This is a genomic window from Streptomyces sp. NPDC052012, assembly GCF_040689265.1.
GTDB lineage: Bacteria > Actinomycetota > Actinomycetes > Streptomycetales > Streptomycetaceae > Streptomyces.
On record NZ_JBFAXA010000014.1, the window covers coordinates 5170 to 114882 of the forward strand.

General features: G+C 69.8%; 118 protein-coding genes, 4 tRNA genes and 2 pseudogenes (1 of these 124 only partly in view). 89 read left to right on the forward strand and 35 right to left on the reverse strand.

Translation table 11 applies throughout. The annotated features are described in order from the left end of the window. A pseudogene (locus AB0412_RS21895) lies at positions 1–217 on the reverse strand (2-oxoglutarate dehydrogenase, E2 component, dihydrolipoamide succinyltransferase); the annotation flags it as partial. A gap of 642 nt (positions 218–859) precedes the next feature. On the opposite strand from AB0412_RS21895, the gene AB0412_RS21900 reads away from it, so the two are divergent. The 10 genes from AB0412_RS21900 to AB0412_RS21945 all read left to right on the forward strand — a co-directional run bounded on the left by AB0412_RS21900 (position 860) and on the right by AB0412_RS21945 (position 10594). Continuing rightward, a complete protein-coding gene (locus AB0412_RS21900; protein ID WP_260828913.1) occupies positions 860–1828 on the forward strand; it encodes a complex I subunit 1 family protein in 969 nt (322 codons plus the stop codon). Then, positions 1828–2508 (forward strand): NADH-quinone oxidoreductase subunit I, encoded by a 681-nt coding sequence (locus AB0412_RS21905; RefSeq protein WP_366404260.1) that lies wholly within the window; start codon positions 1828–1830, stop codon positions 2506–2508. Before AB0412_RS21900 ends, AB0412_RS21905 begins: the two co-directional genes overlap by 1 nt. After that, on the forward strand, positions 2505–3227 hold the full coding sequence (locus tag AB0412_RS21910) for an NADH-quinone oxidoreductase subunit J (protein WP_366404261.1): 723 nt from the start codon (positions 2505–2507) through the stop codon (positions 3225–3227). Before AB0412_RS21905 ends, AB0412_RS21910 begins: the two co-directional genes overlap by 4 nt. Further along, positions 3227–3634, forward strand: coding sequence for an NADH-quinone oxidoreductase subunit NuoK (gene nuoK, locus AB0412_RS21915; protein ID WP_366404262.1), 408 nt, complete (start codon positions 3227–3229; stop codon positions 3632–3634). The genes AB0412_RS21910 and nuoK overlap by 1 nt, the downstream gene beginning before the upstream one ends. After that, on the forward strand, positions 3631–5625 hold the full coding sequence (locus AB0412_RS21920; RefSeq protein ID WP_366404263.1) for an NADH-quinone oxidoreductase subunit L: 1995 nt from the start codon (positions 3631–3633) through the stop codon (positions 5623–5625). Before nuoK ends, AB0412_RS21920 begins: the two co-directional genes overlap by 4 nt. Before the next feature lie 6 nt (positions 5626–5631). Beyond that, on the forward strand, positions 5632–7206 hold the full coding sequence (locus tag AB0412_RS21925; RefSeq protein WP_366404264.1) for an NADH-quinone oxidoreductase subunit M: 1575 nt from the start codon (positions 5632–5634) through the stop codon (positions 7204–7206). Next, positions 7203–8702 (forward strand): NADH-quinone oxidoreductase subunit N, encoded by a 1500-nt coding sequence (locus tag AB0412_RS21930; protein WP_366404265.1) that lies wholly within the window; start codon positions 7203–7205, stop codon positions 8700–8702. The genes AB0412_RS21925 and AB0412_RS21930 overlap by 4 nt, the downstream gene beginning before the upstream one ends. 248 nt (positions 8703–8950) lie before the next feature. Beyond that, positions 8951–9814 (forward strand): zinc metalloprotease HtpX, encoded by an 864-nt coding sequence (htpX, locus tag AB0412_RS21935; protein WP_366404266.1) that lies wholly within the window; start codon positions 8951–8953, stop codon positions 9812–9814. After that, a complete protein-coding gene (locus tag AB0412_RS21940; protein WP_366404267.1) occupies positions 9811–10206 on the forward strand; it encodes a YccF domain-containing protein in 396 nt (131 codons plus the stop codon). The genes htpX and AB0412_RS21940 overlap by 4 nt, the downstream gene beginning before the upstream one ends. Positions 10207–10327: 121 nt before the next feature. Further along, on the forward strand, positions 10328–10594 hold the full coding sequence (locus AB0412_RS21945; RefSeq protein WP_366404268.1) for a GlsB/YeaQ/YmgE family stress response membrane protein: 267 nt from the start codon (positions 10328–10330) through the stop codon (positions 10592–10594). Between the two features lie 129 nt (positions 10595–10723). On the opposite strand, the gene AB0412_RS21950 is transcribed toward AB0412_RS21945, so the two are convergent. Next, positions 10724–11212 carry a YajQ family cyclic di-GMP-binding protein gene (locus tag AB0412_RS21950; protein WP_260827250.1) on the reverse strand — a complete coding sequence of 163 codons (489 nt, stop codon included), beginning with the start codon at positions 11210–11212 and terminating at the stop codon, positions 10724–10726. 234 nt (positions 11213–11446) lie between these two features. Here AB0412_RS21950 and AB0412_RS21955 point away from each other — a divergent pair. Then, positions 11447–11528: transfer RNA gene (locus AB0412_RS21955), tRNA-Tyr, on the forward strand. A gap of 133 nt (positions 11529–11661) precedes the next feature. Here the strand turns inward: AB0412_RS21955 and AB0412_RS21960 are convergent. From AB0412_RS21960 to AB0412_RS22045, 18 genes and pseudogenes are all read right to left on the reverse strand, one after another. Then, positions 11662–13074, reverse strand: coding sequence for a site-specific integrase (locus tag AB0412_RS21960; RefSeq protein ID WP_366404269.1), 1413 nt, complete (start codon positions 13072–13074; stop codon positions 11662–11664). 58 nt (positions 13075–13132) lie between these two features. Then, positions 13133–13321 (reverse strand): helix-turn-helix domain-containing protein, encoded by a 189-nt coding sequence (locus tag AB0412_RS21965; RefSeq protein ID WP_366404270.1) that lies wholly within the window; start codon positions 13319–13321, stop codon positions 13133–13135. 190 nt (positions 13322–13511) lie between these two features. Next, a complete protein-coding gene (locus AB0412_RS21970) occupies positions 13512–14657 on the reverse strand; it encodes a DUF3631 domain-containing protein (protein ID WP_366404271.1) in 1146 nt (381 codons plus the stop codon). Beyond that, positions 14654–15079, reverse strand: coding sequence for a hypothetical protein (locus AB0412_RS21975; RefSeq protein WP_366404272.1), 426 nt, complete (start codon positions 15077–15079; stop codon positions 14654–14656). Before AB0412_RS21975 ends, AB0412_RS21970 begins: the two co-directional genes overlap by 4 nt. Continuing rightward, complete coding sequence (locus AB0412_RS21980; protein ID WP_366404273.1) at positions 15076–15978, reverse strand: bifunctional DNA primase/polymerase; 903 nt, start codon at positions 15976–15978, stop codon at positions 15076–15078. The genes AB0412_RS21975 and AB0412_RS21980 overlap by 4 nt, the downstream gene beginning before the upstream one ends. Before the next feature lie 90 nt (positions 15979–16068). Next, a complete protein-coding gene (locus tag AB0412_RS21985) occupies positions 16069–16236 on the reverse strand; it encodes a hypothetical protein (RefSeq protein WP_366404274.1) in 168 nt (55 codons plus the stop codon). Between the two features lie 393 nt (positions 16237–16629). Next, positions 16630–17097 carry a hypothetical protein gene (locus AB0412_RS21990; protein WP_366404275.1) on the reverse strand — a complete coding sequence of 156 codons (468 nt, stop codon included), beginning with the start codon at positions 17095–17097 and terminating at the stop codon, positions 16630–16632. Between the two features lie 203 nt (positions 17098–17300). After that, positions 17301–19421 (reverse strand): ATP-binding protein, encoded by a 2121-nt coding sequence (locus tag AB0412_RS21995; RefSeq protein WP_366404276.1) that lies wholly within the window; start codon positions 19419–19421, stop codon positions 17301–17303. A gap of 144 nt (positions 19422–19565) precedes the next feature. After that, complete coding sequence (locus AB0412_RS22000; RefSeq protein ID WP_366404277.1) at positions 19566–19742, reverse strand: pRL2-8; 177 nt, start codon at positions 19740–19742, stop codon at positions 19566–19568. Beyond that, entirely contained in the window at positions 19739–20056 is a 318-nt protein-coding gene (locus AB0412_RS22005; protein WP_366404278.1) for a hypothetical protein, read from the reverse strand. Before AB0412_RS22005 ends, AB0412_RS22000 begins: the two co-directional genes overlap by 4 nt. Positions 20057–20276: 220 nt before the next feature. Next, a pseudogene (locus tag AB0412_RS22010) lies at positions 20277–20617 on the reverse strand (RRQRL motif-containing zinc-binding protein). After that, on the reverse strand, positions 20617–21360 hold the full coding sequence (locus AB0412_RS22015) for a DNA methylase (RefSeq protein ID WP_366404374.1): 744 nt from the start codon (positions 21358–21360) through the stop codon (positions 20617–20619). Before AB0412_RS22015 ends, AB0412_RS22010 begins: the two are co-directional and overlap by 1 nt. After that, the gene (locus AB0412_RS22020) at positions 21360–22217 is read right to left on the reverse strand and encodes a protein spdB (protein ID WP_366404279.1); all 858 of its coding nucleotides are present in this window, start codon (positions 22215–22217) and stop codon (positions 21360–21362) included. Before AB0412_RS22020 ends, AB0412_RS22015 begins: the two co-directional genes overlap by 1 nt. Further along, positions 22214–22504: a hypothetical protein gene (locus tag AB0412_RS22025; RefSeq protein ID WP_366404280.1), complete on the reverse strand. Its 291-nt coding sequence runs from the start codon at positions 22502–22504 to the stop codon at positions 22214–22216. Before AB0412_RS22025 ends, AB0412_RS22020 begins: the two co-directional genes overlap by 4 nt. Beyond that, positions 22504–23151, reverse strand: a complete 648-nt coding sequence (locus tag AB0412_RS22030) for a GGDEF domain-containing protein (protein WP_366404281.1) — start codon at positions 23149–23151, stop codon at positions 22504–22506. Before AB0412_RS22030 ends, AB0412_RS22025 begins: the two co-directional genes overlap by 1 nt. Continuing rightward, the gene (locus AB0412_RS22035) at positions 23148–23429 is read right to left on the reverse strand and encodes a DUF6303 family protein (RefSeq protein WP_366404282.1); all 282 of its coding nucleotides are present in this window, start codon (positions 23427–23429) and stop codon (positions 23148–23150) included. Before AB0412_RS22035 ends, AB0412_RS22030 begins: the two co-directional genes overlap by 4 nt. Then, positions 23417–23872 carry a Pycsar system effector family protein gene (locus tag AB0412_RS22040; protein ID WP_366404283.1) on the reverse strand — a complete coding sequence of 152 codons (456 nt, stop codon included), beginning with the start codon at positions 23870–23872 and terminating at the stop codon, positions 23417–23419. The genes AB0412_RS22035 and AB0412_RS22040 overlap by 13 nt, the downstream gene beginning before the upstream one ends. Next, complete coding sequence (locus AB0412_RS22045; protein WP_366404284.1) at positions 23869–24138, reverse strand: DUF6284 family protein; 270 nt, start codon at positions 24136–24138, stop codon at positions 23869–23871. Before AB0412_RS22045 ends, AB0412_RS22040 begins: the two co-directional genes overlap by 4 nt. A 747-nt stretch (positions 24139–24885) precedes the next feature. Between AB0412_RS22045 and AB0412_RS22050 the strand changes: the two genes are divergently transcribed. Beyond that, positions 24886–25950: an XRE family transcriptional regulator gene (locus AB0412_RS22050; protein ID WP_366404375.1), complete on the forward strand. Its 1065-nt coding sequence runs from the start codon at positions 24886–24888 to the stop codon at positions 25948–25950. Here the strand turns inward: AB0412_RS22050 and AB0412_RS22055 are convergent. Then, the gene (locus AB0412_RS22055) at positions 25934–26725 is read right to left on the reverse strand and encodes an NUDIX domain-containing protein (RefSeq protein ID WP_366404285.1); all 792 of its coding nucleotides are present in this window, start codon (positions 26723–26725) and stop codon (positions 25934–25936) included. The two genes, AB0412_RS22050 and AB0412_RS22055, sit on opposite strands and share 17 nt — an antisense overlap. A 369-nt stretch (positions 26726–27094) precedes the next feature. Between AB0412_RS22055 and AB0412_RS22060 the strand changes: the two genes are divergently transcribed. Beyond that, positions 27095–27424 carry a hypothetical protein gene (locus AB0412_RS22060; protein WP_366404286.1) on the forward strand — a complete coding sequence of 110 codons (330 nt, stop codon included), beginning with the start codon at positions 27095–27097 and terminating at the stop codon, positions 27422–27424. 672 nt (positions 27425–28096) lie between these two features. Further along, a complete protein-coding gene (locus AB0412_RS22065) occupies positions 28097–28312 on the forward strand; it encodes a hypothetical protein (protein WP_366404287.1) in 216 nt (71 codons plus the stop codon). A 47-nt stretch (positions 28313–28359) separates the two neighbouring features. On the opposite strand, the gene AB0412_RS22070 is transcribed toward AB0412_RS22065, so the two are convergent. From AB0412_RS22070 to AB0412_RS22080, 3 genes are all read right to left on the reverse strand, one after another. Next, positions 28360–29034: a DUF5701 family protein gene (locus tag AB0412_RS22070; RefSeq protein WP_366404288.1), complete on the reverse strand. Its 675-nt coding sequence runs from the start codon at positions 29032–29034 to the stop codon at positions 28360–28362. A 271-nt stretch (positions 29035–29305) separates the two neighbouring features. Next, positions 29306–29962, reverse strand: a complete 657-nt coding sequence (locus AB0412_RS22075; protein ID WP_366404289.1) for an NAD(P)H-binding protein — start codon at positions 29960–29962, stop codon at positions 29306–29308. A gap of 180 nt (positions 29963–30142) precedes the next feature. Further along, positions 30143–31426, reverse strand: a complete 1284-nt coding sequence (locus AB0412_RS22080; RefSeq protein ID WP_366404290.1) for an amidohydrolase family protein — start codon at positions 31424–31426, stop codon at positions 30143–30145. Between the two features lie 184 nt (positions 31427–31610). On the opposite strand from AB0412_RS22080, the gene AB0412_RS22085 reads away from it, so the two are divergent. The 10 genes from AB0412_RS22085 to AB0412_RS22130 all read left to right on the forward strand — a co-directional run bounded on the left by AB0412_RS22085 (position 31611) and on the right by AB0412_RS22130 (position 37937). Beyond that, positions 31611–31683 (forward strand) — tRNA-Thr (locus AB0412_RS22085). Positions 31684–31717: 34 nt separating this feature from the next. Beyond that, positions 31718–31790 (forward strand) — tRNA-Met (locus AB0412_RS22090). Positions 31791–31881: 91 nt separating this feature from the next. After that, positions 31882–32046 (forward strand): 50S ribosomal protein L33, encoded by a 165-nt coding sequence (gene rpmG, locus AB0412_RS22095; protein WP_003948671.1) that lies wholly within the window; start codon positions 31882–31884, stop codon positions 32044–32046. Between the two features lie 157 nt (positions 32047–32203). Further along, positions 32204–32656, forward strand: coding sequence for a MaoC family dehydratase N-terminal domain-containing protein (locus AB0412_RS22100; protein WP_366404291.1), 453 nt, complete (start codon positions 32204–32206; stop codon positions 32654–32656). A gap of 8 nt (positions 32657–32664) precedes the next feature. After that, the gene (locus tag AB0412_RS22105; protein ID WP_366404376.1) at positions 32665–33093 is read left to right on the forward strand and encodes a MaoC family dehydratase; all 429 of its coding nucleotides are present in this window, start codon (positions 32665–32667) and stop codon (positions 33091–33093) included. A gap of 276 nt (positions 33094–33369) precedes the next feature. Continuing rightward, entirely contained in the window at positions 33370–33939 is a 570-nt protein-coding gene (locus tag AB0412_RS22110; protein ID WP_366404292.1) for a TetR/AcrR family transcriptional regulator, read from the forward strand. A 97-nt stretch (positions 33940–34036) separates the two neighbouring features. Further along, positions 34037–35482 carry an MFS transporter gene (locus AB0412_RS22115; protein ID WP_366404293.1) on the forward strand — a complete coding sequence of 482 codons (1446 nt, stop codon included), beginning with the start codon at positions 34037–34039 and terminating at the stop codon, positions 35480–35482. A 122-nt stretch (positions 35483–35604) separates the two neighbouring features. After that, on the forward strand, positions 35605–35985 hold the full coding sequence (locus AB0412_RS22120; RefSeq protein ID WP_366404294.1) for a DUF3291 domain-containing protein: 381 nt from the start codon (positions 35605–35607) through the stop codon (positions 35983–35985). Between the two features lie 134 nt (positions 35986–36119). Next, the gene (locus tag AB0412_RS22125; RefSeq protein WP_366404295.1) at positions 36120–37175 is read left to right on the forward strand and encodes a UDP-N-acetylmuramate dehydrogenase; all 1056 of its coding nucleotides are present in this window, start codon (positions 36120–36122) and stop codon (positions 37173–37175) included. Positions 37176–37265: 90 nt separating this feature from the next. Then, entirely contained in the window at positions 37266–37937 is a 672-nt protein-coding gene (locus tag AB0412_RS22130; protein WP_366404296.1) for a hypothetical protein, read from the forward strand. Here AB0412_RS22130 and AB0412_RS22135 read toward each other — a convergent pair. Both AB0412_RS22135 and AB0412_RS22140 read right to left on the reverse strand, forming a co-directional pair. Then, on the reverse strand, positions 37918–38958 hold the full coding sequence (locus AB0412_RS22135) for an adenosine deaminase (protein WP_366404297.1): 1041 nt from the start codon (positions 38956–38958) through the stop codon (positions 37918–37920). The genes AB0412_RS22130 and AB0412_RS22135 overlap by 20 nt on opposite strands. A gap of 122 nt (positions 38959–39080) precedes the next feature. Beyond that, positions 39081–40307, reverse strand: coding sequence for a pyridoxal phosphate-dependent aminotransferase (locus tag AB0412_RS22140; RefSeq protein WP_366404298.1), 1227 nt, complete (start codon positions 40305–40307; stop codon positions 39081–39083). Positions 40308–40580: 273 nt separating this feature from the next. Here AB0412_RS22140 and AB0412_RS22145 point away from each other — a divergent pair. The 18 genes from AB0412_RS22145 (at position 40581) to AB0412_RS22230 (ending at position 64483) form a co-directional block, all read left to right on the forward strand. Next, positions 40581–40653, forward strand: a tRNA-Trp gene (locus AB0412_RS22145). Positions 40654–40761: 108 nt separating this feature from the next. Then, complete coding sequence (secE, locus tag AB0412_RS22150; protein ID WP_366404299.1) at positions 40762–41049, forward strand: preprotein translocase subunit SecE; 288 nt, start codon at positions 40762–40764, stop codon at positions 41047–41049. Between the two features lie 80 nt (positions 41050–41129). Then, positions 41130–42005, forward strand: a complete 876-nt coding sequence (gene nusG / locus AB0412_RS22155; RefSeq protein WP_366404300.1) for a transcription termination/antitermination protein NusG — start codon at positions 41130–41132, stop codon at positions 42003–42005. 180 nt (positions 42006–42185) lie between these two features. Beyond that, positions 42186–42620 carry a 50S ribosomal protein L11 gene (rplK, locus tag AB0412_RS22160; protein WP_189287518.1) on the forward strand — a complete coding sequence of 145 codons (435 nt, stop codon included), beginning with the start codon at positions 42186–42188 and terminating at the stop codon, positions 42618–42620. 81 nt (positions 42621–42701) lie between these two features. After that, positions 42702–43427, forward strand: coding sequence for a 50S ribosomal protein L1 (gene rplA, locus AB0412_RS22165; protein ID WP_366404301.1), 726 nt, complete (start codon positions 42702–42704; stop codon positions 43425–43427). Between the two features lie 161 nt (positions 43428–43588). Further along, positions 43589–44548 carry a hypothetical protein gene (locus AB0412_RS22170; RefSeq protein ID WP_366404302.1) on the forward strand — a complete coding sequence of 320 codons (960 nt, stop codon included), beginning with the start codon at positions 43589–43591 and terminating at the stop codon, positions 44546–44548. A gap of 303 nt (positions 44549–44851) precedes the next feature. Further along, a complete protein-coding gene (rplJ, locus tag AB0412_RS22175) occupies positions 44852–45382 on the forward strand; it encodes a 50S ribosomal protein L10 (protein ID WP_030641169.1) in 531 nt (176 codons plus the stop codon). 114 nt (positions 45383–45496) lie between these two features. Next, the gene (rplL, locus tag AB0412_RS22180) at positions 45497–45886 is read left to right on the forward strand and encodes a 50S ribosomal protein L7/L12 (RefSeq protein ID WP_164395443.1); all 390 of its coding nucleotides are present in this window, start codon (positions 45497–45499) and stop codon (positions 45884–45886) included. Positions 45887–46448: 562 nt separating this feature from the next. Further along, positions 46449–49934 (forward strand): DNA-directed RNA polymerase subunit beta, encoded by a 3486-nt coding sequence (gene rpoB / locus AB0412_RS22185; RefSeq protein ID WP_366404303.1) that lies wholly within the window; start codon positions 46449–46451, stop codon positions 49932–49934. Between the two features lie 94 nt (positions 49935–50028). Further along, a complete protein-coding gene (locus AB0412_RS22190; RefSeq protein WP_260826816.1) occupies positions 50029–53928 on the forward strand; it encodes a DNA-directed RNA polymerase subunit beta' in 3900 nt (1299 codons plus the stop codon). A gap of 366 nt (positions 53929–54294) precedes the next feature. Continuing rightward, complete coding sequence (locus AB0412_RS22195; RefSeq protein WP_366404304.1) at positions 54295–55359, forward strand: glycosyltransferase family 2 protein; 1065 nt, start codon at positions 54295–54297, stop codon at positions 55357–55359. 1 nt (position 55360) lies between these two features. Continuing rightward, positions 55361–55807, forward strand: a complete 447-nt coding sequence (locus AB0412_RS22200) for a hypothetical protein (RefSeq protein ID WP_366404305.1) — start codon at positions 55361–55363, stop codon at positions 55805–55807. Between the two features lie 56 nt (positions 55808–55863). Beyond that, positions 55864–56961: a glycosyltransferase family 4 protein gene (locus AB0412_RS22205; RefSeq protein WP_366404306.1), complete on the forward strand. Its 1098-nt coding sequence runs from the start codon at positions 55864–55866 to the stop codon at positions 56959–56961. A 14-nt stretch (positions 56962–56975) separates the two neighbouring features. Further along, positions 56976–59354: a DUF2206 domain-containing protein gene (locus AB0412_RS22210; protein WP_366404307.1), complete on the forward strand. Its 2379-nt coding sequence runs from the start codon at positions 56976–56978 to the stop codon at positions 59352–59354. Next, the gene (locus AB0412_RS22215) at positions 59351–60517 is read left to right on the forward strand and encodes a glycosyltransferase family 4 protein (RefSeq protein WP_366404308.1); all 1167 of its coding nucleotides are present in this window, start codon (positions 59351–59353) and stop codon (positions 60515–60517) included. The genes AB0412_RS22210 and AB0412_RS22215 overlap by 4 nt, the downstream gene beginning before the upstream one ends. Further along, complete coding sequence (locus AB0412_RS22220) at positions 60514–62106, forward strand: oligosaccharide flippase family protein (protein WP_366404309.1); 1593 nt, start codon at positions 60514–60516, stop codon at positions 62104–62106. Before AB0412_RS22215 ends, AB0412_RS22220 begins: the two co-directional genes overlap by 4 nt. Before the next feature lie 5 nt (positions 62107–62111). Continuing rightward, a complete protein-coding gene (locus AB0412_RS22225; RefSeq protein WP_366404377.1) occupies positions 62112–63347 on the forward strand; it encodes a polysaccharide pyruvyl transferase family protein in 1236 nt (411 codons plus the stop codon). Further along, positions 63344–64483 carry a glycosyltransferase gene (locus AB0412_RS22230; RefSeq protein ID WP_366404310.1) on the forward strand — a complete coding sequence of 380 codons (1140 nt, stop codon included), beginning with the start codon at positions 63344–63346 and terminating at the stop codon, positions 64481–64483. The genes AB0412_RS22225 and AB0412_RS22230 overlap by 4 nt, the downstream gene beginning before the upstream one ends. A 72-nt stretch (positions 64484–64555) precedes the next feature. On the opposite strand, the gene AB0412_RS22235 is transcribed toward AB0412_RS22230, so the two are convergent. Next, positions 64556–65833, reverse strand: a complete 1278-nt coding sequence (locus tag AB0412_RS22235; RefSeq protein ID WP_366404311.1) for a cellulase family glycosylhydrolase — start codon at positions 65831–65833, stop codon at positions 64556–64558. A 147-nt stretch (positions 65834–65980) separates the two neighbouring features. On the opposite strand from AB0412_RS22235, the gene AB0412_RS22240 reads away from it, so the two are divergent. The 5 genes from AB0412_RS22240 to tuf all read left to right on the forward strand — a co-directional run bounded on the left by AB0412_RS22240 (position 65981) and on the right by tuf (position 71238). Further along, complete coding sequence (locus AB0412_RS22240) at positions 65981–66523, forward strand: DUF1707 and DUF4190 domain-containing protein (RefSeq protein ID WP_366404312.1); 543 nt, start codon at positions 65981–65983, stop codon at positions 66521–66523. 356 nt (positions 66524–66879) lie between these two features. Next, complete coding sequence (rpsL, locus tag AB0412_RS22245) at positions 66880–67251, forward strand: 30S ribosomal protein S12 (protein WP_003948652.1); 372 nt, start codon at positions 66880–66882, stop codon at positions 67249–67251. Between the two features lie 2 nt (positions 67252–67253). Beyond that, positions 67254–67724: a 30S ribosomal protein S7 gene (gene rpsG, locus AB0412_RS22250; RefSeq protein ID WP_003998848.1), complete on the forward strand. Its 471-nt coding sequence runs from the start codon at positions 67254–67256 to the stop codon at positions 67722–67724. A gap of 39 nt (positions 67725–67763) precedes the next feature. Then, a complete protein-coding gene (fusA, locus tag AB0412_RS22255; protein ID WP_366404313.1) occupies positions 67764–69890 on the forward strand; it encodes an elongation factor G in 2127 nt (708 codons plus the stop codon). A 154-nt stretch (positions 69891–70044) separates the two neighbouring features. After that, entirely contained in the window at positions 70045–71238 is a 1194-nt protein-coding gene (tuf, locus tag AB0412_RS22260; RefSeq protein WP_366404314.1) for an elongation factor Tu, read from the forward strand. An 89-nt stretch (positions 71239–71327) separates the two neighbouring features. Here the strand turns inward: tuf and AB0412_RS22265 are convergent, their stop codons facing one another. Together AB0412_RS22265 and AB0412_RS22270 are read right to left on the reverse strand one after the other, a co-directional pair. After that, on the reverse strand, positions 71328–72698 hold the full coding sequence (locus AB0412_RS22265; RefSeq protein ID WP_366404315.1) for an alpha-lytic protease prodomain-containing protein: 1371 nt from the start codon (positions 72696–72698) through the stop codon (positions 71328–71330). A 91-nt stretch (positions 72699–72789) separates the two neighbouring features. Continuing rightward, on the reverse strand, positions 72790–73743 hold the full coding sequence (locus AB0412_RS22270; protein ID WP_366404316.1) for a LysR family transcriptional regulator: 954 nt from the start codon (positions 73741–73743) through the stop codon (positions 72790–72792). A 267-nt stretch (positions 73744–74010) separates the two neighbouring features. Between AB0412_RS22270 and gdhA the strand changes: the two genes are divergently transcribed. Continuing rightward, positions 74011–75366, forward strand: coding sequence for an NADP-specific glutamate dehydrogenase (gdhA, locus tag AB0412_RS22275; RefSeq protein WP_366404378.1), 1356 nt, complete (start codon positions 74011–74013; stop codon positions 75364–75366). 12 nt (positions 75367–75378) lie between these two features. Here gdhA and AB0412_RS22280 read toward each other — a convergent pair whose 3' ends face one another. Beyond that, positions 75379–76173: a DUF2071 domain-containing protein gene (locus AB0412_RS22280; RefSeq protein ID WP_366404317.1), complete on the reverse strand. Its 795-nt coding sequence runs from the start codon at positions 76171–76173 to the stop codon at positions 75379–75381. 435 nt (positions 76174–76608) lie between these two features. Between AB0412_RS22280 and rpsJ the strand changes: the two genes are divergently transcribed. From rpsJ to truA, 31 genes are all read left to right on the forward strand, one after another. Continuing rightward, complete coding sequence (gene rpsJ, locus AB0412_RS22285; RefSeq protein WP_003948644.1) at positions 76609–76917, forward strand: 30S ribosomal protein S10; 309 nt, start codon at positions 76609–76611, stop codon at positions 76915–76917. Positions 76918–76934: 17 nt separating this feature from the next. Further along, a complete protein-coding gene (rplC, locus tag AB0412_RS22290; protein WP_019526946.1) occupies positions 76935–77579 on the forward strand; it encodes a 50S ribosomal protein L3 in 645 nt (214 codons plus the stop codon). 8 nt (positions 77580–77587) lie between these two features. Beyond that, a complete protein-coding gene (rplD, locus tag AB0412_RS22295; protein ID WP_366404318.1) occupies positions 77588–78247 on the forward strand; it encodes a 50S ribosomal protein L4 in 660 nt (219 codons plus the stop codon). After that, entirely contained in the window at positions 78247–78666 is a 420-nt protein-coding gene (gene rplW, locus AB0412_RS22300; RefSeq protein WP_366404319.1) for a 50S ribosomal protein L23, read from the forward strand. The genes rplD and rplW overlap by 1 nt, the downstream gene beginning before the upstream one ends. Positions 78667–78704: 38 nt before the next feature. Further along, positions 78705–79541: a 50S ribosomal protein L2 gene (gene rplB, locus AB0412_RS22305; protein ID WP_167991126.1), complete on the forward strand. Its 837-nt coding sequence runs from the start codon at positions 78705–78707 to the stop codon at positions 79539–79541. Positions 79542–79553: 12 nt separating this feature from the next. Continuing rightward, the gene (gene rpsS / locus AB0412_RS22310; protein ID WP_030233885.1) at positions 79554–79835 is read left to right on the forward strand and encodes a 30S ribosomal protein S19; all 282 of its coding nucleotides are present in this window, start codon (positions 79554–79556) and stop codon (positions 79833–79835) included. 44 nt (positions 79836–79879) lie between these two features. Next, positions 79880–80227 (forward strand): 50S ribosomal protein L22, encoded by a 348-nt coding sequence (rplV, locus tag AB0412_RS22315; protein WP_028420772.1) that lies wholly within the window; start codon positions 79880–79882, stop codon positions 80225–80227. Next, entirely contained in the window at positions 80227–81051 is an 825-nt protein-coding gene (gene rpsC, locus AB0412_RS22320) for a 30S ribosomal protein S3 (RefSeq protein WP_164332810.1), read from the forward strand. The genes rplV and rpsC overlap by 1 nt, the downstream gene beginning before the upstream one ends. A 5-nt stretch (positions 81052–81056) precedes the next feature. After that, the gene (gene rplP, locus AB0412_RS22325) at positions 81057–81476 is read left to right on the forward strand and encodes a 50S ribosomal protein L16 (RefSeq protein WP_029380975.1); all 420 of its coding nucleotides are present in this window, start codon (positions 81057–81059) and stop codon (positions 81474–81476) included. Then, complete coding sequence (gene rpmC / locus AB0412_RS22330) at positions 81476–81700, forward strand: 50S ribosomal protein L29 (protein WP_007494763.1); 225 nt, start codon at positions 81476–81478, stop codon at positions 81698–81700. The genes rplP and rpmC overlap by 1 nt, the downstream gene beginning before the upstream one ends. Continuing rightward, positions 81700–81987: a 30S ribosomal protein S17 gene (gene rpsQ, locus AB0412_RS22335; protein WP_330338323.1), complete on the forward strand. Its 288-nt coding sequence runs from the start codon at positions 81700–81702 to the stop codon at positions 81985–81987. Before rpmC ends, rpsQ begins: the two co-directional genes overlap by 1 nt. Before the next feature lie 97 nt (positions 81988–82084). Continuing rightward, positions 82085–82453, forward strand: coding sequence for a 50S ribosomal protein L14 (gene rplN, locus AB0412_RS22340; protein WP_003998823.1), 369 nt, complete (start codon positions 82085–82087; stop codon positions 82451–82453). Between the two features lie 2 nt (positions 82454–82455). Further along, complete coding sequence (gene rplX / locus AB0412_RS22345) at positions 82456–82779, forward strand: 50S ribosomal protein L24 (RefSeq protein WP_196460383.1); 324 nt, start codon at positions 82456–82458, stop codon at positions 82777–82779. Beyond that, positions 82779–83336 (forward strand): 50S ribosomal protein L5, encoded by a 558-nt coding sequence (gene rplE / locus AB0412_RS22350; RefSeq protein WP_190004953.1) that lies wholly within the window; start codon positions 82779–82781, stop codon positions 83334–83336. Before rplX ends, rplE begins: the two co-directional genes overlap by 1 nt. A gap of 5 nt (positions 83337–83341) precedes the next feature. Beyond that, positions 83342–83527: a type Z 30S ribosomal protein S14 gene (locus AB0412_RS22355; protein ID WP_003948630.1), complete on the forward strand. Its 186-nt coding sequence runs from the start codon at positions 83342–83344 to the stop codon at positions 83525–83527. 213 nt (positions 83528–83740) lie between these two features. After that, the gene (rpsH, locus tag AB0412_RS22360) at positions 83741–84139 is read left to right on the forward strand and encodes a 30S ribosomal protein S8 (protein ID WP_055706474.1); all 399 of its coding nucleotides are present in this window, start codon (positions 83741–83743) and stop codon (positions 84137–84139) included. 24 nt (positions 84140–84163) lie between these two features. Next, entirely contained in the window at positions 84164–84703 is a 540-nt protein-coding gene (rplF, locus tag AB0412_RS22365; protein WP_366404320.1) for a 50S ribosomal protein L6, read from the forward strand. 3 nt (positions 84704–84706) lie between these two features. Then, complete coding sequence (gene rplR / locus AB0412_RS22370; RefSeq protein WP_004984518.1) at positions 84707–85090, forward strand: 50S ribosomal protein L18; 384 nt, start codon at positions 84707–84709, stop codon at positions 85088–85090. A gap of 36 nt (positions 85091–85126) precedes the next feature. Further along, positions 85127–85732 (forward strand): 30S ribosomal protein S5, encoded by a 606-nt coding sequence (gene rpsE, locus AB0412_RS22375; protein WP_019753099.1) that lies wholly within the window; start codon positions 85127–85129, stop codon positions 85730–85732. Between the two features lie 2 nt (positions 85733–85734). Next, positions 85735–85917, forward strand: a complete 183-nt coding sequence (rpmD, locus tag AB0412_RS22380) for a 50S ribosomal protein L30 (RefSeq protein WP_004984515.1) — start codon at positions 85735–85737, stop codon at positions 85915–85917. A 2-nt stretch (positions 85918–85919) separates the two neighbouring features. Then, entirely contained in the window at positions 85920–86375 is a 456-nt protein-coding gene (rplO, locus tag AB0412_RS22385; protein ID WP_059127184.1) for a 50S ribosomal protein L15, read from the forward strand. 243 nt (positions 86376–86618) lie between these two features. Continuing rightward, on the forward strand, positions 86619–87932 hold the full coding sequence (secY, locus tag AB0412_RS22390; RefSeq protein WP_366404321.1) for a preprotein translocase subunit SecY: 1314 nt from the start codon (positions 86619–86621) through the stop codon (positions 87930–87932). Beyond that, positions 87932–88585 carry an adenylate kinase gene (locus tag AB0412_RS22395; protein ID WP_366404322.1) on the forward strand — a complete coding sequence of 218 codons (654 nt, stop codon included), beginning with the start codon at positions 87932–87934 and terminating at the stop codon, positions 88583–88585. The genes secY and AB0412_RS22395 overlap by 1 nt, the downstream gene beginning before the upstream one ends. Before the next feature lie 119 nt (positions 88586–88704). Further along, positions 88705–89541, forward strand: a complete 837-nt coding sequence (map, locus tag AB0412_RS22400) for a type I methionyl aminopeptidase (protein ID WP_366404323.1) — start codon at positions 88705–88707, stop codon at positions 89539–89541. 152 nt (positions 89542–89693) lie between these two features. Next, complete coding sequence (gene infA / locus AB0412_RS22405; RefSeq protein ID WP_003948620.1) at positions 89694–89915, forward strand: translation initiation factor IF-1; 222 nt, start codon at positions 89694–89696, stop codon at positions 89913–89915. A gap of 60 nt (positions 89916–89975) precedes the next feature. Beyond that, a complete protein-coding gene (gene rpmJ, locus AB0412_RS22410) occupies positions 89976–90089 on the forward strand; it encodes a 50S ribosomal protein L36 (RefSeq protein ID WP_003998809.1) in 114 nt (37 codons plus the stop codon). A 192-nt stretch (positions 90090–90281) separates the two neighbouring features. Then, positions 90282–90662, forward strand: coding sequence for a 30S ribosomal protein S13 (gene rpsM / locus AB0412_RS22415; RefSeq protein ID WP_019526959.1), 381 nt, complete (start codon positions 90282–90284; stop codon positions 90660–90662). Between the two features lie 66 nt (positions 90663–90728). Beyond that, positions 90729–91133, forward strand: a complete 405-nt coding sequence (gene rpsK, locus AB0412_RS22420) for a 30S ribosomal protein S11 (RefSeq protein ID WP_003956432.1) — start codon at positions 90729–90731, stop codon at positions 91131–91133. A 153-nt stretch (positions 91134–91286) separates the two neighbouring features. Further along, positions 91287–92309 (forward strand): DNA-directed RNA polymerase subunit alpha, encoded by a 1023-nt coding sequence (locus tag AB0412_RS22425; RefSeq protein WP_003966937.1) that lies wholly within the window; start codon positions 91287–91289, stop codon positions 92307–92309. A 167-nt stretch (positions 92310–92476) separates the two neighbouring features. Further along, positions 92477–92977, forward strand: coding sequence for a 50S ribosomal protein L17 (gene rplQ, locus AB0412_RS22430; RefSeq protein ID WP_366404324.1), 501 nt, complete (start codon positions 92477–92479; stop codon positions 92975–92977). 70 nt (positions 92978–93047) lie between these two features. Further along, entirely contained in the window at positions 93048–93902 is an 855-nt protein-coding gene (gene truA, locus AB0412_RS22435; RefSeq protein ID WP_366404325.1) for a tRNA pseudouridine(38-40) synthase TruA, read from the forward strand. Positions 93903–93945: 43 nt separating this feature from the next. On the opposite strand, the gene AB0412_RS22440 is transcribed toward truA, so the two are convergent. Then, positions 93946–94827 (reverse strand): hypothetical protein, encoded by an 882-nt coding sequence (locus AB0412_RS22440; RefSeq protein ID WP_366404326.1) that lies wholly within the window; start codon positions 94825–94827, stop codon positions 93946–93948. Between the two features lie 74 nt (positions 94828–94901). Between AB0412_RS22440 and AB0412_RS22445 the strand changes: the two genes are divergently transcribed. The 4 genes from AB0412_RS22445 to glmM all read left to right on the forward strand — a co-directional run bounded on the left by AB0412_RS22445 (position 94902) and on the right by glmM (position 99005). Continuing rightward, positions 94902–96113: a glycosyltransferase family 87 protein gene (locus AB0412_RS22445; protein WP_366404327.1), complete on the forward strand. Its 1212-nt coding sequence runs from the start codon at positions 94902–94904 to the stop codon at positions 96111–96113. A 250-nt stretch (positions 96114–96363) separates the two neighbouring features. Continuing rightward, on the forward strand, positions 96364–96807 hold the full coding sequence (gene rplM / locus AB0412_RS22450; RefSeq protein ID WP_019526965.1) for a 50S ribosomal protein L13: 444 nt from the start codon (positions 96364–96366) through the stop codon (positions 96805–96807). A gap of 42 nt (positions 96808–96849) precedes the next feature. Next, the gene (rpsI, locus tag AB0412_RS22455; protein ID WP_019526966.1) at positions 96850–97362 is read left to right on the forward strand and encodes a 30S ribosomal protein S9; all 513 of its coding nucleotides are present in this window, start codon (positions 96850–96852) and stop codon (positions 97360–97362) included. Between the two features lie 284 nt (positions 97363–97646). Further along, on the forward strand, positions 97647–99005 hold the full coding sequence (gene glmM / locus AB0412_RS22460) for a phosphoglucosamine mutase (RefSeq protein ID WP_366404328.1): 1359 nt from the start codon (positions 97647–97649) through the stop codon (positions 99003–99005). A 99-nt stretch (positions 99006–99104) separates the two neighbouring features. Here the strand turns inward: glmM and AB0412_RS22465 are convergent, their stop codons facing one another. Both AB0412_RS22465 and coaA read right to left on the reverse strand, forming a co-directional pair. Further along, the gene (locus tag AB0412_RS22465) at positions 99105–100049 is read right to left on the reverse strand and encodes a DUF389 domain-containing protein (protein WP_366404329.1); all 945 of its coding nucleotides are present in this window, start codon (positions 100047–100049) and stop codon (positions 99105–99107) included. Positions 100050–100065: 16 nt separating this feature from the next. Further along, on the reverse strand, positions 100066–101055 hold the full coding sequence (gene coaA, locus AB0412_RS22470) for a type I pantothenate kinase (protein ID WP_366404330.1): 990 nt from the start codon (positions 101053–101055) through the stop codon (positions 100066–100068). A 198-nt stretch (positions 101056–101253) separates the two neighbouring features. On the opposite strand from coaA, the gene AB0412_RS22475 reads away from it, so the two are divergent. Beyond that, positions 101254–102039: a hypothetical protein gene (locus AB0412_RS22475; protein ID WP_366404331.1), complete on the forward strand. Its 786-nt coding sequence runs from the start codon at positions 101254–101256 to the stop codon at positions 102037–102039. Positions 102040–102066: 27 nt separating this feature from the next. On the opposite strand, the gene AB0412_RS22480 is transcribed toward AB0412_RS22475, so the two are convergent. Further along, on the reverse strand, positions 102067–102498 hold the full coding sequence (locus AB0412_RS22480; protein WP_366404332.1) for an ankyrin repeat domain-containing protein: 432 nt from the start codon (positions 102496–102498) through the stop codon (positions 102067–102069). 117 nt (positions 102499–102615) lie between these two features. On the opposite strand from AB0412_RS22480, the gene glmS reads away from it, so the two are divergent. The 3 genes from glmS (at position 102616) to AB0412_RS22495 (ending at position 105554) form a co-directional block, all read left to right on the forward strand. After that, positions 102616–104463, forward strand: coding sequence for a glutamine--fructose-6-phosphate transaminase (isomerizing) (gene glmS / locus AB0412_RS22485; RefSeq protein WP_366404333.1), 1848 nt, complete (start codon positions 102616–102618; stop codon positions 104461–104463). 104 nt (positions 104464–104567) lie between these two features. Then, positions 104568–105074 (forward strand): DUF5959 family protein, encoded by a 507-nt coding sequence (locus AB0412_RS22490; protein ID WP_366404334.1) that lies wholly within the window; start codon positions 104568–104570, stop codon positions 105072–105074. Between the two features lie 108 nt (positions 105075–105182). After that, positions 105183–105554 (forward strand): holo-ACP synthase, encoded by a 372-nt coding sequence (locus AB0412_RS22495; protein WP_366404335.1) that lies wholly within the window; start codon positions 105183–105185, stop codon positions 105552–105554. A gap of 121 nt (positions 105555–105675) precedes the next feature. Here the strand turns inward: AB0412_RS22495 and AB0412_RS22500 are convergent, their stop codons facing one another. Beyond that, positions 105676–106830 (reverse strand): hypothetical protein, encoded by a 1155-nt coding sequence (locus AB0412_RS22500; protein WP_366404379.1) that lies wholly within the window; start codon positions 106828–106830, stop codon positions 105676–105678. Between the two features lie 195 nt (positions 106831–107025). Between AB0412_RS22500 and AB0412_RS22505 the strand changes: the two genes are divergently transcribed. Beyond that, entirely contained in the window at positions 107026–108501 is a 1476-nt protein-coding gene (locus AB0412_RS22505; protein WP_366404336.1) for an NAD(P)H-hydrate dehydratase, read from the forward strand. Between the two features lie 393 nt (positions 108502–108894). Then, positions 108895–109713, forward strand: partial view of an alanine racemase gene (alr, locus tag AB0412_RS22510; RefSeq protein ID WP_366404337.1) — the 5' portion only. Its footprint extends 357 nt past the window's final position; 819 of the gene's 1176 nt are visible here — the first part of the coding sequence; it begins with the start codon at positions 108895–108897; its stop codon lies beyond the right edge, outside the window.

Sequence of the window (109713 nt, forward strand, 5' to 3'; positions counted from 1 at the left end):
CGGCGAGCCAGGCGGCGGGTGCGGCCGGGGGTGCCGAGCCGACGTCCACGTCGTCGCCGCGCCGGGCGCGTAGTGCGGCTGAGGGTTCGGCGAGCCAGACGGCGGGTGCGGCTGGGGCTGCCGAGCCCACGCCGAGGCCGCGCCGGTCGCGTAGTGCGGCTGAGGGTTCGGCGAGCCAGGCGGCGGGTGCGGCCGGGGGTGCCGAGCCGACGTCCACGCCGACGCCGCGCCGTACCCGTACGGCAGCCGAGGGGTCCGTGAGTCAGTCGGCCGACAGCGGCGCCGAGACGGCTGCCACCGATGCCGGTGCCGACGCTGGTGCCGCCGCCGCGGAACCGGGCGCTCCGACCGAGCCCGCGGCCCGCCCCACACGCCGTGCGCGCACTGCGAGCGAAGGCTCCGCGAGTCAGCGGGCGACGGCCACGGACGCCGGGGATGCCACGGACGCCACAGACGCCACGGACGCCAGAGATGCCGCGGACGCCACGGAGGCGACCAGCGGCGAGTCCTCGCCCGCGCCCCGGGCCGGCCGGCCCGACCGCAAGCCTGCCGTCGCACCCCGCAGCCCGGACGCCCCGTGGCACCAGCCCCGCCCGGCCTTCGACGAACCCGATGCCGAAACCGCCCCCGAGACGGAAACAGGCCCCGAGCCCGAACCCGGCACCCACGCCCGCCCGAAGGCGACTCCCGGTCCGGACGGCGGACCCGAGCCGGAGCCCGAGTCCGTAACCGGCTCCGAGCCCGCCTCGACACCCGACCCGGCGCCCGCGCCCGACCCCGACGCCGCGCCCGATTCCGAATCCGAGCGCGGTCCCGAATCCGCGCCCCGTAACCCAGACACCCCCTCAGGAGGCCCGCAGTGAACGACGTGCTCGACGTCACCCTGCGACTCCTGCTCGTCTTCGTCGTCTTCCTCACCTTCCCCTTGATCATCGGTCAGACCGAGCACAAGGTGATGGCCCACATGCAGGGCCGCCTCGGCCCCATGTACGCCGGCGGCTTCCACGGCTGGGCCCAGCTCATCGCCGACGGCGTGAAGTTCGCGCAGAAGGAGGACGTCGTCCCGGCCGGCGCGGACCGCCGTATCTTCCAGCTCGCCCCGGCCGTCGCCCTCCTGCCCTACCTCCTCGTCCTGCTCGCCATCCCGATCGGCCCCGGCGAGGGCGCCGTAGGCCAGGTGCTCGACGCGGGCGTGTTCTTCGTGCTGGCGGTCATGGGCGTCGGCGTGCTCGGCTCGCTCATGGCCGGGTGGGCGTCCGCCAACAAGTTCTCCCTCCTCGGCGGCCTGCGTACCGCCGCCCAGCTCCTCGCCTACGAACTGCCGATGCTGCTCACCGCCGCCTCGGTGGCGATGGCGGCCGGCACCGTCTCCCTCGTCGGCATCCTCGACGCCTTCGAGTGGTGGTGGCTGCCCTGGCAGATCACCGGCGCGCTGGTCTTCTTCATCGCCGGCCTCGCCGAACTGCAGCGTCCCCCCTTCGACATGCCCGTCGCCGACTCGGAGATCATCTTCGGCGCGTACACGGAGTACACCGGCCTCCGTTTCGCCCTCTTCCTTCTCGCCGAGTACGCCGGAATCGTCGTCCTGTGCGGCCTGACCACCGTCCTCTTCCTCGGCGGCTGGCACGGCCCCTGGGGCGCCGACGGCCTCGGCTGGGTGTGGACCCTGCTGAAGACCGCCGTCCTTGCCTTCCTCGTCATCTGGCTCCGCGTCACCTACCCCCGCCTGCGCGAGGACCAGCTCCAGAAGCTCTCCTGGACCCTCCTCGTCCCCCTCTCCCTCGCCCAGATCGCCCTCACCGGCATCGTCAAGGTGGTGTTCCTCTGATGGCCCCGATCCCCGGCTCCGGCCTGGCCAAGGGCCTGGCCGTCACCCTGCGGACGATGACGAAGAAGTCCGTCACCGACCAGTACCCGGACGCCCAGCCCGAGCTGCCGCCCCGCACCCGCGGTGTGATCGGTCTCTTCGAGGAGAACTGCACCGTCTGCATGCTGTGCGCCCGTGAGTGCCCCGACTGGTGCATCTACATCGACTCCCACAAGGAGACGATCCCGGCGGCGACCCCGGGCGGCCGCGAGCGCAGCCGCAACGTCCTCGACCGCTTCGCCATCGACTTCTCCCTGTGCATGTACTGCGGTATCTGCATCGAGGTCTGCCCCTTCGACGCCCTCTTCTGGTCCCCGGAGTTCGAGTACGCCGAGACCGACATCCGCGACCTCACCCACGAACGCGACAAGCTCCGCGAGTGGATGTGGACGGTCCCGGCCCCGCCGGCGCTCGACCCCGGCGCTGAGGAGCCGAAGGAACTCGCCGCCGCCCGCAAGACCGCCGACAAGCTGGCGGCCCAGCAGGAGGCCGCGACCGCCGAGCCGGAGGCCGCGGCGCCGACCGCGACCGAGCGGCATGCGGACGAGCAGGCCCGCGCGGCCGAACAGCCCACCCGCCCGATGGGCGACTCCAAGCAGCAGACGGACCAGCCGAGGCCGAAGCAGGAGGGCCGGGAATGACCCTCGCAGCAACCGTCGGCCTTCTCGCGGCGGACACCACCGCCGCGGCCGCCACCGAGACGCACGGCTTCCTGTCCCCGACCGGCGTCGAGATCGCCTTCCTCCTCGTCGGCCTGGTCACCTTCGGCGCCGCCGTCGTCACCGTCACCACCCGGCAGCTGGTGCACGCCGCCCTGTGGCTGATGGTGACCCTCGGCGGTCTCGCCGTCGAGTACCTCCTGCTCACCGCCGAGTTCATCGCCTGGGTGCAGGTCCTCATCTACGTCGGTTCCGTCGTCGTCCTCCTCCTGTTCGGTCTGATGCTCACCAGGGCGCCCATCGGCCGCTCCCCGGACGCCGACTCCGGCAACCGCTGGGCCGCCCTCACCGTGGCCGTCGCCGCCGCGGCGGCCCTGGTCTGGGTGGTCGTCGACGCCTTCCGCACCACGTGGATCGACCTGGACGGCGCACCGGCCGGCTCCACCGAGGTCACCGGCGCGAGTCTCTTCCAGCACTGGGTCCTCCCCTTCGAGGCCCTCTCCGTCCTCCTCCTCGCCGCCCTCGTCGGCGCGATCGTCCTGTCCCGCAAGGCCAAGGCCGAGAGCGTGGCCGAGGCCGAGACCAGGGACGCGGCCGGGGCCGCGGCCAGGGGACCGGCCAGCACCCGGCGCGCCGCGGAACGCACTACGGAACGCTCCACGGACCACGACACGGCACGCGCCCCGGAAGGTGACCGCTGATGCACCTCGCCTATCCCGCCGTCCTGTCCGTCCTCCTCTTCTGCACCGGCCTGTACGGCGTCCTCGCCCGCCGCAACGCGATCCTGGTGCTGATGTCCGTCGAGCTGATGCTCAACGCCGTCAACCTGAACCTCGTCGCCTTCGACGTCTGGCTCAGCCGCACCGCGCAGGAGACCCTGCACTCCGGCCAGGCCCTGACCCTGTTCACCATCGCCATCGCCGCCGCCGAGATCGGCATCGGCCTGGCGATCGTCCTCGCGGTGTACCGCAACCGCGGCACCTCGGACATCGACAAGCTCCGCGACACCGCCGAAGGGCACGAGCCCGACGGCCCCGGCGGCGACGAACCCGGCAGCGACGCCTCCGCCACCCCGGCGGCCGGCGAGAAGGCTGAGGCCACCGCGTGACCACGACCACCCTCGCCGTCCTCGTCCCCCTCCTTCCGTTCCTCGGCTCCATCGCCGGCTTGCTCCTCGGCCGCACCGCGCCCGGCTTCGTCCGTCCGCTCGCCGTCCTGCCGACGCTCGCCTCTGTCGTCCTCGCCGCGACCGTCGCCGCACGCCAGGGCGGCGACCGGGCCCTGGACGCCGCCACCGAGCTCACGCCCACCGGCTCGGTCCCGATCGAACTCGCCCTGCACATCGACGGCTTCGCCGCCCTCACCGCCGTCCTGGTCGGTGTCGTCGCCTCCTGTGTGCAGATCTACTCCACGGGCTATCTGCGCGACGACCCGCGCTACCCCTCCTACGCGGCCCTCGTCTCCCTGTTCACCTCCGCGATGCTCCTGGTCGTCTACTCGGGCGACCTGATGGTGCTGCTGGTCGGCTGGGAAGTCATGGGCATCTGCTCGTACTTCCTGGTCGGCCACTACTGGGAGACCCCGGAAGCCCGCGCCGCCTCGCTCAAGGCCTTCCTGGTCACCAAGCTCGGCGACGTCCCGTTCCTCATCGGCCTGTTCGCCCTGGCCGCCGACGCCGGGTCCTTCCGCATCACCCGGGTCCTCGGCGCCGTGGCGAACGGCGGCATCGAGCACCCCACGCTGATCGCCCTGCTGCTCCTGGCGGGCGTGGCGGGCAAGTCGGCGCAGTTCCCGCTGCACACGTGGCTCCCCGACGCGATGGCGGGCCCGACGCCCGTCTCCGCGCTGATCCACGCCGCGACGATGGTCGCCGCCGGTGTCTATTTCGTCGCCCGTCTCCTCCCGCTGTTCGAGGCCTCCCAGGCCGCGATGATCGTCCTCGCCGTCATGGCCGCCGTGACCATGGCCGGCTCGGCGCTCGCCGCGCTCGCCCAGGACGACATCAAGCGCGTCCTCGCCTACTCGACGATCGGCCAGCTCGGCTACATGGCCGGCGCCCTCGCCGTCGCCGACCGCGGTGCCGCCGTCTTCCACCTCCTGTCCCACGGCGCCTTCAAGGCGCTGCTGTTCCTCGCGGCCGGCGTGATCATCCACGCCGCCGGCACCAACTCGCTCGCCGCCATGTCCCGCATGAGCCGGCTGCGCGACCGTGTCCCGGACGCCTACTGGACGATGACCGTGGCGCTGCTCGCGCTCGCCGCGATCCCGCCGTTCAGCGGCTTCTTCTCCAAGGAAGCCGTCCTCGGCGTCGCCGAGCACGTGGTCACCGGTCACACCGAGCACGCCCCCGCCGCCGCGGGCTGGATCGTCCTGCTCGCCGGACTGGTCACCGCTCTGCTCACCGCCGCGTACGCGACGCGCCTGTGGCTGCTGGCCTTCCGCGGCCACGGCGCCGACGCCCCCGACCACGGCCGGCAGCCGCTGACCATGACCGCGGTGCTCTGGGTCCTCGCGGTGCCCTCGATCGCCCTCGGCGGCCTCGCCTTCCGCACCCTGCCGGACTGGTTCGACGGCCACGACCTCACCCCGACCCTCACCACCTCCGTGCTCGGCACGGGCGTGGCCCTGGTCGGCGGCATCGTCACCTACGCCGCCTGGCGGCACACCACCGCCGCAGCGGCCCGTGTCCCGCTCGGCGCCGTCGCCGCGCACCCGGAGGGCGACGCCGGTCAGGTCGAGGCCGAGGCCATTGCCACCCACAAGCCCGCCTACGGGGACGTGGCCTACGCACCCGACCCGGCGGACCCCGGCCGGCTGCTGCTCGGCCCGCTCCACCGGCACGCGGCCGTCGGCTTCCACCTCGACGCCGTGTACTCGTCCCTCTTCGTCCGCCCCGTCCGGGCCGGCGCGAGCCTCGTGGCGTTCCTCGACCGCGAGGTCGTCGAGACCTACGTACGCGGCGCGGGCGCCCTGCCCCGCTGGCTCGGCGCCGCCGTGCGACGGGCGCAGACCGGCAATGTGCAGACCTATGTGAGCGCGCTGCTCGCCGGCACCGTCGTGCTCGCGGTGGCCGTCGTCCTCGTCGCCACGGGAGCGTGAGCAGGCGTGATCGATATCAGCGAGTCCGTGATGCAGTTCCTTCTGGCGTTTCTCGTCGTCGGCCCGCTCCTCGGCGCCGCCGCGGCCCTGCTGCCCGCCCCGCCCGGGCTGAAGGGGAAGTCACCCGACCAGGCCGTGCTCCGCCATGGCGTCACCGTCACCGGCGCGGTCCTCATCGCGGCGATCGTCCTCGCGCTCGGCTTCGACCACGACCAGCCGTCGAAGATGCAGGCCACGACCGACATCAGCTGGATCCCCGCACTCGACGTGCGGATCCACCTCGGCACCGACGGCATCTCCCTCCCCCTTCTGGTCCTGACCGCGCTGCTGACCTTCCTCAGCGCGCTCTACTCGTACTTCAAGCCGCCCACGGGCCCGTCCCCGAAGGCCTTCGTCGCGCTGCTGCTCGTCCTCGAGTCCGGCACCCTCGCGACCTTCGCCGTCCTCGACCTGATCCTGTTCTTCCTCGCCTTCGAGATGGTCCTGATCCCGATGTACTTCCTCATCGCCCGCTGGGGCGGTGAGGGCCGGGCCGAGGCCGCCTGGAGGTTCATCCTCTACACGCTGCTCGGCTCCGTGGTCATGCTGCTCGGCCTGCTCCTGATCGGAATCAAGGCGGGCACGTTCGACATGGTGGCACTCGCCACTGACAACGGCCGGTCGCTGACCACATCCGTGCAGGTCATCGCCGTTCTGGCGATCGGGATCGGCCTCGCGGTCAAGACCCCGATGTGGCCGCTGCACAGCTGGCTGCCCGACGCGCACACCGCCGCGCCGACGGTCGGCTCGGTCCTGCTGGCCGGCGTCCTGCTGAAGATGGGTACGTACGGGTTCGTCCGGATTCTTCTCCCCGCTGCCCCCGACGGCTTCCGCACCTTCGCCCCGTACCTGGCCGCCTTCGCCGTCGTCGGCATCATCTACGGATCCCTCGCCTGCCTCGCCCTCGCCAAGCGAGGCGCGAAGGGCGACCTGAAGCGCCTCATCGCCTACTCCTCCGTCGGCCACATGGGCTTCGTCCTCCTCGGCATCGCCACCATGACCCCGACCGGCGTCAATGGCGCCCTGTTCGCCAACATTGCCCACGGCCTCATCACCGGCCTGCTGTTCTTCCTGGTCGGCGCGCTCAAGGACCGCACCGGCAGCACCGACCTCGACACCCTCGCCGAGGAGACCGGCGCCGCCCTCTACGGCAAGGCCCCGCGCCTCGGCGGCCTGCTCGCCTTCGGTGCCGTCGCTTCCCTCGGCCTGCCCGGACTCGCCGGATTCTGGGGCGAGATGCTCGCCCTGTTCGGCGCGTTCGACCCAGCCGAAGGGCTCAGCCGCCCCGCCTTCCTCACCTTCATGGCGATCGGCGCGTTCGGCACGCTGCTGACGGCCGCGTACCTGCTGGTCGTGGTCCGCAGGGTCTGCATGGGCGCCGTACCCCAGGAAACCCCGGAACTCACCGACGTGCGCGGCTACGAGTTCGCGGCCTGGACCCCGCTCGTCGTCCTCACCGTCGTCGCCGGGCTGTGGCCAGGGGCCCTCCTCGGGCTGACCGACCCGGCCGTGCAGCAGCTCCTCGCAGGAGGCACCCGATGAGCTCCCTCGTCCAGTCCGTCGACTGGCTGGCCATCGCACCGCCCACCATCGCCGCGGTCGTCGGACTCGTCGTCCTCGTCGCCGACCTGTTCGTCACCGAGTCGAAGAAGCCGCTGCTCGGCTGGCTGTCGGTGGCCGGGCTCGCCGCCGCCACACTGCTGCTGCTGCCCCTCCTCGACGCCGACCGCAGCACCTTCTGCCTCGTCGGCGACACGCGCGTGTGCAGCTACACCGCCGACCGGTTCACCCTCGTCATCCAGCTCCTGGTGCTCGGCGGCGCGCTCCTCACCGCCCTGCTGTCGGTCACCGCCCTCAAGGACGACGCGAAGCGCCTCCCCGAGGGCGAGTACTGGTTCCTGTTCCTGTCCTCCGCCGCCGGCGCCGCCCTCCTGCCCGCCTCCCGCGACCTCGCCACGCTCATCGTCGCCCTGGAGGTCGCCTCCCTGCCCGCCTTCGCCCTGGTCGGCCTCAGGCACGGCGACCGCAGGTCGTCGGAAGCGGCCCTGAAGTTCTTCCTGTCCTCGGTCACCGCCACCGCGGTCAGCCTGATGGGCATCAGCTTCGTCTACGCCGCCACCGGCACCCTCCACCTCACCCTGGTGGCCGAGCGCATCCAGAACGTCGACGGACAGCTCGGCACCCTCGCCCAGACCGGCGTCGTCCTCACCCTGATCGGCTTCGCCTTCAAGACGGCCGCCGTCCCCTTCCACTTCTGGGTGCCCGACACCTACGTGGGCGCCCCCCTGCCCATCGCCGCCTATCTGTCGGTCATCGGCAAGGCGGTCGGGTTCTCCGGCCTGATCCTCGTCACCGTCGTCGCCCTCCCGTCGTACGCCGACGTCTGGGGCCCGGCACTCGCCGTGCTGGCCGCCCTCACCATGACCGTCGGCAACGTCGGCGCCCTCAGACAGCAGGCCACGCGCGCGTACAGCGCGGTACGCCTCCTCGCCTGGTCCTCCGTCGGCCAGGCGGGCTACCTCCTGGTGCCGATCGCCGCCGCCGCGTACGCCGAAGACGCCGAGCAGGCGATCGGCTCCACCGTCGCCTACGCGCTGATGTACGGAGCCGTGAACCTCGGCGCGTTCGCGGTCGCCGCCGTCGTGGGCCGTACGAGGACGCTCAACCGCGTCTCCGACTACCGCGGTCTGTACGCCTCCAGCCCGCTCACCGCGCTCCTGCTCGCCTTCTTCCTGCTCTGCCTCGCCGGACTCCCGCCGGGCATCATCGGCCTCTTCGCCAAGGTCACCGTTTTCTCCGCCGCCGTCGACGCCGGACTGGGCTGGCTGGCCGTCGTCATGGCCGTCAATGTCGTCATCGCACTGGTCTACTACCTCCAGTGGACGGCCGTGCTGTTCCGCGCCCCCGAAGGCGCTCCGGCGAAGCACCACCTCCCGGCGCCGCTCACCGCCGCGCTCGCCCTCACCGGCGTCCTCGGCATCGCCCTGTCCGGCGCACCCCAGCTGGTCCTGCGCTTCACCGGCACCGGCCTGTTCTGAACCCCCGGCCGCATCCCGCACGCGCGCGTGCGGCATCCGCCGTCCACGCGCGCGTGCCCCACGCCCCGCCGTCACCCGGACGGTTGACACGCGCCACCGCGCGCACAAGGGAACTAGTCCCCCTCGCCTGGCGTTGACCGGTACGGGAGGGTCCACTGGACGTGACACCACCACGACCAGTGGCAGCGCAGATCACAAGGAAGATCAGCAAGCAAGGGTCCCCTGCCGCACGACTTGGAGGGCGTACCGTGCACCGCCGGCACAACGGGCTCAGGACAGCGGTCCTCCTTGGGGGACTGTCCGCACTCATCATCGTCATCGGCAGCTTTTTCGGCCGCATGGGGCTCGTCGTCGCCGTCCTGATCGCCCTCGGCACCAACGCGTACGCGTACTGGAACAGCGACAAGCTGGCCCTGCGCGCGATGCGCGCCCGCCCGGTCAGCGAGTTCGAGGCCCCGGGGCTGTACCGCATGGTCCGCGAGCTCTCCACCCAGGCCCGCCAGCCCATGCCCCGCCTGTACATCTCCCCGACGGAGGCGCCCAACGCCTTCGCCACCGGCCGCAACCCGCGCAACGCCGCCGTGTGCTGCACCGAAGGCATCCTGCGCCTGCTGGACGAGCGCGAGCTGCGCGGCGTCATCGGCCACGAGCTCAGCCACGTCTACAACCGCGACATCCTGATCTCCTCGGTCGCCGGCGCCCTCGCCTCCGTGATCATGTTCCTGGTCAACTTCGCCTGGCTCATCCCGATCGGCCGCTCCGACGACGACGACGGCCCCGGCCTGCTCGGCATGCTGCTGATCATGATTCTGGGCCCGCTCGCCGCCACGCTGATCCAGCTGGCCATCAGCCGCTCCCGCGAGTACGAGGCAGACGCCTCCGGCGCCCAGCTCACCGGCGACCCGCTCGCCCTCGCGAGCGCCCTGCGCAAGCTGGAGCTCGGCACCAAGCAGCTCCCGCTGCCCCCCGAACCCCGCATCGAGACGGCCAGCCACATGATGATCGCCAACCCGTTCCGGCCCGGCCAGGGGTTCTCCAAGATGTTCTCCACCCACCCGCCCATGGCGGAACGCATCGCCCGACTCGAGAAGATGGCAGGTGGCACCCGATGAAGACCATTCTGAACGTCATCTGGCTCGTCCTGAGCGGCTTCTGGCTCTTCCTCGCCTACCTGCTCGCCGGCGTGCTGCTCTGTATCACCATCATCGGCATCCCCTTCGGCATCGCCGCGTTCCGGATCGGCGTCTACGCCCTGTGGCCCTTCGGGTACACCACGGTCGAACGCCGCGACGCGGGCGCCGGCTCCTGCGTCGGCAACGCCCTGTGGCTGATCCTCGCCGGCTGGTGGCTGGCCCTCGGACACATCGCCACCGGCATCGCCCTGTGCGTGACGATCATCGGCATCCCGCTCGGCATCGCCAACTTCAAGCTGATCCCGGTCTCCCTGCTGCCGATGGGCCGCGACATCGTCCGCACCGACCAGCCGTTCACGTCGGTGCGCTAGACCACCACTGCGTCGCACCGCGCAGCGAGCGAGAGCAGGTGCGAGGTCCGGCCGGTGCGAGGCCCGGCAGGTGGGATGCCCGAGCAGGTGCGAGCCCGGCGGGAAGGGGCAGGCTCACGGCATGACGATCATCAGCTGGATCATCCTGGGACTGCTGGCCGGAGCCATCGCGAAGTTCCTGCTGCCGGGCCGCGACCCGGGCGGCCTCATCGGCACCACCCTCATCGGCATCGCCGGTGCCTTCATCGGCGGCTGGATATCGGCCCGTCTGCTCGACCACCCCGTCACCAAGGACTTCTACGACGGCACGACCTGGGTCGCCGCGATCGGCGGCTCGCTGGTCCTCCTGATCGCCTACCGCCTGCTGTTCGGGCACTCGCGCGACTGACCGCGAGGGCCGGCGAGGAGGCCGGCGAGCAGACGCATCGCCGGGCGACGAGGGAGAAGCCGGCTCGACGACCGGCGGCGCAGAGGGTGGGCTCCCGAAGCGCCGCACGGGCGCCCACCCGTCCGCGTCCTAGCGGTAGTTCACGAACTGAAGGGCGAAGTCGAAGTCCTTGCCCTTCAGCAAGGCGATGACGGCCTGCAGGTCGTCGCGGCTCTTGGAGGTGACGCGCAGCTCATCACCCTGCACCTGTGCCTTGACGCCCTTCGGACCCTCGTCGCGGATGATCTTCGCGACCTTCTTGGCGTTCTCCTGGGAGATGCCCTCCTGGATGGAGGCGAAGATCTTGTACTCCTTGCCCGAGAGCTGGGGCTCACCCGCGTCCAGGGCCTTCAGTGAGATGCCACGCTTGATCAGCTTGGACTGGAAGACGTCGAGGACAGCCTTCACCCGGTCCTCGGAGTTCGCCTCCATGAGGATCTTCTCCCCGGACCACGAGATCGAGGCGCCCACGCCCTTGAAGTCGTAACGCTGCGAGATCTCCTTGGCGGTCTGGTTGAGGGCGTTGTCGACCTCCTGCCGCTCGACCTTCGAGACGATGTCGAAACTGGAGTCGGCCATGTCCTGTGGCTCCTTGTATCGGGGTGCGTATCGGGCTGCGAACCGAATGCGTACCGGCGTACCTGGGGCGGCCATCGAGCCCGCAACGGTCCCGGGCCGCATCCGGACAAGCCTAGCCACCCCCCGGCCCCCGGGTGGCGATCAATCGGGTGGCGAAGCACCCCTGTCCATCGGGTATTGTTTACGTCGTTGCCACGGAGCACCGCCGAAAGGCGGTTCGACGGCAGCAACCCCGGCGGTGTGCCCGAGCGGCCAAAGGGAGCAGACTGTAAATCTGCCGGCTCAGCCTTCCCAGGTTCGAATCCTGGCGCCGCCACACTTGAGGAGACCCTCTCCGAACTGCGGAAACGCAGCACGGAGGGGGTCTTTCCTATTCGAACACGCTGATGCGAACGGCGCCCGAAAAGCGCAGGTTGTCTCACCTGGTCTCGGGGGTGGCCCGGCTCTGATCAGCGTGTGTCCCCCAGGCGTCCCCCGGGGGAGGGATGATCTCCGTCCCATTCCCGCAGGCCAGCCTCGATCTGGCGGTTCGCTCGGTCCTGAGCCTGTGCGAGAACCTTCGCGTAGACCCGTAGCAGCACGGCTACGGAGTGTCCGGCTCTGCGCGCCACCTCCATGGGGTCGACACCGGAGAAGAGCCAGAACGAGACCCCGGCGCATCGAAGGTCGTACGGCCGGCGGGCGAGCGGCGACGCCACCTCGGAGGGGGACAGGGCAGCGCACCGAGCTTCGGCCCAGACCTCGCCATATCCCGTGTCCTGGATCACGCCGCCGCGGCTCGTGCGAAACAGGCGGCCATCCGGAGCGGCGCCGTACCGCTCGATGTGCCATCGCAGCATCGCGACGAAGTGCGGCGGGATCGGCACCACCCGCGAGTCCCGGACCGCTCGCGCCTTCAGGTGGCGGTCCTGGTGCGCCCGGTCGTCGTCCGTCCAGCCGTGGCCGGCGTGCACGATGCCGCCGCGCAGCGTGAGATGCCCCCACCCACGCTTCGGCAGGTGACACTGCGATGCCTTCAGGCCCACGGCCTCAGCGGGACGCATGGCGGCGTAGTAGAGGCACCCGAAGAAGGCTTCAAGGTGCGCGCCGCGCTCCCCCTGAGCGCGGACCCCTTCGAGCAGATCCCTGACTTGGCGCGGGTTGGCGACGCTCGCCGGGTCGACTTCCTCGGTCGACTTTGGAGCCGTCCACTTCACCGTGGTCAGCGGGTTCACGGGGACAGTGAAGTACCGCCGTTCGACCGCGAGCCCGAGAACGTCGCTCAGGCAGGCTCGCTTGCGACGGGCAGTACGCCCCGCCGCGGGGGAGCCGTCGAGCAACTTCGACAAGGCGTCCAGTGCCGCGCGGAGCGTCGCAGGGTCTTCCAGGGCTGAGATGGCCACGGAGTTCTTCTCAACCCATCGAAGGGCGTCGGCCACTTCGGCGGGAGGCTCTTGACCCCAACGGCTCTTGTTGTACGCCCACCCGTACAGGGCGCTACGCAACACTCGGGGCGCCGGGCGGCCGGCCGCGGTCTTCACGAGCGCGGCCGTGATGGTCGCGAGGGCGTCGGCGTCGTTGCGTCGGGACTTGGCCGGGAGGCGGTCCCATCTGCTGTCGACGTACGCTCGGGTGTGCTCGTACCAGGTGACGGAGCCGTTCAGTGCGCGGAGCTCGGAGGCGGGCAGGCCCGTCTCCACGTCGAACTGCTCGCCTTTGCGGAGAGCGGTCATCAGTTCCGAGCGGCGGCCGTCCGCCTGCGCTTTGACGGTGTAGCTCTTGGAGTGCTTCTGCGGACCGACCAGCCAGCGGACGCGGTACGGCTTGGGACGGTCACGGCGGATCTCGATGCTGTAGACACGAACGTCGTAGGTGAAGGGCATTGCTCTCCATGCGGAAGGCGGGCCCGCCCTTCCAGGGCGGGCCCAGCAGGCGATGCGGTCAGGCGGCGTGCTCGGTGCAGCTCTCCCACCACGCGTCCAAGTCGGCGCGGCTGATACGGACTTGGCCGTTGGGGAGCTTGCGGAGCTTGGGAGCTTGGCCGCGTGCGCGCATCCGGTAGAAGGCTGCGCGGCTCATGCCGATTTCCTTGAGAACCTCGGGAAGTTTGAGCATCTCGGGGCGGGCCACGGTCGACTCCTTCGCGGGATCGGGCATGGCGGGGCGCTTGGCCCCCTTCTGAGGGCCGCTACTTCCGCTACCGCCGCTACCGCGCAGGTCAGGGGCCTGTGCGGGGTAGCGGGAAGGAGTAGCGGTAGCGGATGGGTAGCGGCGGGGTAGCGGCTCGCGACGGCGGTTGCCGCTACCCCGTTAGCGCTGGTCAGGCCGCGTCCTCCGTCTCAGGTAGCGGAAGTAGCGGACATTCTGGGGGTGGGGGGCAGTAGCGGGCCCACGCGTCGGCGAGATCGGCGGCGTAGTAGCCCTTGAGGACGCTCCCGGCGGTCTTGATGTTGCGGGAGGTGATCGGCTCGTTGTCGGCCGTCATGTACTCCGCGAGCATCCGCGAAAGCCGCCGGTTGTCGAGCGGCTTGCCGTTGAGGTCGGCCCACGGGGCGTCGTCGAGGGCGTTGAGCCGGTCGAGGATGGCGACGGTGGGCAGGCGGTCGATACCGACCATGACGTGATCGCGCAGGTCGGTCAGCAGCCGAACCCCCAGACTGCCCTTGTCATTGGCCTTGGACGCACTGACCAGGGTCACGCAGGCTGCGCGGGCGCGGTCGGGCCAGGTGCCGCCGGCGGCGTCGGCGACGGCGAGGAGGGGTTCCCACACGTCGGCCGGCCGGTCGGTCACGCCGTCCGGCATGTCCGGCCACGCCCCGATGACGGCATCGCGGACCTGTTCGGCCCAGGTGGCGAGGCGGTCACGGAGCTTGTGCCCCTCAGCTTCGTGGATGCGGGCCCGGAAGGGTTCGACCTTCTCGTTCCTGGCCCGGCGGCGCATGCGGATGATGACCGAGCGGGACAGGATCGTGTCGGGCAGGGAGCCGAGTCCGGCGACCGCGACCGCGCAGTAGGAGGGGAAGGCTTGCACGGTCTGGTTGCCGCCGTCGCCGATGCACCGGTAGGTGACCCCGGTGCGGCGGTGTCCGGCGTTGAGGAACCCGCGCAGTTCCTCGTTGTCCCCCGCCTTCGGCCCGAAGACCGTGTCGATCTCGTCGAAGAGGATGGTCGGCTTGGCGGTGCCCGCGGAGACGGACCGGAACAGCGCGGCGGCGGACGCGTTCACCGCGGTCATCGGGTGCGGCACGAGAGTTTCCACGATCTCCAGCGCGCGCGTCTTGCCCGAGCCCGGCTCGGGGGAGAGGAACGCGATGCGGGGGGTGGAGTCGAAGCAGTCGAGCAGGTGGGCGTGGGCGTCCCACAGCGCGACCGCGACGTAGGCGGCCTCGGTGGGGAAGACGTTGAAGCGGCGGTGGAAGGCTTCCACCTCGTTCAGCAGAGCGGCCCCGTCGATGGCAGTCGTCATGCGGCGACCCTTCCTTCCAGCGTGGTGGGGGCTTTGGTGCAGCCGGAGGTGTGGGCGGCGTACTCGTTGACCAGCGCGGTCACGGCATCCTGTCCCCGGGCGGTGCCGGTCTCTCCGCAGGTGCAGGCGTAGGCGGCCGTGGGGATGCGGCCGTGGCGCAGGGACCAGCGGGCCCCGTCCCAGTGGTGCCGGTAGACCGGCGGGGCGTAGATCCGGATGCCGGGCCCGTCCGGCGTCGGGTCGGCACTGGGGTGCGCGCCGGCGGACGGGAACCGGTTCGAGCGAAGAACAGAAACGACGCCCTTACGGGCGGCGCCCTTCGGCTCGCCCACGGCCGCCGGGGGCGCGGTCGACTTGGCGGCTTCCGGGCCGGTGATGGCGGCCGGTTGGCCTTCCAAGCGGGGGGTGGCAGGAGTGGTCACGCCGCCTCCCGGGGGCGGGCGGTGCGCAGGGAGCTGTCCAGGGCGCTGCGCACCGTGGCGCGGCACTCGCCCGCGGTGAGTCCGGCCGCCTCTCCAGCCGCTTGGAAGGCCTCCTCTGCCACCTGGCGGGGGAGGTCGCCCCATGCGACGAACCGCCCCACCTTGAACGCGCTGCGGTTCAACGTGACGTTGCGCAGACCCTCCGGTGCGGAGGCGACGGTCGCGCATTCGGCTTCCAGCGCGGCCACGGCGGCGTGGCTGCCGTCCACCGCCGGGAACCGCAGCGGGCCCACAGGGCGCGCGGGAGCCGGACGCAGGATGCTCAGCAGCCAACCCGGCAGCGAGGCGGTCACAGAGCCGTTCAGCGGCTCGTACCGTCCCGCCGGGGTGACGCTGCCCGCGGCGATCACGTAGCCGCCCCACGCACGCGTGTCGACCGAATCGGCGACCGTCCCCGCCGTGTTGGGCAACCGAATGCCGTCCGGAGCGGTGAAGTACAGGTGCGTTCCGCCGCTCGCGGTCCGGGTGCGGTAGGTGTCGGGGACGGCGTGCCCGGCGCGCTCGCAGAGCGCTCCGAAGGTCGCCGCGCCGCAAGGCGCGTCCGAACTGCCCTTGTCCTTGGGCACGTCCAGGTCGATGACGACCAGCCCGGACGGGCCGGTGGCGATACCGACGTTGAACGGCGCGGTCGACCACGCCGCGCGGATGCGGTCGGGGTCGGTGGTGGCGCGCTGTTCCCACTTCACGTGCCCGCCGGCGCACGGGCCGGTGCGGGTGCAGGTCTTTGCGCCGTGCAGGGCGGGCCGCTTGGTGCCGGGGCGTAGGGGGAAGACGTGCCAGCCGCGTTCGGCGGCGTCCAGTGCCGCGCGCAGCAGCGCGGAACGGGTGTCTTGGGTCATGCTGGATGTCTCCAGTTCCTCGGTTGGGGTTCTGGTTGGGCAAGGGCGACCGCGCATCTTTGGCGAGAGGGGCGGTCGCCCTTGGCGTTGCTAGGAGTCGGTGCCGGTGTAGTGGGCGACGTAGCCGGGGCAGGCAGACTCCCGGCAGTCACAGCCCTTGCACTCGTTGCAGATGTCACCGGAGCACTGGTCACAGAGCCAGTGACCGGGGCATCCGTAGTCGGCGCATTCGTCGCAGTACTGCTCGTCGTCAAGCACGCGTGATTCCCCTCCGTCAGGCATTGGTGTGGGCTGGTTCGTTGGAGTCTTGGTCGCGTTGGCTGCTTTGTCGCCGCTGATAGTGGCCAGACTGCGAGCGCTGGGCGGCGACATCGCTTGCGTCATTCCTTGCGACTTCTCTTGCGACATCGCTTGCGACATCTCTTGCGGATGCCGTTTCAGCCACCGGGTGTTGTCGCTGGTGAGTGGGGCTGTACCGGCGTGGTCGGGGTGCTGACATCCCCTCTGTGGCCTGTCTGACCCTGCCCTGTTGCGTGAGAAGTGAGGTGGTGGGCGTGGGCGACGGAGCCGCATCGGGGACCGGTCGGCCGGTATCCGGTTGCGCGCGGGCCGCCGACCCGCGCGCCGGCCGCCGGTGGTGGCCACGGCTGGTCAGCCGTGGAAGTGGTTGCGCTTGAACGTGGCCTTGCGGATGTTCACCGTGGTCCCGCCGCGGTGGCCGCTCGGACCGAGCACCTGCACGGCGATCCAGCCGCCGAAGATGACGGCCGCGAGGATGATGAGCTGGGTGATGAACGCGGTCAGGGCCGCGATGAACGACGTGAGCAGCAGCAGACCGCCGCACACCGCGAGGAACCCAACGCCTCCGAGCGCGACGTTCACGGCGGTGCGGGAGACGGCCGGCTGGGTGGTGACCGGCTCGGGTCGGGCGGGTTCGATGGCGTAGCCGGTGACGACGCGGCCGTCGGGCAGGACGATGCTCGCCACCGCCGGAATGTGGCCCGGCTGCACGGGGACGACCGGCGCCGCCTGGACGACGGTGGCGGGCGGGATCGGGGTGGGGTGGTGGACGCCCACGGCCCGCTGAGCGGGCGTGTGGTGGGCCGGTTCGGGGTGCATGCGGAATCCCTTCCGGTGCCGATTCAGGGAGGCGGATACACCCCCTTCGGGGGTGCTGTGGAGGGGGTTTCAGGGGTGCTGACCTGCGGGCCTCCCTGACTCCCTGACGGATCATTTGTGCTGGTCAGGGGTAGGGAGGTGGGTCAGGGAGGGGCTGAGGGAGTTCTCCCTGCCTCCCTGGCCGGGACGGGGGTGGCTCCCTGTCATCCGGAGGCGGAAGCGGAACCCTCACTGTCGCGGTTGGCGAGGGCGCGGGCGAGCCGGTCACGGCCGACGACCATCACGCCGTCGGACTTGTACGGCTCGGCTCCGGTGCCGTCCAGCACGCGCTTGAGGTCGATGAACGACCACTTGCCGTAGGCGCTGGCGTTCAGCGCGGCGAGCCGGGTGATGACTTCCTGGGTGCGCAGCCGGGGCGCGTCTCCGAGCACGCTCGCGATGTCGGCGAGCGGATCGTGTTCCTCGCCTCGCTCGATCGCGTGCAGCGTGGTCACGCCGTCGCGGAGCCGCTTGGCGCGGGCGGCGATCAGTTCGGCGTCGTCGGTGCTGATGTAGTGCGTGCGCACGGTGATGGACGACTGTCCCTTGGGGATCTCGATGCCGTCGGAGGCGACGACCAGGGTGCCCTTGTCCAGGCCGGGACGCAGCAGGTTCGGGGCGGCGCCGCCGTCGACGGCCTTGTCCCCGAGCGCCATGCGGGCCTGCGACTCCGTGCCCAGCGCGAGCGAGGCACGCGTGTGCGCGCCCTCACGCACGAGCTTGGGAAGGTTCTGGTCGGTCGGGTCCTGCGTGCCCTGCCACAGCAGCACGTTCACCGCCCGCCCCTGGTTGTGGATCTTCCGGGCGGCCATGAAATACCGGGACGTGGAGCTGGAGCCGCCGTAGGGGCGCTTGTCCTCGTCCTTGACCGGGCACATGAACGCGACCTGCGCTTCGTCCACGATGACGATCAGCGGCGGGAACGCGGTGCCGGGCGGCGCCTGGAGACGGCGGTTCATCTCCTCCACGGCGTCCTCGACCATTTCCGTGACCTGGATGACGTGGTCATCGGTCGGGCCCTGGATCAGCTTGGTGGCGAGCCCGTCGAACATGGCCCAGTCGCCCACGCCCTTGAGGTCGCCCATCCAGAACTCCACCGACCGGTCCAGCGCCAGCCACAGGGCGAGCGCCCGAAGTGCGGCGGTCTTGCCCTGGTTGGATAACCCCGTGATGAGCAGGTGCCGCTGATACAGGCTCAGGGCGGCGGCGTCGCCGCGCAGGTCCTGACCCCACGGGGCCTTGCCCTTGGCGTAGTCGGCGGTCAGCGTCTCGTCGGTGACCAGCGGCGACGGCCCGATCGGCTCATCCAGCGCCCCGGAGTCGGCGATCCACAACCGCACGGTGCGGGCCGCCTCGGGAATGGTGATGAACACCTCGTGCTCGTGCCGGGTGAGGTTCTCCGCGAGCTTGCGGCGCCGGTTCTGCACCTCGTTGGTCGACACACCGGAGGGAAGGGTCACGTCGACTTCCACACCGCATCCGGCGATCCGGATCGGTCCGAGCATGCCCGCGCCGGCGTCGCCCATCTCCTTGATGGCGTTGCGCAGGGCCGGGATGCCCAGGTCGCGCAGGGCCTTGACGACGATGGACGGTGTGATCGGCTCACCCTCACCCGAGCGGATGTTGGCGGGGAGCGCCCACTGGGGTGCGGCCTGCTGCTTGCGGCCGACGGACCACAGGGCGAGCAGGGCCAGGAACGGGCCGATCGTCAGCGCGGGACCCCAGACGACCTGCACGATCCGGATGAGCAGGGCGATGAAGTCGATGGTCGCCGACAGCGGCGTGATGACGTCCCCGACCTGACCGGTGTTAATGGCCATCACGATGCCGAGGGCGACCAGCACCCCGACGCTCATGCCGGTGCCCACGGCCACACCCTTCGCGGCGTCGACCGGGGAGTGCAGCAGGTCCATCCGACGGCGGTGACGGGCCTCGCGGAAGCGCTGCAACCGCTCCTCCCACTCCTCCGCCACCTCGTAGTTCCCGGACGCTTCGGCGGCGCGGAGCATGCGCTCGTACCGCGAGCCGGTACGGCCGTCCCACGCCCTGCGGGCCACAATGCGGCCGCCGTTGAGGGTGTAGAGGCTGTGCCGGGCCGTTGCGCGGACGACCGTCTTCGTCCGCTCGTGCGTCACGGCCGTCTTCACAGCGCGCCCGGAGCGCACCCACAACGGCACCGGCCGCGCGGGCGGGGGGTCCGGGACGACGGTCAACCGGGTCACCGCGGACGGTTCGGTGGGCGGGGGGTTGGTGGGCTTGTGGAGGCGGACGACGTTCTCAGACATGCTGGAAAAGCTCCTGACTGCCCCTATCGGGGCGGAGGTTGGGGAGAGCCGGGGTGGCCGGGTCCGTGGCAGGGGACGGCCACCCCGGGCAGCAAAGACGTGCAGGCGCCCGTCAGAGGGCGGGGAAGGGGCGCGGGGGCGCGGTCACCACCAGCGCGACTTCTTGGGCACGATGTAGGGGTGGCCGTTGATCATGTGGTCCACGCACTGCGGGCAGTCCTCGCGCGGCTTGAGCTTGCGGTGAATGCGCCGGTCATGGGCGTGCTGCCAGCACTGCGGGCACTCACCCGGCGGCGTCTCTAGGCTCTTGGCCACGGTCACCACCACCCCTTCGACTTCCTGGCCGCCTTGGCGCGAGCGGCCTCGGTGGTCAGCCGCTGCCGCTCGCTGTGCAGGGCGGTCAGCTCCGCGTTCAGCCGTATCTCCGCGGCCGACGTGGTCGACTCCATCTGCGTCTCGGCCCGCCCGGCGCTGCGACCCCGGGCCACCTTGTAGGCGCCACCGGCCAGAGCGCGGGCCATGGCCCGCCGCTCCGAGCCGTTCAGCGGCCACAACTCACCGCGACGCACGGCCTCCAGCTTCTTCGTGGTCTGCCGGATCTCACGGTCCAGGCGGCGGATATCGGCGTTGTTCATGGATGAGTCCTCCTCGGATCGATTCGAGGGGTGCGCCGCTACGGTGTGCGGCATGGGTGGGGGACCAGTGGCCCGCGTGCGTCCTTGTTTGTGGTGCGGCACGCCGGTGGAGCAGCCGCGTAGTCGGTGGCGCAGACGGCGCCGTTTCTGCAGCAAGGCGCACCGTCGTAGGAACCGCGTTCTGGAGGCTGTTTTGAACTTCCTGGACAGCCTGTAGCGATCAGATGCCAGCGCCGTGCGGGTCGGGGTATGCGCAGGTCACGCACGTGCCGAGCGAGGCGGGGATGACGTATCCGGCATCACGGCTGCACTCGGGACACGTGCGGCGGGCGGCGTTCGCCTTGGCCAGCGCCGCGCGCTTCGCCGGGGTCATCGGCCGGACCGGCACGGCGCGATCGACGCGGTAGAGGTAGGCCACCAGCGGTGGGCGCCGGCGGCGTGGCCGTTCGAGCTGAGCGGCGACCTCCTGACCGCCGGGCCGCAACCGAGAGCGCGGAGTTGGCGGCGGGTGGCGTAGCCGTCCGGGGCGAGGCGCCACCGGAACACCGGCAGCGCCCCCATCACGCGGCCATCCCCAGCTCAGCGGGGTGAGGCTCGCGCCGGGCGAGCAGACGCATACGCTGCGAGGCATCCGGTACGGCGCGGGCACCCCAGTCGTCGGCGATGAAGTCCCGGCCGATGTACTCGGTGTAGGCGGGCGGGATCGCCTCGGTCAGCTCCTCATGGACGTCCGTCCAGGTGATGCCCATGGCCCGCTGCATCTCGCGGATGCTGCCCTTGCCACCGCCCTTGCCGTAGGCGGCGATGTACGGGCCGTCCCGCCAGACGCCGTGCCGCCAGCCGCGCACCGGGCCACGGTGCGGCCGGTGCGCAGCGGGGGCGGGCCGCCAGTACAGGCCCACCTCGAAGTAGCGGTGCCGGATCACCCCGAGCCCGAACATCTCCCCGCACAACAGCAGGTCTTTGCGCAGGTCAGCGCCCTGCACGTTCTCGATGACGTACGGCACGCCGTACCACTCGCACACCTCGCGGACCTGCGGGATGGGATCGATGTGCGAGCGGCGACCCCGGTTGGTTCCCTTGGTCAGCGCGCAGGACGCCTGACACGGCGGGGAGTAGTGGACCAGATCGAAGTCCTGGCACAACTCCCGCGCCGCATCCAGAGCGTCCCCTTCGACGAACGGGAACGGGTACGACGCACGCCGGACGATGTCCACCCCGACCACGTCGAACCCGGCCCGCCAGTAGCCCATCGACGCCCCGCCCGCGCAGCAGAACAGATCCAGCACACGCGGCCGGCGCATCATGCGACACGCTTCCACGCCGCCCGCAACCGGACCTCCGAGGCGGAATGCCCAGCGGCCCGGAAACGGCTCGCCATCTCGCGGTACGACAGGGCGGGCGTCTCGGTGTGCCGGATCTCCTGCACAAGCGCGTCCAGCGCCTCATCCGTGAGCCCCGGACCGGCCTCCGGCAGCGCCGCAACCGGCTCGGTCGGCCCCCACACCGGCAACTCCCACCGGGGCGTGACACTGGGCGTGACGCGGGCCGTCACACAGTTCAGCGCCCTGCCCGTCTCCTCACCGCTGCGGGCCGTCTCCAGCGTCGACCACGCCTCGGAGAGCGTCTGGGCGGTCCTGGCCTGGACGCGGGCGACGCGAGCCCCCGCCTCCGTCACGGCCGTCAGGCGGGTCTCCTCGGTGGCCGCCTCAGCCCGCAGCCGAGCACGGGCCACGGCCGCCTCATCGCGGGCCTCCTGCTGAATTCCACGGATGGCATCCAGCGCGACCGGGGTGAGCGCGGTGCGCTCCCACAGGCCGTGCACCAGCCACAGCGCCTTTGCCGCGACCGGCAACCACGCCACGGCAAGCCACGCCGCTGCGGAATGCTCCACAGCCAGCGCGTGCGCCACCAGAACCCCGGAAGCAAGGAGGCCGAACGCCCACCCCACGGCGGTCACCGTGCGGTTGTGGTCGCCCTGCGCGGCGAGACGTCGCTCGTAGGCGAGGGTGGCCAGCCAACCGCCGTCGATCCCGAGACCGACCACCAGGGCGACCGGCCACGGCACCGCCGTACCGAGCCACATCATCACCACAGCGAGGGTGAGGACCATGGACACGGCCGTCATCGCGACGGCGGGCAGTACGGTCTTGGCGGTCACCTGAACCACCCCCGCTTCCGGCCCTTGGGCCTGCCCTCGCGCTCCATCCGGTCCGCCGCGGCGAGCAGGCTGTCACGGCGCGCCCGCTGCCGGTCCGCCTCGCGCTGCGCGCGCCGGGCCTTTGCCGGGTCGCTGTAGTCGCGGCCCTGCCGCCCGTACACGTCGGCCGTCATCTGGTGCTTCTGCGACTCCTGATCGGCGGCGTAGGCCATCCGCCGCACAGCGGGCGCCTGCCGTGCCGCCCACTGCTGTTCCGGCGTCTGCATGTCCTTGAAACGGCGCCCCATCACGCAGCCTCCTTCCGCGCCGTTCCCGGGCGGCCGGTGCGGCGGCCGGCCGTGGTGGTGTGAGCGAGTGCCGGGCCGTCGGCTATGCGCCATCCGCCCCCGGCGCGCTTGGCGTCGTACATGGCCTCATCCGCCCTGCGCAGCGCCAGCGGCAGCGAGGGCGCCGGGAGGTCGGTGGTCACGCACGCGCCGATCGATGCGCCCACGGCGAGCGGCATCCCCCGGTACGGGAACGGCGCGGTCACCTCGCCGTGCAGACCATCCAGCAGCCACGGCAGCGACGCCCGGTCCCGCAGCGGCACGACGGCCGTGAACTCATCCCCACCGAGCCGGGCGGCCACGCTGCCCCGCCGGTCGCTGAGCGCGTCGTTCAGACTCGCGGCCGTAACGCGGATCGCCTCATCACCGGCCGCGTGCCCGAACACGTCGTTGAGGTGCTTGAATCCGTCCAGGTCCATCACGATCACGACGTGCGGACCACGGGCCAACGCCCGTTCCGCACGCCGCTCGAACGCGGCCCGCGTCGGCAGACCCGACAACGGATCACGTCGCGCGGCCGACAGACGGCGGCGCATCACCACACCGTGCCAAGCCCACCCCGAGGCGAGCGGCACCGCAGCAGCGAGCACGGTCACGAAGTCGCTCATGCCGCGCCCCCTTCCTGACCGCGCACCGTGACGGCCGCGATCAGCAGGACCGGGGTGGAGTCGTCGTCGGGGTCCCGGCTGTCCTCCGTCCAGGACCACACGGCGCCCGGTGCCACCTCGTAGCCGAGCTCGGCCAGCGCGCGCCGGCGCTCCGCCACGGTCGGCACCGGGCCGGACCGCTCCCACCGGAACGTGGGCCAGTCCCGCTTCCCGAACAGCACGACGTACAGACGCCACCCGCTGCCGTCGCTCGACATCTGCGCGGTCAGCGTCCCCATGCGGCACCTCCCGCGGCGAGCAGGGCGGCGAGGACGAGCAGGGCCCCGCCGGTGCGGATCAGGTCGACCGCGTGGCGCAGGGCGGTGTACTTGGCGACAGCCAAACGGGACAGCCCGGCGATGTCGGCGGACAGGTCCCGTTCGACCGCCGTGGTGATCTCCTCGGGGGTGAGCGTCGCCCACAGCGGGAAGCCATGCCTGCCGCTCAGGTTCGGGCGCACCGACCGCAGCAGCCGACCGGCTGCCACGACCAGCAGCGCCACCCCGACACCGCCCGCGATGCAGGCCGGCCGGTTCAGCGGCAGATCCCGGGCGACCGACCAGACCCCGGCGAGCACGGCACCGACGAACGCCAGCAGCAGCGCCGTCTTCGTGTCCGTCCGCGTGATCTCCGCCTTCACCTCAGCGTGCGCGGCGGTCAGGTTCGCGTCGGCGGCGCTCATGCGGCACCCCCCGGCAGGCTCGCGCCGAAGCCGCGGTTGACCAGCGCGACCCGCGCGGCGAGCGCGCGGCGGCGGGCCCGGCGCATCCGGCGGGCGTCCAGCTCGGTCGGCGTACGGTCAAGCGTGATGATCTGCGCGTCCAGCAGGTCGACGTCCGCCAGGATGACGGGCATCTCCCGCTCGATCGCGTCCAACTCCGCATCCGTCGGCTCCATGAAGTCGGCGAACGCGGTAACGGCGTCCTGAACAGTGACGATGTGGCTCATTGGGTCGTGTTCCTCTCACAGGTGGCAACGGCCCGAACGCGGCTCCCGGGGTGCCACCCGGGGGCCGCTCGCCGTTGAAGTCGGAAGATCCGGCTCCCCGCGCCCCCGCCCGTACGCCCAACGCAGTGCGTTGAACGGACGGGCGGGAGAGGCAGCCGGCCGCGGCCTCAGGGCCGCGAAACCAGAGCGGACCGAGCTACCAGCGGCACCGCCGGCCGGTCCGAACCGGCGGAGCCTGGATATGTCGTCGGTACACACCGACCTCCCGCGTTCGCAGGGACATAGGGGCGCGGCCTGATGCCGCGCAGTCCGCCTTTTCGACTCGGGGAGACGGGGCCCACCTATGCAGTTCTCAAGGTCCCTGCGCTTCCTTCGGGCCCCTTCCAGAGCCCTCCGGGCGGCGTCTACGCACGGCGAATCGGAGCCACCTCCGAGAACTGGTGCGCACCAGTAGGATGCAACTGGTGCGCACCAGAGTCAAGATGGTTCGCTGAGCTGAGTGGTGACCACCCCTCGCGGTGCACTCTCAGCAGACCGCTTGACGGGGGTGTCGCGGCAGCCAACAGACCCTCACGGCAACGGAGTTAGGGCCGGTGTTAACCCCTGTGGACCAGCGGCGATGTGAGGCACCATGAAGTGGGTAGCGACCGTGACCAACGTCGAACGGGGTGCCTAGTGAGCGCAGAGACAGGGCTGCGGAACGCGCGCAAGGCGCGCGGCTGGTCTCAAGAGCGATTGATTCGCGAGATCGAGCAGTACGCACGGCGGAACCTCGCCGACGTTGCGTCGACCGCGAGCCTACGGGTCTACGTATCCGAGTGGGAGAACGGGCGACGGCCCATCTCTGACCGCTACGCCGGCATCCTGCGCAACCTTCTTGGCGTGACAGACGCAGAGCTGCGGGGCGTCATGGAACCCCCGGTGCCCCTTGTAGCGGACGGATATGACGACCTCTTGAGCCGCATCGATTCCGCCAGCAGCGTGGGCGCTTCCATGGTGAAGGCGTTCAACGACCAAACCGAGCTGCTGCGAACGATGGACCGCCAGCGTGGCGCTGCGGGGCTGGTCGACCAGATGACGGGGCACCTCGCGGCTCTGGAAGAAGCACTGAACTTTGCGGTATTACCCGCTGCCCGTCGTCCCGTGGCGCTCGCTCTGGCAGGCGCCTCCACCCTGGCGGCATGGCAGGCAATCGACAGTGGCGCCATTGAACGAGCATGGTGTCATTACGAGTTGGCCAAGCGAGCTGCCCACGACGCTGAGGCGCCCATGTACCTGGCCCATGCCATGGGGGAACAGGCTTACGTGCTGTGTGACGCCGGTCGACCGGCCTTGGGTGTCGACCTGGTGCGCGACGCTCAGCGCACCCTGGGGCAGGCGGGGTCGCCCCGTTTGCGGGCGTGGCTGTACGCGGCGGAAGCTGAGCTGTGCGCGCATGCCGGGATGGTCGATGACTGCAAGCATGCGCTGGACGCCGCCCTGAGGACGATTCCGCCGGGGCCCGAGGATCGAGACCCGGACATGCTCAGCATCTTTCTGAACGGTGCCCACCTCACCCGATGGCGCGGAAACGTGCTCGGACTGCTCGGCGACGGCGAGGCGGTGACCAGTCTCTACGACGCCCTTGAGGTGATGGACCCAAGCTTCGTGCGAGCGCGTGCCGGGCTCCATGCAGACCTTGCGCAGGCGCATCTGGCCCGTGCCGAGTACGACGACGCAGGGACGCATCTGAGGCAGGCCAGGCTGTTGGCGAGCCGCACCGGCTCGGTGCGGCACCGCCGACGCGTCGACCGCCTCAGCGAGCGGCTATGAGGCTGTTCTTCCCCTTCGCGGCGAGCAGATGCAGCAGGGCAACGAGCGTTCCCGATCCCAGCAGATCACCGCGGGCCATCAGCCCCGGAATGTCAGCGAGGGGCACCCACTCGATGTGGCTGGCTTCCTCAAGGTCAGTGGGCTCGCCCACCTTCTCCGCACCGTGAGCAATGAAGATCTCGTGCGGCGAGTCGACCATGCCGACCATCGGCTGATAGGTCACGACGTGCTCAAGGTTCTTCGGGCGCCATCCGGTCTCTTCCTCGACCTCGCGCAAGGCTGTGTCCGCCGGCGACTCGCCCTCGTCGACGATGCCGCCGGGCAGCTCCCACCCGAAGCGCTGCGGCACGAACCGGTACCGCCACATCATCAGCACGCGGTCCTGGTCGTCGACCACGGCAGTAATGGCGACGTGCTGAAGTCTCACGACGTGATGCTCGAAGCGATCCATGCCGGGAGGTTCCACGTCCCAGAGCTGGAGCCTCACCCATCGGTTGTCATAGAGATCCCGCTCGCCATGAATACGCCATGGTTCCAGCCCTTTCGGCGTCTCCACGCTCACCGCGCCCGGCACCCGGTACGAGCTGCGTCCGCGGACCTCCAGAGCGCCCTCGGACACCAGCCGTGCAAGAACCTGTCGCAGTGCGGTCCGGCCGATGCCCAGTTCTTCGGACAGCGATCGTTCAGAAGGGATCTTCTCGCCGGGCCCGCCGTACACGCCCTCAGCGAGCCTCTGTCGAAGCGTCTCGTAGACCTTGGTCGTCTTGGGTCCCATCCGCGGAGCACTCTCCGTTCTGAAGTGGTGCGTACCAGCGTAGCGGGCCAGTGCTACGGGGTGAGGAAGAGCTACCTTTCATCGCGCAGGGCTGAACTATCAGATAACGGACTTTAATTCGAAATTAGGGTACGGCGTCAAGGGGATAGCAGGCATTTACGTCGCCGGGAATATGCTTCTGAGTCATCCGTAGTAGGTATTGAGCCACCTGGAGAGGTGAATCTAGAGGGCACTCCGCTTTCAGTGGGAAACCTCAAATCATCCTCAACGATATTCGGTTCGGTTGACACTCTTCATGCTCTACTCATAACGTGTGACCGCGAACACGAGCGCGAAATGGAAAAGGAAACCTTCGGGGAGGGGAACTGAATGCGTGCGGTTTCGAAAGTCGTCCTTACTGGATCTGCAGTAGCCGGCCTGGTGCTCGCGGCCGTCCCGGCAGCGGTGGGGGCTGCGGCGGGGCCTTCGGCGCGGCCGACGGGCTGTCACTACGAGGTGGCGAACGCGTCGATGACCGTGGCAAATTGCGAGAATTCCAATGGCGGCCACTACCGCGCTGTCGCGCTGTGCAAGGAAGCGGACACCGGCGCGTACAAGGAGTTCGTCGGCGACTGGCGGAACAATGGTGGGTGGTCCAAGGCTTACTGCGGCGGATCGTACCGAGTCTCTTCGGCTGGCATCGATACCAAGGTTAACTGAATACTGAATTTTACTCTCTCAAGCCAACCTGTAAATGACCGGCACGACGAAAGGGTTCCGCCAGTGAAGAAGACATCCGTACTCGCTGCATTTGGCGTGGTAGCCGCTATGTCTCTCGGCTTTCAGGGGGCAGCGTCCGCGACGCCCGCAGGGGCCCAGGGATGGCCGACGGGCTGCACATCCGTGAGCCATGGAGAGAACGGAGCGAAGGCCATCTGCAGTAAGTCCAACGGAGGTCACTACCGAGCCACTGCCATCTGCCTGCGCATGGATGGCGGCGGGGTGATCGACGTCGAAGCGACTGCTTGGCGTTCCAGCGGAAATTCGTACGTCTTCTGCCCGTCGCTGACGCTCTTCAGATCGGCCGGGATCAACACCAAGGCTTCGTAACAGCTTCGGCGGACCGCAACGGCTGGTGGTCCCTGAGCTGGGTCCTGTGCCCGTGCGCCGCGTGAGGTGGGTTCCCCCAGGCGTCCCCCGCATGTTCCAGGGGCTGAGGTATGCCCAGCTCAGAGGCAAGACCGTCGGCCCGCTGTAAATCTGCCGGCTCAGCCTTCCCAGGTTCGAATCCTGGCGCCGCCACTTCGAAGGAGACCCTCTCCGGACTGCGGAAACGCAGCGGAGAGGGTCTCTTCGTGTTGGGGCGGGCATCGCGCGGGGCACACTGGCCGCATGTCGTCGTCCCGTCGCAGGCCCTGCCCCGAGTGCCGGCGTGAGATCGCCGTGGTCGCCGGGCGGTACGCGCGTCATGATCCGCCCGGCGCGCGACAGCACGGGGACCTCACCTCGTGCCCCGGATCCCGTCGGCGGGCGCTGCCCGGTCCCGAGCAGCCGTCGCTCGACGGGTATGTCGTGCCGGAGTTTCCCGGTCAGATGCCGCTGTTCTAGCCGACGGGCGTCCCTTGCGGGTCAGCCGGTGAGCCGGCCCGCGTGTCTCAGCCGGCCGCCCGGCCCGTCGCCGAGGCGAAGCCCAGCCAGGTGTGCCGGTTGCCGGCCCAGCACCAGCCGACCTTGGGGGCGTTGCGGCGCTCGCGGCCGTCACGGCCCGTGCCGTTGCTGATCCATATCGCCGGGGTGCGGGCGTCCAGGGCGCCGCTCGGCTTGCGCAGCCGGGAGCCGATGGTCATGAAGCAGTGGTTGCGCTCCAGCGCCTCAGGCTGCTGGAGCACCCAGTGGATGCCCTCGGTGAGCACCAGCGGCGTACGGGCCTCGGCGGTGAGCGCGGGCAGCGCCTCGTCCGGGCTCCAGTTGGCCATACGGTCGCCGCGGTCGATCCCGGTGAGGAAGTAGAGCGGGGCGTCGGGCAGCGTGACCGGGTCGAGCGGGGTGAAGTCGTCGACGTCGGGCATGTCGGTGACGACGAATCCCGGCTTGTCCGCACGGCGCAGCAGCGGCGCGAGCGCCGAGGCGGGTGCCACGTCCGGGTGGACGGCGAGCAGGGTGTCGGAGACGCCCGCAGGGGCCCCGGCGGTCTTCGCGAACGACCGGAACTGATCGGCAGGCAGCCCGGCGATCTCGTGCACCCCCAGCTCGATCAGCCGCTCGGCCTGCGCGCTCAAGGCCGGGAGCTCGGGGAGAAAGGTCGAAGTGGCGGGTGTGGTCTCGGGCACGATGCTCCCAGGCGCGTGTCGGGTGTCGATGGTCGCCGGGACAACGGAGCGGGCTCGCCGGAACGTTCCCCTCCGCCGTCGCGGGCGGGCCGGTCCTCATCGCACACGCCGACGAAACTCACTCGCCGGCCACCGAGATCAATCACTCACCCACCCGCCCTCGAACTCGCCCACCCGCCCCCGAACTCACCGGCCCGGGGCGACCAGGTTGCCGTGCGTGCACGGGGCCGCGAGGGCCCACCCGCCCGAACTCATCCACCCGCCCCCGAACTCACTCGCCCGCCACCGACTTCACCGCCACCGACACCGGCGCGTGCCCGCTGATCAGCTCCAGAGTCAGCCCCGCCGTGGCGGGCGTGTCCACCAGCTCCGCCAGCACGGCGGCCACATCGTCGCGCGGAATCGGACCACGGCCCGTGTGGGCCTCCAGACGGACCAGGCCGGTGCCCGCGTCGTCGGTCAGCTGGCCCGGGCGCAGGATCGTCCAGTCGAGCGCGTCCAGGCCGCGCACGTACGCGTCCGCCTCGCCCTTCGCGCGCAGGTAGACATCGAAGACCTCGTCGCCCCCGTGCGCCGGGTCAGCGCCCATGGACGACACGATCACCAACCGCCGTACGCCCGCGCGAACCGCCGCGTCGGCGAAGAGAATCGCCGCCGCCTTGTCCACCGTCTCCTTGCGGGCCGCGCCACTGCCCGGGCCGGCCCCTGCCGCGAACACCGCGGCGTCCGCACCGGCCAGCTGCTCCGCGACCTCCTCGACCGACGCCGACTCCAGGTCCAGCACGACCGGTTCGGCGCCCAGCTGTCGTAGTTCGTCGGCCTGTTCGGGCTTGCGGATCAGGCCCACCGCCTCGTCCCCGCGCGCCGCGAGCAGCCGCTCCAGCCGCAGCGCGATCTGACCATGACCACCAGCGATGACAATGCGCATGCCTTCGACCGTACGCCCGGCCACCGACATCCGCCGCACGACACCTCATGCCTGGCGGAAAGCAGCACTCCACGACACACCGCCGGATCCCGCCGACACGACACACCGCCGGATCCCACCGGCACGGGACACCCCTGTCCACCGACACGGGACACCCCTGTCCCGCGACCCAGGACACCCCTACGACACCCCGCCCCGCCCCTGCCTCGGCAACCCCGACTCCGCCGTCCCCGCCGAACCGCAGTACTCCCGGACCGCGCTCGTGCGGGCCACAACACGCCCCCGGTGCACCACGATCCGGCTGTACGCGAGGGACAGCACCCCCGCCAGCCCGTCCCCGCGCACCGCCAGCAACTCCGCCGGAAAGCCCGCCTCCACGCGTACCTCGGGCAGCCCCAGCACCGTGCGGGCCGACGCGCTCACCGCGTCGTAGGCGTCCTCGGGGGACAGCCCGTCACGTGAGGCGAGCAGGTACGCCGCCTCCAGCGGATCGCCGCGGCCCACCGGATTCGACACGTCCCGCAGGGCGCCGCTCCCCGCGGCCACCCGCACCCCCGCCGCGCGCAACAGCCGTACCGGAGCCGCCCCAAGGCGTTCCACACCGCCGCAGCCGCCCTGCGGCAGGCACACCACCGTCACCCCGGCCGCCGCCAGCCGGTCCGCCGCGCGTGCCGCCACCTCCGCGGGCAGCCGGGCCAGGCCGCCGCACGGCCCGAGCGTCACCCCGGGGCGCAGCCCGCCCGCCATCGCCGCGATCCTGGCCAGGCGCGCGGGATCGGAGGCGTCCGTGTGCAGGTCGACGGGGCAGCCGTGCTCGGAGGCGAGCTCCAGCACCGCCTCCACATACCCGGTGGGGTCGGGGTCGAGATCCGGACAACCGCCCACCACCGACGCCCCCATCTTCACCGCGTCACGCAGCACGGCGAGCCCGTCCGCCCCGGCGACCCCCGTCAGCAGCCGCGGTACGGCCACCGTCGACAGCTCGGCCAGCCCGCGCAGCGAACGCCCCGCCCGCAGAACGGCGGTCAGCGCGCCGAGTCCGGCCATGTCGCCCACGCGCACCTGCGCGCGCAGCGCGGTCGCCCCGTGCCCGAGCTGCAGCAGCGCGGCCTCCGTGGCTCGTCGCTGGACGTCCTCGGGGTCGTACGAGAGGGGGCCGCCGGCGTCGGCGGACAGCGCGGTGTCGGCGTGGGCGTGCGGCTCCGCCGGGGCCGGCAGGAGCAGATAGCCCGTGAGGTCGATCCGGCTGCCGCACGCGCGCGTGGCGGGCGCCGCCAGGCTGCCCGCCGTACCGACCGCTTCGATCCGCCCGCCGCCCAGCCGTACGTCCACGGTCCGGCCGTCGGTGAGCCGCGCCCCGCACAGCAGGAGCGGCGCCGGCTCGGCCACGCCCCAGGAGGACGGCGACGACGACGGCGTGGGCGACGACGAGTGGTGCGGCGGCTGCGGCTGGCTGTCGGGCATCGCACTCCCGGGCAGAGACGAGATCACACGCGGAGACAAGATCACGCAGAGTGAGTCGAGCCTAGGATGACGGCCCGCCCGGGGCCGGGAGGAGCGCAATAGTCGTACCGGTGTGGTCCGTCGCAGCCGGACGGGAAACGGATTTGGGCGAACGGCGGCGGACCGTGTAATGTCTTCATCGCTCGCCCCAATAGCTCAGTCGGCAGAGCGTCTCCATGGTAAGGAGAAGGTCAACGGTTCGATTCCGTTTTGGGGCTCTGGTGCACGCGTCGCTCGCGGCGCATGCACCGCAGCGGTGTAGCTCAGTCGGTAGAGCAAGCGGCTCATAATCGCTGTGTCACCGGTTCAAGTCCGGTCACCGCTACTCTCAGTAGCCGATTGCCGGGTCGGTCCGACGATCGGCTACTCTTCATGTGCGTTAATTTCTAGTCCACCGTTCGTCAAGGAGCACTCACGTGGCTGCCACCGACGTCCGCCCGAAGATCACGCTGGCCTGCGTGGAGTGCAAGGAGCGGAACTACATCACCAAGAAGAACCGGCGTAACAACCCGGACCGTCTTGAGATGAAGAAGCACTGCCCGCGTTGCAATGCGCACACCGCGCACCGCGAAACGCGATAAATCAGGCTCGTACGCGAGGCCGTCCCCGTAGGACTGGGGGCGGCCTCGCGTCGTTTGCCTCACCCCAAACCCCAGCCACCCCTCATCTCTCAGTCTCAGTCCTCAGTTCTCACCCTCACGCATCGACGACGACACAGACACAGGAGGTGCCGCGCGCATGGCGCTCGACCAGTCCTTCGTGGGGCGGAGCTACCCGCCCACCGAGCCCTACGAGGTGGGCCGGGAGAAGATTCGTGAGTTCGCCGAGGCGGTGGGCGACGCCAACCCGGCGTACACGGACGCGGAGGCCGCCAAGGCGCTCGGCCACCCGGATGTGATCGCCCCGCCGACCTTCGTCTTCGCGATCACCTTCAAGGCCGCCGGACAGGTCATCGAGGACCCCCAGCTCGGCCTGGACTACAGCCGGGTGGTGCACGGCGACCAGAAGTTCGCCTACACCCGCCCCGTCCGCGCCGGCGACCGGCTCACGGTCACCTCCACCATCGAGGCGGTCAAGTCGATGGCAGGCAACGACATACTGGACGTCCGCGGCGAGGTGCACGACGAGGCCGGCGAGCACGTCGTGACCGCCTGGACCAAGCTGGTGGCCCGCGCGGCCGAGGAGGCGTGAGCAACACCATGACCGCGAAGATCTCCTACGCCGATGTCGAGGTCGGTACCGAACTGCCCGCGCAGACCTTCCCCGTGACCCGGGCCACGCTCGTCCGGTACGCGGGCGCCTCCGGCGACTTCAACCCGATCCACTGGAACGAGAAGTTCGCCAAGGAGGTCGGTCTGCCCGACGTCATCGCGCACGGCATGTTCACCATGGCCGAGGCGATCCGCGTGGTGACCGACTGGGCCGGTGACCCGGGCGCGGTGGTCGAGTACGGCGTCCGCTTCACCAAGCCGGTCGTCGTCCCGAACGACGACAAGGGCGCGACCATCGAGGTCAGCGGCAAGGTCGCCGCCAAGCTCGACGACAACAAGATCCGTGTGGACCTCACGGCGACCAGCGCCGGCCAGAAGGTGCTGGGCATGTCGCGAGCGGTCGTACAGCTGGCGTGAGCCACGGCTGAGCAGGGGTAAGGGGCGTTCGCCATGGCGGGCGCCCCTTACGCGTGCCCGGCCCCCTACCGGTCCGAACGGTCGGCGGGGGAGCGGGGTTCCGGCACACCCTCGTCATGGTGAGCCCTCGGCCTGGCGCCAGATTGACCTGGTGAGCCCTCGGCATGGCGCCAGGCTGACCTAATGAGCCCTCGGCACGGCGCCCCGTTGACCCGCTGACCCCTCGGCACGGCGAACCCTTGACAGAGTTAGTGATTGAGCACTAACTTTCTATCCATGGTCAGGATGAGCGCAGAAGAGAGGCGCGAGAGCGTCATCCTCGCGGCGACCGCGGAGTTCGCGCGCGGTGGCTATCACGGCACGTCGACCGAGGCGATCGCCAAGCGGGTCGGCGTCTCGCAGCCGTATCTCTTCCGGCTCTTCCCGGGCAAGAAGGCGATCTTCCTGGCGGCGGCTGAGCGCTGCCTGGAGGACACCATCCGCACGTTCAGTGAGGCCGCGGAGGGGCTGGAGGGCGAGGAGGCCCTGCATGCCATGGCCAACGCCTATACGCAGGTCATCGCGGAGCGGCCCGAGCGGCTGATGATGCAGATGCAGATGTACCTGGCCGTGGCCGCCGCCGAGCAGGAGGGCGACGAGGAGTTCGGCGAGGCGGTGCGGGCCGGCTGGATGCGGCTGTGGGACACCGTCCATCTGCCCCTCGGGGCCGACGTCAACGAGACGACGACCTTCATGGCGTACGGGATGCTCGTCAACTGCCTGGTGGCCATGGGTTTCCCGCCGGGGCACCGGGTCTGGGAGGGCCTGTATCCGTCGGCTCGCGCCAAGGGCCGGCTGGAGATCTAGCGCAACCGGAGAGGCGAGGTTCCGCGCCTTTTCATGGGCACGAAAGTTAGTCATCAATAACTAACCATCGACACTCCCTGGGGGAGCGATGTCAGCGATGTCACAGCAGAGCCCGCGCCGCGGTTCGACCGCCTGGGCGCTCGTCATCACCAGCGTCGCCGGTTTCATGGCGGCCCTCGACAACCTCGTCGTCACCACCGCGCTGCCCTCCATCCGCGAGGACCTGGGCGGCTCCCTGCCCGACCTGGAATGGACCGTCAGCGCCTACACGCTCACCTTCGCCGTCCTGCTGATGTTCGGCGCGGCGCTCGGCGACCGCTTCGGCCGCCGCCGGATGTTCGTCGCCGGCCTCGCGGTCTTCACCCTGGCCTCCGCCGCCGCGGCCGCGGCGCCCGGCATCGACTCCCTCATCGCCGCCCGCGCGGTGCAGGGCGCCGGAGCCGCGGTCATGATGCCGCTCACCCTCACCCTGCTGACGGCCGCCGTCCCGGAGGCCCGGCGCGGGATGGCGTACGGCATCTGGGGCGCGGTCAACGGACTCGCCGTCGCCTCCGGGCCGCTGGTCGGCGGCACCCTCACCGAACACATCTCCTGGCAGTGGATCTTCTGGCTCAACGTCCCGCTGGGCCTCGCCCTGATCCCGCTCGCCCGTCTGCGCCTCGCCGAGTCGCACGGCACCGGCGCCCCCCTGGACCTCCCCGGCACCCTGCTCGCCAGCGGCGGCCTCTTCGGCATCGTCTACGGCCTGGTCCGCGGACCCGTGGACGGCTGGACCGGCCCCGCCGTGCTGGCCGGCCTCGTCGCCGGAACGGCACTCCTCACCGGCTTCGTCGTCTACAGCACCCGCGCCAAGAACCCCATGCTGCCGATGCGGCTGTTCCGCTCCCGCGCCTTCGCCGGCATCAACGCGGCGAGCCTGCTGATGTTCCTCGGCATGTTCGGCTCGATCTTCCTGCTCAGCCAGTACCTCCAGGGCGTCCTCGGCTACTCGCCCACCGAGGCGGGTCTGCGGATGCTGCCGTGGACCGGGATGCCGATGATCGTCGCCCCCATCGCAGGCATCCTCTCCGACCGCATCGGCGGCCGCCCGGTCGTCGCCGTCGGCCTCTTCCTGCAGGCACTCGGCCTCGCCTGGTTCGCGGTGATCGTGACCACCGACGTCTCCTACGCCACCCAGCTCCCCGCCCTGATCATCAGCGGCGTCGGCATGGCCCTGTTCTTCGCCCCCGCCTCCAACCTGGTGATGTCCAGCGTCCGCCGCAAGGAACAGGGCATCGCCTCGGGCGCGAACAACGCCCTGCGCGAGGTCGGCGGCGCGCTCGGCATCGCTGTCATGGCGTCGATCTTCTCGGCCCAGGGCGGCTACGAGACCGCGCAGTCCTTCGTCGACGGCCTGCGCCCCGCACTGGTCGTCGGCTCCGCGGCCGTCGCACTCGCCGGGGTCGCCGCCCTGGTCGTGCCGGCGCGCAGGCCCAACCGGCCCGGCGAATCCGCCACCGACGCCGGCCGCCCGGCCGAGCCGGTCCTGGAAACGGCCTCCTGAACAGCCCGAAGAGCCCGGCAGCCCAAGCAGCCGTAGCGGCCGTAGCGACCCGTACAGCCCGAACAGCCAGGACAGCCCGGACACCCACACACCCACCCGCGCCCCAAGGAAGGAGCACGATCATGCCCACCCTGCCCTGGACCGTCCCGAACACCCCGCCGAACGACACCGAGGTACACGTCTTCGCCTCCCGCTTCGAGACCCGCACTCTCTGGGGCGCCTTGCGGTTCTTCCTCAAGACGCCCGGCGTGTGGCGGCAGGTGAGCAGGGCGCCCGGCGCCTACGGGGCCACGCTGAAGGCCGAGCCCCTCAAGCGCACCTTCTGGACGCTGTCCGTCTGGGAGTCCCCGAAGGCCCTCGGTGCCTTCGCCCGCTCCGGCCCCCACGCACCCTCGTCCCGGAGCCTCGCCCGGCAGATGCGGGACGCGAAGTTCGTCAGCTGGACGGCGAAGAGCGGTGACCTGCCCATCGACTGGCCCGAGGCCCAGCGGCGCCTCACCTGAACCGCACGCACACCGCAGCGTGAACGGCACGCACGCGTGCGGGACGAAAGAAGCACACGCGAGCAGCACACGCGCGTACGGCCCCCACCGACCGGTCGCTCCCGGCCGTCGGCGGGGGCCGTACTCTTGGGCCCGTGCAGGAACTCCACGACGCCCCCCTCGCCCCGCTGACCACCTTCCGGCTGGGCGGCCCCGCCACCCGCCTGGTCACCGCGACGAGCGACGACGAGGTGATCTCCGTCGTCCGCGAGGCCGACGACACCGGCACGCCCCTGCTGATCATCGGCGGCGGCTCCAACCTCGTCATCGGGGACAAGGGCTTCGACGGCACCGCCCTGGTCATCGCCACCAAGGGCTTCACCCTCGACGGCACCCGCCTCGAACTGGCCGCCGGAGAAGTGTGGACCGACGCCGTCGCCCGCACCGTCGCGGCCGGCCTCGCCGGCATCGAGTGCCTGTCCGGCATCCCCGGCTCGGCCGGTGCGACCCCCATCCAGAACGTCGGCGCCTACGGCCAGGAGGTCTCCTCCACGATCACCGAGGTGATCGCCTACGACCGCCGCACCCGCGAGACCGTCACCCTCGCCAACGCCGACTGCGCCTTCTCCTACCGCCACAGCCGCTTCAAGTCCGACCCGGAGCGCTACGTCGTCCTGCGCGTCCGCTTCGACCTGGAGGACGCCGGCGGACTCTCCGGCCCGATCAAGTACGCCGAGACCGCCCGCGCCCTCGGCGTGGAACCCGGTGACCGCGTCCCGCTGTCCGCCGCCCGCGAGACCGTACTCGGGCTCCGTGCCGGCAAGGGCATGGTCCTCGACCCCGACGACCACGACACCTGGTCGGCCGGCTCCTTCTTCACCAACCCGATCCTCACCGACGAGCAGTTCGCCGCCTTCCACGCGCGCGTGAAGCAGCGCCTCGGATCCGACGCCGAGCCCCCCGCCTACCCCGCGGGCGACGGACACACCAAGACCTCCGCGGCCTGGCTCATCGACAAGGCGGGCTTCACCAAGGGCTACGGCAACGGCCCGGCCCGTATCTCCACCAAGCACACCCTCGCCCTGACCAACCGCGGCGACGCCACCACGGAGGACCTCCTCGCCCTCGCCCGCGAGGTCGTCGCCGGCGTCCGCGACGCCTTCGGCATCACCCTGGTCAACGAGCCGGTGACGGTGGGCGTGAGCCTGTAGCGGCGAGCCGGCCCGGCGAAACGCCGTTGCGGACAGCCGGGCGCCCCCTCACGCTGAGCGCATGACCCATCCGGCCACCGGAACCTCCGCATGCGGCTGAGGCTGCGCCAGTTCAGGCCCCGGACGGGGCCCCGTCAGCACCGTGTCGTCCAGCCCCGCAGGCCCCTTCGGCACACCTCGCTCCGCGCCCCCGAGCCCATCGGCCCGCTGCTCGGCGACCACGACGGGCTGAACCGGCTCGCGGGCCTGTTCTCCTTCGCCGCCTACTCCCGGCACACCATCGTCCACATCCCGCTGCGCGACGGCGTGCCGCCCGACGAGGGCGTCGGCGAGCCGGTCGACCTCGTGCTCGTCCACCACACCCTCGGTCTGCGCCCCAGCAAGTGGCCCGAGCTGCGGCGCGCACTGGTCGGCGGCACCCCGCTGACCGTCCGCACCGACGAGGCCCGCACCGCACGGGACGCCGCCTCCTGGCGAGAACGCAGGCAACGGGCGGACTGCCGGGACGAGCTGCCGCACGCCACCCACGCCCGGACGTTCTTCCTGTTCGGCAGCCGGGACGTCTTCGCCGAGACCGCCACCTCCTTCGCCCACGCGGCGGGCCGGGGCCCGCACCAGAAGGGAGTGGCGAAGGGACACTCGGCGCTGATCGCGGGACTCCCGGCGCTGGCCCAGCAGCCCGGCGGCGGTCACCCCGTGGAGGTGCTGATCTGCTTCAAGCCGTATCCGCCCTACGCCCACTTCAGGAAGCCGGGGCGCTGAGCCATTCGTCGACGCCCGCCAGCAGCTTCGCCTTCACGTCCTCCGGCGCCGCCGAACCCCGCACCGACTGCCGGGCCAGCTCCGCCAGCTCCGCGTCCGTGAAGCCGTGCTGCTGACGGGCGATCTCGTACTGCGCCGCCAGGCGCGAGCCGAACAGCAGCGGGTCGTCGGCGCCCAGCGCCAGCGGCACACCCGCCTCGAACAGGGTCCGCAGCGGCACGTCCTCCGGCTTCTCGTACACGCCCAGCGCGACATTCGACGCCGGGCACACCTCGCACGTCACCTGGCGGTCGGCCAGCCGCTGGAGCAGCCGCGGATCCTCCGCCGCGCGCACCCCGTGCCCGATCCGGTCCGCCTCCAGGTCGTCCAGACAGTCCCGCACCGACGCGGGCCCCGTCAGCTCACCCCCGTGCGGCGCCGACAGCAGCCCGCCCTCCCGCGCGATCGCGAACGCCCGGTCGAAGTCACGGGCCATACCGCGCCGCTCGTCGTTGGACAGCCCGAACCCGACGACGCCCCGGTCCGCGTACCGCACCGCCAGCCGGGCCAGCGTGCGCGCGTCCAGCGGATGCTTCATCCGGTTCGCGGCGACCAGCACCCGCATCCCCAGCCCGGTGTCCCGCTGGGCCGTGTCCACCGCGTCCAGGATGATCTCCAGCGCCGGGATCAGCCCGCCCAGCCGGGGCGCGTACGACGTCGGGTCCACCTGGATCTCCAGCCAGCCGGAGCCGTCCCGCAGCTCCTCCTCCGCCGCCTCCCGCACCAGACGCCGGATGTCGTCCGGCTCGCGCAGGCACGAGCGCGCCGCGTCGTACAGCCGCTGGAAGCGGAACCAGCCCCGCTCGTCGGTGGCGCGCAGTCTCGGCGGCTCCCCGCTGGTCAGTGCGTCGGTCAGCGCCTCGGGCAGGCGCACGCCGTACTTGTCGGCCAGTTCCAGCAGGGTGGCGGGCCGCATGGACCCGGTGAAGTGCAGGTGCAGATGGGCCTTCGGCAGCTCAGAGACATCACGTACACGCTCCATTCGCCGATCCTGCCGTACGTCCCACCCGCCCCGGTAGCGCTTTCCCCGTACGTGGTCTTGCTCGCACATACGAACAGGGGCGCCCGGGATGACCCGGACGCCCCTGACACGCGGAGGGAAGCTCAGTCCCGTGCCTCCGCCAGCAGCTTCTGGATCCGCGAGACACCCTCGACGAGGTCCTCGTCCCCGAGCGCGTACGACAGCCGCAGATACCCCGGCGTGCCGAACGCCTCACCGGGCACCACCGCGACCTCGGCCTCCTCCAGGATGAGCGCCGCGAGCTCCACGGAGTCCTGCGGGCGCTTGCCCCGGATCTCCTTGCCGATCAGCGCCTTCACCGACGGGTAGGCGTAGAAGGCGCCCTCCGGCTCCGGGCAGACCACGCCGTCGATCTCGTTGAGCATCCGCACGATGGTCCTGCGGCGCCGGTCGAAGGCCTCGCGCATCTTCGCGACGGCCTCCAGGTCACCGGAGACGGCGGCGAGCGCGGCGGCCTGGGCGACGTTGGAGACGTTCGACGTGGCGTGCGACTGGAGGTTGGTCGCGGCCTTCACGACGTCCTTCGGGCCGATGACCCAGCCCACGCGCCAGCCGGTCATCGCGTACGTCTTCGCCACACCGTTGACCACGATGCACTTGTCGCGCAGCTCGGGCAGCAGCGCGGGCAGCGACACGGACACCGCGTCGCCGTACACCAGGTGCTCGTAGATCTCGTCGGTCAGCACCCACAGCCCGTGCTCGACGGCCCAGCGGCCGATCGCCTCGGTCTCGGCCTCGGTGTAGACGGCGCCGGTCGGGTTCGACGGGGAGACGAACAGGACGACCTTCGTCTTCTCGGTGCGAGCGGCCTCCAGCTGCTCCACCGAGACGCGGTAGCCGGTCGTCTCGTCGGCGACGACCTCGACGGGGACACCGCCGGCCAGCCGGATCGACTCCGGGTACGTCGTCCAGTACGGCGCCGGGACGATGACCTCGTCACCCGGGTCGAGGATCGCGGCGAAGGCCTCGTAGATGGCCTGCTTGCCGCCGTTGGTGACCAGGATCTGCGAGGGGTCCACCTCGTAGCCGGAGTCGCGCAGCGTCTTCGCGGCGATCGCGGCCTTCAGCTCGGGCAGACCACCGGCCGGGGTGTAGCGGTGGAACTTCGGGTTCTTGCAGGCCTCGATCGCGGCCTCGACGATGTAGTCCGGGGTGGGGAAGTCGGGCTCACCGGCGCCGAAGCCGATCACCGGTCGCCCGGCGGCCTTGAGGGCCTTGGCCTTGGCGTCCACGGCGAGGGTGGCCGACTCGGAGATCGCGCCGATGCGGGCGGAGACCCGGCGCTCGGTGGGAGGGGTTGCAGCGCTCATGGGGCCCATCGTTTCAGACCGGAAACCGGCGCGGCACCGGGGTTTCACAGACTGAACAGGACCGGGCAAACCCTGAACATCCGTCCGGATCGACCGCGCGGACCGAGCCGCGACCGGCCGGATCCGCCGCCGGCGCCGCCCGCCCCGGCCGCTTTCTGTTCGACGCCCGGCCGCGGACCACGTACACTCTCACCTCGTTGGCCTTCAGCGGCCCGCGATCATCCGGTGCACACCAAGCATCCGGACGGATGCGGTACGTTGGTGGACACACAAAGGGTCGTAGCTCAATTGGTAGAGCACTGGTCTCCAAAACCAGCGGTTGGGGGTTCAAGTCCCTCCGGCCCTGCTACACACACCTTCGCCAGGATGTGTGCGCATGTACGTACAGCAATGCACCGCCGTGCGGCTCAGACCGGGCGCGGCACGGCCACGACCCGGAATCAGGTGAGGACGAGTGACGGACGCCGTGGGCTCCATCGACATGCCTGATGCCCAGGACGAGGCGCCGGATTCCAAGAAGAAGACCCGCAAGGGCGGCAAGCGCGGCAAGAAGGGCCCGCTGAAGCGGCTCGCGCTCTTCTACCGCCAGATCGTCGCGGAGCTCCGCAAGGTCGTCTGGCCCACCCGCAATCAGCTGACGTCGTACACGACCGCAGTGATCATCTTCGTCGTCATCATGATCGGCCTGATCACCCTGATCGACTATGGCCTCAGCAACGCCGCCAAGTACGTCTTCGGCTGAGCCGAGAGCGAAGGGCGCCGAGGGACCCGGCGCCCCTTTCGCGTGTTCCACCCCTCTGTATCCAGGAAGAAGCAGCCACCGTGTCTGACCCGAACGTGAACGACGCCGTTGAGCCTCACGGCGAGGGGGCCGAGTTCGTCGTCGAGGACGAGCTCGAGACTGTCGAGGGCGCGGACAGCGAGGACATCGCGGCCTCCGCTGAGGCCGAGGCTGCTGACGCCGCCGCGGACGAGGCCGGCACCGAGGAGACCGAGGCCGGGGAGGCCGAGGCCGCCGAGGGCGAGGAAGCGGCCGGGGAGGCCGACGAGGCCGAAGAGGCCGAAGAGGCCGAGGACGACCGCGACCCGGTGGAGAAGCTCCGCGAGGAACTGCGCACGCTGCCCGGCGAGTGGTACGTCATCCACACCTACGCCGGCTACGAGAACCGCGTGAAGACCAACCTGGAGCAGCGCGCCGTCTCGCTGAACGTCGAGGACTACATCTTCCAGGCCGAGGTGCCCCAGGAAGAGGTCGTCCAGATCAAGAACGGCGACCGCAAGACGATCAAGCAGAACAAGCTCCCGGGCTACGTCCTGGTCCGCATGGACCTGACGAACGAGTCCTGGGGCGTCGTCCGCAACACCCCCGGCGTCACCGGCTTCGTGGGCAACGCCTACGACCCCTACCCGCTGACCCTGGACGAGATCGTCAAGATGCTCGCCCCGGAGGCCGAGGAGAAGGCCGCCCGCGAGGCCGCCGAGGCCGAGGGCAAGCCGGCCCCGCAGCGCAAGGTCGAGGTCCAGGTGCTGGACTTCGAGGTCGGCGACTCGGTCACCGTCACCGACGGCCCGTTCGCCACGCTGCAGGCGACCATCAACGAGATCAACCCCGACTCCAAGAAGGTCAAGGGCCTGGTGGAGATCTTCGGCCGCGAGACGCCGGTCGAGCTCTCCTTCGACCAGATCCAGAAGAACTGAGACACCTCAGAACTTTCTGGACGTAGCACTTCCGAACAGGTCAGACAGGCGCTCGCGTCTCGTCTGACCTGCTCGGTTTTTGGCCGCGCATCTATACCCGTTAAAGTTGTGCGGTATGCCTGCGTCCGGGTGGTCCCCGGTCACGCGGGCAGGACCCGAATCGAAAGGACCCGGAGAGCCATGCCTCCCAAGAAGAAGAAGGTCACGGGGCTCATCAAGCTCCAGATCCAGGCCGGTGCCGCCAACCCGGCCCCGCCGGTCGGCCCCGCGCTGGGTCAGCACGGCGTGAACATCATGGAGTTCTGCAAGGCCTACAACGCCGCGACCGAGTCGCAGCGCGGCTGGGTCATCCCGGTGGAGATCACGGTCTACGAGGACCGCTCCTTCACCTTCATCACCAAGACCCCGCCGGCCGCCAAGATGATCCTCAAGGCCGCGGGCGTGGAGAAGGGCTCCGGCGAGCCGCACAAGACCAAGGTCGCCAAGATCACCCGCGACCAGGTCCGTGAGATCGCCACCACCAAGATGCCCGACCTCAACGCCAACGACCTGGACGCCGCCGAGAAGATCATCGCCGGCACCGCCCGTTCCATGGGCATCACGGTCGAGGGCTGACCTCCACCCCCGTAAGCCAGCAGTAGTGGAAGGGCCTGCTCGGCCCGGACCACGACTCCTAAGAACCCACAGGAGCTTTAAGTGAGCAAGCGCAGCAAGTCTCTCCGCGCTGCGGACGCCAAGATCGACCGGGACAAGCTCTACGCCCCGCTCGAGGCCGTCCGTCTCGCCAAGGAGACCTCCACGACCAAGTTCGACGGCACCGTCGAGGTCGCCTTCCGCCTGGGTGTCGACCCGCGCAAGGCCGACCAGATGGTCCGTGGCACCGTGAACCTCCCGCACGGCACCGGTAAGACCGCCCGGGTCCTGGTCTTCGCGACCGGCGACCGTGCCGAGGCCGCGCGTGCCGCGGGCGCCGACATCGTCGGCGCCGACGAACTGATCGACGAGGTGTCGAAGGGCCGCCTGGACTTCGACGCCGTCGTCGCCACCCCGGACCTCATGGGCAAGGTCGGCCGCCTCGGCCGCGTGCTCGGTCCCCGTGGTCTCATGCCGAACCCCAAGACCGGCACCGTGACCCCGGACGTCGCCAAGGCTGTCAACGACATCAAGGGCGGCAAGATCGAGTTCCGCGTCGACAAGCACTCGAACCTGCACTTCATCATCGGCAAGACGTCGTTCGACGACACCAAGCTGGTGGAGAACTACGGCGCGGCCCTGGAGGAGATCCTCCGTCTGAAGCCGTCCGCCGCCAAGGGCCGCTACATCAAGAAGGCCGCCATCACCACCACGATGGGCCCCGGCATCCCGGTCGACCCGAACCGCACCCGCAACCTCCTCGTCGAGGAGGACCCGGCCGCGGTCTGAGCCGGTCCGGCCGGCCCCCGAGGCCGGCACGCACGGTGAAGCCGTCCCCTGCGCCTGTTGAGGCGTGGGGGACGGCTTTTTCGTACGACAGTGTCAGTCGGGTGCGTTACGGTACGACTGACTTCACAGTGCATCAACAGCAAACACAGGGGTGGGGATTCATGGCCATGTCCGCATGGAAGCGCGCGGGTGTCTGCCTGACGGCCGCGGTCGTCGTGGCGGGCGTCGCGGGCTGTCAGGACGGTGACGGGGGCGGGAAGAGCAAGGGCAAGGCCGCCGGCTCGGCCGAGTCCAAGCCCCAGACCCAGAACCAGATGACCGAGGTCCTCCAGGCCGCCTTCAAGAAGACCTCGGAGGCCAAGTCCTCCAAGGTCCGGATGACCATGACGATGCCGGCCGCAATGGACGGGGGCGGCACCATGGAGATCTCCGGCGTCCAGGGCTGGGACCCGGGCGTCATGGACGTCACGATGAAGGGCTCCGCGCTCACCGCGGGCGACCCGGACGCTCCCGAGCAGGTCCGCATGATCATGCTCGACAACGTGATGTACATGGACATGGGTGCGAAGCAGGCCGCCGAGATGGACGGCAAGCGCTGGATGAAGATGGACTTCGCCGCCATCGCCGAGCAGTCCGGCGACGCCGCTCTGCAGAAGCAGATGACCGGCGGCATGGAGAACATGAACCAGGACCCGGCGCAGCAGCTCGCCCTGCTCCTCGAGTCGCCGAACCTGAAGCACGTCGGCCCGGAGAAGGTCGACGGCGTCCAGACGCAGCACTACAAGGGCACGCTGAGCTTCGAGGAGATGCTCGACGCCAACAAGGGTGCGGACAGCCTGCTCTCCGAGAAGGAGCGCAAGGACCTCATCGCCAACGTCGAGAAGGCGGGCATGAAGGGCTACGACACCCAGGTCTGGGTGAACGAGGACAACTACCCGGTCAAGATGGTCGTCGGCATGAAGATGGCCCAGGGCACGATGAACATGACGGCCCACTACTCCGACTACGGCGCGAAGGCCGACGTCCAGGCCCCGCCGGCCAGCGACACCCTGGACCTCATGGAGATGCTGAAGGAGCTGGAGGGGCTCGGCGAGGAGTCCGGGGCCGGCCTCGGCTCCTGAGCCTCCCGGCCGTCCGTTCGGCCGATTTGCCTGACGTCGATCCGGTCGCGTACTCTTCCACAGAAGCCAAAGACCGCTGGTCGTTGCCGTGCGCTCGCAAGAGGGTGCGGTGGCCGAAGGATCCGCTGAACTGCGGACGACCCGCGCAGGTGACAGTGGAAGAGTTCCCGCGATTCGCCGCCCCGTGCGTGCGAAGAACCGGTTGAGCTACGCCCCGTGCGCCTGCGCCCGGGGCGTTTCGTTTTCCCCAGTCCTCCTTCGGGTCCGCGCGGTCCGAATCACCCGGAAGGAGGCCGAGGCTCTATGGCGAGGCCCGACAAGGCTGCCGCGGTTGCCGAGCTGACGGACAAGTTCCGTAGCTCCAACGCCGCCGTGCTGACCGAGTACCGCGGTCTCACCGTGGCGCAGCTCAAGACGCTGCGTCGTTCGCTCGGTGAGAACGCCCAGTACGCCGTGGTGAAGAACACGCTGACCAAGATTGCGGCCAACGAGGCCGGGATCACGCTGGACGACCAGCTCTTCGCTGGTCCGACGGCCGTCGCCTTCGTCACCGGTGACCCGGTGGAGTCGGCGAAGGGTCTTCGTGACTTCGCCAAGGACAACCCGAATCTCGTCATCAAGGGCGGTGTCCTTGACGGCAAGGCGCTGTCCGCCGACGAGATCAAGAAGCTTGCGGACCTCGAGTCCCGCGAGGTTCTGCTCAGCAAGCTGGCCGGTGCCTTCAAGGCGAAGCAGTCCCAGGCTGCCTCCGTCTTCCAGGCGCTGCCCTCGAAGCTCGTCCGCACCGTCGACGCGCTTCGTGCCAAGCAGGCCGAGCAGGGCGGTGCCGAGTAATTCGGCTCGCTTTTTGATCCTCACCGCATGAGGTGAGGGTCGATGCGGGCCCGACGTACGCCCGCCTTACCCAGTACATCCGGCACCTGCCGATTTAGTGGAAGGACCGCCATCATGGCGAAGCTCACCCAGGACGAGCTGCTGGCCCAGTTCGAGGAGATGACCCTCATCGAGCTCTCCGAGTTCGTGAAGGCCTTCGAGGAGAAGTTCGACGTCACCGCCGCCGCTGCCGCGCCGGTCGTCATGGCCGGCCCCGGTGGTGGCGCCGGTCAGGCCGAGGCCGCCGAGGAGAAGGACGAGTTCGACGTCATCCTCACCGGCGCCGGTGACAAGAAGATCCAGGTCATCAAGGTCGTGCGCGAGCTCACCTCCCTGGGCCTCAAGGAGGCCAAGGACCTGGTCGACGGCACCCCGAAGCCGGTTCTCGAGAAGGTCAACAAGGAAGCCGCCGACAAGGCCAAGGAGGCCCTCGAGGGCGCCGGCGCCTCCGTCGAGGTCAAGTAAGACCTTGCTGCGCAGGGTCCCGTAGGACCTCTGTAACGCTGTAGCACCGAAGAGCGATCATCCATCCGGGTGGTCGCTCTTCGGCGTTCCGGGGGGTGGCCCGGTGGTTGCCTTGAACCCTCGAGGGCGAGGGGTATGGTGATCATCGTCGTGTCTTCGGGCGTCTCGGTTCGGGCAGTTCGGGCAAGGGGGCCTTGACGAACCGCACGCAGCGCGCAATTCTCAGGACGCGTCGTCACAAGGATCCGAATCCGAGGCATGGATCGACGGCGAAGAGGGCAGTATCAACGTGCATTGAGGGCGAGCATGCCGAGGGCGTTGAGAACAACGAGGGTCGCGAAAAACCCGCACTGGACATCAGTGTGCCAAGTGGCTACACTGACCCTTTGCGCTGCCTGTTAGCTGCCCCCTGCCCGTCACCAGGGGTCTGCCCTCGCCTCAGCACCGACGTACAGATCATCTCTGACCTGGCCTTATCGTCACGTCAGAAGGAGCCTGTCCCGGGGCACGGTGGGGGACCGGTACGCGCGTAGTGAGTCCGAGCCCTCGGAAGGACCCCCTCTTGGCCGCCTCGCGCAACGCCTCGACCGCGAATACGAACAACGGCGCCAGCACCGCCCCGCTGCGCATCTCCTTTGCAAAGATCAAGGAGCCCCTCGAGGTTCCGAACCTTCTCGCGCTCCAGACCGAGAGCTTCGACTGGCTGCTCGGCAACGACGCGTGGAAGGCTCGCGTCGAGGAGGCTCTCGAGAACGGTCAGGACGTCCCCACCAAGTCCGGTCTGGAGGAGATCTTCGAGGAGATCTCCCCGATCGAGGACTTCTCCGGGTCGATGTCGCTGACCTTCCGTGACCACCGTTTCGAGCCGCCGAAGAACAGCATCGACGAGTGCAAGGAGCGCGACTTCACGTACGCGGCCCCGCTCTTCGTCACCGCCGAGTTCACCAACAACGAGACCGGCGAGATCAAGTCCCAGACCGTCTTCATGGGCGACTTCCCGCTCATGACGAACAAGGGCACCTTCGTCATCAACGGCACCGAGCGTGTCGTGGTGTCCCAGCTGGTCCGTTCGCCGGGCGTCTACTTCGACTCCAGCATCGACAAGACCTCCGACAAGGACATCTTCTCCGCCAAGATCATCCCGTCCCGGGGTGCCTGGCTGGAGATGGAGATCGACAAGCGCGACATGGTCGGTGTCCGCATCGACCGCAAGCGCAAGCAGTCCGTCACCGTCCTCCTGAAGGCGCTCGGCTGGACCACCGAGCAGATCCTCGAGGAGTTCGGCGAGTACGAGTCCATGCGCGCCACCCTGGAGAAGGACCACACCCAGGGCCAGGACGACGCGCTGCTCGACATCTACCGCAAGCTGCGCCCGGGCGAGCCCCCCACGCGGGAGGCCGCGCAGACGCTGCTCGAGAACCTCTATTTCAACCCCAAGCGCTACGACCTCGCCAAGGTCGGCCGCTACAAGGTCAACAAGAAGCTGGGTACGGACACCCCGCTGGACGCGGGCATCCTGACCGTCGAGGACATCATCGCGACGATCAAGTACCTGGTGAAGCTGCACGCCGGTGAGACCGAGACCGTCGGCGACAACGGCCAGCCGGTCGTCGTCGAGACCGACGACATCGACCACTTCGGCAACCGCCGCCTGCGCAGCGTCGGCGAGCTCATCCAGAACCAGGTCCGCACGGGTCTGGCTCGTATGGAGCGCGTCGTGCGCGAGCGCATGACGACGCAGGACGTCGAGGCGATCACGCCGCAGACCCTGATCAACATCCGGCCGGTCGTCGCCTCCATCAAGGAGTTCTTCGGCACCAGCCAGCTGTCCCAGTTCATGGACCAGAACAACCCGCTGTCCGGGCTGACGCACAAGCGTCGTCTGTCCGCGCTCGGCCCGGGTGGTCTCTCCCGTGAGCGGGCCGGCTTCGAGGTCCGTGACGTGCACCCCTCGCACTACGGCCGCATGTGCCCGATCGAGACCCCTGAAGGCCCGAACATCGGTCTGATCGGCTCGCTCGCCACCTACGGCCGGGTCAACGCGTTCGGTTTCGTCGAGACCCCGTACCGCAAGGTCATCGACGGCCAGGTCACCGACCAGGTGGACTACCTGACCGCCGACGAGGAGGACCGCTTCGTCATCGCGCAGGCCAACGCGCCGCTCACCGACGACCTGCGGTTCGCCGAGGCCCGTGTGCTGGTCCGCCGCAAGGGCGGCGAGGTCGACTACGTCGGCCCCGAGGACGTGGACTACATGGACGTCTCGCCGCGCCAGATGGTGTCGGTCGCGACCGCCATGATCCCCTTCCTGGAGCACGACGACGCCAACCGTGCCCTCATGGGCGCGAACATGATGCGCCAGGCCGTTCCGCTGATCCAGGCGGAGTCCCCGCTCGTCGGCACCGGCATGGAGTACCGCTCCGCCGTCGACGCCGGCGACGTCGTCAAGGCCGAGAAGGCCGGTGTGGTCCAGGAGGTCTCCGCGGACTACATCACCACCGCCAACGACGACGGCACGTACATCACGTACCGCCTGGCCAAGTTCGCCCGCTCCAACCAGGGCACCTCGGTCAACCAGAAGGTCATCGTCGCCGAGGGCGACCGGATCGTCGAGGGCCAGGTCCTCGCCGACGGCCCGGCCACCCAGCAGGGTGAGATGGCGCTCGGCAAGAACCTGCTGGTCGCGTTCATGCCGTGGGAGGGTCACAACTACGAGGACGCGATCATCCTGTCGCAGCGCCTCGTGCAGGACGACGTCCTCTCCTCGATCCACATCGAGGAGCACGAGGTCGACGCCCGTGACACCAAGCTCGGCCCCGAGGAGATCACCCGGGACATCCCGAACGTCTCCGAGGAGGTCCTCGCCGACCTCGACGAGCGCGGCATCATCCGCATCGGTGCCGAGGTCATCGCCGGTGACATCCTCGTCGGCAAGGTCACGCCCAAGGGCGAGACCGAGCTGACCCCCGAGGAGCGCCTGCTGCGCGCGATCTTCGGTGAGAAGGCCCGTGAGGTCCGTGACACCTCGCTGAAGGTGCCGCACGGCGAGACCGGCAAGGTCATCGGCGTGCGCGTCTTCGACCGCGAGGAGGGCGACGAGCTTCCCCCCGGTGTGAACCAGCTGGTGCGCGTCTACGTCGCGCAGAAGCGCAAGATCACCGACGGTGACAAGCTCGCCGGCCGTCACGGCAACAAGGGCGTCATCTCCAAGATCCTGCCGATCGAGGACATGCCGTTCCTGGAGGACGGCACCCCGGTCGACATCATCCTCAACCCCCTCGGTGTGCCGTCCCGAATGAACCCGGGACAGGTCCTGGAGATCCACCTCGGCTGGCTCGCCAGCCGCGGCTGGGACGTCTCCGGCCTGGCCGACGAGTGGGCGCAGCGCCTCCAGGCGATCGGCGCCGACAAGGTCGAGCCCGGCACCAACGTGGCCACCCCGGTCTTCGACGGTGCGCGCGAGGACGAGCTGGCGGGTCTGCTGCAGCACACCATCCCGAACCGCGACGGCGAGCGCATGGTCCTCCCGTCCGGCAAGGCGCGGCTGTTCGACGGCCGCAGCGGTGAGCCGTTCCCGGACCCGATCTCGGTCGGCTACATGTACATCCTGAAGCTGCACCACCTGGTCGACGACAAGCTGCACGCCCGTTCGACCGGTCCGTACTCCATGATCACCCAGCAGCCGCTGGGTGGTAAGGCCCAGTTCGGTGGTCAGCGGTTCGGCGAGATGGAGGTGTGGGCACTCGAGGCGTACGGCGCCGCCTACGCGCTCCAGGAGCTGCTGACCATCAAGTCCGACGACGTCACCGGCCGCGTGAAGGTCTACGAGGCCATCGTCAAGGGCGAGAACATCCCTGAGCCCGGCATCCCCGAGTCCTTCAAGGTGCTCATCAAGGAGATGCAGTCCCTGTGCCTCAACGTGGAGGTGCTGTCCAGCGACGGTATGTCCATCGAGATGCGTGACACCGACGAGGACGTCTTCCGCGCTGCGGAGGAGCTCGGCATCGACCTGTCCCGGCGCGAGCCGAGCAGCGTCGAAGAGGTCTGACGGGAGTCCGGCGGCCTCTCACGAAGAGGCCGCCGGCCCCAGGACCCCCGTATCAGACCCAAAGACTTACGACCCTGAGAGGGATTGACGCATAGTGCTCGACGTCAACTTCTTCGACGAGCTCCGGATCGGCCTGGCCACCGCTGACGACATCCGTCAGTGGAGCCACGGCGAGGTCAAGAAGCCCGAGACCATCAACTACCGCACGCTCAAGCCGGAAAAGGACGGACTCTTCTGCGAGAAGATCTTCGGTCCGACCCGGGACTGGGAGTGCTACTGCGGCAAGTACAAGCGCGTCCGCTTCAAGGGCATCATCTGTGAGCGCTGTGGCGTCGAGGTCACGCGCGCCAAGGTGCGCCGTGAGCGGATGGGCCACATCGAGCTCGCCGCGCCCGTCACGCACATCTGGTACTTCAAGGGTGTTCCCTCGCGCCTCGGCTACCTGCTGGACCTGGCGCCCAAGGACCTCGAGAAGGTCATCTACTTCGCGGCGTACATGATCACGTACGTCGACGAGGAGCGCCGTACCCGCGACCTGCCCTCGCTGGAGGCCCACGTCTCCGTCGAGCGCCAGCAGATCGAGAACCGCCGGGACGCCGACCTGGAGGCCCGCGCCAAGAAGCTTGAGTCCGACCTGGCCGAGCTCGAGGCCGAGGGTGCCAAGGCCGACGTGCGCCGCAAGGTGCGCGAGGGTGCCGAGCGTGAGATGAAGCAGCTGCGCGACCGTGCCCAGCGCGAGATCGACCGCCTCGACGAGGTGTGGAACCGGTTCAAGAACCTCAAGGTCCAGGACCTCGAGGGCGACGAGCTGCTCTACCGCGAGCTGCGCGACCGCTTCGGCACGTACTTCGACGGCTCGATGGGTGCCGCGGCGCTGCAGAAGCGCCTGGAGTCCTTCGACCTCGAGGAGGAGGCCGAGAAGCTCCGCGAGATCATCCGCACCGGCAAGGGCCAGAAGAAGACCCGTGCGCTCAAGCGGCTGAAGGTCGTCTCCGCGTTCCTGCAGACCTCCAACAGCCCCAAGGGCATGGTGCTGGACTGCGTGCCGGTCATCCCGCCGGACCTGCGTCCGATGGTGCAGCTGGACGGTGGCCGCTTCGCGACCTCCGACCTGAACGACCTGTACCGCCGTGTGATCAACCGCAACAACCGCCTCAAGCGGCTTCTCGACCTCGGTGCGCCCGAGATCATCGTGAACAACGAGAAGCGCATGCTCCAGGAGGCCGTCGACGCGCTCTTCGACAACGGCCGTCGTGGTCGCCCGGTCACGGGCCCCGGCAACCGTCCGCTGAAGTCGCTGTCCGACATGCTCAAGGGCAAGCAGGGCCGCTTCCGTCAGAACCTGCTCGGCAAGCGTGTCGACTACTCGGCGCGTTCCGTGATCGTCGTCGGTCCGCAGCTGAAGCTGCACCAGTGCGGTCTGCCGAAGGCGATGGCGCTGGAGCTGTTCAAGCCGTTCGTGATGAAGCGCCTGGTCGACCTGAACCACGCGCAGAACATCAAGAGCGCCAAGCGCATGGTCGAGCGCGGCCGCACGGTCGTGTACGACGTGCTGGAAGAGGTCATCGCGGAGCACCCGGTTCTGCTGAACCGTGCGCCCACGCTGCACCGCCTCGGCATCCAGGCCTTCGAGCCGCAGCTGGTCGAGGGCAAGGCCATCCAGATCCACCCGCTCGTCTGCACCGCGTTCAACGCGGACTTCGACGGTGACCAGATGGCCGTGCACCTGCCGCTGTCCGCGGAGGCGCAGGCCGAGGCCCGCATCCTGATGCTGTCCTCGAACAACATCCTCAAGCCGGCCGACGGCCGTCCGGTGACGATGCCGACCCAGGACATGGTCCTCGGTCTGTTCTTCCTCACCACCGACGGCGAGATGCGCGACCTCAAGGGCGAGGGCCGTTCCTTCGCCTCGGTCGCCGAGGCGATCATGGCCTTCGACGCGGGCGAGCTGTCGCTCCAGTCGAAGATCGACGTCCGCTTCCCCGTCGGCACCATCCCGCCGCGCGGCTGGACCCCGCCGGCGCGCGAGGAGGGTGAGCCCGAGTGGCAGCAGGGTGACAGCTTCCGGCTGAACACCACGCTGGGCCGTGCGCTCTTCAACGAGCTGCTGCCCGAGGACTACCCGTTCGTCGACTACGAGGTCGGCAAGAAGCAGCTCTCCGAGATCGTCAACGACCTCGCCGAGCGCTACCCGAAGGTCATCGTGGCGGCGACGCTCGACAACCTGAAGGCGGCCGGCTTCTACTGGGCCACCCGTTCCGGCGTGACCGTCGCCATCTCCGACGTCGTCGTCCCCGAGGCGAAGAAGGAGATCGTCGCCAAGTGGGAGGCGGCGGACGAGAAGGTCCAGAAGCAGTACGAGCGCGGTCTGATCACCAAGGACGAGCGCACGCAGGAGCTCATCCAGATCTGGACCCAGGCGACCAACGAGGTCGCCGAGGCGATGAACGACAACTTCCCGAAGACCAACCCGATCTTCATGATGGTGAACTCGGGTGCGCGAGGCAACATGATGCAGATGCGTCAGATTGCCGGTATGCGTGGTCTGGTGTCGAACGCCAAGAACGAGACGATCCCGCGGCCCATCAAGGCCTCGTTCCGTGAGGGTCTGTCCGTGCTGGAGTACTTCATCTCCACGCACGGTGCCCGTAAGGGTCTGGCGGACACCGCTCTGCGTACCGCTGACTCGGGTTACCTCACCCGTCGTCTGGTCGACGTCTCCCAGGACGTCATCATCCGCGAGGAGGACTGCGGCACCGAGCGCGGCCTCAAGCTGGAGATCGCCGAGCGGGGCGCCGACGGTGTGCTGCGCAAGGCGGAGAACGTCGAGACCTCCGTGTACGCGCGCTGCCTCGCGGAGGACATCGTGGTCGACGGTCAGGTGCTGGCCCCGGCCGGCACCGACCTGGGCGACGTGCTCATCGAGGAGCTCGTCTCCCGCGGCGTGCAGACGGTCAAGACCCGCTCGGTCCTGACCTGCGAGTCCGCCGTCGGCACCTGCGCGATGTGCTACGGCCGTTCGCTCGCCACCGGCAAGCTGGTCGACATCGGTGAGGCGGTCGGCATCATCGCCGCCCAGTCCATCGGTGAGCCCGGTACCCAGCTGACGATGCGTACCTTCCACACCGGTGGTGTGGCCGGTGACGACATCACCCAGGGTCTGCCGCGTGTCGTCGAGCTCTTCGAGGCCCGTACCCCGAAGGGTGTCGCCCCGATCTCCGAGGCCTCCGGCCGCGTCCGGATCGAGGAGACCGAGAAGACCAAGAAGATCGTCATCACGCCGGACGACGGCAGCGACGAGACGGCCTACCCGATCTCCAAGCGCGCCCGTCTCCTGGTCAGCGAGGGCGAGCACGTCGAGGTGGGCCAGAAGCTCACCGTGGGTGCCACCAACCCGCACGACGTGCTGCGCATCCTGGGCCAGCGTGCCGTCCAGGTCCACCTGGTCGGCGAGGTCCAGAAGGTCTACAACTCGCAGGGTGTGTCGATCCACGACAAGCACATCGAGATCATCATCCGGCAGATGCTGCGCCGTGTGACGATCATCGAGTCCGGTGACGCCGAGCTGCTGCCCGGTGAGCTGGTCGAGCGCTCGAAGTTCGAGCACGAGAACCGTCGTGTGGTCCAGGAGGGCGGTCACCCGGCCTCGGGTCGTCCGCAGCTGATGGGTATCACCAAGGCCTCGCTGGCGACGGAGTCCTGGCTGTCGGCCGCCTCCTTCCAGGAGACGACCCGAGTCCTGACGGACGCGGCGATCAACGCCAAGTCCGACAGCCTCATCGGCCTCAAGGAGAACGTCATCATCGGTAAGCTCATCCCGGCCGGTACGGGCCTGTCCCGCTACCGCAACATCCGGGTCGAGCCGACCGAGGAGGCCAAGGCCGCGATGTACTCGGCCGTCGGCTACGACGACATCGACTACTCGCCGTTCGGCACGGGCTCCGGCCAGGCCGTTCCGCTGGAGGACTACGACTACGGTCCGTACAACCAGTAAGCGAGTCGCCTGATCGCGAGGGCGGTCATCCCGTTTCGTACGGGGTGGCCGCCCTCGGCGTTTCCCTCTGTGACGATCTGTGACATCTGTGACGATCCGTGACGCCCGAGTGACATCAATAACAAGTATGTCTATCCGATGTGTGGGATATGTGAGTGCGGGTTATGGTGCGTCGAAAGTAATTGAACGAGGCATCAGTTCGTCACGCGAACATCTGTGTGGCGGGCCATGAGAGCTGTCCTGGGCACGGAGGGGAGGCCGGCACCCGAAGGTGCGGGCCGATAGGTGTCACCAGGAGCGGGCGAGGGGGCCCGTGGTCTCTCAGCGATGGCTCCGAGCATCTGTCTGCTCCTGGGGGGAGCTTCCGTGAGATCTCTGTCCATCGTGATCCCTGCGCTGAACGAGGCCGAGAACCTGCCGACGGTGATGGGATCCATCCCGCACGGCGAGCTGGCCGAAGCGGGCTGGAGCGTGGAGGTCATCGTGGTCGACAACGCGTCGACCGACGACACCGCCGCGGTCGCCCGGAAGCTGGGGGCGACGGTCGTCTCCCAGCCGCTGAGGGGATACGGCAACGCCTACCGCGCCGGTTTCGACGCGGCCACCGGAGAGGTCATCGCCACCGGGGACGCCGACTGCACCTACCCGTTCGACGCCCTGCCCCACCTGCTGCACATCATGGAGGCCCGGGGCGTGGAGTTCATGACCACGAACCGGCTGGGCGTCGAGAACCGGCGGGCCATGAAGCCGTCCCACACGGTCGCCAACCACGCGCTCAGCGCGCTCAGCCGGGCCCTGTTCCGCAACGGGCTGCGGGACTCGCAGTCCGGCATGTGGATCTTCCAGCGCCATGTCTGGCAGGCGATCGAGGTCCGGTCCCCGGGAATGGCCTTCTCGCAGGAGATCAAGAACGCGGCGACCCGGTCCGGGTTCCGCTGCCTCGAGGTGCCCATCGAGTACCGGGTCCGCGGCGGCGAGGTCAAGCTGAACGCCCTGCCCGACGGAGTCGCCAACCTGCGCCAGCTGTTCGAGCACAAGCTCCGCGACAACCGCTTCCGCACCACTCCGGCGCGGATGGTCCCGCTGGCCGAGATGGCGCGGGCCAACGCGGCGGCGGAGCGCGCGGCGCAGGCCGCTGAGCGGGCCGCGGGGCTGGTCCAGGAGCTGGCCCGCGGCCAGGCGCTGCCGTCCGTGCCGGCTCAGCCCACACAGCCCGGTCAGTCCGTGCTTCCGTCGCCGCGCAAGAACGACGACGCCCCGTTCGAGGACGCCGTGTTCGGCGACTCGCCGGTGCCGGCGGGTTCACGCCCCTCCGAGGGCCCTGCGCGCGACGCACGGGACGAGTCCTCGGTGCTGGCCGGCTCCCGTAAGAGCGACGACTCCCCGCTGGGCTTCGACATCGACGACGAGTCCTCGTTCGAGATGGCGTGAGATGAGCAGCCGCACACGGCGCAGGAACGGGCCGGCACGGCAGGCGGCCGGCTGGCTCGTCACCGCCGTAGCCGTGCTCGGCCTGTCCGGCGCGGCCTGGGCCGTGCCGGAGGTGCGGGAGGTGCTCCGGGACTCGTTCACGGAGCGTGAGCCCGCGTACATCGAGATGTACCTCGCCAAGGACCCGTTCTACGACGGTGCGGAACTGGTGGTGCCGGTGCAGCTCACCGAGCACGGCCCGTCGGGCGGCCGGCACCCGGTCAAGGCCTGGGTGGAGGACGCCGACGGCAAGCGGCTGGCCACCGGGACGAAGACCGTCACCACCAAGCCGGGCGCCCGGATCGCCGCCGACGTCCGGCTGCGGATCAAGGGCAGCAAGGGCGACGCGGACCTGGTCGAGGTGTCTCTGCCCGGACACCCGCACCGGCTCCAGGTCCATCTGCGGTGACCGGTTTATCCGGGCCACCGTCCGAGCGAGCAACACCGGCCTCAACGGAAAGTTCCATGCGACGCACCATCGTGCAGATCACCCCGTACTACCCGCCGCACCTGGGCGGGCTCGAGCGCGTCGTCTCGAACCTCGCGCAGCGGCTGGCCGACCGGCACGACGTGCGCGTCCTGACCACCGCGCTGGGCTCCGGCGACGCACCGCGCACCGCCCGCGAGGACGGCGTCGCCGTCCGCCGGCACCGAGCGCTGGAGGTGGCCCACACCGCGGTGGCGCCCGGCCTCGCCCTCGACCTCGCCCGGCTGCCGAAGGACGCGGTGCTGCACCTGCACTGCGCGCACGCCCTGCTGCCGGAGATGGTCGCGGTGGCCGCGAAGCTGCGCGGCCGCAGGTTCCTGCTCCACTTCCACCTGGATGTGGACGCATCCGGCCGCTTCGGCGCGCTGCTGCCGCTGTACAAGGAACACGTCTTCGGCCGGGTGCTGCGCGCGGCGGCCGGTGTGATCGCGCTGACGCGGCAGCAGGCCGACTTCCTCACCGGCACCTACGGCGTGTCCGCCGAGCGCGTGCACATCGTGCCCAACGGGGTCGGTGAGCAGTACTTCATGCCGCCCCGCGAGGCCGTCCCCGGCCGCCCGCCGCAGCTGCTGTTCGTGGGCCGGCTCCAGGCGCAGAAGAACGTGGCCCGGCTGCTGGACGCGATGAGCCTGGTGCGCGGCGAGGTACGGCTGAAGATCGTCGGCGACGGCGAGCTGCGTCCCGAGCTCGAGGCCCGGGCCGCCCGCCTGGGCCTTGAGAACGTGGAGTTCGCGGGCGGGCTGCTCGGCGACGACCTGGTCAAGGCGTACGCCGAGGCCGACGCCTTCGTGATCGCCTCCGACAAGGAGGGCATGCCGCTGGTCGTGCTGGAGGCGATGGCCGCCGCGCTGCCGCTGATCGGCACGGACGTCCCCGGCACCCGCGAGCTGATCGACGGCACCGGTGTGCTGGCCGCGCCCGAGCCGGACGCGCTGGCCCGGGTGATCGACGCGGTCGCCGCCGACCCGGCCCGCCGGACCCGGCTGTCGGCGGCCAGTGCGGAGCGCTCCCGGAACTACTCGTGGGACACCGTCGCCCGCCTGGTCGAGGACGTCTATGTCAGGGCAGGCCTGTGACGACGAAGGAAACCATGTCGCTGCGTGTCCGGCGGCCCGCCCCCCGCCCGCCGGCCGACCGGCGGGCGGAACCGCCCGCCCGGCCGAACCGCTCGGCCGGGCGTCGGCCGTTGCTCAGCCGCCGCTTCGCCGTCCTGCTCAGCCTCGCCCCGGCGAGCATCGTCCAGCTGCTGCCCGACCCGCCCGCCGTGCCGCAGACCCTGGCGGGCCTGTGGCTTCTGTTCGGCGCGCCGATCCTGCTGTGGCGGGGCATCGCCTGGCGGATCGTGACCACCGGGACCGCCGCCTGGCTGCTGTCGGTCGGCTTCACCGTGGTGACGGACATCGTGGTGGCGCTGACCGTGAACACCGCGCTGCCGCTGGCCGGTGTGGAGCGCCCGCTCACCCGACTGATCCTGACGATCGCCATGGCGGTCACCCTGGTGCTGCTCGGCGCGATCGCGCCCGAGGTGCGCCGCCCGCCCGGCGGACCGCGGCGCGGCCGGGTACGCGGGCTGAGACCGGTGGCGGGCCTCGGGGCACTCGCCCTCGTGCTGTCGGTGGCCGGGCCGATCCGGCTGAACAACGGTTTCAGCGGCACCGTCAGCGTCGTCGCCATGGTCGTCGTGGCTGCGCTGATCGCGCTGCTGCTGCTGCGCCGGGCCCGCTATCCGGTGCCGGTGCTGGAGCTGGGCATCTACTGCGCGTCGGCCGCGCTGCTGCTGCTGACCTCGCTGCGCGGTCAGTTCATCACGGGACACGACATCCAGAAGGAGTTCCTGTACTTCCGGCTCGCCCTCGGCGGCGAGTACTGGGACATCGGCACCTACACCGACCCCTACAACGCCTGTCTGAGCATCACGCTGCTGCCGGTGAGCGTCTTCCAGCTCACCGCGCTCCCGGACACCGTGATCTTCAAGGTCGTCCTGCCGCTGCTGTTCGCCTTCACCCCGGTCCTGGTGCACCGGGCGGTGCGCAATGTGGCGCCCCGGGTGGTCGCGCTGATGTCCGCGGTGTACTTCATCGTCTTCCCGACCTTCTTCACGGACATGCCGTACCTCGGCCGGCAGGAGATCGCCTTCCTGCTGCTGGGCTGCGCCATGGTGGTGCTCACGGACTCGCGCGGGCCGCTGCCGCTGCGCCGGATCGTCTTCGTGATCCTGCTCGGCGGCATCGTGCTGTCCCACTACTCCACGACCTACGTCGTCGTCGGCACCCTCGCGGCGTCCTTCGTCCTGGACAAGATCTGGCGACTGGTGTCCCGCCGCGGGCGCACCCGGCTGCGGCGGCGGCGCCGTGAGGACCGGATGCTGTCGTTCCTGACGTGGTGGGTGGTGGCCGTACCCGCCGTGCTCGCGCTGGTGTGGTCGGGGCCGCTGACCCACACCGGCGGCCAGGTCGAGCGCACCCTGAGCGCGGTCGCGGCGGCCGTGGTCGGCGGCGACGCGGAGTCCGGGTCCTCCGACACGGCCTACAGCATCTTCGGCGGAGCGAAGACCTCCGCCGAGGAGCGCATGAAGGACTACAAGGAGGAGCTGCTCGAGGCGAGCGCGAGCGAGCGCGGTGAGGGCGGCGACTACCTGCCGCTGAAGCAGGTGAACGCGCAGGCGACGCCGGTCGTCGACGTGCCCACGATGGAGCTCACCGAGCTGGGCGAGGCCCTCGACACCTTCGGCATCAGCGTTCCCGGCCTCAACGGGGCGCTGCGCCAGGGCGCCGCCCTGTTCTTCCAGATCATGGCGATGGCCGGGTTCGCGGTGGCGCTGTGGGCACGCCGCTCGACCTTCCGCCCGGTGCGTGACCAGGCCACCATCGCCGCGGGCGCCTGGTGCATGGTCGCCGTGTTCACCCTGATCCCGCAGCTGTCCGTCGACTACAGCCTGCTCCGCGCCTTCCAGCAGGGCCTGTTCTTCTTCGCCCCGTTCCTGGCCACCGCGACCCTGTGGGCGCTGCGCTGGGCCGGCCGCAAGACCGTGCCGCTGGCGTGCGCGCTGCTCGCCGTGCTGCTGCTCGACCTCGCCGGCGTCGTGCCGAAGGCACTCGGCGGCTATCCCGCTCAGGTGCAGTTGTCGAACTCCGGGCAGTACTACGCCATCTACTACCCGCACGCCGAGGAGCGGAAGGCGGCGCTGTGGCTGGACGAGAAGATCGGAGCGCACAAGCAGGGCCTGGTGCAGACCGACCGGTTCACCTACAGCCGGCTCCAGTCGCTGATCACCCACCCGACCCTGGCCGACATCCACCCGGCCGCCCTGCGCACCGACTCCTACGTGCTGCTGGGCACCACACCCGCCCGCACCGGCAAGGTGACGATCTTCTACCGGGGCGACCTCATCACATACGAGTACCCGATGAAGGTCCTGGACTCCAGGGACCTCATCTACAGCAACGGGGGAGCGGTGATCTACCGGTGAGCACCTCACACGGGGCGAGGACGTCGGCGAGGCCGCTGCGCGTCCTGATGGTCTGCCACTACTACCCGCCGCACGTCGGCGGCATCGAGAACGTCGCCCGGAGCGAGGCGATCGGCCTGGCCCGCCAGGGCGCCGACGTCACCGTCGTCACCAGCGCCGGCCGCTCCTCCGTCACCCGCGAGGACGGCGTGCGGGTGGTGCGGGTGGCCGCCTGGAACGGCGCCGAACGCAAGGCCGGTGTGCCCTACCCGTTCTTCTCGCCCGCCCTGCTGCCCGTCGCTCTGCGCTGGGCCCGGCACGCGGACGCGGTGCACATCCACGACTGCCTCTACCTCAGTTCGTGGGCCGCAGGCCTGGCCGCCGGCCTCACCCGCACCCCCTACGTGCTCACCCAGCACGTCGCCGTCGTCGACCACCCCTCCGGCCTGGTCAGAGCCGTGCAGCGGGCGTTCTACGGCGTCGCAGGACGGGCCCTGCTGCGCGGCGCCCGCGCGGTGTTCACCCTGAACGCCACGGTCGCCGACTTCGTCCGCTCCCACGGCGCCCGCCCCGACCGCGCCCGGCACCTCGCCAACGGCGTCGACACCGAGCTGTTCCGCCCGGCGGCCGACGACGGCGAGCGGCAGCTGGCGCGCAAGCGGCTCGGCCTGCCCGAGGACCGGGTCCTGGTGCTGTTCGTCGGCCGGCTCGTGCCCAAGAAGGGCTACGACCTGCTGCTCGCCGCGCACACCCCCGACGCCGGGTACGACCTGGTGTTCGCCGGGGACGGCGACGCCGGCGCGCTCGCCGGGCGCGAGGGCGTGCACCACATCGGCGCGCTGCCCCCGGAGCGGGTCGCCGAGGCCTACCGGGCCTGCGACGTCTTCGCGCTGCCGTCCACCGCCGAGGGCTTCCCGCTCACCGTCCAGGAGGCGATGGCCTCCGGCCTGCCCGTGGTCACCACCGACGACCCCGGCTACGCCCCCTACGCCCTGGACCGCGAGCTGGTCGCCCTGCTGCCCCGCGAGGTCCCGGCCATCGCCGCGGAGCTGCGCGCGCTGGCCGCCGACCCGGAGCGCCGGGCCCGGATGGCGGCGTACTCACGGGCGTACGCCGAAGGGGACTTCGCCTGGGACGAGCATGTGCGCACCCTGATGAGGCACTACGGCGGCGAGCGGCCATGACCGGCTCCACGGTCCCCGGGGCGGCCACGGGCAGGCGCCGGCACGCACGGCCGCGGGACCGGATCTACCGCAGCTCCTTCTTCCTGCTCGCCTCCACGGTGGTCACCGCCGGCCTGAGCTTTCTGTTCTGGGTGGTCGTGGCCCGCTTCTACAGCCCCGCTCAGGTCGGCCTCGCCACCTCGCTGATCTCCGCCACCACCCTGCTGGCCACGCTCAGCCTGTTCGGCCTCAACAGCACCCTGATCCGCTTCCCGGCCCCCGAAGAGTCCCGTAACGCGCAGGTCAGCCAGGCGCTGCTGGCGGTCGCGGGCATCGGCTTCGTGGCGGGGGCGCTCTATCTGGCGGGGCTGCCGCTGTACGGCGCCAAGCTGATGTTCGTCCGGGACGACTGGGTCTCGGCGGCCTGCTTCACGGCCTTCTGCGCCTGCGCCGCGGTGACCCTGCTGATCAAGTCGGTGTTCACCGGCGCCCGCGTGCCCGAGTACAACGTGCTCATCGACGGCCTCACCCAGGGCGCCGCCAAGCTCGCCGTCCCGGCCGCCCTCACCGGCCTCGGCGTCTTCGGCATCGTCGCCTCGGCCGGGGTGGGCTTCGCGGTGACCGTGCTGGTCGCCGTGGTGGTCATGGTGCGCCGGCTGGACTTCCGGATCGACGTGCGCACCCGCGGCACCCGGCTGCGGGAGAAGTTCCGCTTCTCCGCCGCCAGCTACATCTCCAGCCTGATCAACCTGGCGCCGATCCTCGCCACCCCACTGATCGTGCTGCACCACCTCGGCGCCGCCGCCACCGGCTACTACTTCGTCGCCTTCCAGATCGCCGCCATGCTGAACTCGGTCTCCACCGCCGTCGGCGAGGCCGTCTTCGCGGAGGTCTCGCACGAGGAGTCCCGGTTCCGCGAGCTGATGCTGCGCTCGGCCCGGATCATCGCCGTCGTGCAGGTCCCGGCGGCGCTCGTCGTCGTCCTCGGCGGCGGACTGCTGCTGCACATGTTCGGCGGTTCCTACGCCGAGCACGCGCGCCCCCTGCTGACCGTGCTGGCCATCGCCGCCCTGCCGGTCGCCCTGAACACCTGGGCGTGTTTCGCCCTGAAGCTCGCCCAGCGGATGCGGCACCTCATCGCCGCCAACACGATCATGGCGGGCCTCAGCATCGGACTGGGCTCGGCGTGGGCCGACAACGGACTCGTCTGGCTCGGCTACTCCTGGGCCGCGGGCAACGCCGTCGCGGGCGTCTTCGCGACGGTGAGCCTGCTGCGCACCCGGCCCCGCCGGACCCCCGAACCGACGGCCGAACCGGCCGCCCCCGACGAGCCGGCCGAGGCCCACCCGCACGCCTACCCGGACCACGAGGTCTACCCGCCGCGCTACTACGACCCGTTCCACGACCCGTACGTCGAGCCCTACGTCGACCCGAACACCTACGGCGGCCTGTACGGCACGCCGTACGCCGACCCGGACGCCGCCCACGGGGGCGCTCCGTACCCCGGCCAGTACACCGAGCCGTACCCCGGCGCCGCGTATCCCCCCACCACGTATCCCCCCGCCGAATACACCTCACCAGCCGTTCCTTCCGAGAGGCCCACCCGTTGAAGATCGTGGTGATCAACGCGTACGTCCGTGAGAACGCGGGCGACGCCGCCCTGCTCTCCGTCTGTCTGCGCCATGTCCGGGAGGCATTCCCGGACGGCGAGATCCTGATCGCCGGCATGGAGGACGCGGCTGTCCATCCCACGTTCGAAGGCGCGCGGAACATCGGGTCGATCCGGCGGTACGTCGCCGACGGCACCGTCTCGCTGCCCCGCCGGCTGCTGCGCAAGGCGGTCGTCGGCGCCGCGAGCGGCCTCGCCACGCTGCTGCCGCGCCCGCTCGCCCGCGTGGTGCTGCGCGCCCTGCCCGCCGAGGCCCGCCGCGAGGCCGACGCCGTGATGAGCGCCGACCTGGTCGTCTCCAACGGCGGCGGCTACGTGCTGGCCCGCCCGGGCCTGGACGGCCACCAGAACGTCTACTTCGTGCTGCTCCCGGCGATGCTCGCGCAGAAGGCGAACGTGCCGGTCGTATGGGCGCCGGAATCCTTCGGCCCCTTCCCGTCCGGCCTCCAGCGCAAGCTGGTCGGCAAGGTCCTGCGCCGCTCCGCGGCCGTCCTGGCCCGCGAGAACGTCAGCGTGACCGAGCTGCGGTCCTGCGGCATCCCCGACCAGCGGATCGAACGCGCGGTCGACTCCGGCTTCGCCTTCGCCCCCGAGAAGCGCACCGACTGGCGCGCCCGCCTCGGCGTCGGCCCCGCCGACCGGCTCGTCGGCATCACCGCCCGCCGCTGGCTCGCCCCCGCCGCCCAGGAGCGCTATGAGCGCGAACTGGCCCGCACCATCGACGCCGTCCAGGCCACCGGTGCCCGCGCGGTCCTCATCCCGCAGGTCAGCACCGACTATCTCGGCGACGACGACCGCATCGTCGAGCGCCGCATCAGGGACTACTGCACCAGCGGCCCGCTGATGATCGACGAGGTCGTCGACTATCGCGACCTCAAGGGCATCTACGACGAGTGCTCGCTGCTCATCGGGACCCGCTTCCACTCCGTGATCTTCTCGCTGACCAGCTACGTCCCGTGCGTGGCCATCGAGTACGAGCACAAGACCGGCGGCATCATGGCCGACCTCCGGCTCGGTGACTGGGTCGTGCCGATCGCCGAGGTCACCCACGACAAGCTGTGGGCGCTGGTCGAACCGCTGCTGAAGGACCCGGCCCCCTACCGGGCGATCCTGGACGCCAACCTGCCCGGGTACATCGCCCGCGCCGAGTCGCTGCCCGCCCGCCTGCGGGAGGCCGTGTGACCCGCCGTCCGCGCACGGTGGCCGTCGTCGCCCCGTACTACCCGCCCAAGATCGGCGGCGTGGAGCAGTACGCCGCCCGGGTCGCACGGGCCGTCGCCGACGCCCCCGATCTGCGGGCCGTCGTGATCACCACCCGCGCCGACGGCCTGCGCACCACGGTGACCACCGAGAACGGCGTCCCCGTCGTCCGGCTCGGCGCCTGGCTGAGACTGTCCAACACCCCGCTCAGCCCGTTGTGGCCGCTGCAACTGCGCCGCTGGCTGCGCAAGGCCCGCGTGGACGTCGTCAACGCGCACGCGCCCGTGCCCGGCCTCGGCGACCTCGCCGTCGCCGTGGCCGGACGCCGCCCTGCCGTCCTCACCTACCACGCCGGCTCCATGCACAAGGGGGAGCCCGGCAGCGGCGCCGCCGACCGCCTGATCGGCGTGTACGAGCGGGCCGTCCTGCCCCGTGTCTTCGCCCGCGCCCGCCGGCTGGTGGCTGTCTCCCCGGTGTCCCTCGCCGCCGGACGCGGACACGCCGTCTCCATCAGCCCCGGCGTCGACACCGAGCGGTTCACACCAGGAGAGCCGGCCTCGCGGCGGCCCCGGACCGTCGTCTACGTCGGCCGCATGGACCGCTCCTCCGCCTGGAAGGGCGTCGACGTGCTGGTGCGCGCCTTCGCTCAGCTCGCCCCCGACCTCCCCGAGGCCCGGCTGAAGCTGGTCGGGGACGGGGACGCGCTGCCGGATCTCCTGGCCCTCGCCGGGCAACTGGGCATCGGCGACCGGGTGACGGCGACCGGCGCGCTGAGCGGCGACGCGCTCGCCGAGGCCGTGCGCACCGCGGCCGTCCTCTCGCTGCCGTCGCTGACCGAGGCCGAGTCCTTCGGCATGACCCTGGTCGAGGGCATGGCCTGCGCGACGCCGGTGGTGGGCTCGGCCGTCGGCGGCATCCCGCACGTCGTCGACGACGGCGAGACCGGATTCCTGGTGCCGCCCGGCGACCCCGCCGCTCTGGCCGCGGCCTGCGCCAAGCTGCTCACCGACGGCGACCTCGCGGACCGCATGGGCGCCGCCGGGCGGCGCACGGCCGAGGAGCGCTACGCCTGGCCGGCTCTGACCGACCGCTATCTGGAACTGTTCCGCACGCTGTGAGCCCGGTGCCAACGGACGACGCCCCCGGCTCCTGAGCGGAGCCGGGGGCGTCAGCCGGGAGGAGGCCAGGCGTCAGTCCTGCCCGTGCTCCTTCTGGTAGCCGTCGATGGCCTGCCGGTACGCGTCGAAGGCCGGCTTGCGCCGGCCGTCGTAGTAGGTCAGGCCGTAGTGCTTCGCCTTGCGGCTCTGCGCGGTCTGCGGTTCCACGTCCTTGTACGAGAACCAGAAGAGCACGTCCACCGAGGGCTTCGCCGCGGCGGCGGCCACGGTGTCCGTGGCGATCTCCGCCTGGAGCCGCGGGGTGACGTGCGCGGCCTTGTGGTCCTCCGGCCGGTCCGCGGCCCGGCCGGTGGACCAGGTCGGCGCCCCCGTCTCGGTCAGCCACACCGGCATGTCCGGCTTGCCGTACCTCTTCAGGATGGCGACCAGGCTGTCGTGGGACTGGTCGATGTCCTGGTACGTGGTGCCGGTGGCCGTCTCCATGCTGGGCAGGAGCGGATAGGTGTAGGGGTGGTACGAGATGGCGTCGACGTGCTCGAGCGAGCCCAGCCGGCCCAGCTCGTCGAGGTACGTCTGGTGCGAGACGTACCGCTGGGACGGGATGGTCTCCACCGCGGCGAGACCGCCCAGCACGAGATAGGCGTCGGGGTCGGTGCCGCGGATGGCGTCGGCCGTCTCGGCGAGCAGCCTGGCGTACCGCTCGGCGTCCGGGCCGGGCTTCCAGAAGTGGCTGATGTTCGGCTCGTTCCAGATCTCCCAGGTGTGCACCCCCTTGGGCGCGTACCGCTCGGCGGCCAGGCGCGCGAACCCGGCGAACTGGCCGCTGTCGGCCGGCGGGCAGGTCTGACTGGTGCTGCCGCAGTCGGGACCGGCGGCCCAGCGGGGGGTGTAGGAGATGGTCGGGAGGACCTCGAAGTCCCGGTCGCGCGCCGCGTCCACCACGCGGTCGAAGCGCCCCCACAGGTACTGCCCCGGGTTGTCGGGCTGGATGTTCCGCCACGACAGGTCCACCCGCAGCCACCGCACGCCCAGTTCCTCGGCGTCGTCCATCGCCCGGGTCAGTTCCTGGTCCGTCATCCAGGTCAGCGTGTCGCCGAAGGACAGGCCGAACCTCAGGTCACGGGTGCGGGCGCCGGCCGGGGCGTCCGCGCCCGACGCGCGGGCGCCGACGCCCTCCTCAGGGGTGCGCGAGGGGGAACCGGCGCCGGTCAGCGCGATCACGGCGGCGACGGACCCGCCGAGCACGGCGAGGGACACGAGCGCACCGAGGAGCCGTCGCCTGACCCCGGACCGCTTCCTGTCCGGGGAGCGCCGGCCGGGGGACGCGGGGTGTATGGGCTGGTGAGACACGAGCGCAGCCTAGTTGCGCGTCGAGCGTTGTGGAGAAAACGTGACTCAGTGGTGATCAAGCGCGGAGGGGCGGTCTCGCCGAACGCGTGCCGGACATGCCGGTCGGGGCGCATCATGGAGTCACTCCGCTCCTCCGGGAGGTGCTCCGTGTCGCAGCCGCCGTATCCGTCGTGGCAGCCCTGGCAGCAGGGGCCCGGTGTGCCGCAGCCCTGGCAGGGTGGGCCGTCGATGCTCGCCTCGCACGCCGACCGGGAGCGGGCCGTGGATGTGCTCAGGGCCGGGTTCGGCGAGGGGCGCATGGAGCAGCAGGAGTTCGAGCGGCGGGTCGCGCGGGCGTATGCCGCCCGTACGGTGGGGGAGCTGGCGCTGCTGGTGGCCGATCTGCCGCAGGGGCCCGCACCGCACCCCGTGGCGCAGCCCGTGCCGGCGGCGTTCCTGCCGGCGCCCCGGCCCCGGGTGAACGGCAAGGCGGTCGCCTCGGCCGTGTGCGGAGGGCTGTGCCTGGTCACCTTCGGGCTGACCGGCATCCCCGCGGTGGTCCTCGGGCATGCCGCGCGGGCCGAGATGGCGCGCACCGGCGAGGAGGGTGACGCGCTCGCGCTGACCGGGCTGGCGCTCGGCTGGCTGTCGAACGCGGCGTGGGCGGTCCTGCTGACCCTGTCGTTCGTCCTGGCGCTCGCCTCCGTCTGACCACAGCCGGGGACGGCGTCCTACGATGGACAAACCACCTGGAACGCCCCCGGACCGCAGATTCGAAGATCGTCTACGGCGCTGGGGCTTGACATGTTTCTCGCAGCCCTGCGGGCGCCGCCCATTTGTTTTGACCGCAGCGAATGCGATAGGTACGCTCAGACCTTGTGCCTGGGGTGTGCCCTGGCCTTCGTGCGTGCCATCACAACCGCACCGGAGGCCGATAAACGGCCACCGCAATCTGCGCTTCTTTCTGCCTCGCGGCGGAGGTCCGCACGATTCGACACACCCGACCGCGTGGGTCGGCGACGTTCCAGGTTAGCTGTACCCATCGGCACACAGAAACCGGAGAAGTAGTGCCTACGATCCAGCAGCTGGTCCGCAAGGGCCGGCAGGACAAGGTCGAGAAGAACAAGACGCCCGCACTCGAGGGTTCCCCTCAGCGTCGTGGCGTCTGCACGCGTGTGTTCACGACCACTCCGAAGAAGCCGAACTCGGCCCTCCGTAAGGTCGCGCGTGTGCGTCTGACCAGCGGCATCGAGGTCACGGCTTACATTCCGGGTGAGGGACACAACTTGCAGGAGCACTCCATCGTGCTCGTGCGCGGCGGCCGTGTGAAGGACCTGCCGGGTGTTCGCTACAAGATCATCCGCGGCTCCCTCGACACCCAGGGTGTCAAGAACCGCAAGCAGGCCCGCAGCCGTTACGGCGCCAAGAAGGAGAAGTAAGAATGCCTCGTAAGGGCCCCGCCCCGAAGCGTCCGGTCATCATCGACCCGGTCTACGGCTCTCCTCTGGTGACCTCCCTGATCAACAAGGTGCTGCTGAACGGCAAGCGCTCCACCGCCGAGCGCATCGTCTACGGCGCCATGGAGGGCCTGCGCGAGAAGACCGGCAACGACCCGGTCATCACGCTGAAGCGCGCTCTCGAGAACATCAAGCCGACCCTCGAGGTCAAGTCCCGCCGTGTCGGTGGTGCCACCTACCAGGTCCCGGTCGAGGTCAAGCCCGGCCGTGCTAACACCCTGGCGCTGCGCTGGCTCGTCGGTTACTCCCGCGCCCGTCGCGAGAAGACCATGACCGAGCGTCTGCTCAACGAGCTCCTCGACGCCAGCAACGGCCTGGGTGCCGCTGTGAAGAAGCGCGAGGACACGCACAAGATGGCCGAGTCCAACAAGGCCTTCGCGCACTACCGCTGGTAGTCGCAGACCCCATCGAGACCGAGAGAAGACTGAAGCCTTATGGCTACCACTTCGCTTGACCTGGCCAGGGTCCGCAACATCGGGATCATGGCCCACATCGACGCGGGCAAGACGACCACCACCGAGCGGATCCTGTTCTACACCGGCGTTTCGTACAAGATCGGTGAGGTCCACGACGGCGCTGCCACCATGGACTGGATGGAGCAGGAGCAGGAGCGTGGCATCACGATCACCTCTGCTGCCACCACCTGCCACTGGCCGCTGGAAGACGTCGACCACACCATCAACATCATCGACACGCCGGGCCACGTCGACTTCACCGTCGAGGTGGAGCGTTCCCTGCGCGTGCTCGACGGTGCCGTGACGGTGTTCGACGGCGTCGCCGGCGTTGAGCCCCAGTCCGAGACGGTGTGGCGTCAGGCGGACCGCTACGGCGTTCCGCGTATCTGCTTCGTCAACAAGCTCGACCGCACCGGTGCCGAGTTCCACCGCTGCGTCGACATGATCAGCGACCGCCTGGGTGCGCAGCCGCTCGTCATGCAGCTGCCGATCGGTGCCGAGGCCGACTTCAAGGGCGTCGTGGACCTGGTCCGCATGAAGGCGCTCGTGTGGTCCGCCGAGGCCGCCAAGGGCGAGATGTACGACGTCGTCGACATCCCGGCCACGCACACCGAGGCCGCCGAGGAGTGGCGCGGCAAGCTGCTCGAGGCCGTCGCGGAGAACGACGAGGAGCTGATGGAGCTGTACCTCGAGGGCCAGGAGCCCTCCGAGGAGCAGCTGTACGCGGCGATCCGCCGTATCACCATCGCCTCCGGCAAGGGCGGCGGCACCACCGTCACCCCCGTGTTCTGCGGTACCGCGTTCAAGAACAAGGGCGTGCAGCCCCTGCTCGACGCGGTCGTGCGCTACCTCCCCTCCCCGCTCGACGTCGAGGCCATCGAGGGCCACGACCCGAAGGACCCGGAGGAGGTCGTGCGGCGCAAGCCGTCCGACGAGGAGCCGCTCGCGGCGCTGGCGTTCAAGATCATGAGCGACCCGCACCTCGGCAAGCTCACCTTCGTCCGCGTGTACTCCGGCCGTCTGGAGTCCGGCACCCAGGTGCTGAACTCCGTGAAGGGCAAGAAGGAGCGCATCGGCAAGATCTACCGCATGCACGCCAACAAGCGTGAGGAGATCGAGTCGGTGGGCGCCGGCGACATCGTCGCCGTCATGGGCCTGAAGCAGACCACCACCGGTGAGACGCTGTCCGACGACAAGCAGCCGGTGATCCTGGAGTCCATGGACTTCCCGGCGCCGGTCATCCAGGTCGCCATCGAGCCCAAGTCGAAGGGCGACCAGGAGAAGCTCGGCGTCGCGATCCAGCGCCTGGCCGAGGAGGACCCGTCCTTCCAGGTCCACTCGGACGAGGAGACCGGCCAGACCATCATCGGCGGTATGGGCGAGCTGCACCTCGAGGTGCTGGTCGACCGCATGCGCCGTGAGTTCAAGGTCGAGGCCAACGTCGGCAAGCCGCAGGTCGCGTACCGCGAGACCATCCGCAAGTCGGTCGAGAAGGTCGAGTACACCCACAAGAAGCAGACGGGTGGTACCGGCCAGTTCGCCCGCGTCATCATCGCGATCGAGCCGATCGAGGGCGGCGACGCCTCGTACGAGTTCGTCAACAAGGTGACCGGTGGCCGCGTGCCGAAGGAGTACATCCCCTCGGTCGACGCCGGTGCGCAGGAGGCCATGCAGTTCGGCATCCTCGCCGGTTACGAGATGACCGGCGTCCGCGTGACGCTGCTCGACGGTGCCTACCACGAGGTGGACTCCTCCGAGCTCGCGTTCAAGATCGCCGGTTCGCAGGCCTTCAAGGAGGCCGCGCGCAAGGCTTCGCCCGTGCTCCTGGAGCCGATGATGGCCGTCGAGGTCACCACGCCCGAGGACTACATGGGTGACGTCATCGGCGACATCAACTCCCGCCGTGGCCAGATCCAGGCCATGGAGGAGCGGGCCGGTGCCCGCGTCGTGAAGGGCCTCGTGCCCCTGTCGGAGATGTTCGGCTACGTCGGAGACCTCCGCAGCAAGACGTCGGGTCGCGCAAGCTACTCGATGCAGTTCGACTCCTACGCCGAGGTTCCGCGGAACGTCGCCGAGGAGATCATCGCGAAGGCCAAGGGCGAGTAACGGACCCCGTCCGCACGCCGTAGGCTTGACCCCGGAGCCTGCAAGGGGCATTCCGCCACCAACCCGGCGGAATGCCCTGGGCCCGGGTTTCCCAGCAAAGATCACCTGGCGCCGATGAGTAAGGCGTACAGAACCACTCCACAGGAGGACCCCAGTGGCGAAGGCGAAGTTCGAGCGGACTAAGCCGCACGTCAACATCGGCACCATCGGTCACATCGACCACGGTAAGACGACCCTCACGGCCGCCATTACCAAGGTGCTGCACGACAAGTACCCGGACCTGAACGAGGCTTCGGCCTTCGACCAGATCGACAAGGCTCCCGAAGAGCGCCAGCGCGGTATCACCATCTCCATCGCGCACGTCGAGTACCAGACGGAGGCGCGTCACTACGCCCACGTCGACTGCCCGGGTCACGCGGACTACATCAAGAACATGATCACCGGTGCTGCCCAGATGGACGGCGCCATCCTCGTGGTCGCCGCCACCGACGGCCCGATGCCGCAGACCAAGGAGCACGTGCTCCTGGCCCGCCAGGTCGGTGTTCCGTACATCGTGGTCGCCCTGAACAAGGCCGACATGGTGGACGACGAGGAGATCCTGGAGCTCGTCGAGCTCGAGGTGCGCGAGCTCCTCTCCGAGTACGAGTTCCCGGGCGACGACGTCCCGGTCGTCAAGGTCTCGGCGCTGAAGGCGCTCGAGGGCGACAAGGAGTGGGGCGAGTCCGTCCTGGAGCTCATGAACGCCGTCGACACCGCGATTCCGGAGCCGGAGCGCGACGTCGACAAGCCGTTCCTGATGCCGATCGAGGACGTCTTCACCATCACCGGTCGCGGTACGGTCGTCACCGGCCGCATCGAGCGTGGTGTCCTCAAGGTCAACGAGACCGTCGACATCATCGGCATCAAGCCGGAGAAGACCACCACCACGGTCACCGGCATCGAGATGTTCCGCAAGCTGCTCGACGAGGGCCAGGCCGGTGAGAACGTCGGTCTGCTCCTCCGCGGCATCAAGCGCGAGGACGTCGAGCGCGGCCAGGTCATCATCAAGCCGGGCTCGGTCACCCCGCACACCGAGTTCGAGGCCCAGGCCTACATCCTGTCGAAGGACGAGGGTGGCCGCCACACCCCGTTCTTCAACAACTACCGCCCGCAGTTCTACTTCCGTACGACGGACGTGACCGGCGTCGTGACCCTCCCCGAGGGCACCGAGATGGTCATGCCGGGTGACAACACCGAGATGAAGGTGGAGCTCATCCAGCCCGTCGCCATGGAGGAGGGCCTGAAGTTCGCCATCCGTGAGGGTGGCCGGACCGTGGGCGCCGGCCAGGTCACCAAGATCAACAAGTGAGCTTGCTGATCTGACCTGGTAGCTCCTGCTGCGAGCACCACGAAGGGCCCGCACGACCTCGGTCGTGCGGGCCCTTTCGCATGTTCCGCTTATGCGCGCTGCCAGAGCGCCGGGACGTTCGGGGGTTCCCAGCCGGGCTGGGCCTGGTGGGCCTGGAGGCAGCGGTAGGTGGCGCCGCCGTAGGTCACCGTGTCGCCGGGCTGGTAGACCGTGCCGGCCGCCCAGGTGCCGCCTCCCGGGGGCGGGGGCTCCTCGCCGCCGCCGGTGGTCTTCAGCGTCAGGCCGTAGTTCTGGAGCAGCGGATTGATCGGCTGGAAGTACGTCGTGCCGCCGCTGCTGCAGTTGCCCGAGCCGCCCGAGGTGACGCCCTGCGCCTGGCTGCCGGAGATGTACGCGCCGCCCGAGTCGCCGGGCTCGGCGCACACCGAGGTGCGGGTGACGCCGGTGATGGTGCCCTCGGGGTAGGTCACGCTGGTGTTGTGCTGCTGGACCGTGCCGCAGTGCCAGCCGGTCGTGGAGCCCGAGCGGCAGACCGACGCGCCGACCGGGGCCTGCGTCGAGCCCGTGACCTGGACGTTCTGCCCGCCGGCGCCCTTGACGTACGGCGTCGCCGTCCAGTTGGCGTTGGTGGCCACCCACGCCATGTCCCGGCCCGGGAAGACCGAGCCCTGGAAGGTGCCCTGGGCGACCTGGTTGTAACCGCTGGTGGTGGTGCCGGCCCGGCCGCAGTGACCGGCGGTGGCGAAGCCCTGCTGGGTGCCGCGGGTGACCGGGAAGCCGACCGAGCACCGGCCGCCGCTGCCCATGTAGTACGCGTCGCCGCCGCGCAGGTCGTACAGCGCGCGGGGCTGCTCGGCCGACTTCTCGACCCGGGTGAGGGAACGGTCGACGCCTGCCGCGGCCAGCAGGGCGTGCCCCGCCGAGGCCCGCCCGGCCTGGACGACCACCTTGTTGGTGCGGACGTCGACGTACCAGACGGGCACGGCGGTGCTGCCCTTGCGCTGGGCCACCCGGTCCAGGCGGGCCTTGGCCGCGTCCAGCTCGGCCAGGGAGTGGGCGACGACCGCGGCCCGTGCGCCCTGCGCCTCGATGGCCCGCACGTCGCGGGCGTCGGTCGTCGCCACGGTCAGCGTGCCGGACTCGGCGCCGCGAACCCAGGCGCCGGCGAAGTCCGCACCGAGCGCCAGGCGCAGACGGCCCGCCGTGGCCCCTGCCTCGGCCTCGTTCACCAGGCGCCGCTCCGCCTGGGCGCGGTCCACGCCGAGGTCGCGTGCCATCGCTGTGAGCAGTCCGGGCGGGGCCGTGTCCGTGCGGAGGGCGTCTGCGGCGGGGGTGCGGGCGTGGTCCGTGGCGGCCGATCCGGCGCTCGCGGAGCCGCTGAGCCCGGCCACGAGCAGCGCGGCGGTCGCCACGGCGGCGGCGCCCAGGGCCGCCGGGGCTCTGGTGTGTCGATGGAGCATGGGGTGTCTCCTCGGTCTCGGTGGGGTGCGCCGAAACCGTAGGAAGCGGCACGTGACCGCCGTAAGTTGTCAGTCGGCCCCCTGCCGCGTGTTATGGAACCCGCGTCTGCCGGGCGAGCCACTGCGTGTAGCTGTCGCTGCGGGCGGCCACGCTCGCGTGGGCGAGCCGGGCCTGGGCGAGCACGGTGGCCGCGGTGGGCGGCTGCTGCGCCGCCGTGTGCCAGCCCAGCAGATGACGCCAGGCCAGGGGAGTGCCGGCGAGGGGGCGGCTGACGATGCCGGGCGTGGTGGGGAAGGTCGCCCGGCACAGGCCGACCGCGCGACCGACCTGTACGAGGTGGACGAGGGAGGCGGTGTCCGTCTCGTACATGCGGCTCGGCGTGAAACCGGCGCGGGCGCAGGCGGCCGTGAAGCAGTCCCCGAAGCAGCCGTCGCCGGGGACACACGCCCACTCCTCGCCGGCCAGCTCGGTCAGGTCCACCTCGGAGCGCCGGGCGAGCGGATGCGTGTCCGGCAGCATCACGAACACCGGGTCCACGGCGACCTCGCGCCAGGACAGGCCGTCGGCGCCGGGTGGTTCGGCGGAGCCGCAGGTGCCGGCGAGGGCGAAGTCGAGGCGGCCCTCGGTGAGCAGGGTGGCGAGCTCCCGCTCGGACCAGGAGGTGCAGGTGGTGACGCGCGCGTCGGGGACCACGTCCGCCAGCCGGTCGACGAGGGCGCCGAGCAGCGGGCCGTGCGTCCCGCCGAGCCGGAAGCACGCGGTGGTGGTGCGCGGCGTCCGTGCGAAGCGGGCCGCCTCCTGCTGGAGTTCCGTCACCGCGGGCAGCACGATCCGGGTGCGCTCCAGCACCAGCTCGCCCAGCGCGGTCGCCCGCACGCCGTGCCGGCCGCGCTCGAACAGCTCACCCCCCAGGGCGCGTTCGATCCGTTTCAGCTGAGCACTCAGCGCGGGCTGCGCAAGCCCGAGCGCCGTCGCCGCCCTGGTGAGGCTCCCGGCCTCGGCAATCGCCCGGATCGTCTTCAGATGCCGCAACTCGAGCTCCATGAGGGGAGCTTGCGGCGGGGGAGGGGCCAGGGCAAGGGGTTGGTACGGACCTGATGGGGACGGGCGGGTCCCGGTTCCTGGTTTCGGCGTCCGTACCAGGGCACCATTGAGTGTCGGCCGTTTCAGCGGGTGCGTGCCTGCCGGAGACGGCCGCAGTCCTGCGCGCGGCAATGGCGCCGAGCGTCCGTCGCGGTTCGCGCGTACCTCTGTGCATGCGTACCGGGAGCAGCCGTGCCAGAAAGGGATCCTGTAGTGACACGACCCGCCATGAAGAGCGCGCCGACCTCGCTCGACCGACTGCGTGCCGAGATCGAGCACCGCAACCCCGCCCAGCCCGAGTTCCACCAGGCCGTGCGGGAGGTGCTGGAGACGCTCGCGCCGGTGCTGGCGGCGCGGCCCGAGTACGCGGAGCCGGGGCTGGTGGAGCGGCTGGTCGAGCCGGAGCGGCAGATCATCTTCCGGGTGCCGTGGCAGGACGACCATGGCCGGGTCCACGTCAACCGGGGTTTCCGCGTCGAGTTCAACAGCGCGCTCGGTCCGTACAAGGGCGGCCTGCGGTTCCACCCGTCCGTGAACCTCGGCATCATCAAGTTCCTCGGCTTCGAGCAGGTGTTCAAGAACGCGCTGACCGGTCTCGGTATCGGCGGCGGCAAGGGCGGCAGCGACTTCGACCCCCGGGGACGCAGCGACGCCGAGGTCATGCGGTTCTGCCAGTCCTTCATGACCGAGCTGTACCGGCACATCGGCGAGCACACCGACGTCCCGGCCGGTGACATCGGCGTCGGCGGCCGGGAGATCGGCTACCTCTTCGGCCAGTACCGCCGGATCACCAACCGCTGGGAGGCCGGCGTGCTCACCGGCAAGGGCGCCGGATGGGGCGGCTCGCTGATCCGCCCGGAGGCGACCGGATACGGCAACGTGCTGTTCGCGGAGGCGATGCTGCGCGAGCGCGGCGAGGACCTGGAGGGGCAGACGGTGGTGGTCTCCGGCTCCGGGAACGTCGCGATCCACGCCGTCCGGAAGCTGGCGGCCCTCGGCGCCAACCCGGTGACCTGCTCCGACTCCGGCGGCTACGTCGTCGACGAGAAGGGCATCGACGTGGAGCTGCTGCAGCAGATCAAGGAGGTCGAACGCGGCCGCGTGAGCGACTACGCGCAGCGCCGGGGAGCGTCGGCGACGTTCGTGCCCGTCGAGCGGGGCCGGGTCTGGGAGGTCCCGGCGGATGTGGCCCTCCCGTCCGCCACACAGAACGAACTGGGGGAGGACGACGCGGCCACGCTCGTCCGCAACGGCGTCAAGGCGGTCTCGGAAGGCGCGAACATGCCGACGACCCCGCAGGCGGTACGACTCCTCCAGCAGGCCGGCGTCGCCTTCGGCCCCGGCAAGGCGGCGAACGCGGGCGGGGTCGCCGTCAGCGCGCTGGAGATGGCGCAGAACGCCTCCCGTTCGGCCTGGCCGGCCGAGCGGGTGGAGCGGGAGCTGGCCCGCATCATGACCGACATCCACACCACGTGCGCGCAGACGGCCGAGCGCTACGAGGCCCCCGGCGACTACGTCACCGGCGCGAACATCGCCGGCTTCGAACGGGTGGCGGACGCGATGCTGGCGCAGGGGGTCATCTGAGCCTCCGGCGCGTCACGGAGTCCGGATCCCACCGGGCCGGGCGGGCCGCCCGAAGCGGGCCGGGACGCCCGGCGAGTACAGCACGCTGACGGGGTCCCCGTCCGGCTCCGGCAGCCCGGCGGCCACCACCAACTCCTCGTCGCAGTCGAGGAGTTCGGCCCGGTGCAAGGGCCAGCGCGGATGGGCGTTCGGCAGATACACCGACCGGCCGAAGAAGGCGCCGTGCATGCCCCAGCGGGCGGTCAGGAAGTGCTCCAGCTCGGTGGGCTCCCCGATCCGCTCGCCCACCCGCACGGTGATCCGGCTGCCGGCGCCGCGCGGCCCGGGCCAGCGCCGGGAGCTGGTGTAGGTGACGGTGTCGGTGCCGTCGTACCGGATGTCCATGCGGGACCAGACGTACGGCATCCGGAACCCGAGACGCCCGACGGCGACGGGAATCAGCCGGGAGGCGTCGAGGGAGAGGAACACGACTCCGCGGCGCCCGTGCGCGTCCACGGAGTAGAGCCGGACGTTGGTCTCGGGGAAGTCACCGAGATACGGCACCCCCGGAAGGCCCAGCCACCCCACGCGATGCATCCGGAAGGCGACGAGACCCACGTACGTGACCCCGTCCAGGGTGTCGGCAACGGTGCCCGACGGCAGCAGCGGCGCCACATCGGCCGGGTCGGCCGCCCAGTGCAGGAAGGTCAGGTCGAGCCAGGACTGGGTGAGCAGCGGGCGCGGGATGCGCTCGGGCGCGTCGGCGGTTATGGGGTGCGGGGAGCGCACCGGGGACGGCTCCGGGTCCGGCTGGGGTGTCGGCGGCACGGCGCCAGTATCACAGGAGCCGCGAGTGGGGGGATCGCTTGTTTGACCTCTGTCACTCCCGGGGTATTCTCTCCGGCTCGATTGGCGTCGGACCTGCCCCATATGGCAGACTGTCCGAGTTGCTCGGTCGAGTGTTGATGCTGCGCGCCTCCCGCCGGGAGGACCGGAAGCGAGTCCCACAGTACTCGTCGTCCCTGCTCAGGGGCGGACGTACGGGAATCTTCCGGGAAGCGTGGGCGCGGCGCCGGCCAGGCGCCCGGTGGGCTTTCGCTCCCGGTCCGCGGTTCTGGTAGGGCCGTGTCAATCCCGAGGGGATGTTCGAACAAGGGACATCCATGTCAGCGGGAGTGCGACACGCCCGACCGCGTGGGTCGGAGACGGGGCAGGAAACTCCGGGTTCCAGAGCGTAATGAGAGACAGGACTACGAAGTAGCCATGGCGGGACAGAAGATCCGCATCCGGCTCAAGGCCTACGACCACGAGGTCATCGACAGCTCGGCGAAGAAGATCGTCGAGACGGTGACGCGTACTGGTGCGTCGGTCGCGGGCCCGGTGCCGCTGCCCACTGAGAAGAACGTGTACTGCGTCATCAAGTCGCCGCACAAGTACAAGGACTCGCGCGAGCACTTCGAGATGCGCACGCACAAGCGCCTGATCGACATCCTCGACCCCACCCCCAAGACCGTTGACTCTCTGATGCGACTCGACCTCCCGGCCGGTGTCGACATCGAGATCAAGCTCTGAGGCCGGTGATCTGAGAGATGGCTAAGCAGATCAAGGGCATCCTGGGCGAGAAGCTCGGCATGACGCAGGTGTGGGACGCGAACAACCGCGTCGTCCCGGTCACCGTCGTCAAGGCCGGCCCCAACGTCGTCACCCAGGTCCGCACGAACGATGTCGACGGCTACGAGTCCGTCCAGATCGCCTTCGGCGAGATCGACCCGCGCAAGGTGAACAAGCCCCTCAAGGGCCACTTCGCCAAGGCCGATGTCACCCCCCGTCGTCACCTCGTCGAGATCCGCACGTCGGACGCCTCCGAGTACACGCTCGGCCAGGAGATCACCGCCGAGGTGTTCGAGGCCGGCGTGAAGGTCGACGTGACCGGCAAGAGCAAGGGCAAGGGCTTCGCCGGTGTCATGAAGCGCCACAACTTCCGTGGCCTCGGCGCCGGACACGGCACCCAGCGCAAGCACCGCTCGCCCGGTTCCATCGGCGGCTGCGCCACCCCGGGCCGTGTGTTCAAGGGCCTCCGCATGGCGGGTCGCATGGGCAACGAGCGGGTCACCACCCAGAACCTGACCGTCCACGCCGTTGACGCGGAGAAGGGTCTGCTGCTCATCAAGGGCGCGGTTCCCGGTCCGAACGGCGGCCTCGTCCTGGTCCGCACCGCGGCCAAGGGGGCCTGAGGTAACCGATGAGCACTGTTGACATCCTTTCGCCGGCGGGCGACAAGGCCGGTACCGTCGAGCTCCCCGCGGAGATCTTCGGCGTTGAGAAGGTCAGCATCCCGCTGATCCACCAGGTCGTCGTCGCACAGCTGGCCGCTGCCCGCCAGGGCACCCACAAGACCAAGACGCGCGGCGAGGTCCGCGGCGGTGGCAAGAAGCCCTACCGCCAGAAGGGCACCGGTCGCGCCCGTCAGGGTTCGACCCGCGCGCCGCAGTTCGCCGGTGGTGGCGTCGTGCACGGTCCCGTGCCGCGCGACTACTCGCAGCGCACCCCGAAGAAGATGAAGGCTGCCGCTCTGCGTCACGCCCTCACCGACCGGGCGCGTCACAACCGCATCCACGTCGTCTCCGGCGTGGTCGAGGGCGAGACCCCCTCCACGAAGGCCGCCAAGACGCTGTTCGGCAAGATCTCGGAGCGCAAGAACCTGCTCCTGGTCGTCGACCGCGCCGACGAGGCCGCGTGGCTGTCCGCCCGCAACCTGCCCCAGGTCCACATCCTGGAGCCGGGCCAGCTGAACACGTACGACGTTCTCGTCTCGGACGACGTGGTCTTCACCAAGGCCGCTTTCGAGTCCTTCGTCGCCGGCCCGAACAAGGCCAACGACAACGAAGGGAGCGAGGTCTGATGGCTGCCCGTCACCCCTCGATCGCCTCGAAGGCCGCCAAGGCGGCCAAGGCCGCGCGCGTCGCCAAGGCGCGTCGCCACGCCAACGAGGGCAAGAACACCGTCGTCACCCCGGCGAGCAAGGCGTACACGGACCCCCGTGACGTGCTGCTCAAGCCGGTCGTGTCCGAGAAGAGCTACGCGCTCATCGACGAGAACAAGTACACGTTCATCGTCGACCCGCGTGCCAACAAGACCCAGATCAAGGAGGCCGTGCAGTCGGTCTTCTCGGTCAAGGTCACCGGGGTCAACACGATCAACCGCGTCGGCAAGCGCAAGCGGACCCGCACGGGCTTCGGCCAGCGTGCCGCCACCAAGCGCGCGATCGTGACCCTCGCCGAGGGCGACCGTATCGACATCTTCGGCGGTCCGACCGCGTAAGCGGTCAGGATCGTTCGATATCGGACGAGGACTGAGAAATGGGTATCCGCAAGTACAAGCCGACGACTCCGGGCCGTCGTGGCTCCAGCGTCGCCGACTTCGTCGAGGTCACGCGGTCCACGCCGGAGAAGTCGCTGGTCCGTCCCCTGCACAGCAAGGGCGGCCGTAACAATTCCGGTCGTGTGACCGTCCGCCACCAGGGCGGTGGCCACAAGCGCGCCTACCGAGTGATCGACTTCCGTCGTCACGACAAGGACGGCGTGCCGGCGAAGGTCGCGCACATCGAGTACGACCCCAACCGCACCGCGCGCATCGCGCTCCTGCACTACGCGGACGGCGAGAAGCGCTACATTCTCGCGCCGCGTGGCCTGAACCAGGGCGACCGCGTCGAGAACGGTCCCGGGGCCGACATCAAGCCGGGCAACAACCTTGCCCTGCGCAACATCCCGGTCGGTACGACGCTGCACGCCATCGAGCTGCGTCCCGGCGGCGGCGCCAAGTTCGCCCGCTCCGCCGGCGCCTCGGTGCAGCTGCTCGCGAAGGAGGGCTCCATGGCCCACCTGCGCATGCCGTCCGGTGAGATCCGCCTGGTCGACGTCCGCTGCCGCGCCACCGTCGGCGAGGTCGGCAACGCCGAGCAGAGCAACATCAACTGGGGCAAGGCCGGCCGTAAGCGGTGGCTGGGCGTTCGCCCGACCGTCCGTGGTGTGGTCATGAACCCGGTGGACCACCCGCACGGTGGTGGTGAGGGCCGGACCTCCGGTGGCCGCCACCCCGTGTCCCCGTGGGGCAAGAAGGAAGGCCGTACTCGTTCGCCCAAGAAGGCGTCGAACAAGTACATCGTCCGCCGCCGCAAGACGAACAAGAAGCGCTAAGGACGGGTTGAGATGCCTCGTAGCTTGAAGAAGGGACCCTTCGTCGACGACCACCTGATGAAGAAGGTGGACGCCCAGAACGAAGCCGGTACCAAGAACGTCATCAAGACCTGGTCCCGTCGCTCGATGATCGTGCCGGCCATGCTCGGCCACACGCTCGCGGTGCACAACGGCAAGACCCACATCCCGGTGTTTGTCACCGAGTCCATGGTCGGCCACAAGCTCGGCGAGTTCTCGCCGACGCGCACCTTCCGGGGTCACGTCAAGGAAGACCGGAAGTCGAAGCGCCGCTAGTCAGCGGGGTGTGAATGACCATGACAAACACTGAAGGGACAACCATGGAAGCCAGGGCCCAGGCGCGGTACATCCGCGTCACGCCCATGAAGGCCCGCCGCGTGGTGGACCTCATCCGTGGCATGGATGCCACGGAGGCTCAGGCGGTCCTGCGTTTCGCCCCGCAGGCCGCGAGCGTGCCGGTCGGCAAGGTGCTGGACAGCGCCATCGCCAACGCCGCGCACAACTACGACCACACCGATGTCGACAGCCTCTACATCTCCGAGGCCTACGTCGACGAGGGCCCGACCCTGAAGCGGTTCCGGCCGCGCGCCCAGGGCCGCGCCTACCGGATCCGCAAGCGGACCAGCCACATCACCGTGGTCGTCAGCAGCAAGGAAGGAACCCGGTAATGGGCCAGAAGGTAAACCCGCACGGGTTCCGGCTCGGTGTCACGACCGACTTCAAGTCGCGTTGGTACGCCGACAAGCTGTACAAGGACTACGTCAAGGAAGACGTCGCCATCCGTCGGATGATGACGTCCGGCATGGAGCGCGCCGGCATCTCCAAGGTCGAGATCGAGCGCACCCGTGACCGTGTGCGTGTGGACATCCACACCGCGCGTCCGGGCATCGTGATCGGCCGCCGTGGCGCCGAGGCCGACCGCATCCGCGGCGACCTCGAGAAGCTCACCGGCAAGCAGGTCCAGCTGAACATCCTCGAGGTCAAGAACCCCGAGACCGACGCTCAGCTGGTCGCGCAGGCCGTCGCCGAGCAGCTCTCCTCCCGCGTCTCCTTCCGCCGCGCCATGCGCAAGAGCATGCAGTCGGCGATGAAGGCGGGCGCCAAGGGCATCAAGATCCAGTGCGGTGGCCGCCTCGGCGGCGCCGAGATGTCCCGCTCGGAGTTCTACCGCGAGGGCCGCGTGCCCCTGCACACGCTCCGCGCGAACGTGGACTACGGCTTCTTCGAGGCCAAGACGACCTTCGGCCGCATCGGTGTGAAGGTCTGGATCTACAAGGGCGACGTCAAGAACATCGCCGAGGTCCGCGCCGAGAACGCTGCCGCCCGTGCGGGTAACCGCCCGGCCCGCGGTGGCGCCGACCGCCCGGCCCGTGGTGGCCGCGGTGGCGAGCGGCGCGGTCGCAAGCCGCAGCAGCAGGCTCCGGCCGCCGAGGCCCCCAAGGCCGAGGCGCCCGCCGCCGCTCCGGCTGAGAGCACCGGAACGGAGGCCTGACCACCATGCTGATCCCCCGTAGGGTCAAGCACCGCAAGCAGCACCACCCCAAGCGCAACGGCATGTCCAAGGGTGGCACGCAGGTTGCGTTCGGCGAGTACGGCATCCAGGCGCTGACCCCGGCGTACGTGACGAACCGCCAGATCGAGGCGGCTCGTATCGCCATGACCCGTCACATCAAGCGTGGCGGCAAGGTCTGGATCAACATCTACCCGGACCGCCCGCTCACGAAGAAGCCGGCCGAGACCCGCATGGGTTCCGGTAAGGGTTCTCCGGAGTGGTGGGTCGCCAACGTCAAGCCCGGACGCGTCATGTTCGAGCTGTCGTACCCCAACGAGAAGATCGCCCGTGAGGCGCTGACTCGCGCGGCCCACAAGCTGCCGATGAAGTGCCGGATCGTCAAGCGCGAGGCAGGTGAAGCGTGATGTCGGCCGGTACCAAGGCGTCCGAGCTGCGCGAGCTGGGCAACGAGGAGCTTCTGGCGAAGCTCCGCGAGGCCAAGGAAGAGCTGTTCAACCTCCGCTTCCAGGCGGCCACGGGTCAGCTCGAGAACCACGGCCGTCTCAAGGCGGTCCGCAAGGACATCGCCCGGATCTACACCCTCATGCGTGAGCGTGAGCTCGGCATCGAGACGGTGGAGAACGCCTGATGAGCGAGAGCAACGTGACTGAGCAGAACAAGGAAGCCCGCGGTTTCCGCAAGACCCGTGAGGGTCTGGTCGTCAGCGACAAGATGGACAAGACCGTCGTCGTCGCCGTCGAGGACCGCGTGAAGCACGCGCTGTACGGCAAGGTCATCCGCCGTACCAACAAGCTCAAGGCGCACGACGAGCAGAACGCCGCGGGTGTCGGCGACCGCGTCCTCCTCATGGAGACCCGGCCGCTGTCCGCGACGAAGCGCTGGCGCGTCGTCGAGATCCTCGAGAAGGCCAAGTAATTCCTGCGGGCAGACCCGCAGGACAGTTCCGCCAGGCTCGGCAGGGGTCCTCGTATGAGGCCCCTGCCGGGAACCGGCAGACATTCAGGAGATAGACGTGATCCAGCAGGAGTCGCGACTGCGTGTCGCCGACAACACTGGTGCGAAGGAGATCCTTTGCATCCGTGTGCTCGGTGGCTCCGGTCGCCGCTACGCGGGCATCGGTGACGTCATCGTCGCCACCGTCAAGGACGCGATCCCCGGTGGCAACGTGAAGAAGGGTGACGTCGTCAAGGCGGTCATCGTTCGCACCGTCAAGGAGCGCCGCCGTCCGGACGGCTCGTACATCCGCTTCGACGAGAACGCCGCCGTCATTCTGAAGAACGACGGCGACCCTCGTGGCACCCGTATCTTCGGCCCGGTGGGCCGTGAGCTGCGCGAGAAGAAGTTCATGAAGATCATCTCCCTCGCGCCGGAGGTGCTGTGAGCATGAAGATCAAGAAGGGCGACCTGGTCCAGGTCATCACCGGCAAGGACAAGGGCAAGCAGGGCAAGGTCATTGCCGCTTACCCGCGCGAGGAGCGCGTCCTGGTCGAGGGTGTCAACCGGGTCAAGAAGCACACCAAGGCCGGTCCGACGGCTCGCGGTTCGCAGGCGGGTGGCATTGTCACCACCGAGGCCCCGATCCACGTGTCCAACGTCCAGCTGGTCGTCGAGAAGGACGGCAAGAAGGTCGTGACCCGCGTCGGCTACCGCTTCGACGAAGAGGGCAACAAGATCCGCGTTGCCAAGCGGACGGGTGAGGACATCTGATGACGACCACCACCACTCCGCGCCTGAAGACGAAGTACCGCGAGGAGATCGTCGGCAAGCTGCGTGACGAGTTCAAGTACGAGAACGTCATGCAGGTTCCGGGCCTCGTCAAGATCGTGGTCAACATGGGTGTGGGCGACGCCGCCCGCGACTCCAAGCTGATCGAGGGCGCCATCCGCGACCTCACCACGATCACCGGTCAGAAGCCGGCCGTCACCAAGGCCCGCAAGTCCATCGCGCAGTTCAAGCTGCGTGAGGGCCAGCCGATCGGTGCCCACGTCACGCTCCGTGGCGACCGCATGTGGGAGTTCCTGGACCGCACCCTGTCGCTCGCGCTGCCGCGCATCCGCGACTTCCGCGGCCTGTCCCCCAAGCAGTTCGACGGCCGTGGCAACTACACCTTCGGTCTCACGGAGCAGGTCATGTTCCACGAGATCGACCAGGACAAGATCGACCGCGTCCGGGGTATGGACATCACCGTGGTCACCACGGCGACCAACGACGAAGAGGGCCGTGCCCTTCTCCGTCACCTCGGCTTCCCGTTCAAGGAGGCGTGAGCGAGATGGCGAAGAAGGCTCTCATCGCGAAGGCTGCTCGCAAGCCCAAGTTCGGTGTGCGTGGCTACACCCGCTGCCAGCGCTGCGGCCGTCCGCACTCCGTGTACCGCAAGTTCGGCCTGTGCCGCGTGTGCCTTCGTGAGATGGCTCACCGTGGCGAGCTGCCGGGCGTGACCAAGAGCTCCTGGTAATCCCGGTAATTCGGGATTCCCAAGGCTCTCGGTAAGTATCTGGGGCGGTAAGACGCCCAGCTCCCATGGCTTAGGCTTGTGGGGTTGGGCGTCTGTCGCCGCCCGTACGACTTACTACGCCGTAGGTCCACCGCGCCGCACCCGTCCCGTCTCGGATCGGGGAGAGGGATGGCGCACCAGGAAACCCCGGCGAGAGAGGCCGAAGGCCAATTCATGACCATGACTGATCCGATCGCAGACATGCTGACGCGTCTGCGGAACGCGAACTCGGCGTACCACGACTCGGTGTCGATGCCGCACTCCAAGATCAAGTCGCACATCGCGGAGATCCTCCAGCAGGAGGGCTTCATCACGGGCTGGCGCGTCGAGGACGCCGAGGTCGGCAAGAACCTCGTCCTCGAGCTGAAGTTCGGCCCGAACCGTGAGCGCTCCATCGCGGGCATCAAGCGGATCTCCAAGCCCGGTCTCCGGGTGTACGCGAAGTCCACCAACCTGCCGAAGGTGCTGGGCGGCCTCGGCGTGGCGATCATCTCCACGTCGCACGGGCTCCTCACCGACAAGCAGGCCGGCAAGAAGGGCGTGGGTGGGGAAGTCCTCGCCTACGTCTGGTAGCAGAAGGGAACGGAGGAAACAGCTATGTCGCGCATCGGCAAGCTCCCCATCGCGGTTCCCGCCGGCGTGGACGTCACCATCGACGGCCAGACGGTCTCGGTCAAGGGTCCCAAGGGCTCGCTGACCCACACCGTCGTGGCGCCGATCGAGATCGCCAAGGGTGAGGACGGCGTTCTGAACGTCACCCGCCCCAACGACGAGCGTCAGAACAAGGCCCTGCACGGCCTGTCCCGCACGCTGGTGGCGAACATGATCACCGGCGTGACCCAGGGTTACGTGAAGAAGCTCGAGATCAGCGGTGTCGGTTACCGCGTCCAGGCCAAGGGCTCCAACCTGGAGTTCTCCCTGGGCTACAGCCACCCGATCACGGTCGAGGCCCCCGAGGGCATCACCTTCAAGGTGGAGTCCCCGACGCGTTTCTCGGTCGAGGGCATCGACAAGCAGAAGGTCGGCGAGGTTGCGGCCAACATCCGCAAGCTGCGCAAGCCCGACCCGTACAAGGCCAAGGGCGTCAAGTACGAGGGCGAAGTCATCCGCCGCAAGGTCGGAAAGGCGGGTAAGTAAGCCATGGCATACGGGCAGAAGATCCTCAAGGGCGACGCCTACAAGCGTGCTGCTATCAAGCGTCGTCACATCCGGATCCGCAAGAAGGTCGCCGGCACCGCCGAGCGTCCTCGCCTGGTCGTGACTCGTTCCAACCGCCACATCGTGGCGCAGGTGATCGACGACCTGAAGGGCCACACCCTGGCGTCGGCGTCCACCCTGGACGCGTCGATCCGCGGTGGCGAGGGCGACAAGTCCGCGCAGGCCAAGCAGGTCGGCGCCCTGGTCGCCGAGCGTGCCAAGGCCGCCGGTGTCGAGGCCGTCGTGTTCGACCGTGGTGGCAACCAGTACGCCGGGCGCATCGCCGCCCTGGCCGACGCCGCCCGCGAAGCCGGGCTCAAGTTCTGAGCCGCTTGTAGCTAGCGGAAAGAGAGAGGTAATCCAATGGCTGGACCCCAGCGCCGCGGAAGCGGTGCCGGTGGCGGCGAGCGGCGGGACCGGAAGGGCCGTGACGGCGGCGCTGCTGCCGCCGAGAAGACCGCGTACGTTGAGCGCGTCGTCGCGATCAACCGCGTCGCCAAGGTTGTGAAGGGTGGTCGTCGCTTCAGCTTCACCGCGCTGGTCGTGGTGGGCGACGGTGACGGCACCGTGGGTGTCGGATACGGCAAGGCCAAGGAGGTGCCGGCCGCCATCGCCAAGGGCGTTGAGGAGGCCAAGAAGCACTTCTTCAAGGTCCCCCGGATCCAGGGCACCATCCCGCACCCGATCCAGGGTGAGAAGGCGGCCGGCGTCGTGCTGCTCAAGCCCGCGTCGCCCGGTACCGGTGTTATCGCCGGTGGTCCGGTGCGTGCCGTGCTCGAGTGCGCCGGTATCCACGACGTGCTGTCGAAGTCGCTCGGCTCCGACAACGCCATCAACATCGTGCACGCGACCGTGGAGGCCCTGAAGGGCCTGCAGCGTCCCGAGGAGATCGCGGCCCGCCGCGGTCTGCCCCTCGAGGACGTCGCTCCCGCGGCTCTGCTGCGTGCGCGTGCCGGGGCGGGTGCGTAATCATGGCGCAGCTCAAGATCACGCAGGTCAAGTCCTACATCGGCAGCAAGCAGAACCACCGTGACACCCTGCGTTCGCTTGGCCTCAAGAAGGTCAACGACGTGGTCGTCAAGGAGGACCGCCCCGAGTTCCGCGGCATGGTGCACACCGTCCGCCACCTCGTGACGGTCGAGGAGGTCGACTGATCATGGCGGAGCAGAACCCGCTGAAGATCCACAACCTCCGTCCCGCCCCGGGCGCCAAGACCGCCAAGACCCGTGTGGGTCGTGGTGAGGCGTCGAAGGGTAAGACGGCCGGTCGTGGTACGAAGGGTACGAAGGCCCGCTACCAGGTTCCGGAGCGCTTCGAGGGCGGCCAGATGCCGCTGCACATGCGCCTCCCGAAGCTGAAGGGCTTCAAGAACCCGTTCAAGACCGAGTACCAGGTCGTGAACCTCGACAAGCTGGCCGCGCTCTACCCCGAGGGTGGCGAGGTCACCGTCGAGGGTCTGGTGGCCAAGGGTGCCGTTCGCAAGAACGCGCTCGTCAAGGTCCTCGGCCAGGGCGAGATCTCCGTGGCGCTGCAGGTGACGGTCGACGCCGTCTCCGGCTCCGCCAAGGAGAAGATCACCGCCGCCGGCGGTACCGTCACCGAGCTCGTCTGAGTCCATCAGGCGTCTTGATGACTTGAGCGATCCCGACCGGGGATGCCCCACAAATGGGGCATCCCCGGTTGGTCGTTCCTAGGGCGGCAGTCTCGCCGGTAAGGTGACCTGCACTGCCCACTTTTCCCGGGCGCCTCATACGGGGCACTCGGGGCGGCAGTTGACCGTTACGTATTCGTCCTTAGTCGGAATCTCAAGACCGTCACCCTTGACGCAGTTGCGCGGGGGGTCGCAGGAGGCACCGTGCTCACCGCGTTCGCCCGGGCGTTCAAGACGCCCGACCTGCGCAAGAAGCTGCTCTTCACGCTCGGCATCATCGTGGTGTACCGGGTCGGTACGCATATCCCGATCCCGGGTGTCGACTACCGCAACGTCCAGACCTGTATCGACAACGCGGAGGCCAACCAGGGCCTGTTCGGTCTGGTCAACATGTTCAGCGGTGGCGCGCTGCTCCAGATCACGATCTTCGCGCTGGGCATCATGCCGTACATCACGGCGAGCATCATCCTGCAGCTGCTGACCGTGGTGATCCCGCGCCTGGAAGCCCTGAAGAAGGAGGGCCAGGCCGGTACGGCGAAGATCACGCAGTACACGCGTTACCTCACGGTCGCGCTCGCCATCCTCCAGGGCACCGGCCTCGTCGCTACCGCCCGCAGCGGTGCGCTGTTCCAGAACTGCCCGGTCGCGAGCCAGATCGTCCCGGACCAGTCGATCTTCGTCACCATCACCATGGTCATCACCATGACCGCCGGCACGGCCGTCGTGATGTGGCTCGGCGAGCTCATCACCGACCGCGGCATCGGCAACGGCATGTCGATCCTGATGTTCATCTCGATCGCCGCGACCTTCCCCGCCTCCCTGTGGGCCATCAAGGAGCAGGGCAGCCTGGCGGACGGCTGGATCGAGTTCGGCACGGTCATGCTCGTCGGCTTCGTCATGGTCGGCCTGGTCGTCTTCGTGGAGCAGGCCCAGCGCCGGATCCCCGTGCAGTACGCGAAGCGCATGATCGGCCGCCGTTCCTACGGTGGTACGTCCACGTACATCCCGCTCAAGGTGAACCAGGCCGGTGTGATTCCGGTCATCTTCGCGTCGTCGCTGCTCTACATCCCGGCCCTGATCGCGCAGTTCTCCAGCGGGAACGCGGGATGGAAGGCCTGGGTGGAGAAGAACCTGGTCGACACGGGTGCGCCGATCCACGTGTCGCTGTACTTCCTCCTGATCGTTTTCTTCGCGTTCTTCTACGTGGCCATCTCCTTCAACCCCGAAGAAGTCGCCGACAACATGAAGAAGTATGGTGGCTTCATCCCGGGCATCCGGGCTGGCCGACCGACCGCTGAGTACCTCAGCTACGTACTCAACCGGATCACCTGGCCGGGTTCGCTGTACCTGGGCCTGATCGCTCTCGTGCCGACAATGGCGTTGGCTGGTTTCGGGGCAAACCAGAACTTCGTGTTCGGAGGGACCAGCATCCTGATCATCGTGGGTGTCGGTCTCGAGACGGTGAAGCAGATCGAGAGCCAGCTCCAGCAGCGCAATTACGAAGGGTTCCTCCGCTGATGCGAATCGTCCTCGTCGGGCCGCCGGGTGCTGGAAAGGGTACGCAGGCCACCCGCCTTGCCGAGAAACTGCGCATCCCGCACATTTCCACCGGTGACCTGTTCCGGGCCAACATCAGCCGGCAGACCGAGCTGGGCAAGCTCGCGAAGTCCTACATGGACGCCGGCAACCTCGTCCCGGACGAGGTCACCATCGCCATGGCCAAGGACCGCATGGAGCAGCCCGACGCCGAGGGCGGCTTCCTGCTGGACGGCTTTCCCCGCAACGTCTCCCAGGCCGAGGCGCTCGACGAGCTGCTGAAGACCGAGAGCATCGAGCTCGACGCGGTCCTCGATCTTGAGGCCCCCGAGGACGAGGTGGTCAAGCGGATCGCCGGCCGGCGGATCTGCCGCAAGGACTCCAGCCACGTCTTCCACGTGTCGTACAGCCCGCCGAAGAAGGAGGGCGTGTGTGACGTCTGCGGTGGTGAGCTCTACCAGCGCGACGACGACACCGAGGAGACGGTGCGGACGCGGCTGGAGGTCTACCACACGCAGACCGAGCCGATCATCGACTACTACAAGGCGCAGGGCCTTGTGGTGACGATCTCCGCGATGGGTCCGGTGGACGAGGTCACCGGGCGCGCGCTGGAAGCGCTGAAGCGCGACAAGTAGGCCTGTGAGCGCCGGCTGCAGCCGCGGTTCCTCGAGAAGGAGCCGCGGCTGAGCCTTGTCGCTGGCCGTATCGTTGATGGCGTCCGTTCTTTCTCCGGTCCAGAAAGGCCGTAGCCCCCATGGTGCAGATCAAGAACCCCGAGCAGATCGCCAAGATGCGTGAGGCGGGGTTGGTCGTCGCTGCTATTCACGCGGCCACGCGGGAGGCGGCCGTGCCCGGGGCGACCACCAAGGATCTGGACCAGGTCGCCCGGAAGGTGCTGGCGGAGCACAACGCCAAGCCGAACTTCCTCGGGTACGGCGGGTTCCCGGCCACCATCTGCACCTCCGTGAACGAGGTCGTCGTGCACGGGATCCCCTCCGACGAGGTCGTGCTGAAGGACGGCGACATCATCTCGATCGACTGCGGTGCGATCATCGACGGCTGGCACGGCGATGCCGCGTACACCGCGTTCGTCGGGTCCGGCCACTCCCCGGAGCTGGTCGAGCTGTCCCGGGTGACCGAGGAGTCGATGTGGGCCGGGATCGCGGCGATGAAGCAGGGCAACCGGCTCGTCGACGTCTCACGCGCCATCGAGACGTACATCCGGCGCCAGCCCAAGCCCGGCGGCGGCCGGTACGGGATCATCGAGGACTACGGCGGTCACGGCATCGGCACCGAGATGCACATGGACCCGCACCTGCTGAACTACGTCGACCGGCGCCGGGGCAAGGGGCCCAAGCTGGTCCCCGGGTTCTGCCTCGCCATCGAGCCGATGGTGTCCCTGGGCACACCGAAGACCGTCGTCCTGGAGGACGAGTGGACGGTCGTCACGACGGACGGCACCTGGTCCTCGCACTGGGAGCACTCCGTCGCCCTCACCGAGGAGGGCCCCCTGGTCCTGACGGCCCCCGACGGAGGCAAGGCCAAGCTGGCCGAGTACGGCATCACGGCCGCCCCCGATCCGCTCGGTTAAGGATCTGGCGCGTGGGGCAGACTTCCTCGATTCGTCTTTCCGGGTGCGCTGACGTAGACTGACTCGTCGGCTCTTGTGCACCCGCATGTCCGCATGCACTACGTACGGTGCACGTGGGAGTCGATCAAGGTAGTCGATTCGAAGGGCGAAGCGTGGCCAAGAAGCAAGGTGCCATCGAGATCGAGGGCACTGTCGTCGAGTCTCTGCCGAACGCCATGTTCAAGGTCGAGCTCCAGAACGGCCACCAGGTCCTGGCACACATCAGCGGCAAGATGCGTATGCACTACATCCGCATCCTCCCTGACGACCGGGTCGTGGTGGAGCTGTCTCCGTACGACCTGACGCGTGGCCGGATCGTCTACCGGTACAAGTAGATCTTGCCCGCGCCCCGGCCCGCCGGGGTGGTGGCACTGACCCGGAGAACCTCACATCCCATGAAGGTCAAGCCGAGCGTCAAGAAGATCTGCGACAAGTGCAGGGTGATCCGCCGTCACGGCCGGGTCATGGTCATCTGCGAGAACCCGCGCCACAAGCAGCGCCAGGGCTGACCGCAGCACGACCCACCCTCTGCGACTGTTCGCAGATCTTCGCGCGACGCGAGCAACATGTTCATACGCAGGGCCCGAGCCGAGCACGGCTCGACACCCCCGGTTCGGAGGCCGGGGACCCAGTTCGTACCTGGTACGGCGGCTGGGAGCCGGTTCTGTGGAAGACCTCCGACAACCAACTGGAGCCATTGAATGGCACGCGTTTCCGGTGTTGACATCCCGCGCGACAAGCGCGTGGAGATCGCCCTCACCTACGTGTTCGGCATCGGCCGGACCCTTTCGCAGCAGACGCTGGCCGCCACCGGCGTCGACCCGAACACCCGCGTTCGCGACCTGACCGAAGAGCAGCTGGTCGCCATCCGCGAGTACGTCGACAACAACATCAAGACCGAGGGTGACCTCCGTCGCGAGATCCAGGCCGACATCCGCCGCAAGGTCGAGATCGGCACCTACCAGGGTCTGCGTCACCGTCGCGGTCTGCCCGTCCGCGGTCAGCGCACCAGCACCAACGCGCGTACCCGCAAGGGCCCGCGTCGCGCCATCGCCGGCAAGAAGAAGCCGGGCAAGAAGTAGTCCTCAGCGGACTTCGCCGTCCAGCGGTCTTCGCTGTAGGACCGACCACCTCCCGTAGGAGTACAGATGCCCCCCAAGGGACGTCAGGGCGCTGCCAAGAAGGTGCGCCGCAAGGAAAAGAAGAACGTCGCTCACGGCCACGCGCACATCAAGAGCACGTTCAACAACACCATCGTTTCGATCACGGACCCGTCCGGCAACGTGATCTCCTGGGCCTCCGCCGGCCACGTCGGCTTCAAGGGCTCCCGGAAGTCCACGCCGTTCGCCGCGCAGATGGCCGCCGAGTCGGCTGCCCGCCGCGCCCAGGAGCACGGCATGCGCAAGGTCGACGTGTTCGTGAAGGGTCCGGGTTCGGGTCGTGAGACCGCGATCCGTTCGCTTCAGGCGACCGGTCTCGAGGTCGGCTCCATCCAGGACGTCACCCCGACCCCGCACAACGGCTGCCGTCCGCCGAAGCGCCGTCGCGTCTGACGTTCGCTTCGTCACGGTCTGTGGTTCCGGGCGGTACGGCCGAGTATTCGGGCCGTATCGCCCGTACCCTTGCAGTACCCGCATCTGTCACCGGTGCGGTTTCCGTCGGGCGTCATATAGCGGGCGTCCACGAAAGAAGGATCTGATCCACACATGCTGATCGCTCAGCGTCCCTCGTTGACCGAAGAGGTCGTCGACGAGTTCCGCTCCCGGTTCGTGATCGAGCCGCTGGAGCCGGGCTTCGGTTACACCCTCGGCAACTCCCTGCGCCGCACCCTCCTGTCGTCCATCCCCGGTGCCGCTGTCACCAGCATCCGCATCGACGGTGTCCTGCACGAGTTCACCACCGTGCCGGGCGTCAAGGAGGACGTCACCGACCTGATCCTCAACATCAAGCAGCTGGTCGTGTCGAGCGAGCACGACGAGCCCGTGGTGATGTACCTGCGCAAGCAGGGCCCGGGTCTGGTCACCGCCGCCGACATCGCGCCGCCGGCCGGTGTCGAGGTGCACAACCCCGACCTCGTTCTGGCGACCCTGAACGGCAAGGGCAAGCTGGAGATGGAGCTGACGGTCGAGCGTGGCCGCGGCTACGTCTCCGCCGTGCAGAACAAGCAGGTCGGCCAGGAGATCGGCCGGATCCCGGTCGACTCGATCTACTCGCCGGTGCTCAAGGTCACGTACAAGGTCGAGGCCACGCGTGTCGAGCAGCGCACCGACTTCGACAAGCTGATCGTCGACGTCGAGACCAAGCAGGCGATGCGTCCCCGTGACGCCATGGCCTCCGCCGGTAAGACGCTGGTCGAGCTGTTCGGTCTCGCGCGTGAGCTGAACATCGACGCCGAGGGCATCGACATGGGTCCGTCCCCGACGGACGCCGCCCTCGCCGCCGATCTGGCGCTGCCGATCGAGGAGCTCGAGCTCACCGTTCGGTCGTACAACTGCCTCAAGCGTGAGGGCATCCACTCCGTGGGTGAGCTCGTCGCGCGTTCCGAGGCGGACCTCCTCGACATTCGCAACTTCGGTGCGAAGTCCATCGACGAGGTCAAGGCGAAGCTGGCGGGCATGGGTCTCGCGCTGAAGGACTCGCCTCCCGGATTCGACCCGACCGCGGCTGCGGACGCGTTCGGTGCCGATGACGATGCTGACGCCGGTTTCGTGGAGACCGAGCAGTACTGATTCGGCTGCCGGTCCGTTGTGGCTGGTCGCGCAGTTCCCCGCGCCCCTTTGGGGGCGCGGGACATTCCGGTGCTTCAAGAGTGGCCGGATCTCCGACAGGCAACCGCCTGCTCGGATACTGACTCCGGTACCTGATACGGCCGGGGCAGACATCTAGGAGAAACACGATGCCGAAGCCCACCAAGGGTGCCCGTCTGGGCGGCAGTGCCGCGCACGAGAAGCTGATGCTCGCGAACCTCGCGAAGTCGCTGTTCGAGCACGGCCGCATCACCACCACCGAGGCGAAGGCCCGCCGTCTGCGGCCGTACGCCGAGCGTCTGATCACCAAGGCGAAGAAGGGTGACCTTCACAACCGCCGTCAGGTGCTCCAGGTCATCACGGACAAGAGCATCGTCCACACGCTCTTCACCGAGATCGGCCCGCGGTACGAGAACCGTCCGGGTGGCTACACCCGCATCACCAAGATCGGTAACCGCCGTGGCGACAACGCGCCCATGGCCGTCATCGAGCTGGTCGAGGCGCTGACGGTGCAGCAGAAGGCGGTCGGCGAGGCCGAGGCCGCCACCAAGCGCGCGGTCAAGGAGGACGCCCTCAAGAAGGACGAGGCTGTCGAGGCCAAGTCCGAGGACGCCGCCGAGGCTCCCGCCGAGGAGTCGAAGGACGCGTAAGCGTTCGTGCGTGTGCGGGCCCGTTCCTTTCGGAGCGGGCCCGCTCTCGTGTTCCTGAGAGGATCAGTACGTGAGTGATGAAGCAGCACCCGGATACGTCCGTGTCCGACTCGATCTGTCCTACGACGGCTCCGACTTTCACGGCTGGGCCAAGCAGGCCGGTGGCCGTCGGACCGTTCAGGGGGAGGTCGAGGACGCGCTGCGGACCGTCACACGGTCCCGGGAGACGTACGAGCTGACCGTGGCCGGGCGGACCGACGCGGGTGTGCACGCGCGTGGGCAGGTGGCGCATGTGGATCTCCCGCGTGAGGTGTGGGCCGAGCACCACCAGAAGCTGCTCAAGCGGCTCGCCGGGCGGCTGCCCAAGGACGTGCGGGTGTGGGCCCTGAGAGAGGCGCCCACCGGCTTCGACGCGCGGTTCTCCGCCGTCTGGCGGCGTTACGCCTACCGCGTCACCGACAACCCCGGGGGCGTCGATCCCCTGCTCCGGAACCACGTCCTCTGGCACGACTGGCCGCTCGATGTCGACGCCATGAACGAGGCCGCCCGCGGGCTGCTCGGCGAGCACGACTTCGCCGCCTACTGCAAACGGCGGGAGGGGGCGACCACGATTCGTACCCTGCAGGAGCTGAGCCTCGTGCGGAGGGACGACGGGATCATCACCGCCACCGTGCGGGCCGACGCCTTCTGCCACAACATGGTGCGGTCGCTGATCGGGGCGCTGTTGTTCGTGGGGGACGGGCACCGACCGACGGACTGGCCCGGAAAGGTGCTGGCGGCGGGCGTGCGGGACTCGGCCGTGCACGTCGTGCGGCCGCACGGGCTGACGCTGGAGGAAGTCGGTTATCCGGCCGACGAGTTGCTGGCCGCGCGGAGCAGGGAGGCCCGGAACAAGAGGTCGTTGCCGGCACGCGGTTGCTGCTGAGCGGTGAGGGCCGGCTCCGGACGGGGCCGGCCCTCCTGCCTGGCTACTCGTTCGCCGCTGCCGACGCCTGGGCCTCGCCCCGGCGGCGGATCTGACGGAACGTGAACTCCGCCAGGTCGTCGCCCGTGGAGAAGACCGCGGTGTCCTTGGTCGTCACGTCCTTGCCGTTCGTGAAGCCGGCCAGGGTGAAGTAGGCGTAGCGTCCGTAGGAGTTGATGGTCGAGCGGCAGACCGCGCCGTCGCAGAACTCCTTGACGCCGCCGCCCGCGAGGGACTTGATGATGCTCTTCTTGTCGGCCTGCTGCTTGGCCTTGAGCGCCTGGGCCTCGGTGTCGAACACCGCCACGCCGACCGTCACCGCCACGTTGTCCTTGGTGTAGGTGACGCGCATCAGACGGGTGCAGTCGTTGTCGCCCAGGACCTTGGGGAGCGTCGCCTTCGCGGCCGAGGCGCAGTTGCGGGTGTCGGCCGTGGGGCCCTTCTTGTACACCGTCTCACCCATGGTGAGCTGGGTGCCCGGGAAGAGGATGTCCGGGCCGAGCGGCGCCCGGTCCTTCTTGGCGCTGGCGATGAAGTCCTTCGGATCCAGCGGCGGCGGGGCGCTGGTCGGGGCGAACGACGGGACCGTGCTCGTCGCGCTCGGTATGTCGGCGCTCCCGGGCAGCTGGGAGGACGGGCCGCCCGCGGTCTCGTTGTTGCCGCCCGCGGAGACGACGGCCACCGCCACGGCCGTGCCTATCGCGACGGTCGCGAGTGCGCCGCCGCCTATGAACAGCAGCCGTCGCCGTTTGGCGCGGGCCTCGGAGGCCTCGGCGAGCGCGGCCCAGTCGGGGGACTGGCCGGAGCTGCCGCTGTTCCAGGGCTGCTGAGAATGCGGTTTCCAGGGATCCCACTGTTGCTGAGAGCCCCCCTGCCCATAACTCATGGGGCGCATCTTAGACGGGGCCGGGGGTGTGCTGGTCCGCCTCAACGTGCCTCGCAGCCCCTAGCGTTGCCCCCATGGCGACGGGCAAATGCGACATCTCCGGGTGGTTGGTGCGACCGGCGAGCGGGCACCTGTGGGCGGGACTTGCGGTGGTGCTGTGCGCGCTGACGGTGCACGCGGTGCGGGTGACCTCGGACGGGGGGATGGACAACGCGATCGTCGTGGACGCGGCACGGTCCTGGCTGGCCGGTGGTTCGCCGTACGACGATCCGCACTTCCTCTATCTGCCGGGTGCCGTGGTGGCCGCCGCCCCGCAGACCCTGGTGCCGCGGCCCGTGCTGACCGTGCTCGTGCCGGTGGCGGTGACCCTTACGCTCACGCTGGCCTGGGCCTGTGCCCTGCGGCTGCACCGCGTACCGCTGCACAGCAGGCTCGCCGCCCTCGGGCTGCTCGCGCTGGCGGCGGGCTTCGCCCCGTTCGGGCATCTGGTGCGGCTGGGCAACTGGACGGTGACGGCGGTGCTGGCGCTGCCGCTGTGTCTGCTGCTGGCGAACCGGGGCCGGTGGGTGGCGGCGGGCGCGCTGATCGGCGTGGCCGTCGCGCTGAAGCCGTTGCTCGCCCCTGTGGCGCTGCTGTTCGTCTTCGCGCGCCGGTGGCGGGCGCTGGCGGTGCTGGTCCTGGTGCCGGCCCTGGCGTCGGGGGCAGCGGGGCTGCTGCTGCCCGATCCGGCGGGCTTCTTCACCCGCACCCTGCCGTTCCTGCTGACCGGCGACGACTCGTTCGTACGGCTGTACGAGGCCTCGCTGCCCGCGGTGCTGCGCCGGCTCGGGCTGCCGCGGGCGCCCGCCGAGGTGATCGGCCTGCTCGCGGCGGCGGCCGGGGTGCTGTGCGCGTACCGGCGCTGGGGCGTGGGGGACGCCGGGCCGCTCAGGCTGGTGGAGACGGCCACGGGGCTGATGCTCTCGGCGTTCCTCGTCTCACGGCCGTCCTACGACCACTACCTCCTGGTCGTCGTGCCGCTGCTGCTCGCCGGCCTGCCGTACGCCGGGTCGGTGGCCCGGCGGCCCTGGTTCTGGCTCGCGCTGGTGCCGCAGCTGCCGGGAGTGACCTGGCCGTGGCTGGAGACGGGGCGGCGCAGGGCCTTCCGGGACGCGTTCACCCTGTGTGCGCTGGCGGTGACGGTCGCGAGCCGGAGCATGCGCGGTGGTCAGGGGCGGAAAGGGCTGTGGCGGGCGCCGCGGCGGCAGCGGGCGGCTGTGCGGCAGGAAAGCGGAGTAGGGCCGTAGAATCGGGGAGTGCGTGCAGTCCGCGCAGGCCGACTCGTTTTGACCCGTCCGGCCGAGCGTGGGTATTCTGCATGTTCGTTATGTGTATTGGCTTGCTCATTCTCACGTGAGGGGCCCTTACACCGGTCCACCGGGCCGATGACCAGCGACCAGCACGCGGTTTGCGTCACCGCAGTGCGGTCAGGGCTGTCGTGATCGTCTTCGGTGACCTTGTCAGGACCATTCACTGAAGAAGCGAAGGCTACGAACCGTGCGTACGTACAGCCCCAAGCCCGGCGATGTGACGCGCCAGTGGCACGTCATCGATGCTCAGGACGTCGTCCTGGGCCGTCTGGCCTCCACTGCTGCCTCCATCCTGCGTGGCAAGCACAAGCCGATCTACGCGCCGCACGTTGACACCGGTGACTTCGTCATCATCATCAACGCCGACAAGGTGCACCTCTCCGGCAACAAGCGGACCCAGAAGATGGCGTACCGCCACTCCGGCTACCCGGGTGGTCTGCGCTCCGTCCGTTACGACGAGCTGCTCGCGAAGAACCCCGAGAAGGCCATCGAGAAGGCCGTCAAGGGCATGCTCCCCAAGAACACCCTGGGCCGTCAGATGCTCTCGAAGCTGAAGGTCTACTCGGGCGACCAGCACCCGCACGCTGCCCAGCAGCCGGTGCCGTTCGAGATCACCCAGGTCGCGCAGTAAGTCCGGCCACCCCCTAAGACTGAAGAGAATCTGAGGAGAATCGTGGCCGAGACCACTGCCGAGCAGCCGCTCGAAGAGCTTGACATCGACAGCTACACCACCGAGTCCGAGGTCCCCGTCGAGGGCGAGTACACCTCGGAGTCCATGGCCTCCCGCTTCGGCGAGCCCCAGCCGGCCGCCGGCCTGGGCCGCCGCAAGAACGCCATCGCCCGCGTCCGGATCGTCCCGGGCACCGGCAAGTGGAAGATCAACGGTCGCACCCTCGAGGACTACTTCCCGAACAAGGTGCACCAGCAGGAAGTCAACGAGCCCTTCAAGGTGCTCGAGCTCGAGGGCCGCTACGACGTCATCGCCCGCATCGCGGGTGGCGGTGTCTCCGGTCAGGCCGGTGCGCTCCGTCTGGGTGTCGCCCGTGCGCTGAACGAGGCGGACGTCGACAACAACCGCGGCCCGCTCAAGAAGGCCGGCTTCCTGCGCCGCGACGACCGCGCGGTCGAGCGGAAGAAGGCCGGTCTGAAGAAGGCCCGCAAGGCCCCGCAGTACAGCAAGCGCTGATCTCCGCGCCTGCTCGTACTCCGAACGCCCCGGCGGCACGCCACTGTGCTGCCGGGGCGTTCGTGTATCACTGCCGTGGGCGTATAACGACACAAGGCGCTCAAAGGCTAATGTGATCGGATGGTCGTGCTGGGCCGGCCCGCTCGGATGCCGGGCACGGCCTGCCCCGGATCCAGCCGGGCGATGCCGAGCCGCACTCGCATCGCGACCGTCCAGAGCCCCGGCACCGCTTCCGACATCGCCTCGGCGCGGCTTTCGACATTGATGCTTCCTCAGGAGGACAAGTGGGACGACTCTTCGGCACGGACGGCGTGCGCGGTGTCGCCAACGCGGACCTGACGGCGGAGATGGCCCTCGGCCTCTCCGTGGCCGCCGCGCACGTACTGGCCGAGGCGGGCACGTTCGAGGGACACCGGCCCACCGCCGTGGTCGGCCGTGATCCGCGCGCCTCCGGGGAGTTCCTGGAGGCAGCCGTCGTCGCGGGCCTCGCCAGCGCCGGTGTGGACGTGCTGCGGGTCGGCGTGCTGCCGACGCCCGCGGTCGCCCACCTCACCGGCGCGCTCGGCGCCGACCTCGGCGTGATGCTCTCCGCGAGCCACAACGCCATGCCCGACAACGGCATCAAGTTCTTCGCCCGCGGCGGCCACAAACTCGCCGACGAGCTCGAGGACCGTATCGAGGCCGTCTACGAGGAGCACCGCACCGGTGCGCCCTGGGACCGGCCGACCGGGGCCGGTGTCGGCAGGGTGCGGGACTACGAGGAGGGCCTCGACACGTATGTCGCGCACCTCGTCGGCGTCCTGCCGAACCGGCTCGACGGGCTGCGCATCGTCCTCGACGAGGCGCACGGCGCGGCCTCCCGGGTGTCGCCGGAGGCGTTCACGCGGGCGGGCGCCGAGGTCGTCACGATCGGCGCCGACCCGGACGGCCTCAACATCAACGACGGCTGCGGCTCGACCCACCTGGACCAGCTCAAGGCCGCCGTCGTCGAGCACCAGGCCGCCCTCGGCATCGCGCACGACGGGGACGCCGACCGGTGCCTGGCCGTGGACCACACCGGTGAGGAGGTCGACGGGGACCAGATCCTCGCCGTGCTCGCGCTGGCGATGCGGGAGCGGGAGGCACTGCGCTCGGACACCGTCGTCGCGACCGTGATGTCGAACCTGGGCTTCAAGCTGGCGATGGAGCGCGAGGGCATCCAGGTCGTGCAGACCGCGGTCGGCGACCGGTATGTGCTGGAGGAGATGAAGGAGCGCGGGTACGCGCTCGGCGGTGAGCAGTCCGGGCACGTGATCGTGCTGGACCACGCCACGACCGGTGACGGCACGCTGACCGGGCTGCTGCTGGCGGCGCGGGTCGCCGAGACGGGCCGCTCGCTGCGGGAGCTGGCGGCCGTGATGGAGCGGCTGCCGCAGGTGCTGATCAATGTGCCCGATGTGGACAAGTCGCGGGTGAGGACGTCGGCGGAGCTGGCGGCGGCGGTGACCGAGGCGGAGCGGGAGCTGGGGACCACCGGGCGGGTGCTGTTGCGTCCCTCCGGGACCGAGCCGTTGGTTCGGGTGATGGTCGAGGCGGCCGACATCGATCAGGCTCGGTCCGTGGCGGGGCGGCTCGCGGATGTCGTGAAGTCTGCGCTCGGGTAAGTGGGGGTGCCGGGTTCGGGGTGGGGGCGCTGCTTCGTCGCGGGCTGCGAGTGCGTCGTGGCTTGTCGCGCAGTTCCCCGCGCCCCTGAGGGTGTTTCCCTACCCGGCGTTTCTTGTGAGGCGCTTGCGTTGGGCCGACCACAGGGCCTTCTGGGCGGCCAGGGTCAAGGTGCCTGCGACGGTGATGCCGAGCAGGTTCAAAAGGAGCTGTTCCGTCGAGCCCCAGGTCTGGGGGGTGTCGCCGTAGCTCAGGGCTACGGCGGCGTTCGCGGCGGCCGGGACGGTCGTCACCGAGATGGCGACACCGACCAGGGCGCCGGACTTCGCGGACGTGAGGGAGAGGGTGCCCGCCGCTCCGGCCAGGACCGCCACCACGAACGAGAACCAGTCGGGGGCGTAGACGAAACCGGTCTGCGGTCGGTCGGCGTCCAGTTGCTCCTGCGAGAACAGGCCGACCGCATCCATGAAGAAGCTGAAGCCCACCGTCACCGCCATCGCCACGGCGAAGCCCACCAGCAGGGCGATCATCGAGCGCACCGCGAGCCGGGGCCGGCGCTGCACCACCGCGGTCGAGATACCGGCCAGCGGACCGAACTCCGGGCCGACCGCCATCGCGCCCACGATCAGGATCGCGTTGTCCAGGACGACACCGCAGGCGGCGATCATCGTGGCCAGCGTGATGAACGCCAGGTAGGTGATCGACAGGGTCGACTCCTCGTGGGTGGCGTCGGTCAGGTGCTCCCACAGCACCGCGTCCGCGCCCTCGCCCGGCGCCTCCTCCTCCGCCCTGTCGGCCCGCTTGGACAGCGACAGGTCGATGTTCTCCACGGCGATGGACCCCGACGTGTCGAGGCCGAGGCTCTGGAGCTCGCTGAGGAGCTCGTCGCCCGCCTCGCGGGCCACGTCGCACAGCACGACGTCCCCGGCGGGGTTGCGGGCGGCGCCCGGCAGCACGCACAAGTGCGTCGTCCCGACGGTGGACTCGATGAGGCGGACCACGTCGTCGGTCTTCTCCGCGGGCGTGATCAGGCGCAGGTGCAGCATGGCGGCAGCGTAGCCGTCACAGTTTGCGCAGGCTCAGGCGCTGCACCTTGTGGTCCGGGCCCTTGCGCAGGACGAGGGTGGCGCGGCCCCGGGTGGGGGCGATGTTCTCCACGAGGTTCGGCTTGTTGATGGTGCGCCACATCGTGCGCGCGTAGTCGAGGGCCTCCTCCTCCGAGACCTGCGTGTACTTGCGGAAGTACGAGGAGGGGTTCTGGAACGCGGTCTCGCGCAGCCGCTTGAAGCGGTCGAGATACCAGCGCTCGACGTCCTCGGTGCGGGCGTCGACGTACACGCTGAAGTCGAAGTAGTCGGCGAGACCGACCCGGGTGCGGCCGTCCTTGCCGGGCAGGGCGGGCTGCAGGACGTTCAGCCCCTCGACGATCAGGATGTCGGGGCGGCGCACGACGAGCTTCTCGCCCGGGATGATGTCGTACTTCAGGTGGGAGTAGACGGGCGCGGTGACCTCGTCCTTGCCGGCCTTGATGTCGGCGACGAAGCGGGTGAGCGCGCGGCGGTCGTACGACTCGGGGAAGCCCTTGCGGGACATCAGGCCGCGCGCCTGGAGCTCCTTGGTGGGCAGCAGGAAGCCGTCGGTGGTGACCCGCTCGACGCGAGGGTGCTCGGGCCAGCGGGACAGCAGGGCGCGCAGCAGCCGGGCGACGGTCGACTTGCCGACGGCGACGGAACCGGCGACGCCTATGACGAAGGGCGTACCCGACTGGGAGCCCTGCTCGCCGAGGAAGGTGTTCAGCGCACCGCGCAGGCCGTCGGTGGCGCCCACGTACAGGTTGAGCAGCCGGGACAGGGGCAGGTAGATGTCCCGCACCTCGTCGAGGTCGATGACGTCACCGAGGCCGCGCAGCTGCTCGACCTCCTCGGCGGTGAGCGGCAGCGGCGTCTTGTCGCGCAGCGCGCTCCACTCGGCGCGGGTGAGATCGACGTAGGGAGTCGCCTCCGGCCGCTGCCGGTGGGCGCTCCGGGGGGTCGAGGAGACCGGAGAGATCACAGTCCATTGTTAACGCTGTTTGAACCGGATGGCGGGTGGGGTGCGTCACGCCTGCCGCCGGGATCACGTGGTGATCACGGTCGGGTACCGGGTGATGCCTGGGTGATCGTCTGTGTGTCCCCTGTGCGTCTGCCGTGCGTACAGTGCGCGCACAGCATGCGGAAGATCGTCCGCAGAGTCGCAGAAAGAGTTCCCAACGTGAGAGCCATAGCCGTCCGCCGTACCGCGCTCGCCGCCTCCGCCGCCGCCCTGGCCCTGCTCGCCACCGCCTGCGGCGGCTCGGGCGACGACGACAACAGCGGCGAGGGCAAGGGCGCGTCCGAGTCGACCGCCGCGGCCGCGCCGGCGGCGAAGGCACTGACCGCCGCCGAGCTGGAGAAGGCCGGGCTGGCGCAGTCGGACGTCAAGGACGGCAAGGTCGCCACCAAGGTCGCCGCGACGGACGACATCGCCAAGGACCAGGTGAAGACCGAGGACGCCGCGTGCCTGCCGCTGGCGTACGCGCAGGCGGGTGTCGCGCAGGGCGAGCCGGCGGCGACGACGAAGCGGTCCTGGACCGGTGAGCCGAAGAAGCCGTCCAAGGACACCAAGCCCGAGGACGCCCTGCTGGCCGCCCTCGACGTGGACAAGATGCTGATCAACCTCGCGTCGTACGAGGACGGAGGCGCCGAGGAGGCGGTGAAGGGCCTGAACGCCGCCGCGGAGAAGTGCGCGGGCGGCTTCACGGCCACCGTGGGCGGCGAGCCGATGAAGGTCACCAAGGTGGCCACGACCGCTGCCCCCGAGGGCGGCGACGAGGGCGCGGCCATCACGCTGACGGTGGCGGCCGACGAGAACGTCCAGGCCCCCAGCAAGCTCGTCATCGTCCGCAAGGGCGCGACGCTCGTGACCTTCAGCGCGGTGAACCTGGCCGCGATGGGGACGGGCGAGGACTTCGATGTGCCGGCGGACGTGGTGGCCGCTCAGGTGGGCAAGCTGGGCTGATTCTCGGCTGATTCTCGGCGGGGACGGTCACGCGGTCGTGCGCGGTGCGGCCCCCGCCGTGACGAGAAGCTCCGCGGTCTCGGCGTGCCCGCAGTCCTGGGCCCACTCCAGGGCGGTGCGGCCGGTGCCGTGGTCCTCGCGGAGGTCCGGGTCGGCGCCGTGCGCGAGCAGTTCCCGTACGGCGTCGATGTACCCCCAGCACGCGGCCGCGCACAACGGCGTGCCCTCCGCACCGAGCCCTCTGCTCTCGGTGTCGGGGTGGGCACCGGCGGCCAGGAGGAGGCGGGCGATGTCCGCGTGTCCGCTCACGGAGGCCTGATAGAGCAGGGTCGTGCCCTCGCCGTCCCGTCCCTCCGGGTCGGCACCGGCCCGCAGAGCCGCCCTCACCCCGGCCGTGTCGTCCATGAGGATCGCGTCGAAGAGGCGCCGGGTGAGCTTCTTGCGCTGACGGTGGTTCATGACGGCCGAGGCTACCTTCGCCGGGGCCGGTCCGGCCGTTCGTACGGTGGTGGGAATTTCCGATTTCGGGCAGGCGGAGGCCGTTTCCGGGGGCTGACGGATCGTAGGGTGCCCTGCATGTGCGGAATCGTGGGATACGTGGGGACGCAGTCGGCGCTCGATGTGGTGACCGCCGGGCTGAAGCGGCTGGAGTACCGGGGATACGACTCGGCGGGGGTGGCCGTTCTCGCGGACGGCGGTCTGGCCACGGCCAAGAAGGCCGGGAAGCTCGTCAATCTCGAGAAGGAGCTGAGCGAGCGGCCGTTGCCGACGGGCACGACCGGGATCGGGCACACGCGGTGGGCCACGCACGGAGGGCCGACCGATGCGAACGCTCACCCGCACCTCGACAACGCCGGACGGGTCGCCGTCGTGCACAACGGGATCATCGAGAATTTCGCCGGGCTCAGGGAAGAACTCGCGGAGCGCGGCCATGACTTGACGTCCGAGACGGACACCGAGGTCGTCGCTCATCTGCTCGCCGAGGAGTTCTCCTCCTGCGCGGATCTCGCCGAGGCGATGCGGCTGGTGTGCCGGCGGCTGGAGGGGGCGTTCACGCTGGTCGCCGTCCACGCCGACGAGCCGGACGTGGTGGTCGGCGCGCGGCGCAACTCGCCGCTCGTCGTGGGCGTCGGCGAGGGCGAGGCCTTCCTCGCCTCGGACGTCGCCGCGTTCATCGCGCACACCCGGTCCGCGATCGAGCTGGGGCAGGACCAGGTGGTCGAGCTGCGCCGGGACACGGTGACCGTCACCGGTTTCGACGGCAGTCCGGCGGACGTGCGTTCGTACCACGTCGACTGGGACGCGTCGGCCGCCGAGAAGGCCGGCTACGACTACTTCATGCTCAAGGAGATCGCCGAGCAGCCGAAGGCCGTCGCCGACACGCTGCTGGGGCGTATCGACGCTTCCGGCTCGCTGTCGCTGGACGAGGTGCGGATCCCGGCGAGCGTGCTGCGCGAGGTCGACAAGGTCGTCATCGTGGCGTGCGGTACGGCTTTCCACGCCGGTCTCATCGCCAAGTACGCCATCGAGCATTGGACGCGGATCCCGTGCGAGGTGGAGCTGGCGAGCGAGTTCCGGTACCGGGATCCGATCCTCGACCAGCAGACCCTGGTCATCGCCGTCTCCCAGTCCGGCGAGACCATGGACACGCTGATGGCGCTACGGCACGCCCGCGAGCAGGGCGCCAAGGTGCTGGCGATCTGCAACACCAACGGCTCGACGATTCCGCGGGAGTCGGACGCGGTGCTGTACACGCACGCGGGGCCGGAGGTGGCGGTCGCCTCGACGAAGGCATTTCTGACGCAGCTGGTCGCCTGCTATCTCGTCGCGCTGTATCTGGCGCAGGTGCGGGGCACCAAGTGGGCCGACGAGATCCGGGCGGTGGTGCGGGACCTGTCGTCGATCTCCGGGGCGGTGGAGCGGGTGCTGGAGACCATGGAGCCGGTGCGGGAGCTGGCACGGTCGCTGGCGGAGAAGAACACGGTGCTCTTCCTCGGGCGGCATGTGGGGTATCCGGTCGCTCTGGAGGGCGCGCTCAAGCTGAAGGAACTCGCGTACATGCACGCGGAGGGCTTCGCGGCGGGCGAGCTGAAGCACGGGCCGATCGCGCTGATCGAGGAGGACCTGCCGGTGGTCGTCGTCGTGCCGTCGCCCCGGGGCCGGTCCGTCCTCCACGACAAGATCGTCTCCAACATCCAGGAGATCCGGGCGCGGGGTGCGCGGACGATCGTGATCGCGGAGGAGGGGGACGAGGCGGTGGTTCCGTACGCGGACCACCTGGTCCGGATCCCGGCGACTCCGGTACTGCTCCAGCCGCTGGTGGCGACGGTGCCGCTGCAGGTCTTCGCGTGCGAGCTGGCTACGGCGCGGGGGAACGAGGTGGATCAGCCTCGGAACTTGGCGAAGTCGGTGACGGTGGAGTAGCTCTCCGGCTCCCGAGGTGGCGGGGCGCGGCCGCGTCTCGCCTGCACGCCGCATGAGTTCAGCGGTGAGCGGCCGACGCAGGTCTGGTTCCGTGAGGTGCGACGATGCAGGCCAGACCAGCGCACGAAAGCGAGGAACTCGTGACGGAGCCCGCACCGACAGACCTTGTCCACCTTGTCGATCCGGAGGGGAACCGCTGCATCGTGCGGGTGACGGGACGGTCCCAGCCGGGCGTGCTGACCGGTCACGACATCCTGCGCTCGGACGTACTCGCCTCCGCGAGCTTCCTCGACGCCCGGCTCGATCTCTCCCTCCTCCCGGGCGACCTGGACTCCTGGGAGCAGGAGCTGTCCAACGTGAGGCCGGGCCGGACGGTCAGCCTCGGCGGCGACCGCGGCCCGAGCCTCGACATCCACATGCACGACGACGGCCGGCTGTCGATCCAGATCAGCGATCCGGACCGTCTAACTGCGCTCCTGGGAGTCCGACCACAAGGAGACTGGATCGCCGAGCACCGTCGGCGCCTGGAACAGGTCCGGTCGGCCTGGCCCCTCGAAGTCATCGAGACGGCCCCAGGGGTCTATGTGTGGAGCCCCGATCGCAAGAGGTGACCACCTGGTCAGGCAGCCGACTTGGCCGGAGGGAGGTCTGGAGCGGGGCAGTCCGATGGTGCTTTCGGATGTGCGGCCCGTGGGACCCGGCCCCGTAAGGTGCCCCCCATGAGCATCATCGGTGTCGGGATTGATGTTGCTGAGATCGATCGGTTCGCGGCGTCGCTGGAGCGGACGCCCGGGTTGGCTCAGCGGCTTTTCCTCGAGAGTGAGTTGTTGTTGCCCAGTGGGGAGCGGCGGGGGGTGGCCTCGCTCGCCGCGCGGTTCGCCGCCAAGGAGGCGTTGGCGAAGGCCCTGGGGGCACCCGGGGGGATGTACTGGACCGATGCCGAGGTGTACGTCGAGGACAGTGGGCAACCCCGGCTGCGGGTGACGGGGACCGTGGCCGCGCGGGCCGCTGAGCTGGGTGTGCGGTCGTGGCATGTGTCGCTCAGTCATGATGCCGGGGTCGCCTCCGCCGTCGTGGTCGCTGAGGGGTGAGAAGCGTGGTCGTGCTCGGCTTTCCCGGGGCCGGAGTCGAGCTCCCCGTCTGGGGGCAGGCCATGCTCGTCGTTGCCGCCGTGCTCACCGTCGTCTTCGCGCTCGTGCGTCATCGGCGGCGTTAGCAGATCGACTGGCTACTGTTGATCAGCGTGTTGTTGCGGAACGTCGTGTTCTCGCCGCACGGGTTCTCGCGGATCGCGCTGTTCGTCACCGTCAGGTTCTGGATGGTGATGTCCCGGTTGTTCGGGAACTCCGAGCGGGCCGCCAGCCGGAGTTCGCCGCCGCCGTCGATCGTGCCGCTCCGGGCGGCCAGCGTCACGTTGTAGCAGTTCTCGATCAGGACCGAGTTGTTGCCGGTGTTCGACAGCGTCACCCGGTCGATCGTCGCGCCGCCGCTCTCCGAGACGCAGAAGACGCCCCGGCCTCCGCCGCGTGCGATGACCTCGCCGACGCGGATGTTCGTGGGGTACGAGCTGCCGACGCGGCCGTTGCGGTTGGCCATGCGGAAGGCCGCGTAGCCCGTGCCGGTGCCGGCGTTCTCCGCGTCCACCTTGGTGACCGTGGCGTTGATGGTCTGGTTGAGGAGGAGGCCCGATTCGCCGACGTTGCGGGCGGTCACTGTGCCTACGGTCAGGCCGTCGACACCGTATGTCTCCACCGCGTGGCTGGACGCGCCGGAGACGTAGACGTTGTCGATGCGGACGTTGCGCGTCCACTGGCTGGTGTCGCCGCGGTTGTCGACGCGGATGCCGAGGCCGCGGGACAGGCGCATGTCGATCTGGCCGAGGGTCGCGTTCTGCACGTTGCGCAGGAAGACGCCGTACAGCGGGGCTCCGGTGACGTTCAGGTGCTGGACCTCGATGTCGCGGGTGCCGCGGGAGTAGACCGGGGCCTGGTCGCCGGTGCCGGTACCGGTGACGTCGATGGTGCCGCAGACGTCCAGGGTGGTGTAGCTGGGCAGCGAGATGCGGGAGCCGGCGGAGATCGAGCCAGAGCCGCGGACCACGACTCGTTCCTTCGCCGTACGGCCCGGCGTCAGGCTGCTGATCGCCGCCTGAACGGCCGCTCGCATGTCCGTGCCCGTGTGGACGGTGCTGCCACCGCGGCGGGCGGTCCAGGTGCTGCCGTTCCGCACGGCCTCCGCGTGGTAGGTGCCGTCACCGCAGGCCGCTGCGCGGGCGACTGCGGTCGTGGGGGCCGTCATGACGCTCGCGGTGGTGAGGAGTGCGGTGGTGGTGGCGGCTGCGGTGAGGAGTGCGGCTCTGCGGCCCATGGGTTCACGGCCTCTCATGTCGTCGTCCGGTCGATGTCGTCATCCGGTTGTCGTCGTCCGGTCGAATCCGTTCGACTGAATCGATTCACCCGGCGGGGCGCGTGAGTGTGGTCGTGGGCATGGTCGTACGTCAATGGGTGCGACCGGGTTCCGTGGTACGGGAGTTGAGGCGGCCCGTGCGGGAGACTCGGACGCATGCGTACTGCGTACAGCGTGGAGACGGTCAGGACGGCGGAGCGCGAACTGATGGCACGGCTGCCGGACGGGGCGCTGATGCAGCGCGCCGCCGCGGGGCTGGCCGCGACCTGCGCGGATCTGCTGGGGCGGGTGTACGGCAGCCGGGTCGTGCTGCTGGTCGGCAGCGGGGACAACGGAGGTGACGCCCTGTACGCCGGGGCGCGGCTGGCCCGGCGTGGGGCTGGGGTGAGCGCGGTGCTCCTCGCTCCGGAGCGCGCCCATGCCGGGGGGCTCGCGGCGCTGCGCCGGGCGGGGGGACGGCCCGTGCGGGCGGACGGGGCAGACGGCCGGTCCGCGGCCGAGGCGTTGATCGAGCGGGCGGATCTCGTCGTGGACGGGATCGTCGGGATCGGCGGGAAGGGCGGGTTGCGGCCGGACGCCGTGCCGCTGGCCGCCGCTGCCGAGCGGTCGCGGGCCGTGGTGGTGGCCGTGGACCTGCCGAGCGGGGTCGACGTCGACACCGGGGAGGTGCGGGGGGCGGCCCTGCGGGCCGATGTCACGGTGACGTTCGGGACGCACAAGCCGGGGCTGCTGATCGATCCGGCGCGGGAGTACGCGGGCTCGGTGCGGCTGGTCGACATCGGGCTCGAACTGCCGGAAGAGGCGGAGCTGGAGGCGTTGCAGCACGCCGATGTGGCGCGGCTGCTGCCGGTGCCGCGGGCGGAGAGCGACAAGTACCGGCGGGGGGTCGTCGGGATCGCCGCCGGGTCCGGGCGCTATCCGGGGGCCGCGGTGCTCGCGGTCGCCGGGGCGCTGCGGGGCGGTGCGGGGGCCGTGCGGTACGTCGGTCCTGCCGGGCAGGCCGTGATCGCCCGCTTCCCTGAGACGCTGGTGTCGGACCGGGGGCCCACACATGCGGGGCGGGTGCAGGCGTGGGTGGTCGGGCCGGGGGCCGGGGACGATGCGGCGACGGTCGCGGAGGTGGTGGCGTCGGACGTGCCGGTGCTGATCGACGCGGACGGGTTGCGGCTGGCCGAGGTGGCGGCGGTGCGGGCGCGGAGGGCGCCGACGCTGATGACTCCGCACGCCGGGGAGGCGGCGGCGCTGCTGGGTGTCGAGCGGGCGGAGGTCGAGGGGGGCCGGCTGGCCGCGGTGCGGGAGCTGGCGGGGCGGTACGGGGCGACGGTGCTGCTGAAGGGGTCGACGACGTTGGTGGCTGAGACCGGGGGTGGGGCGGTGCGGGTGAATCCGACGGGGACGCCGTGGCTGGCGACGGCGGGGAGCGGGGACGTGCTGTCGGGGCTTACCGGGTCGTTGCTGGCGGCGGGGCTCTCGGCGGTGGACGCGGGGAGTGCGGGGGCGTATGTGCATGGGCTGGCGGGGCGGTTCGCGGCGGGCGGCGCTGCGGGGGCGGGGGTGGCGCCGGTGGGGGCGCACGATGTGGCTGAGGCGATTCCGGGGGCTTGGCGGGATGTGGTGCGGGACGCGGGCTGAGTAGGCACGGGTGTGGGTGCCGGCCGGGGGTGGGTTTCGCTTGCCCGCGCTTGCGGGGTGCCGCTGCGCCCACCCGTGCCGCCCCAGCGGCACGACTGCCCGCAGCTAGGTCGGCCGACGGCTGCCCGCAGCTGGGTCGGCCGGCGGCTGTCGGCAGCTGGGTCGGCCGGCGGCTGTCCGCAGCTAGGTCGGCAGCTAGGTCGGCCGGCGGCTGTTCGCAGCCCGCGGCTGCGCAGGTTGGGTGCGGCGCTAGGTAGGTGACCGCACCCGCCTCAGGGGCGCGGGGAACCGCGCGGCCGGCCGCGTACGACCCGCAGTCGGTGTGCCACGGACAGGCCCCCCACCGGCGCCGCCCCGCCCGCCCGCTCCCCCCTCTGAGACACTGGCCCCACCATGAGTGAGACAGATGCCCAGTGGGCCGGTGCCGCAGGCCGGGCCCGTGCCGAGATCGATCTGGACGCGTTGCGGGGCAATGTGCGTCGGCTGCGCGAGCTGGCCCCCGGGGCTGCCCTCATGGCCGTGGTCAAGGCCGATGCGTACGGGCACGGGGCGCTCCCCTGTGCGCGGGCCGCTGTCGAGGCCGGAGCGACCTGGCTGGGCACGGCCACGCCCCAGGAGGCGCTCGCCCTGCGTGCGCCCGGCGCCGGGCTGCCGGACGACGTACGGATCATGTGCTGGCTGTGGACACCCGGCGGGCCCTGGCGGGAGGCGATCGAGGCCGGGATCGATGTGTCCCTGAGCGGGGTCTGGGCCCTGGAGGAGGCCGTCCGGGCCGCTCGCCTCGCCGGCACGCCCGCGCTCGTGCAGCTCAAGGCCGACACCGGGCTCGGGCGGAACGGGTGCCAGCCCGAGGACTGGGCCGAGCTCGTCGCCGCCGCGCTGCGGGCCGAGCGGGACGGGCTGGTGCGGATCACCGGGCTCTGGTCCCACTTCGCCTGCGCCGACGAGCCCGGGCATCCTTCCATCGCCGCCCAGCTCTCCCGCTTCCGGGAGATGGTGACGTACGCCGAGGCGCAGGGCGTTCGGCCCGAGGTGCGGCACATCGCGAACTCGCCGGCCACCCTCACGCTCCCCGAGAGCCACTTCGATCTCGTCCGGCCCGGTATCGCGATGTACGGCGTCTCGCCCAGCCCCGAGATCGGCAGCCCCGCCGATTTCGGCCTGCGGCCGGTGATGACCGTCTCCGCCTCCCTCGCGCTGGTCAAGCGTGTC

What these genes read in the sequence shown, in the direction of transcription:
- AB0412_RS21905 (WP_366404260.1), top strand. Translation starts at nt 1,828, where the DNA reads ATGGCCCCGATCCCCGGCTCCGGCCTGGCCAAGGGCCTGGCCGTCACC.
- AB0412_RS21910 (WP_366404261.1), top strand. Translation starts at nt 2,505, where the DNA reads ATGACCCTCGCAGCAACCGTCGGCCTTCTCGCGGCGGACACCACCGCC.
- nuoK (WP_366404262.1), top strand. Translation starts at nt 3,227, where the DNA reads ATGCACCTCGCCTATCCCGCCGTCCTGTCCGTCCTCCTCTTCTGCACC.
- AB0412_RS21930 (WP_366404265.1), top strand. Translation starts at nt 7,203, where the DNA reads ATGAGCTCCCTCGTCCAGTCCGTCGACTGGCTGGCCATCGCACCGCCC.
- AB0412_RS21940 (WP_366404267.1), top strand. Translation starts at nt 9,811, where the DNA reads ATGAAGACCATTCTGAACGTCATCTGGCTCGTCCTGAGCGGCTTCTGG.
- AB0412_RS21945 (WP_366404268.1), top strand. Translation starts at nt 10,328, where the DNA reads ATGACGATCATCAGCTGGATCATCCTGGGACTGCTGGCCGGAGCCATC.
- AB0412_RS21950 (WP_260827250.1), bottom strand. Translation starts at nt 11,212, where the DNA reads ATGGCCGACTCCAGTTTCGACATCGTCTCGAAGGTCGAGCGGCAGGAG.
- AB0412_RS21960 (WP_366404269.1), bottom strand. Translation starts at nt 13,074, where the DNA reads ATGCCCTTCACCTACGACGTTCGTGTCTACAGCATCGAGATCCGCCGT.
- AB0412_RS21970 (WP_366404271.1), bottom strand. Translation starts at nt 14,657, where the DNA reads ATGACGACTGCCATCGACGGGGCCGCTCTGCTGAACGAGGTGGAAGCC.
- AB0412_RS21980 (WP_366404273.1), bottom strand. Translation starts at nt 15,978, where the DNA reads ATGACCCAAGACACCCGTTCCGCGCTGCTGCGCGCGGCACTGGACGCC.
- AB0412_RS21990 (WP_366404275.1), bottom strand. Translation starts at nt 17,097, where the DNA reads ATGCACCCCGAACCGGCCCACCACACGCCCGCTCAGCGGGCCGTGGGC.
- AB0412_RS21995 (WP_366404276.1), bottom strand. Translation starts at nt 19,421, where the DNA reads ATGTCTGAGAACGTCGTCCGCCTCCACAAGCCCACCAACCCCCCGCCC.
- AB0412_RS22005 (WP_366404278.1), bottom strand. Translation starts at nt 20,056, where the DNA reads ATGAACAACGCCGATATCCGCCGCCTGGACCGTGAGATCCGGCAGACC.
- AB0412_RS22015 (WP_366404374.1), bottom strand. Translation starts at nt 21,360, where the DNA reads ATGCGCCGGCCGCGTGTGCTGGATCTGTTCTGCTGCGCGGGCGGGGCG.
- AB0412_RS22025 (WP_366404280.1), bottom strand. Translation starts at nt 22,504, where the DNA reads ATGGGGCGCCGTTTCAAGGACATGCAGACGCCGGAACAGCAGTGGGCG.
- AB0412_RS22030 (WP_366404281.1), bottom strand. Translation starts at nt 23,151, where the DNA reads ATGAGCGACTTCGTGACCGTGCTCGCTGCTGCGGTGCCGCTCGCCTCG.
- AB0412_RS22035 (WP_366404282.1), bottom strand. Translation starts at nt 23,429, where the DNA reads ATGGGGACGCTGACCGCGCAGATGTCGAGCGACGGCAGCGGGTGGCGT.
- AB0412_RS22040 (WP_366404283.1), bottom strand. Translation starts at nt 23,872, where the DNA reads ATGAGCGCCGCCGACGCGAACCTGACCGCCGCGCACGCTGAGGTGAAG.
- AB0412_RS22045 (WP_366404284.1), bottom strand. Translation starts at nt 24,138, where the DNA reads ATGAGCCACATCGTCACTGTTCAGGACGCCGTTACCGCGTTCGCCGAC.
- AB0412_RS22055 (WP_366404285.1), bottom strand. Translation starts at nt 26,725, where the DNA reads ATGGGACCCAAGACGACCAAGGTCTACGAGACGCTTCGACAGAGGCTC.
- AB0412_RS22060 (WP_366404286.1), top strand. Translation starts at nt 27,095, where the DNA reads ATGCGTGCGGTTTCGAAAGTCGTCCTTACTGGATCTGCAGTAGCCGGC.
- AB0412_RS22065 (WP_366404287.1), top strand. Translation starts at nt 28,097, where the DNA reads ATGTCGTCGTCCCGTCGCAGGCCCTGCCCCGAGTGCCGGCGTGAGATC.
- AB0412_RS22075 (WP_366404289.1), bottom strand. Translation starts at nt 29,962, where the DNA reads ATGCGCATTGTCATCGCTGGTGGTCATGGTCAGATCGCGCTGCGGCTG.
- AB0412_RS22080 (WP_366404290.1), bottom strand. Translation starts at nt 31,426, where the DNA reads ATGCCCGACAGCCAGCCGCAGCCGCCGCACCACTCGTCGTCGCCCACG.
- AB0412_RS22100 (WP_366404291.1), top strand. Translation starts at nt 32,204, where the DNA reads ATGGCGCTCGACCAGTCCTTCGTGGGGCGGAGCTACCCGCCCACCGAG.
- AB0412_RS22105 (WP_366404376.1), top strand. Translation starts at nt 32,665, where the DNA reads ATGACCGCGAAGATCTCCTACGCCGATGTCGAGGTCGGTACCGAACTG.
- AB0412_RS22110 (WP_366404292.1), top strand. Translation starts at nt 33,370, where the DNA reads ATGGTCAGGATGAGCGCAGAAGAGAGGCGCGAGAGCGTCATCCTCGCG.
- AB0412_RS22115 (WP_366404293.1), top strand. Translation starts at nt 34,037, where the DNA reads ATGTCACAGCAGAGCCCGCGCCGCGGTTCGACCGCCTGGGCGCTCGTC.
- AB0412_RS22120 (WP_366404294.1), top strand. Translation starts at nt 35,605, where the DNA reads ATGCCCACCCTGCCCTGGACCGTCCCGAACACCCCGCCGAACGACACC.
- AB0412_RS22130 (WP_366404296.1), top strand. Translation starts at nt 37,266, where the DNA reads ATGCGGCTGAGGCTGCGCCAGTTCAGGCCCCGGACGGGGCCCCGTCAG.
- AB0412_RS22135 (WP_366404297.1), bottom strand. Translation starts at nt 38,958, where the DNA reads ATGGAGCGTGTACGTGATGTCTCTGAGCTGCCGAAGGCCCATCTGCAC.
- AB0412_RS22140 (WP_366404298.1), bottom strand. Translation starts at nt 40,307, where the DNA reads ATGAGCGCTGCAACCCCTCCCACCGAGCGCCGGGTCTCCGCCCGCATC.
- rplK (WP_189287518.1), top strand. Translation starts at nt 42,186, where the DNA reads ATGCCTCCCAAGAAGAAGAAGGTCACGGGGCTCATCAAGCTCCAGATC.
- AB0412_RS22170 (WP_366404302.1), top strand. Translation starts at nt 43,589, where the DNA reads ATGGCCATGTCCGCATGGAAGCGCGCGGGTGTCTGCCTGACGGCCGCG.
- rplJ (WP_030641169.1), top strand. Translation starts at nt 44,852, where the DNA reads ATGGCGAGGCCCGACAAGGCTGCCGCGGTTGCCGAGCTGACGGACAAG.
- rplL (WP_164395443.1), top strand. Translation starts at nt 45,497, where the DNA reads ATGGCGAAGCTCACCCAGGACGAGCTGCTGGCCCAGTTCGAGGAGATG.
- AB0412_RS22200 (WP_366404305.1), top strand. Translation starts at nt 55,361, where the DNA reads ATGAGCAGCCGCACACGGCGCAGGAACGGGCCGGCACGGCAGGCGGCC.
- AB0412_RS22205 (WP_366404306.1), top strand. Translation starts at nt 55,864, where the DNA reads ATGCGACGCACCATCGTGCAGATCACCCCGTACTACCCGCCGCACCTG.
- AB0412_RS22210 (WP_366404307.1), top strand. Translation starts at nt 56,976, where the DNA reads ATGTCGCTGCGTGTCCGGCGGCCCGCCCCCCGCCCGCCGGCCGACCGG.
- AB0412_RS22220 (WP_366404309.1), top strand. Translation starts at nt 60,514, where the DNA reads ATGACCGGCTCCACGGTCCCCGGGGCGGCCACGGGCAGGCGCCGGCAC.
- rpsG (WP_003998848.1), top strand. Translation starts at nt 67,254, where the DNA reads ATGCCTCGTAAGGGCCCCGCCCCGAAGCGTCCGGTCATCATCGACCCG.
- fusA (WP_366404313.1), top strand. Translation starts at nt 67,764, where the DNA reads ATGGCTACCACTTCGCTTGACCTGGCCAGGGTCCGCAACATCGGGATC.
- AB0412_RS22265 (WP_366404315.1), bottom strand. Translation starts at nt 72,698, where the DNA reads ATGCTCCATCGACACACCAGAGCCCCGGCGGCCCTGGGCGCCGCCGCC.
- AB0412_RS22270 (WP_366404316.1), bottom strand. Translation starts at nt 73,743, where the DNA reads ATGGAGCTCGAGTTGCGGCATCTGAAGACGATCCGGGCGATTGCCGAG.
- gdhA (WP_366404378.1), top strand. Translation starts at nt 74,011, where the DNA reads ATGAAGAGCGCGCCGACCTCGCTCGACCGACTGCGTGCCGAGATCGAG.
- rpsJ (WP_003948644.1), top strand. Translation starts at nt 76,609, where the DNA reads ATGGCGGGACAGAAGATCCGCATCCGGCTCAAGGCCTACGACCACGAG.
- rplC (WP_019526946.1), top strand. Translation starts at nt 76,935, where the DNA reads ATGGCTAAGCAGATCAAGGGCATCCTGGGCGAGAAGCTCGGCATGACG.
- rplD (WP_366404318.1), top strand. Translation starts at nt 77,588, where the DNA reads ATGAGCACTGTTGACATCCTTTCGCCGGCGGGCGACAAGGCCGGTACC.
- rplW (WP_366404319.1), top strand. Translation starts at nt 78,247, where the DNA reads ATGGCTGCCCGTCACCCCTCGATCGCCTCGAAGGCCGCCAAGGCGGCC.
- rplB (WP_167991126.1), top strand. Translation starts at nt 78,705, where the DNA reads ATGGGTATCCGCAAGTACAAGCCGACGACTCCGGGCCGTCGTGGCTCC.
- rpsS (WP_030233885.1), top strand. Translation starts at nt 79,554, where the DNA reads ATGCCTCGTAGCTTGAAGAAGGGACCCTTCGTCGACGACCACCTGATG.
- rplV (WP_028420772.1), top strand. Translation starts at nt 79,880, where the DNA reads ATGGAAGCCAGGGCCCAGGCGCGGTACATCCGCGTCACGCCCATGAAG.
- rpsC (WP_164332810.1), top strand. Translation starts at nt 80,227, where the DNA reads ATGGGCCAGAAGGTAAACCCGCACGGGTTCCGGCTCGGTGTCACGACC.
- rplP (WP_029380975.1), top strand. Translation starts at nt 81,057, where the DNA reads ATGCTGATCCCCCGTAGGGTCAAGCACCGCAAGCAGCACCACCCCAAG.
- rpmC (WP_007494763.1), top strand. Translation starts at nt 81,476, where the DNA reads ATGTCGGCCGGTACCAAGGCGTCCGAGCTGCGCGAGCTGGGCAACGAG.
- rpsQ (WP_330338323.1), top strand. Translation starts at nt 81,700, where the DNA reads ATGAGCGAGAGCAACGTGACTGAGCAGAACAAGGAAGCCCGCGGTTTC.
- rplX (WP_196460383.1), top strand. Translation starts at nt 82,456, where the DNA reads ATGAAGATCAAGAAGGGCGACCTGGTCCAGGTCATCACCGGCAAGGAC.
- rplE (WP_190004953.1), top strand. Translation starts at nt 82,779, where the DNA reads ATGACGACCACCACCACTCCGCGCCTGAAGACGAAGTACCGCGAGGAG.
- AB0412_RS22355 (WP_003948630.1), top strand. Translation starts at nt 83,342, where the DNA reads ATGGCGAAGAAGGCTCTCATCGCGAAGGCTGCTCGCAAGCCCAAGTTC.
- rpsH (WP_055706474.1), top strand. Translation starts at nt 83,741, where the DNA reads ATGACCATGACTGATCCGATCGCAGACATGCTGACGCGTCTGCGGAAC.
- rplF (WP_366404320.1), top strand. Translation starts at nt 84,164, where the DNA reads ATGTCGCGCATCGGCAAGCTCCCCATCGCGGTTCCCGCCGGCGTGGAC.
- rplR (WP_004984518.1), top strand. Translation starts at nt 84,707, where the DNA reads ATGGCATACGGGCAGAAGATCCTCAAGGGCGACGCCTACAAGCGTGCT.
- rpsE (WP_019753099.1), top strand. Translation starts at nt 85,127, where the DNA reads ATGGCTGGACCCCAGCGCCGCGGAAGCGGTGCCGGTGGCGGCGAGCGG.
- rpmD (WP_004984515.1), top strand. Translation starts at nt 85,735, where the DNA reads ATGGCGCAGCTCAAGATCACGCAGGTCAAGTCCTACATCGGCAGCAAG.
- rplO (WP_059127184.1), top strand. Translation starts at nt 85,920, where the DNA reads ATGGCGGAGCAGAACCCGCTGAAGATCCACAACCTCCGTCCCGCCCCG.
- AB0412_RS22395 (WP_366404322.1), top strand. Translation starts at nt 87,932, where the DNA reads ATGCGAATCGTCCTCGTCGGGCCGCCGGGTGCTGGAAAGGGTACGCAG.
- map (WP_366404323.1), top strand. Translation starts at nt 88,705, where the DNA reads ATGGTGCAGATCAAGAACCCCGAGCAGATCGCCAAGATGCGTGAGGCG.
- rpmJ (WP_003998809.1), top strand. Translation starts at nt 89,976, where the DNA reads ATGAAGGTCAAGCCGAGCGTCAAGAAGATCTGCGACAAGTGCAGGGTG.
- rpsM (WP_019526959.1), top strand. Translation starts at nt 90,282, where the DNA reads ATGGCACGCGTTTCCGGTGTTGACATCCCGCGCGACAAGCGCGTGGAG.
- rpsK (WP_003956432.1), top strand. Translation starts at nt 90,729, where the DNA reads ATGCCCCCCAAGGGACGTCAGGGCGCTGCCAAGAAGGTGCGCCGCAAG.
- AB0412_RS22425 (WP_003966937.1), top strand. Translation starts at nt 91,287, where the DNA reads ATGCTGATCGCTCAGCGTCCCTCGTTGACCGAAGAGGTCGTCGACGAG.
- rplQ (WP_366404324.1), top strand. Translation starts at nt 92,477, where the DNA reads ATGCCGAAGCCCACCAAGGGTGCCCGTCTGGGCGGCAGTGCCGCGCAC.
- AB0412_RS22440 (WP_366404326.1), bottom strand. Translation starts at nt 94,827, where the DNA reads ATGAGTTATGGGCAGGGGGGCTCTCAGCAACAGTGGGATCCCTGGAAA.
- AB0412_RS22445 (WP_366404327.1), top strand. Translation starts at nt 94,902, where the DNA reads ATGGCGACGGGCAAATGCGACATCTCCGGGTGGTTGGTGCGACCGGCG.
- AB0412_RS22465 (WP_366404329.1), bottom strand. Translation starts at nt 100,049, where the DNA reads ATGCTGCACCTGCGCCTGATCACGCCCGCGGAGAAGACCGACGACGTG.
- AB0412_RS22480 (WP_366404332.1), bottom strand. Translation starts at nt 102,498, where the DNA reads ATGAACCACCGTCAGCGCAAGAAGCTCACCCGGCGCCTCTTCGACGCG.
- glmS (WP_366404333.1), top strand. Translation starts at nt 102,616, where the DNA reads ATGTGCGGAATCGTGGGATACGTGGGGACGCAGTCGGCGCTCGATGTG.
- AB0412_RS22490 (WP_366404334.1), top strand. Translation starts at nt 104,568, where the DNA reads ATGCAGGCCAGACCAGCGCACGAAAGCGAGGAACTCGTGACGGAGCCC.
- AB0412_RS22495 (WP_366404335.1), top strand. Translation starts at nt 105,183, where the DNA reads ATGAGCATCATCGGTGTCGGGATTGATGTTGCTGAGATCGATCGGTTC.
- AB0412_RS22500 (WP_366404379.1), bottom strand. Translation starts at nt 106,830, where the DNA reads ATGGGCCGCAGAGCCGCACTCCTCACCGCAGCCGCCACCACCACCGCA.
- AB0412_RS22505 (WP_366404336.1), top strand. Translation starts at nt 107,026, where the DNA reads ATGCGTACTGCGTACAGCGTGGAGACGGTCAGGACGGCGGAGCGCGAA.